General features: G+C 57.8%; 104 protein-coding genes (2 of these 104 running past the window's edge). 49 read left to right on the top strand and 55 right to left on the bottom strand.

Going from position 1 to position 115,343, the window contains the following annotated elements; genetic code table 11:
• The 6 genes from RBB47_RS02065 to RBB47_RS02040 all read left to right on the top strand — a co-directional run.
• Positions 1-442 carry the end of a pseudouridine-5'-phosphate glycosidase gene (locus tag RBB47_RS02065; protein ID WP_305984056.1) on the top strand. Its footprint begins 491 nt before the window's first position, so only the last 442 of its 933 coding nucleotides appear in the window; the start codon falls outside the window, past its left edge; its stop codon occupies positions 440-442.
• A 415-nt stretch (positions 443-857) separates the two neighbouring features.
• Positions 858-2,060 (top strand): cell surface protein, encoded by a 1,203-nt coding sequence (locus tag RBB47_RS02060; RefSeq protein ID WP_305984054.1) that lies wholly within the window; start codon positions 858-860, stop codon positions 2,058-2,060.
• A gap of 63 nt (positions 2,061-2,123) precedes the next feature.
• Complete coding sequence (locus RBB47_RS02055; RefSeq protein ID WP_305984053.1) at positions 2,124-3,059, top strand: DUF6384 family protein; 936 nt, start codon at positions 2,124-2,126, stop codon at positions 3,057-3,059.
• A gap of 37 nt (positions 3,060-3,096) precedes the next feature.
• On the top strand, positions 3,097-4,548 hold the full coding sequence (locus tag RBB47_RS02050) for a hypothetical protein (protein WP_305984052.1): 1,452 nt from the start codon (positions 3,097-3,099) through the stop codon (positions 4,546-4,548).
• Between the two features lie 143 nt (positions 4,549-4,691).
• Positions 4,692-5,186, top strand: a complete 495-nt coding sequence (locus tag RBB47_RS02045) for a hypothetical protein (protein ID WP_305984051.1) — start codon at positions 4,692-4,694, stop codon at positions 5,184-5,186.
• A 65-nt stretch (positions 5,187-5,251) separates the two neighbouring features.
• Positions 5,252-6,544: an MFS transporter gene (locus tag RBB47_RS02040; protein ID WP_305984050.1), complete on the top strand. Its 1,293-nt coding sequence runs from the start codon at positions 5,252-5,254 to the stop codon at positions 6,542-6,544.
• Between the two features lie 91 nt (positions 6,545-6,635).
• Here the strand turns inward: RBB47_RS02040 and RBB47_RS02035 are convergent, their stop codons facing one another.
• The gene (locus tag RBB47_RS02035; RefSeq protein ID WP_305984202.1) at positions 6,636-7,070 is read right to left on the bottom strand and encodes a VOC family protein; all 435 of its coding nucleotides are present in this window, start codon (positions 7,068-7,070) and stop codon (positions 6,636-6,638) included.
• 115 nt (positions 7,071-7,185) lie between these two features.
• Between RBB47_RS02035 and RBB47_RS02030 the strand changes: the two genes are divergently transcribed.
• Positions 7,186-7,779, top strand: a complete 594-nt coding sequence (locus RBB47_RS02030) for a TetR/AcrR family transcriptional regulator (protein ID WP_305984049.1) — start codon at positions 7,186-7,188, stop codon at positions 7,777-7,779.
• Positions 7,780-7,920: 141 nt separating this feature from the next.
• On the opposite strand, the gene RBB47_RS02025 is transcribed toward RBB47_RS02030, so the two are convergent.
• On the bottom strand, positions 7,921-8,340 hold the full coding sequence (locus RBB47_RS02025) for a nuclear transport factor 2 family protein (RefSeq protein WP_305984048.1): 420 nt from the start codon (positions 8,338-8,340) through the stop codon (positions 7,921-7,923).
• A gap of 201 nt (positions 8,341-8,541) precedes the next feature.
• Here RBB47_RS02025 and RBB47_RS02020 point away from each other — a divergent pair, with 201 nt between their 5' ends.
• Positions 8,542-9,252, top strand: coding sequence for a DUF1287 domain-containing protein (locus RBB47_RS02020; protein WP_305984047.1), 711 nt, complete (start codon positions 8,542-8,544; stop codon positions 9,250-9,252).
• Positions 9,253-9,315: 63 nt separating this feature from the next.
• Here the strand turns inward: RBB47_RS02020 and RBB47_RS02015 are convergent, their stop codons facing one another.
• Positions 9,316-10,218, bottom strand: a complete 903-nt coding sequence (locus RBB47_RS02015; RefSeq protein WP_305984046.1) for a DMT family transporter — start codon at positions 10,216-10,218, stop codon at positions 9,316-9,318.
• A 106-nt stretch (positions 10,219-10,324) separates the two neighbouring features.
• On the bottom strand, positions 10,325-10,906 hold the full coding sequence (locus RBB47_RS02010; protein ID WP_305984045.1) for a TetR/AcrR family transcriptional regulator: 582 nt from the start codon (positions 10,904-10,906) through the stop codon (positions 10,325-10,327).
• Positions 10,907-10,988: 82 nt separating this feature from the next.
• Here RBB47_RS02010 and RBB47_RS02005 point away from each other — a divergent pair, with 82 nt between their 5' ends.
• Complete coding sequence (locus tag RBB47_RS02005) at positions 10,989-11,462, top strand: cupin domain-containing protein (protein ID WP_305984044.1); 474 nt, start codon at positions 10,989-10,991, stop codon at positions 11,460-11,462.
• Between the two features lie 173 nt (positions 11,463-11,635).
• Here RBB47_RS02005 and RBB47_RS02000 read toward each other — a convergent pair whose 3' ends face one another.
• The 7 genes from RBB47_RS02000 to RBB47_RS01970 form a co-directional block, all read right to left on the bottom strand.
• Positions 11,636-12,580 (bottom strand): asparaginase, encoded by a 945-nt coding sequence (locus tag RBB47_RS02000; protein WP_305984043.1) that lies wholly within the window; start codon positions 12,578-12,580, stop codon positions 11,636-11,638.
• Between the two features lie 214 nt (positions 12,581-12,794).
• On the bottom strand, positions 12,795-13,874 hold the full coding sequence (locus RBB47_RS01995) for a hypothetical protein (RefSeq protein ID WP_305984042.1): 1,080 nt from the start codon (positions 13,872-13,874) through the stop codon (positions 12,795-12,797).
• Entirely contained in the window at positions 13,871-14,446 is a 576-nt protein-coding gene (locus RBB47_RS01990; protein WP_305984041.1) for a helix-turn-helix transcriptional regulator, read from the bottom strand. Before RBB47_RS01990 ends, RBB47_RS01995 begins: the two co-directional genes overlap by 4 nt.
• 2 nt (positions 14,447-14,448) lie before the next feature.
• Positions 14,449-15,417 (bottom strand): isopenicillin N synthase family oxygenase, encoded by a 969-nt coding sequence (locus RBB47_RS01985; protein ID WP_305984040.1) that lies wholly within the window; start codon positions 15,415-15,417, stop codon positions 14,449-14,451.
• Positions 15,418-15,478: 61 nt separating this feature from the next.
• Positions 15,479-16,057, bottom strand: coding sequence for a carboxymuconolactone decarboxylase family protein (locus RBB47_RS01980; protein ID WP_305984039.1), 579 nt, complete (start codon positions 16,055-16,057; stop codon positions 15,479-15,481).
• An 8-nt stretch (positions 16,058-16,065) separates the two neighbouring features.
• Positions 16,066-16,812, bottom strand: a complete 747-nt coding sequence (locus RBB47_RS01975; protein ID WP_305984038.1) for an amino acid ABC transporter permease — start codon at positions 16,810-16,812, stop codon at positions 16,066-16,068.
• 17 nt (positions 16,813-16,829) lie between these two features.
• Positions 16,830-17,558, bottom strand: a complete 729-nt coding sequence (locus tag RBB47_RS01970; RefSeq protein WP_305984037.1) for an amino acid ABC transporter ATP-binding protein — start codon at positions 17,556-17,558, stop codon at positions 16,830-16,832.
• Between the two features lie 144 nt (positions 17,559-17,702).
• Between RBB47_RS01970 and RBB47_RS01965 the strand changes: the two genes are divergently transcribed.
• The 3 genes from RBB47_RS01965 to RBB47_RS01955 are packed head-to-tail and all read left to right on the top strand — an operon-like array spanning position 17,703 to position 19,901.
• A complete protein-coding gene (locus tag RBB47_RS01965; protein WP_305984036.1) occupies positions 17,703-18,479 on the top strand; it encodes a transporter substrate-binding domain-containing protein in 777 nt (258 codons plus the stop codon).
• Positions 18,480-18,531: 52 nt separating this feature from the next.
• The gene (locus RBB47_RS01960; RefSeq protein WP_305984035.1) at positions 18,532-19,158 is read left to right on the top strand and encodes a glutathione S-transferase family protein; all 627 of its coding nucleotides are present in this window, start codon (positions 18,532-18,534) and stop codon (positions 19,156-19,158) included.
• A complete protein-coding gene (locus tag RBB47_RS01955; protein WP_305984034.1) occupies positions 19,155-19,901 on the top strand; it encodes a creatininase family protein in 747 nt (248 codons plus the stop codon). Before RBB47_RS01960 ends, RBB47_RS01955 begins: the two co-directional genes overlap by 4 nt.
• A 164-nt stretch (positions 19,902-20,065) precedes the next feature.
• On the opposite strand, the gene RBB47_RS01950 is transcribed toward RBB47_RS01955, so the two are convergent.
• The 5 genes from RBB47_RS01950 to RBB47_RS01930 all read right to left on the bottom strand — a co-directional run bounded on the left by RBB47_RS01950 (position 20,066) and on the right by RBB47_RS01930 (position 24,433).
• Entirely contained in the window at positions 20,066-20,800 is a 735-nt protein-coding gene (locus RBB47_RS01950) for an SDR family NAD(P)-dependent oxidoreductase (RefSeq protein ID WP_305984033.1), read from the bottom strand.
• 79 nt (positions 20,801-20,879) lie between these two features.
• Entirely contained in the window at positions 20,880-21,755 is an 876-nt protein-coding gene (locus RBB47_RS01945; RefSeq protein WP_305984032.1) for a peroxiredoxin, read from the bottom strand.
• Between the two features lie 133 nt (positions 21,756-21,888).
• Positions 21,889-22,551, bottom strand: coding sequence for a peroxiredoxin-like family protein (locus RBB47_RS01940; RefSeq protein ID WP_305984031.1), 663 nt, complete (start codon positions 22,549-22,551; stop codon positions 21,889-21,891).
• 382 nt (positions 22,552-22,933) lie between these two features.
• On the bottom strand, positions 22,934-23,497 hold the full coding sequence (locus tag RBB47_RS01935) for a carboxymuconolactone decarboxylase family protein (protein ID WP_305984030.1): 564 nt from the start codon (positions 23,495-23,497) through the stop codon (positions 22,934-22,936).
• Between the two features lie 27 nt (positions 23,498-23,524).
• Positions 23,525-24,433 (bottom strand): MBL fold metallo-hydrolase, encoded by a 909-nt coding sequence (locus tag RBB47_RS01930; protein WP_305984029.1) that lies wholly within the window; start codon positions 24,431-24,433, stop codon positions 23,525-23,527.
• Between the two features lie 171 nt (positions 24,434-24,604).
• On the opposite strand from RBB47_RS01930, the gene RBB47_RS01925 reads away from it, so the two are divergent.
• On the top strand, positions 24,605-25,492 hold the full coding sequence (locus tag RBB47_RS01925; RefSeq protein ID WP_305984028.1) for a LysR family transcriptional regulator: 888 nt from the start codon (positions 24,605-24,607) through the stop codon (positions 25,490-25,492).
• Between the two features lie 96 nt (positions 25,493-25,588).
• On the opposite strand, the gene RBB47_RS01920 is transcribed toward RBB47_RS01925, so the two are convergent.
• On the bottom strand, positions 25,589-26,461 hold the full coding sequence (locus RBB47_RS01920) for a LysR family transcriptional regulator (protein ID WP_305984027.1): 873 nt from the start codon (positions 26,459-26,461) through the stop codon (positions 25,589-25,591).
• 112 nt (positions 26,462-26,573) lie between these two features.
• On the opposite strand from RBB47_RS01920, the gene RBB47_RS01915 reads away from it, so the two are divergent.
• From RBB47_RS01915 to RBB47_RS01880, 8 genes are all read left to right on the top strand, one after another.
• Complete coding sequence (locus tag RBB47_RS01915; protein WP_305984026.1) at positions 26,574-27,401, top strand: putative hydro-lyase; 828 nt, start codon at positions 26,574-26,576, stop codon at positions 27,399-27,401.
• 32 nt (positions 27,402-27,433) lie between these two features.
• Positions 27,434-28,480, top strand: a complete 1,047-nt coding sequence (locus RBB47_RS01910) for a TRAP transporter substrate-binding protein (protein ID WP_305984025.1) — start codon at positions 27,434-27,436, stop codon at positions 28,478-28,480.
• A gap of 12 nt (positions 28,481-28,492) precedes the next feature.
• Positions 28,493-29,026 (top strand): TRAP transporter small permease subunit, encoded by a 534-nt coding sequence (locus RBB47_RS01905; RefSeq protein ID WP_305984024.1) that lies wholly within the window; start codon positions 28,493-28,495, stop codon positions 29,024-29,026.
• Positions 29,023-30,303: a TRAP transporter large permease gene (locus RBB47_RS01900; protein ID WP_305984023.1), complete on the top strand. Its 1,281-nt coding sequence runs from the start codon at positions 29,023-29,025 to the stop codon at positions 30,301-30,303. Before RBB47_RS01905 ends, RBB47_RS01900 begins: the two co-directional genes overlap by 4 nt.
• A 12-nt stretch (positions 30,304-30,315) precedes the next feature.
• Positions 30,316-30,969, top strand: coding sequence for a DUF2848 domain-containing protein (locus RBB47_RS01895; protein WP_305984022.1), 654 nt, complete (start codon positions 30,316-30,318; stop codon positions 30,967-30,969).
• 40 nt (positions 30,970-31,009) lie between these two features.
• Positions 31,010-32,281: an amidase family protein gene (locus RBB47_RS01890; RefSeq protein WP_305984021.1), complete on the top strand. Its 1,272-nt coding sequence runs from the start codon at positions 31,010-31,012 to the stop codon at positions 32,279-32,281.
• Positions 32,282-32,411: 130 nt separating this feature from the next.
• Positions 32,412-33,548: an efflux RND transporter periplasmic adaptor subunit gene (locus RBB47_RS01885; protein WP_305984020.1), complete on the top strand. Its 1,137-nt coding sequence runs from the start codon at positions 32,412-32,414 to the stop codon at positions 33,546-33,548.
• On the top strand, positions 33,541-36,654 hold the full coding sequence (locus RBB47_RS01880) for an efflux RND transporter permease subunit (RefSeq protein ID WP_305984019.1): 3,114 nt from the start codon (positions 33,541-33,543) through the stop codon (positions 36,652-36,654). The genes RBB47_RS01885 and RBB47_RS01880 overlap by 8 nt, the downstream gene beginning before the upstream one ends.
• 38 nt (positions 36,655-36,692) lie before the next feature.
• Here the strand turns inward: RBB47_RS01880 and RBB47_RS01875 are convergent, their stop codons facing one another.
• The 3 genes from RBB47_RS01875 to RBB47_RS01865 all read right to left on the bottom strand — a co-directional run bounded on the left by RBB47_RS01875 (position 36,693) and on the right by RBB47_RS01865 (position 41,993).
• A complete protein-coding gene (locus RBB47_RS01875) occupies positions 36,693-38,510 on the bottom strand; it encodes a M10 family metallopeptidase (protein WP_305984018.1) in 1,818 nt (605 codons plus the stop codon).
• Between the two features lie 370 nt (positions 38,511-38,880).
• Positions 38,881-40,626, bottom strand: coding sequence for a CAP domain-containing protein (locus RBB47_RS01870; RefSeq protein ID WP_305984017.1), 1,746 nt, complete (start codon positions 40,624-40,626; stop codon positions 38,881-38,883).
• A gap of 422 nt (positions 40,627-41,048) precedes the next feature.
• Positions 41,049-41,993, bottom strand: coding sequence for a helix-turn-helix domain-containing protein (locus RBB47_RS01865; protein WP_305984016.1), 945 nt, complete (start codon positions 41,991-41,993; stop codon positions 41,049-41,051).
• A 387-nt stretch (positions 41,994-42,380) separates the two neighbouring features.
• Here RBB47_RS01865 and RBB47_RS01860 point away from each other — a divergent pair, with 387 nt between their 5' ends.
• The 3 genes from RBB47_RS01860 (at position 42,381) to RBB47_RS01850 (ending at position 46,455) form a co-directional block, all read left to right on the top strand.
• A complete protein-coding gene (locus RBB47_RS01860) occupies positions 42,381-43,652 on the top strand; it encodes a DUF3179 domain-containing (seleno)protein (RefSeq protein WP_305984015.1) in 1,272 nt (423 codons plus the stop codon).
• A 109-nt stretch (positions 43,653-43,761) separates the two neighbouring features.
• On the top strand, positions 43,762-45,432 hold the full coding sequence (locus RBB47_RS01855; RefSeq protein WP_305984014.1) for a sulfatase-like hydrolase/transferase: 1,671 nt from the start codon (positions 43,762-43,764) through the stop codon (positions 45,430-45,432).
• 186 nt (positions 45,433-45,618) lie between these two features.
• On the top strand, positions 45,619-46,455 hold the full coding sequence (locus RBB47_RS01850) for a hypothetical protein (RefSeq protein ID WP_305984013.1): 837 nt from the start codon (positions 45,619-45,621) through the stop codon (positions 46,453-46,455).
• A 264-nt stretch (positions 46,456-46,719) separates the two neighbouring features.
• Here the strand turns inward: RBB47_RS01850 and RBB47_RS01845 are convergent, their stop codons facing one another.
• The 5 genes from RBB47_RS01845 to RBB47_RS01825 form a co-directional block, all read right to left on the bottom strand.
• Positions 46,720-47,841, bottom strand: coding sequence for a linear amide C-N hydrolase (locus tag RBB47_RS01845; RefSeq protein WP_305984012.1), 1,122 nt, complete (start codon positions 47,839-47,841; stop codon positions 46,720-46,722).
• A 148-nt stretch (positions 47,842-47,989) separates the two neighbouring features.
• Positions 47,990-51,115, bottom strand: a complete 3,126-nt coding sequence (locus RBB47_RS01840; RefSeq protein ID WP_305984011.1) for an efflux RND transporter permease subunit — start codon at positions 51,113-51,115, stop codon at positions 47,990-47,992.
• On the bottom strand, positions 51,112-52,245 hold the full coding sequence (locus RBB47_RS01835; RefSeq protein ID WP_305984010.1) for an efflux RND transporter periplasmic adaptor subunit: 1,134 nt from the start codon (positions 52,243-52,245) through the stop codon (positions 51,112-51,114). The genes RBB47_RS01840 and RBB47_RS01835 overlap by 4 nt, the downstream gene beginning before the upstream one ends.
• Positions 52,242-52,703 carry a DUF2147 domain-containing protein gene (locus RBB47_RS01830; protein ID WP_305984009.1) on the bottom strand — a complete coding sequence of 154 codons (462 nt, stop codon included), beginning with the start codon at positions 52,701-52,703 and terminating at the stop codon, positions 52,242-52,244. Before RBB47_RS01830 ends, RBB47_RS01835 begins: the two co-directional genes overlap by 4 nt.
• Positions 52,696-53,559, bottom strand: a complete 864-nt coding sequence (locus tag RBB47_RS01825; protein ID WP_305984008.1) for an ABC transporter six-transmembrane domain-containing protein — start codon at positions 53,557-53,559, stop codon at positions 52,696-52,698. Before RBB47_RS01825 ends, RBB47_RS01830 begins: the two co-directional genes overlap by 8 nt.
• A 120-nt stretch (positions 53,560-53,679) precedes the next feature.
• Here RBB47_RS01825 and RBB47_RS01820 point away from each other — a divergent pair, with 120 nt between their 5' ends.
• The gene (locus RBB47_RS01820; protein WP_305984007.1) at positions 53,680-54,273 is read left to right on the top strand and encodes a TetR/AcrR family transcriptional regulator; all 594 of its coding nucleotides are present in this window, start codon (positions 53,680-53,682) and stop codon (positions 54,271-54,273) included.
• Between the two features lie 110 nt (positions 54,274-54,383).
• Here the strand turns inward: RBB47_RS01820 and RBB47_RS01815 are convergent, their stop codons facing one another.
• From RBB47_RS01815 to flgB, 11 genes are all read right to left on the bottom strand, one after another.
• Entirely contained in the window at positions 54,384-57,164 is a 2,781-nt protein-coding gene (locus tag RBB47_RS01815; RefSeq protein ID WP_305984006.1) for an ATP-dependent Clp protease ATP-binding subunit, read from the bottom strand.
• A gap of 171 nt (positions 57,165-57,335) precedes the next feature.
• The gene (locus RBB47_RS01810) at positions 57,336-57,671 is read right to left on the bottom strand and encodes a cupin domain-containing protein (protein ID WP_305984005.1); all 336 of its coding nucleotides are present in this window, start codon (positions 57,669-57,671) and stop codon (positions 57,336-57,338) included.
• Between the two features lie 108 nt (positions 57,672-57,779).
• A complete protein-coding gene (chrA, locus tag RBB47_RS01805; protein WP_305984004.1) occupies positions 57,780-59,108 on the bottom strand; it encodes a chromate efflux transporter in 1,329 nt (442 codons plus the stop codon).
• A 4-nt stretch (positions 59,109-59,112) separates the two neighbouring features.
• Positions 59,113-59,931: a sulfurtransferase/chromate resistance protein gene (locus RBB47_RS01800; protein WP_305984003.1), complete on the bottom strand. Its 819-nt coding sequence runs from the start codon at positions 59,929-59,931 to the stop codon at positions 59,113-59,115.
• A gap of 138 nt (positions 59,932-60,069) precedes the next feature.
• On the bottom strand, positions 60,070-62,619 hold the full coding sequence (gene cckA / locus RBB47_RS01795) for a cell cycle histidine kinase CckA (protein ID WP_305984002.1): 2,550 nt from the start codon (positions 62,617-62,619) through the stop codon (positions 60,070-60,072).
• 163 nt (positions 62,620-62,782) lie between these two features.
• On the bottom strand, positions 62,783-63,862 hold the full coding sequence (flhB, locus tag RBB47_RS01790) for a flagellar biosynthesis protein FlhB (protein ID WP_305984001.1): 1,080 nt from the start codon (positions 63,860-63,862) through the stop codon (positions 62,783-62,785).
• Positions 63,863-63,871: 9 nt separating this feature from the next.
• Complete coding sequence (gene fliR, locus RBB47_RS01785) at positions 63,872-64,645, bottom strand: flagellar biosynthetic protein FliR (protein WP_305984000.1); 774 nt, start codon at positions 64,643-64,645, stop codon at positions 63,872-63,874.
• A gap of 22 nt (positions 64,646-64,667) precedes the next feature.
• Complete coding sequence (gene fliQ / locus RBB47_RS01780; RefSeq protein WP_305983999.1) at positions 64,668-64,934, bottom strand: flagellar biosynthesis protein FliQ; 267 nt, start codon at positions 64,932-64,934, stop codon at positions 64,668-64,670.
• A 23-nt stretch (positions 64,935-64,957) separates the two neighbouring features.
• Complete coding sequence (locus RBB47_RS01775) at positions 64,958-65,272, bottom strand: flagellar hook-basal body complex protein FliE (protein WP_305983998.1); 315 nt, start codon at positions 65,270-65,272, stop codon at positions 64,958-64,960.
• A 33-nt stretch (positions 65,273-65,305) separates the two neighbouring features.
• Complete coding sequence (gene flgC / locus RBB47_RS01770; protein WP_305983997.1) at positions 65,306-65,716, bottom strand: flagellar basal body rod protein FlgC; 411 nt, start codon at positions 65,714-65,716, stop codon at positions 65,306-65,308.
• A 31-nt stretch (positions 65,717-65,747) separates the two neighbouring features.
• Entirely contained in the window at positions 65,748-66,155 is a 408-nt protein-coding gene (gene flgB, locus RBB47_RS01765; RefSeq protein ID WP_305983996.1) for a flagellar basal body rod protein FlgB, read from the bottom strand.
• A gap of 445 nt (positions 66,156-66,600) precedes the next feature.
• Here flgB and RBB47_RS01760 point away from each other — a divergent pair, with 445 nt between their 5' ends.
• The 3 genes from RBB47_RS01760 (at position 66,601) to RBB47_RS01750 (ending at position 70,225) form a co-directional block, all read left to right on the top strand.
• Positions 66,601-68,301: a flagellar biosynthetic protein FliO gene (locus RBB47_RS01760; RefSeq protein ID WP_305983995.1), complete on the top strand. Its 1,701-nt coding sequence runs from the start codon at positions 66,601-66,603 to the stop codon at positions 68,299-68,301.
• 80 nt (positions 68,302-68,381) lie between these two features.
• Positions 68,382-69,065, top strand: a complete 684-nt coding sequence (gene fliP, locus RBB47_RS01755; protein WP_305984201.1) for a flagellar type III secretion system pore protein FliP — start codon at positions 68,382-68,384, stop codon at positions 69,063-69,065.
• 104 nt (positions 69,066-69,169) lie between these two features.
• A complete protein-coding gene (locus RBB47_RS01750) occupies positions 69,170-70,225 on the top strand; it encodes a DUF2336 domain-containing protein (protein WP_305983994.1) in 1,056 nt (351 codons plus the stop codon).
• A gap of 60 nt (positions 70,226-70,285) precedes the next feature.
• On the opposite strand, the gene RBB47_RS01745 is transcribed toward RBB47_RS01750, so the two are convergent.
• The 5 genes from RBB47_RS01745 to RBB47_RS01725 all read right to left on the bottom strand — a co-directional run bounded on the left by RBB47_RS01745 (position 70,286) and on the right by RBB47_RS01725 (position 77,766).
• The gene (locus tag RBB47_RS01745) at positions 70,286-74,599 is read right to left on the bottom strand and encodes a hypothetical protein (RefSeq protein WP_305983993.1); all 4,314 of its coding nucleotides are present in this window, start codon (positions 74,597-74,599) and stop codon (positions 70,286-70,288) included.
• 94 nt (positions 74,600-74,693) lie between these two features.
• Complete coding sequence (locus RBB47_RS01740; RefSeq protein WP_305983992.1) at positions 74,694-75,425, bottom strand: MotE family protein; 732 nt, start codon at positions 75,423-75,425, stop codon at positions 74,694-74,696.
• Positions 75,422-76,009, bottom strand: a complete 588-nt coding sequence (locus tag RBB47_RS01735; RefSeq protein ID WP_305983991.1) for a DUF6468 domain-containing protein — start codon at positions 76,007-76,009, stop codon at positions 75,422-75,424. Before RBB47_RS01735 ends, RBB47_RS01740 begins: the two co-directional genes overlap by 4 nt.
• Entirely contained in the window at positions 76,006-77,235 is a 1,230-nt protein-coding gene (gene fliM / locus RBB47_RS01730) for a flagellar motor switch protein FliM (RefSeq protein ID WP_371932728.1), read from the bottom strand. Before fliM ends, RBB47_RS01735 begins: the two co-directional genes overlap by 4 nt.
• 18 nt (positions 77,236-77,253) lie before the next feature.
• Positions 77,254-77,766, bottom strand: a complete 513-nt coding sequence (locus RBB47_RS01725) for a flagellar basal body-associated FliL family protein (RefSeq protein WP_305983990.1) — start codon at positions 77,764-77,766, stop codon at positions 77,254-77,256.
• 278 nt (positions 77,767-78,044) lie between these two features.
• Between RBB47_RS01725 and flgF the strand changes: the two genes are divergently transcribed.
• The 5 genes from flgF (at position 78,045) to RBB47_RS01700 (ending at position 83,666) form a co-directional block, all read left to right on the top strand.
• Positions 78,045-78,785 carry a flagellar basal-body rod protein FlgF gene (gene flgF / locus RBB47_RS01720; RefSeq protein WP_305983989.1) on the top strand — a complete coding sequence of 247 codons (741 nt, stop codon included), beginning with the start codon at positions 78,045-78,047 and terminating at the stop codon, positions 78,783-78,785.
• A gap of 22 nt (positions 78,786-78,807) precedes the next feature.
• On the top strand, positions 78,808-79,590 hold the full coding sequence (gene flgG / locus RBB47_RS01715; protein ID WP_305983988.1) for a flagellar basal-body rod protein FlgG: 783 nt from the start codon (positions 78,808-78,810) through the stop codon (positions 79,588-79,590).
• 15 nt (positions 79,591-79,605) lie between these two features.
• A complete protein-coding gene (gene flgA / locus RBB47_RS01710) occupies positions 79,606-80,589 on the top strand; it encodes a flagellar basal body P-ring formation chaperone FlgA (RefSeq protein WP_305983987.1) in 984 nt (327 codons plus the stop codon).
• Entirely contained in the window at positions 80,589-81,338 is a 750-nt protein-coding gene (flgH, locus tag RBB47_RS01705; RefSeq protein ID WP_305983986.1) for a flagellar basal body L-ring protein FlgH, read from the top strand. Before flgA ends, flgH begins: the two co-directional genes overlap by 1 nt.
• A gap of 345 nt (positions 81,339-81,683) precedes the next feature.
• A complete protein-coding gene (locus tag RBB47_RS01700; RefSeq protein ID WP_305983985.1) occupies positions 81,684-83,666 on the top strand; it encodes a bifunctional 2',3'-cyclic-nucleotide 2'-phosphodiesterase/3'-nucleotidase in 1,983 nt (660 codons plus the stop codon).
• A gap of 93 nt (positions 83,667-83,759) precedes the next feature.
• Here the strand turns inward: RBB47_RS01700 and dksA are convergent, their stop codons facing one another.
• Complete coding sequence (gene dksA / locus RBB47_RS01695) at positions 83,760-84,176, bottom strand: RNA polymerase-binding protein DksA (protein ID WP_305983984.1); 417 nt, start codon at positions 84,174-84,176, stop codon at positions 83,760-83,762.
• A gap of 165 nt (positions 84,177-84,341) precedes the next feature.
• The gene (locus tag RBB47_RS01690; RefSeq protein WP_305983983.1) at positions 84,342-84,761 is read right to left on the bottom strand and encodes a flagellar assembly protein FliX; all 420 of its coding nucleotides are present in this window, start codon (positions 84,759-84,761) and stop codon (positions 84,342-84,344) included.
• A 387-nt stretch (positions 84,762-85,148) separates the two neighbouring features.
• On the opposite strand from RBB47_RS01690, the gene RBB47_RS01685 reads away from it, so the two are divergent.
• From RBB47_RS01685 to flaF, 10 genes are all read left to right on the top strand, one after another.
• Positions 85,149-86,231, top strand: a complete 1,083-nt coding sequence (locus RBB47_RS01685) for a flagellar basal body P-ring protein FlgI (RefSeq protein WP_305983982.1) — start codon at positions 85,149-85,151, stop codon at positions 86,229-86,231.
• Positions 86,231-86,542, top strand: a complete 312-nt coding sequence (locus RBB47_RS01680; protein ID WP_305983981.1) for a rod-binding protein — start codon at positions 86,231-86,233, stop codon at positions 86,540-86,542. Before RBB47_RS01685 ends, RBB47_RS01680 begins: the two co-directional genes overlap by 1 nt.
• Positions 86,539-87,033, top strand: a complete 495-nt coding sequence (locus RBB47_RS01675) for a flagellar protein FlgN (protein WP_305983980.1) — start codon at positions 86,539-86,541, stop codon at positions 87,031-87,033. The genes RBB47_RS01680 and RBB47_RS01675 overlap by 4 nt, the downstream gene beginning before the upstream one ends.
• Positions 87,034-87,263: 230 nt before the next feature.
• The gene (locus RBB47_RS01670) at positions 87,264-87,659 is read left to right on the top strand and encodes a hypothetical protein (protein ID WP_305983979.1); all 396 of its coding nucleotides are present in this window, start codon (positions 87,264-87,266) and stop codon (positions 87,657-87,659) included.
• A 335-nt stretch (positions 87,660-87,994) separates the two neighbouring features.
• On the top strand, positions 87,995-89,152 hold the full coding sequence (locus RBB47_RS01665) for a flagellin (protein ID WP_305983978.1): 1,158 nt from the start codon (positions 87,995-87,997) through the stop codon (positions 89,150-89,152).
• A 229-nt stretch (positions 89,153-89,381) separates the two neighbouring features.
• Positions 89,382-90,539, top strand: a complete 1,158-nt coding sequence (locus tag RBB47_RS01660; protein ID WP_305983977.1) for a flagellin — start codon at positions 89,382-89,384, stop codon at positions 90,537-90,539.
• Between the two features lie 276 nt (positions 90,540-90,815).
• On the top strand, positions 90,816-92,309 hold the full coding sequence (locus tag RBB47_RS01655; RefSeq protein WP_305983976.1) for a flagellin: 1,494 nt from the start codon (positions 90,816-90,818) through the stop codon (positions 92,307-92,309).
• Between the two features lie 281 nt (positions 92,310-92,590).
• Positions 92,591-94,081, top strand: coding sequence for a flagellin (locus RBB47_RS01650; protein ID WP_305983975.1), 1,491 nt, complete (start codon positions 92,591-92,593; stop codon positions 94,079-94,081).
• Between the two features lie 91 nt (positions 94,082-94,172).
• A complete protein-coding gene (gene flbT, locus RBB47_RS01645; RefSeq protein ID WP_305983974.1) occupies positions 94,173-94,667 on the top strand; it encodes a flagellar biosynthesis repressor FlbT in 495 nt (164 codons plus the stop codon).
• Positions 94,549-94,929 (top strand): flagellar biosynthesis regulator FlaF, encoded by a 381-nt coding sequence (flaF, locus tag RBB47_RS01640; RefSeq protein ID WP_305983973.1) that lies wholly within the window; start codon positions 94,549-94,551, stop codon positions 94,927-94,929. Before flbT ends, flaF begins: the two co-directional genes overlap by 119 nt.
• A 97-nt stretch (positions 94,930-95,026) precedes the next feature.
• Here flaF and RBB47_RS01635 read toward each other — a convergent pair whose 3' ends face one another.
• The 3 genes from RBB47_RS01635 to RBB47_RS01625 form a co-directional block, all read right to left on the bottom strand.
• Positions 95,027-96,562, bottom strand: a complete 1,536-nt coding sequence (locus RBB47_RS01635; RefSeq protein WP_305983972.1) for a flagellar protein — start codon at positions 96,560-96,562, stop codon at positions 95,027-95,029.
• Positions 96,563-96,570: 8 nt separating this feature from the next.
• Positions 96,571-98,424, bottom strand: a complete 1,854-nt coding sequence (flgK, locus tag RBB47_RS01630; RefSeq protein WP_305983971.1) for a flagellar hook-associated protein FlgK — start codon at positions 98,422-98,424, stop codon at positions 96,571-96,573.
• Positions 98,425-98,497: 73 nt separating this feature from the next.
• Positions 98,498-99,880, bottom strand: coding sequence for a flagellar hook protein FlgE (locus RBB47_RS01625; RefSeq protein ID WP_305983970.1), 1,383 nt, complete (start codon positions 99,878-99,880; stop codon positions 98,498-98,500).
• 311 nt (positions 99,881-100,191) lie between these two features.
• Here RBB47_RS01625 and RBB47_RS01620 point away from each other — a divergent pair, with 311 nt between their 5' ends.
• The 3 genes from RBB47_RS01620 (at position 100,192) to RBB47_RS01610 (ending at position 102,263) form a co-directional block, all read left to right on the top strand.
• Positions 100,192-101,037 carry a MoxR family ATPase gene (locus tag RBB47_RS01620; RefSeq protein WP_305983969.1) on the top strand — a complete coding sequence of 282 codons (846 nt, stop codon included), beginning with the start codon at positions 100,192-100,194 and terminating at the stop codon, positions 101,035-101,037.
• 73 nt (positions 101,038-101,110) lie between these two features.
• On the top strand, positions 101,111-101,665 hold the full coding sequence (locus RBB47_RS01615) for a hypothetical protein (RefSeq protein WP_305983968.1): 555 nt from the start codon (positions 101,111-101,113) through the stop codon (positions 101,663-101,665).
• A 73-nt stretch (positions 101,666-101,738) separates the two neighbouring features.
• Positions 101,739-102,263, top strand: a complete 525-nt coding sequence (locus RBB47_RS01610; protein ID WP_305983967.1) for a histidine phosphatase family protein — start codon at positions 101,739-101,741, stop codon at positions 102,261-102,263.
• A gap of 43 nt (positions 102,264-102,306) precedes the next feature.
• Here the strand turns inward: RBB47_RS01610 and RBB47_RS01605 are convergent, their stop codons facing one another.
• From RBB47_RS01605 to RBB47_RS01565, 9 genes are all read right to left on the bottom strand, one after another.
• Positions 102,307-102,837 carry a DUF995 domain-containing protein gene (locus RBB47_RS01605; protein ID WP_305983966.1) on the bottom strand — a complete coding sequence of 177 codons (531 nt, stop codon included), beginning with the start codon at positions 102,835-102,837 and terminating at the stop codon, positions 102,307-102,309.
• A 39-nt stretch (positions 102,838-102,876) separates the two neighbouring features.
• Positions 102,877-103,830 carry a glycoside hydrolase family 26 protein gene (locus RBB47_RS01600; RefSeq protein WP_305983965.1) on the bottom strand — a complete coding sequence of 318 codons (954 nt, stop codon included), beginning with the start codon at positions 103,828-103,830 and terminating at the stop codon, positions 102,877-102,879.
• A gap of 39 nt (positions 103,831-103,869) precedes the next feature.
• Positions 103,870-105,756: a glycosyltransferase family 2 protein gene (locus RBB47_RS01595; protein ID WP_305983964.1), complete on the bottom strand. Its 1,887-nt coding sequence runs from the start codon at positions 105,754-105,756 to the stop codon at positions 103,870-103,872.
• A 1-nt stretch (position 105,757) separates the two neighbouring features.
• Positions 105,758-106,741 (bottom strand): UDP-glucose 4-epimerase GalE, encoded by a 984-nt coding sequence (gene galE / locus RBB47_RS01590; RefSeq protein ID WP_305983963.1) that lies wholly within the window; start codon positions 106,739-106,741, stop codon positions 105,758-105,760.
• The gene (locus RBB47_RS01585; RefSeq protein WP_305983962.1) at positions 106,738-107,787 is read right to left on the bottom strand and encodes a UDP-glucuronic acid decarboxylase family protein; all 1,050 of its coding nucleotides are present in this window, start codon (positions 107,785-107,787) and stop codon (positions 106,738-106,740) included. The genes galE and RBB47_RS01585 overlap by 4 nt, the downstream gene beginning before the upstream one ends.
• Positions 107,788-108,189: 402 nt before the next feature.
• Positions 108,190-108,594: a hypothetical protein gene (locus RBB47_RS01580; RefSeq protein ID WP_305983961.1), complete on the bottom strand. Its 405-nt coding sequence runs from the start codon at positions 108,592-108,594 to the stop codon at positions 108,190-108,192.
• A gap of 151 nt (positions 108,595-108,745) precedes the next feature.
• Positions 108,746-111,937, bottom strand: coding sequence for a calcium-binding protein (locus RBB47_RS01575; protein ID WP_305983960.1), 3,192 nt, complete (start codon positions 111,935-111,937; stop codon positions 108,746-108,748).
• Between the two features lie 37 nt (positions 111,938-111,974).
• The gene (locus tag RBB47_RS01570; protein ID WP_305983959.1) at positions 111,975-112,445 is read right to left on the bottom strand and encodes a toxin-activating lysine-acyltransferase; all 471 of its coding nucleotides are present in this window, start codon (positions 112,443-112,445) and stop codon (positions 111,975-111,977) included.
• 210 nt (positions 112,446-112,655) lie between these two features.
• The gene (locus RBB47_RS01565; RefSeq protein ID WP_305983958.1) at positions 112,656-113,108 is read right to left on the bottom strand and encodes a DUF4399 domain-containing protein; all 453 of its coding nucleotides are present in this window, start codon (positions 113,106-113,108) and stop codon (positions 112,656-112,658) included.
• Positions 113,109-113,247: 139 nt separating this feature from the next.
• Between RBB47_RS01565 and RBB47_RS01560 the strand changes: the two genes are divergently transcribed.
• From RBB47_RS01560 to RBB47_RS01550, 3 genes are all read left to right on the top strand, one after another.
• Entirely contained in the window at positions 113,248-113,706 is a 459-nt protein-coding gene (locus RBB47_RS01560) for an RNA polymerase sigma factor (RefSeq protein WP_305983957.1), read from the top strand.
• Positions 113,703-114,428: a hypothetical protein gene (locus tag RBB47_RS01555; RefSeq protein ID WP_305983956.1), complete on the top strand. Its 726-nt coding sequence runs from the start codon at positions 113,703-113,705 to the stop codon at positions 114,426-114,428. The genes RBB47_RS01560 and RBB47_RS01555 overlap by 4 nt, the downstream gene beginning before the upstream one ends.
• Before the next feature lie 339 nt (positions 114,429-114,767).
• Positions 114,768-115,343, top strand: partial view of a sensor domain-containing diguanylate cyclase gene (locus RBB47_RS01550; RefSeq protein ID WP_305983955.1) — the 5' portion only. Its footprint extends 444 nt past the window's final position; 576 of the gene's 1,020 nt are visible here — the first part of the coding sequence; the start codon lies at positions 114,768-114,770; the stop codon falls past the right edge of the window.

Raw genomic sequence — 115,343 nt, 5'->3', positions numbered from 1 at the left:
TGCAGGCGCAAAGGCGCTGCTCGATATTCCAAAGACACTGGAAGTCCTTGAAACAAAGGGCGTGCCCGTCATTGCCTTCGGAACAGACGAGCTTCCCGCCTTCTGGTCGCGCAACAGTGGTTTGAAAGCCCCATATTCTCTCAACACAGCAGCCGAAATCGGAGCGCTCTTGAAGACGCGGGAGAAGTTTCCGGATCATGGCGGCGTTCTGATCGCCAACCCGGTTCCCGAAGCGATGGAGATCCCGCGCCAGGAGATGTCGGGTTATATCGATACGGCGATCAGGAAAGCCGAGGCGCAGAACATCCGGGGCAAGGACGTCACCCCCTATGTGCTGGGAGCCATTCTGGAGCTGACCGACGGGCGCAGCCTTGAAACCAATATCGCCCTGGTGCGCAACAACGCCCGCCTTGCGGCAAAAATCGCGGCCGCACTCGTCTGATTACTCCCTCGTCGGTCCGCACGATGTCGATGCCGGCTCGACGTCCTGATATCAGCACGGTTTTGTGTCCGATCGCCTGCGATCTTCGGGCAATCGGGATCTTGCCCACGAAAAACAGCCATTTCGAAACGGCGACTGGCCGGAGCCACGTCAGTTGCGCGAATTTTTCAAAAGCCTGAAACGCTGAATTGCGGCAGCGAAACAAATTTGTCGCAAAGCAAGCTTAAGGCTTATCCGGAGTTTGGTAAGTCCGCGCCAAGGACCAGGAGCGCGTTCGCCAAATTACCGTAAGCCGTTGACAGAGCGGCGTTAGCCTGCCCTTACTTGCGGCACAAATTTGTGAATGGAATGACGGGGCGGCCTGATCACACAGGTTGATATCAAGAACAGGGCCGTTTCGCAGAGGAGGTCGGACATGACAGACGCGTCAACGCCAGAAACCACGGAAAATGCAGCGCCTGCGGGCAGCTTTTCACCGCTTCAGTATCTCGACCGCGCGCTGTCGACATTGCGCGATATAGGGATTACGCCGGAATCGGAGCAGGACGCGCCTATCAACGCCCTTCTGGAACAGATTTCCGACCTGTCGCCGGACAAGGTTCTGGTGATCTCGCGCACGCTCAGCCAGGCGTCCAATTTCAACGAAGTTGTCCGCACGCAGGTCCAGCAAATGGATATCGGCGAGCGCTACGAGGAAATCACGAACGCGTTCAACTCCATCCGCGACGATGCCAAGACACTTGTCGACCAGCTCGCCGACGGAAAGATATCTTTTACGGAAAACCTCTCCAACAAATGGCGCGACATGCGGCGCGGCACCATCTCCGACCGGTTCCAGGATATCAGGGGAACCTACAAGGAGGTTGCCCATGCTACCAAGGATCAGATCGAACGCGAACAAACCATCCTGGAAGCCTATCGCGACTTCCGCGGCGCCCTCAAACAGGCGGAAGTCACGGCGCTCGAACTGCTGAACATGGCAACGGAAAGACTGAACGGGAAGAAACTCGCCCTTGAAACCGCCTCGAGCGACGTTGAGGCCTATGCGGGCGATGACCCGGCACAAAAGGCCCGCCTGGAGCTTTCGCGCGATGAGAGAATGCGCGAGATGCAGGACGAGGAAAAGCGCTATCAGATCGCCAAGGACCTCTCGGACAACCTGACCGTCGGTTACAACACGTCTGAAGTGATCATGGCGCGCCTGGTGCAGACCACCAATGCCAAGGAACGTGTCTACGCACAGTCGGTCAGTTTCTTCTCGACAAATGAATCGGTGCTGACCGCGCTGAATGCCTCCTTTACAGGCCTGCAGGGTCTGCACGAGTCCACCGAAACGCTGAACGCCATGAAGGAAGGCATCAACAAGAGCCTGGAAACCCTGGCCGAAATCGGTGATGCGGTTCAAAAAGAGGCGTTGAAGGCAGGTTACGGGCCGACAGTTGCTGCAGCCTCCGTCAAGAAGCTTGTCGACTCCGTCGTCAACTTCCAGGTCCAGTCCCGTGAAATCATCTCCGAAATGCGGGACATGTCGACCAAAAACTCCGAGGAAATCCGGAACGCGGTCGAAGACGGCAAGCGCCGGCTGGCGAAGCTGACCGCGCAAGGTCAGGGCCTCTGATCCACAAAAAATGAAGCGGGCCGGTAAAGTGCCGGCCCGTGCAAATTGAAAAGACAGGTATTGATGGCTCGAACGGCTGACAAATCCGACGCCCCGCTCGATGATCTCATGATGGCCATGGACGTGGTCGACACGCTGCGTCACGAAGAAGGCCAGGTCGCCAGAGAACTGAAAGCGGACGAGCGCGATGCCGCAATGGTGGAGCGGCTCCGCCAGGTTTACGCCTCGCAGGGCATCGAGGTGCCCGACCACATCCTGATAGCGGGTGTTGAGGATCTCAAGCGGGACCGTTTCGTCTATTCGCCGCCGAACACCGGATTTCAGCGCACGCTGGCAATGGTCTATATTTCCCGCGGCACCTGGTCGAAATGGCTTGCCGGAGCTGCTGCGGTCCTGATCGTCGTGGTTGCCGCCTGGTATTTCCTGGTCGCCCTGCCCGAACAGCGCGCTGCTGCGGACCTGACCGCTCGCCTGGAAGCCCTGCCTGCGACCTATTCGGAACTCGTGGAACGTATCGGAACCCTCACCGACGATGCCGGCATCGAGGCTTCAGCCCAAACCCTGGCCGACGACGGCCGCCTTGCACTTCAGGACGGCAACAACGAGGCAGCCTTCAAGGCGGAGATCGATCTTCGCGTTCTTGCAGGCCAGCTCCAGCAGGTGTTCGAAGTCCGGATCATCTCGCGGGAAGGTGAGCCGACCGGCCTGACGCGCATTCCGGATGCAAACACCAGCAGCGAGAACTTTTACATCGTCGTGGAGGCAATCGATCAGGATGGTAACGTCCTGAAACGCGACATAGTTTCGGAAGAGACGGGCCGGACCGAAAGCGTTGAAAAATGGGGGCAACGGGTCTCGGAGCCCATCTTTGACGCGGTCCGCCGTGACAAGATGGAGGATGGTATCGTTCAAAAGGGCGTTCTTGGTGAAAAGCGTCGCGGCGAACTCGACATCAAATGGCGCAGCGGCGTCCAGGACGGAGCGATTACGACATGGTAGCTGACACCAATCCGTCCGCTGTTCCGGAGGTCACCTCATGCTGACCGGACGGCAAACCATTGGCACGATTGAACAGTCCCTCGCCGATCTCAAACGCGAAGAGGCCGAACTCAGCAAACGGATCGAACGCTCGACGAGAGCCCTGACCGATCTTCAGGAACGGCAGAGCGAAGCCTACCGGGATCTGGCACGATTTCGGCTCGATACCGACGCGGCCGGAACGCTGAACACGCGGCTGGACAGCGCGGCACGCGAAGCAAGGCGGCTGCTCGACAAGCGTAATGATGACTACAAGGTCCTGACCGAGCAACTGCGCCAGCTTGAGACCGACCGCGGCCAGCAGCAAAAGAAACGCCATGAGCTCGATGCAGCGCGCGATGCTGCAGAAAACCAGATGGATGAGCTGATGGAAGCGGTCGATGGCCGTCTGGAAAACGACGACGCCTATCTCGCGCAGCGCGAAAAGACCGAGCGCGCCATTGCCACGGCAGATGCCGCTGCAGACAAGGCCGGCACGTCCGAACAGGACCGGCAGGACAAGGGCAAAGCGTATGAAGCCGATCCCCTCTTTATTTATTTGTGGCAGCGCGGCTACGGAACACCTGACTATGATCATCGGGGGCTGACAAGAAGCCTCGACCGCTGGGTTGCCGGGCTGATCCGCTACGAAGGTGCCAGAGCAAACTATGCAATGCTGACCGGCATACCCGAGCGCATGGCGCGGCACGCCGAGCGGTGCGCCGAGATTGCGGAGGAGGAAGAGGAAAAACTCGCCGAATTCAGCCGTAATGCCATGACGGATGCGGCCGGCAGCGACCTGGTTGGCTCGATCGAGACCTATTCAAGCGAGATCGATGAGATCGATACCAATCTGGAAAAGCTGGATCGCCAGGTGGATACGCTTTCCAACGCGCTGGCAGAGTTTTCCAGTGGCGAGGATGCCGATTTCCAAAAGGCTGAAGAGCACCTCTCCGTCTCTTTGAAGGCCGATGACCTGAACGATCTCTGGCGCGCTGCCGTCGATACACCCTCGCCGGAAGACGAAAAGATCGTGCAGCGGATTGAGGACTTCAGGGATCGGGTCGAACAGGTCGCGCGGGAAATCCGTCAGGACCGCGAACTGCAACGGGATATCAGCCGCCGCAGGGGCGAACTCGCAGATGTGATCAAGCGGTTCCGCTCCAAGGGTTATGGAAGTTGGGACAGCACGTTTTCCGATGACAAGCTCACCACCGTCCTTCTTGGTGAACTCGTCAAGGGAGCCATCTCCGGGGCCGACTACTGGGCGCGGGCAGAACGCTCTCACAAACGCCGAAAACCGCGCGGACGCAAGGTCGCCTTCCCGAACGGGACGGGCTTGCCCAAATCGATGGGCGGTTTCGGTGGCGGCAGACGGCGCTCCGGCCGCGGCGGTCAGTTCGGCGGTGGCGGCTTCAAAACCGGTGGAGGTTTCGGCGGCGGCGGCTTCAAGACGGGCGACCAGTTCTAGGCTCAGGACCGGGACATACCCTCAGGAAATCGGGTGACGAAGCGTAAAGTTAACGCAGTTTTGTTGTCTATCGGGCAGTTCATGGACTAAAACAGGGTTAACACCGGCATCTGAAACAGGCTTTTTGAAATTCGGACCTCACCATGCGACAGATCGTACTCCTCAGCCTTTGCGCCTTCACGCTCGCAGCGTGCCAGTCCAGCTCAAACCAGTCGGCCTCGCTTGGCAACCAACCGGCCCTTTCCGTGCCTGCCGGAGCCCAGAGCGTAAACATTGCCGCAGATCCGACGACAGTCCGGTCCGCCCTGGTTTCAAGCGCACAGGAGCGCGGCACGTCGGTGCTTCAGAACCAACCCAACATGGTGGTTCTGGAACGCCCGATGGCCGGTGAGAACCCGGCGCTCGATTCCGAATTCGGTCCCTCCGACAATGGTGACCGGGTGATCCGTATCCGCGTGCGCTTTACCGGGTCGCAGTGCCAGACACTTGCGGTTCAGGATCTGGCCGTCATCAACAACGTGCGCACTGCTCTTGAACAAAGCTTCGTGCTGCCAGGCAACCCGAACACGATGCAGAGCCTGCAGGGTTTGAAATCCCGCGCCGAGCAGAACAGTTCCTGCCCGAGGGTCGCCTCCTAGATTTTTCGCGGCCGACCTGCGAACATCCTTCCCCGAGACAGGTCGAGACCGTTCTTGGGGGGAACATGCTCGCGCGCATAGCCTTGCTGCTGGTGGTGATTGTCGATCTAATGGGCCAGGGGCTCATATTTCCGATCATCAACTCGCTTTTGATCGACCCGACCTCGACTTTTGTTGCGAAAGACACGTCGGGCTCCACCCGAAACCTTTACTACGGCATCGTCAGTGCCGCCTTTTATCTGTTCTGGTTTTTTGGCGCCGCCTACATTTCCAAGCTTTCAGACTATATCGGGCGCAAGACGGGCATCGTCATCTGCCTGGCCGGGGGAATTGCCGGTTATGTCCTGACGATCCTGGCGATTGAATTCTCAAGCCTGTGGCTGCTGATCGTCGGCCGGGCAATCTCGGGCTTCACCGCCGGAAATCAGCCGATTGCACAGGCGGCCCTGATTGATATCAGCCGCAACGACCAGGAAAGAAGCGCGAACCTTGGCTATATCGTCGGTGCTTCCGCGCTTGGCATGATGATCGGTCCGCTGCTGTCCGGTCTTTTGAGTGACAGCGCCGTGGTCGGTTCCTTTGCGTCCTTGAAACTCCCCTTCTACGCCGCCATCGTGCTCGTTTCGGTGACGCTGATCCTGATCGTGACGTCCTTCTTTGACGTTAAAAAAGCGCGCAAGAAGATCGATTTCGGGCTCTCCGAAGTGTTCCTGACGATCTACAGGGTCAAGGACTATCCGGTCGTTCAGAAACTGTCCTTCGCCTTCTTTTTCTTTCAGATCGGCCTGAACGCCTTCTTCATCTACATTGAGGACTATCTGATCGAGCGGTTCCAGTTCACCACCTTCGAAAACAGCGGGATCCTGTTTCTCGTTGGCGCATCCATCATGATCGGCGGCACGGTTCTGGTCCCCTCCATCAGCAAGCGTTATCGCAAGATCCCCACCATTGCTGCTGCCGCTGCCATCATGTCCGTCTTCATTTTGCTGTTCATGGTCAACCCTGTCCCGGTCCTGAGCTTTGTGCTGGTCGTGCCGGTGCTGCTCGCATTCGGGCTTGGCTACCCGACTTTTCTTGCGCTCTTTTCCGCAAGCGTCGACGACGATCACCAGGGTTGGGTCATGGGCATCACCATTGCCTGGTTCTGCCTCGGATCCGGTCTCATCTCCATTTTGGGAGGCGCGCTGATGTCCGTCAGCATCTATCTGCCCTTTACCCTTGGCCTGGTGAGCTTCGGTATTGCGCTGACGTTTATCTTCACGCTCTGGCGTGCCGCCGACGTGCAGGCGCTTGATCCGGCACCAAGCAAAGAAAGCCTGGACAATGCGGTGGGCGCGGACGACAAGGCCGATCTGTAGAACAGCATTTTGCCCAACTAGCCTTCGGTCGGGAAGCTGCTTTGGCCTGGAACATTGCGGGTTCAAGCAGCCCCGATTATTCCATCTTTGCCTAACGGCCTTCGGGCACCGCTTCCGGTGAATACTGGGCCAGAAACTCGGCGCTTGGCGGGATCGGTGTGATGATGTCGATAAGCACGCCATTCGGATCCCGTGTGATGAAATGGCGCTGACCGAAGGGTTCATCCCTCAGGGCCAGAAGGATCGGCAAGCCGGCCGCTTTCGCCCTTTCATAGGCTGCATCGACATCGGCGATTTCGAAATTCAGAAGCATCCCGGCAACGTTTTGGCCCCGCCCCTCTGCAGGGATCGTTTCATGGCCCTTGTCAAGGATCGCCAGATTGACCTTTTCGTCCTGCTGTGATTGCAGATGCACGTACCAGTCCGCCTCAAAGGCCGGTTTGAAGTCCAGATTGTCCTGATAGAACTTCGCCGTTTCGGCCACATTATCGGTCATGAGAACCGGATAATACTGGGAGCACTTCATCATTTTCTCCTGGTTTTCGGCCGCTGCCCGGTCTCGGGTCCAAAGCGACTTCACACACACAAAAAATAAACATACAATCTGTATGTAAGATTCAATTAACATACAGGCTGCATGTATGCAAGACGGAAAAACACGGCGAACCCAAGCCGAACGACGGGCGGAAACACGGCAGGCGCTTCTGGAAGCAGCGCGACGGCTCTTTGTCGAAAAAGGATATGCGGAAACCGGCACACCGGAGATTGTCAAAGCCGCAGAGGTCACTCGCGGGGCGCTTTATCATCACTTCAGCGACAAGGCAGACCTCATGCGCGCACTGGTGCGCGGCGAAGCTTCTGCGGTCGCAGCCGAAATCGATTCGCAAACCGATACGAACCAAGCCGCCCTTGAGGCATTCATGTCGGGTGCAAAAGCCTACTTTTCAGCGATGTCGGTTCCCGGTCGCGCAAAAATCCTGCTGCTGGAAGGACCGGCCGTTCTTGGCACAGCCGAAATGAGCGAGATCGACCGGGAGACCGGCACGGCCGCTCTGCTGGAAGGGCTTCAGCATGCAGCCGGTCAAGGCGCCTTGAAAAACGTCCCGCTGGAGCCCCTCGCCGATCTCCTGTCCTCGGCGTTCGACCGGGCGGCACTTGCCATTGCCAACGGCGAGGACCGGAAAGCATATGAGACCGCGACGTACAGGCTGCTCGCCGGTGTTTTGGACCGCTAAGTTCCCGGAAGCGGCAACCAGACTACTGGCAGAAATGTACTTATGACCTCGAACTGACAACGAGGCACATCAATCACTTGCAGGCTGTTCGGCCCGAAATGCGTGCTTGCAGCACGAGCTTTCGGACGTCCGCCCTTGAGGTCAACCGCAGGCGCCCGCGATCAACCCGGCCGTATCGTAAAATTCAAAAAAGAAAACGATCTTGCCGTCCTTGAACTTGATGTAGTCAAGTTTTGGCGTGTCGATACGCTTGCCGGTGTTTTTGTTTGTCCAGGCGGTTGAACCGAATGCGCAGATCCGGTCTCCATCCACGACATAGTCGTCAACCGTGTAGTGCTCCATCGACCAATCGGCCTTCAACCCCTCAAGATACTGGGCCATCTCCTGCTTGCAGGTCCTTGGAGCGGTAAATTCGACAGACGGATCCTTCGCCATGGCAAGCGAGCGAAAGTTGATGTTCTCGTCGACAAGCGCAAGCCATTCGTCCACGCTCTCTCCCTTGCTCTCGTCCCAGAGCTTGTAAGCACGTTTCAGCGCAATCAGGTCCTTATTCTCAGTCATGACACTACCTCCCGGCAAAAGTGTCGCGTGTGTCCACCCGCAACCACCCTCTAGAGTATACACCCTAACGCAACCTGTGATAGTTTTTTTCGGATAGGCACATCGGATGCAAAATCAAAGAAGCTCCAAAATGTCGGCCCTGCCCCATTCCTGACTCAGAATCGGCATATTGCTGAGTTGGGCGAGAGTTTTGGATGGCGGATGAAACGGCGTGACTTTCTGATCGGGGCCGGATGTGTCGCAGGAGGCGGTCTTGCGACGGCGGCAATGATCCCCGGGCACTTGGAAGCCGGATTGCAAATGGCGCAGAACGCCATCGACAATCGCAAGGAACCTCTCGTCCGGATCACGTTCCAACGTGACCTTGCTCAGCCGGAGCCCTGGGCGGAAAAGCTGATCGCAGCGGCTGAAAATCAGATCGGTATCACTCTTATCTATGATCCGGCCTATGTCGGCCTGAGTTTTCCAAATGGCGATCTTCCCCGCGAACGGGGTGTCTGCACCGACGTTGTCATTCGCGCTTACCGCGATGCCTTCGGATTTGACCTTCAGCAGGAGGTCAACCAGGACATGAAATCCAATTTCGCCGCTTATCCGAAAATCTGGGGCCTCAAACGGCCCGACCGCAATATCGATCACCGGCGCGTTCCGAACCTTCAGACGTTTTTCAAGCGCCTGGGAGCTGCCCTGCCCGTCAGCGACCAAGCCGGAGATTACCTGCCGGGCGACGTCGTCTCGCAAATGCTACCCGGCAATCTGCCTCACATGGGAATTGTTACGCAGTATCGCTCACAGGATGGCGAACGGCCACTGATCATCCACAACATCGGCGCCGGAACAAAACTTGAAGACAGCCTGTTCGCTTTTCCAATCACAGGCCGCTACCGCTTCAAGCCGGGCATCAGCAGCTAAGGCTTTTGCCGCTTCGCCGGAGCAGCGGACGATGCCTTCACCAGAAATCCATCAGTGACGCTGTCAATCAGTCTCCTGTGGTCGGCGCGCCTGCCCGCTCACAAGCTGCTCACGCCACATCATGTAAAGGCCGGAGCCCACAATCAGGGCAGCCCCGGCAAGCATGAGCAAGCCGGGGCGTTCGCCGAACACCACGACGCCCGCTATCACCATGAAAATGAGCCGTGCATAGCGAAAGGGTGCGACGACTGAGAGGCTCGTTGAGCGAATGGATGCGGTGAGCAGCAAATACCCCAAGGACCCGAAAAAGATCATGGACAGCAGCAAAAGCCAGTCTGCCTCCGGTGGCAGAAAGGTGCTTCCGTCCAAAACGATCCATGCCATCGAAAACGGGAGGGCCGCGGCTGCTGAATAGGCCGCGAGGCTCGCAGATGCCATGTCTGACGGGGTCATGCGCGTCGTCAGATCACGAACAGACAATCCGATCATCGACAAGACCGCCCAAAGGGACGCGGCATCGAACCCGTCGGCACCCGGCTGAACGATCATGAGGACGCCAACAAACCCGAGAACGATCGTGCTCCATCGACGCCAGCTCACAGTCTCTCCGAGGAACACAACGGCTCCCAGCGCAACCAGCAAGGGGGTGGCCTGTATGATCGCGCCGACCATGGAAAGCGGCACATGGGCCAGAGCCATCACCATCCCGACCATTGCAACGACTTCAGCAAGATACCGGACGAGCAGGACGGGTGCGAAGACCCGGCGGTCTCTCAACCGCGCACCCTGCACCTTGGCCATTGTTGAAAACAGGACCAGGCCGCCGGCCAGAAGCAAAAACATGACTTGCGCAGGCGACACGAGGCCCGCTGCCAGTTTGATCAGCGTATCGGCAACCGCGAAGGCGCCCATGGACAGAACCATCAGGATGATGCCGCGTATATTCGACTCGGTGGTCTGGCCCATATCGTTGCGTTGAATCTTTGCAGGTTTTTTCTCGTGGGCCGCAAGTGTGCTTAAATTCTCAGGCTCGGCAATGGGCCAAAGCCTACAATCGGTTCGCTCGTCGCAGTTATCCGGTTTTGAGGTACTGGTTGAGGAGCGCGTCGAGGGTCCCGCTCAGCAACTCGTCGGCAGTCGCGTCGTCGACCCGCAAAATGTCCTTTTGAATGATAACCTGCTCAATTCCCGTAAGCATCGAAAGACGATAGGCAAGATCTTCGATCTCTTTTGCGCTCATGATGCCCTGAACGGGATCGAGCGCTTCGGTAAATGCCGCTATGCGGCGCCCTCCCCGAAGCTCAGCATCGGTTTTCTTTTGCCAGGCTTGCATTGTCTTAGCGAGAAACTGGCGGAAGAACCCCTCGTGTTCACGTGAGATTGCAGTGTAGTAGCTTGCAACGCTGTGAACTCTTTCTCGCGGATCGACGATGCCGTCGAGGAGTTCCGCCGTGGGTGTGACCTGGAAATCAAGAGAAGACTCAGCGGCCAGCACGGCCGGATCCGAGAAATAGCGGTAGACGGTGGCGCGACTGATATTGGTGTCTTTCGCGACCCGCGCCAGTGTCAGTTCCTTACCTTGTCCCATCAAGCGGCGGGCGGACGCGAGGAGTTCGGCGCGGGTACGGTTCTTTTGGGCTGTTCTAGGGGCCATTTTTTCTTAATGATACACTTGTCTCATAACAGGAACTATGTATTATAAAGAGACAATTGTCATAGTAAAGGAGTTCGTAGCAATGACCGCCTCGCGTCCACGCATTTATCATCTCCTGGGCAACCTTCTGACATTCCACGCCTTTCCCTCCGAAACCGGAGATCGCTATACGATCGTCGAGATCAAAACCGTCCCGGGCGCGGGTGCGCCGCCCAATCACCATGCCGGTGAAGATGAGAGTTTTTTTGTTCTCGAGGGCGAATTCGAGTTCTTTGTTGCCGGAGAAGTGAAAAAAGTAAGCGCAGGCGATTTCATCAAAATACCGGATGGCGCCGTCCACGCATTTACGTGCACAAGCGAGGCTCCAGGCCGGCTTCTGGGCATCAACGCGCCGGGATTGATGCACGACATCTTCTTCACACAAGCCGGAGATGAAATGCCTGAAGGAACCACTGAGGTTCCGGCACCCGATGCTCCCCCGGATATTCCCGCCATAATGGCGGTCGCACAAAGGGCGGGAATGACCATTCTAGCTCCCGAAGAAGTGCCCGCCTAAAGACACGCCTCAGAAGCTGGTCTTCAGCCGATAAAAAGGCTGGCGTTTCAAAGTTTCGCGTCCTGTAACTCGCCTACAAGGGAGCTGTGACCTTGGCCGACGATTTGCAGTCGGACCCGCCGTTACTCCAGAAGGCCTTCCCGTTTTCAGATCTTCTTTGGGGTGACCTCTTTCTAAAACTCACCGGCAACTGAGGTTTCGAGAAAGCTCTTCTGTTGAACCAGGGTGGCATGAATGGAAAGGGCAAAAACCATCTTTGCGTATGCAGCCTCGAGGGTCATTTCACGCCCGTCGATGACGCCACACTCAACCAGCACAGCGCCTGCAGCATAGGTTCCGAGCGCGATCCCGCCTTCCGGGCATTGGCTGACAGCCAGGACCGGAACGCCTCTTCCCGCTGCAGCGACCAAAGCCTGACGGAATGTCGGTGTTTCCGGGACGGTGCCCGAGCCGTAGCAGCGAAGCACGAGCCCGTCGCATTCGCTCGTTGCAAATTGAAGGACGCCTTCCATCATTCCAGGTGCCACGGCAACAGTGGCCACTTTCGCCGATCTTGCAGCATGGCGCGTAAGGTTTGGTGAGGACCAGATCGGCAGGACGTCGCTTGCCATCGACCCAAAAGCATCATGCCTTCGGGAATGGGTTTTGTAGATACGCGCGCCATGCAGTCTCTGACCGCTAAAATAGACCCAAACGCCGGCAGGGGCTTCGACAACGCATTGAAAGGCTCCCAAAAGGTTTGCCACGGCGTCATTGCCTTCAACCGTCAAGGGCAGCATGGATCCTGTTAGCACGACCGGCTTGTCGAGCCCCTCCAAGGCAAAGCAAAGCGCTGCCGACGTATAGGCCAAGGTGTCAGTGCCATGTGTTATGACAAATCCCTCGTAGCGCTCGTGACAGTCAGCAATCTGCTGCGCAACCCGATTCCAGTCCGCAGGCGTCGCGTTTGCGCTATCGATCAAGGGAGAAAGAACGCAGACATCGATATCGAGGCCTGGAAAACTGTCACGGACTTGACGGTTCACGAATTGTTCGACAACACCGGCTTTGGGCTCGAAGCCATGCGAGCTTTTGACCATGCTGATCGTGCCACCCGTGTGAATCAATAAAATGGTCATATGGCTCTCTTGGAAGCTGACGAGCGGAGTGGCAGAACACGGCGTCAAAACATGCAAGTCGACGCCTGGAGCCTCACCTTCAATATCCGCGTTTCCTCGATTTGAAAACTCCAGGGCCGGTAAGTAAACGACGCAGAATTTCCGACCGTCGAGAAAAAACCTCCGTTTTCCAGAAGCTTGAGATCACTGCCCCTCGCGCTGCCGCGATCCTAACCTACTGCGCGAGGCCGATCGGACGGCCCTGGTCTGCAAGAAGCGTCGACAATTCCGGCCACGCCTTGATCGCGGCGGCTGTTTGTTCAAAGTTTTGCGGCTGCAAGCGTCCATCATGCCACAAGGACGTCCCGTCGAACGCAATTGTCGGGTCCAGGACCATCCAGCAGATCTCACCCGGCGGCGAGCTGCCGCAGGTATGAAAGTGCAAAAAGCGCGGGCTTCCAAAAATGTTGTTCGACCAGCGGTCCGGATCGTCATCGACATCGCTGTCGTAAAAGCACGCCGGATGAATGCCGGCATGCCATGAGTGGATGGCATTTTTGTCGAGGCCAAACTGATCCGAGACCCTCGTGTAGTGATCTTCGATTGCCTTGATGTCTTGCCTGTTACCCTCAAAACCGGCAATGCGTCCCTGGTCGACATGCGCCATGACAACGCTGCCAATACGAACGGATGCAGGCGAATAAGACCGCGAACCGGTCGGTGTCAGCCAGCGCGCCAGCGCCACCTTGCCGCTGAGCGCGCGCGTGAGCACGGGTTGCGGCACGCAAAGGGGAAATCTCTTGACCGATACCTCGCCGTCGACCTCATCCTCCATCTCGACACGGCCTTCCAGGTGCGTGCCCAGGGGACAGCTGATCGAGACGCGATCCGATGCACGTGCGACTGCGTCGACAGACTTCTTCAGCGCCACCATGGCGTCATGGTCGGTTGCCGCATAGGCCGATGTCAGCGATTTTTCATCGCGCGCATAAAGCATCGCGACGTTCTTGCCCGGCAGTTTGTCAACAAACCGGTCCTGGTCACCGACCCGGGCGAGATAGACGATCGTGTCGTTCGCTGCCAACTGCTCTTCGTAATCTGCAGGAAGTGGTTCGTCAGGTCCGTCGACATGAGCTGTCGAGACACGGCATCCCAAGTCTTCAAGCGCTTTCTGGATCAGCTTGGAAGCAGCGGCGTCGTACCAGCCAAGTGTCGGATCTTCGCAGACGATCAGGGCGGTGCCGCCCGGCTTCACCTTCATGCACTTGTTTAGCAGATTGCCGACACCATCCGCTGTCTTGAAAGGCTTGTTCATCGCTGCACCTCGGCCTGCACCGTCAGGAACCTGAATTCCGGTGTTTTGACGGACAGGATCCCGTGTCGCATTTCGGCATCGACACAGATGCTGTCCCCTGCCCGCAAAGGGAATTCCTGTTTGCCGTAGCCATACACCGCCTCGCCCTCAAGCGCGTGAACGAAGACAACGCCGCTGCCGACGTAGACCGGCGGAACCGCATCCTGGCGCTTGAGCGTCACGATACGGGCACCGAATTGAAGATCGCGCCGCAGATGGACGGCGAGATTTTCAAATTCATGAACATGCTCGTCCACGATCCGTGTTGATTTGAGCCCTGCACCGCTTTCGACATAGGTGTAGTCCGTGTGATCCGATGTCGTTTCGCGAAACAGGCTGACCAGGGGAACTTTCAATGCAGCGGCCAATGCGCTCAGCGTTGAAATCGACGGAGAAACTTGTCCGCTTTCAATCCGGCTTATCATTGCGCCCGAAACGCCGGACAACTCGGCAAGATGCCTGGCGGAATATCCGTTCCGGGTTCTGAAATCCTTGAGGGCGGCACCGATCGCGCCGTCAATGTCATTGTCCATAATCACTCGGTTTTGCGGTAGGCGAAGGCCCGGTCGAACCGCCATTGAAGGTAGTCCCCGCACGTAATGGCGTCTTCAACGGGTGCGTGATCATCGCCATAGATATCGCGTGCGTCAATCATGGTTTCCGGGTTCGGATCAAAGGCCAGAACCAGCGACAGACGCTCCTTCCCGGAACTGTTCACGACCCTGTGCGGTGTTGATTTGTAGGCACCGCCTGTCCACCTGGCCAGAAGGTCGGCAACATTCACGACCAGTGTTCCCTCAATGGGCGGCGCTTGCAGCCAATCGCCGTTGATATCTTCAACCTGGAGACCGCCGACAGCATCCTGGCACAACACGGTCAACACACCGAAATCGGTATGGGGCCCAACGCCGAACTGGTCAGCGCCCATATCTTCCGGCTGAGCAGGATAGTAGACGAATGACGCCCGGCTTAAGGGACGTGAGGCTGTTTTCAGGAAAAACGATGCATCCAGTCCGAGCCCAAGCGCGAAACCTCGCATCAGGTGATGCGCCACCTCATGGGCTTGGCGGAAATAGTCCATTGCCGCCGGTTCCAGGCCCGGAAGGAATGCGGGCCATTGGTTGCGGCCTCTGAGCGGATGGTCGGCAACGGTGTCGCCGTTATCGTCCTGCATGCCCCAGACGAAGCTCTCCTTCAGATCCGCTTTCAACTTGTCGCCCATCTTGGCCCCGCCCGACGCGAGCCATCCGCGATGGCTGGCGGAGACACGAACGGTTTCCTTTTGCTCCGGGGAGCTTCGAAAGAAGTCGAACGCAAGGTTGCGCGCCGAAGAGATGCAGCTCTCAGGGATGCCATGCCCGCTGATATAGATGAATCCGAGACCGGTGCTGGCTGCATGAAGGGCTCTTGCCACCGAATGCGGGTCGGTTCCGTCACGCAAGGACGTGATGTCGACGACCGGGATCTCGTTCGAGTCCATGGGTTTGGCTTCAGCGTAGACCATTTTTGTTGTCCATTATTGGAAAGAATTTTGCATACTACGCAAAATTTTTATTCATATGCAACTATTCTGATGCGTAATACCCGACAATGTCGCCATCTGTGGTGACCCCGAGGCCGTTCAGGTGCCTGTTCACATAGTTGAAATAGCCGATGATCTGGTTGGCCTCCAGGATCTGGCCGTCATCCGCGCCAGCATCCCTCAGGGCATCGACGTCGGACTTGGTCATGTCGGCAGGGCGCAGCGTGAGCTTTTCCGCGTATTTCAAGAGCTCCAGTTCAAGGCCAGAAAACACCTCTTCCGGACACTTTGCATTGAGCGCCTTTTCTACCTGATCCGCTCGCGCCTCATCACCGATCAGATGGCGCGCGTTTGCCCAATGATTGGCGAGCGAATACGGGCAGCCGTTCAGGATCGAGACATAGGAAGAGATTGTTTCCTGGAGCCACTCCGGCAGCGTGTTGGCGTCATCGTGCAAGGCTGCCCTGTAAAGGATGACATGGCCCTTCATGGTGTTTGGCCGCAGCGAGTGCACGCGCATCACGTTATCGACCGTGCCGTGCGGCGTACGCGCAAGCTTCAGCATCTCCATCAACTCGGCGTCTGCATCCTCGTCGGAGATCATTTCGATCCAGGCTGCCATGGTTTCTCCTAACCGCGTTGATCCGACTGTAATTTGCGCTCCAGCCAGCGTACACCGGCGGAAACGAGCAAGATCAGGACCAGGTACTCAAGGACGAGCACCGTGTAGATTTCCAGGGGTCTGTACTCAACAACGACAAGTTCGTTGGCTTTGCGGGTCAGCTCCTGCATTCCGATCACGGAGACCAGCGAGGACATCTTCAGCATGTAGACAAGCTGGTTGCCGAGCGCCGGAAGTATCCGCCGTACCGCCTGCGGAAGAATGACATAGACCATCGTGTCGGTGTAGCTGAGCGAAATGGAGTGCGCGGCCTCGTATTGCCCCTTGTCGATGGACTGAATGCCGGCACGAAAGATCTCCGCTTCAAAGGCACTGTCGGACAAGGCAAGCGCAATCACACCGGCCCAGAACACCGTGATCGTGAGCCCCGTCATTTGCGGCAGACCGTAATAGACCCAGAGGATCAGAACCAGAATGGGCACCGCCCTGACCAGCTCCACATAAACACGGTTGAACCGCCTCAAAGCCCGGTTGGAAGACAGGCCGGGCAACGCCACGGCGAGGCCGAGGACGATCGAAATCACGATTGCCGTGAAGGACAGCAGCAAAGTGTAATAAAGCCCGCTAAGGAGAAATTTGAGATTGTTCAATCCTGCCGGCACGGTCGGATCGACCACATACCATCCCCAGTTGCCGGAGCATCCGGTGAGCAGCAAGGCGAGGCAGCAAAGACCTGCAAGTCGGCAGAATGTCATCCGGCCCTCTCCCTGTCTCAATGCGCGAGGATTTTTGAAAGAAAATCCCGGCACCGTTCGGTCCCGGGATTGCTGAAGAACTGTTCCGGCGGTGCCTTTTCGACAATCTCGCCGTGATCCATGAACACCATCGTGTCCGCGACGCGTTTCGCAAAGCCCATTTCATGGGTGACGCAGATCATCGTCATGCCGCTGCCGGCCAACTCGCTCATGACGTCCAGCACCTCATTGATCATTTCCGGATCAAGCGCGGATGTCGGCTCGTCGAACAGCATGATTTGCGGCTCCATGCACAAGGACCGTGCGATCGCGACACGCTGCTGCTGACCACCGGAAAGCTGCCGGGGATATTTGTCGGCCTGCTCCGGGATGCGCACACGCTCCAGGTAGGACATTGCCAGCTTGTCGGCATCCGATTGCGACAGTTTCCGCGTTCTGAGCGGCCCGAGCGTCAGATTTTGCTTCACGGTCAGGTGCGGAAACAAATTGAACTGCTGAAACACCATGCCGACGGACGACCGCACCGCACGCAGGCTGGCGTTGGTGTGTGTCAACTTGTGTCCCGCGACTTCAATCAGCCCATCATCGTGACGCTCGAGTCCATTGATGCACCGGATCAGCGTTGACTTGCCGGAGCCGGATGGTCCGCACACCACCACCTTTTCTCCCGTAAGCACTTCAAGTGAAACGCTTTTCAGGGCGTGAAAGTCTCCGAATTTCTTTGAAATATTTTCAACTGTGATCATGGCTTTCACGGACAAAACGATTTTGCCTAAAAGGAAGTCTTGACCATTAGTTAGTCATGCATTTGAGTGTAGTGCAATAAATTTATCACCTAGCAAAACTGCAGTGCACAAAGTACCATCGCCTCACCATAAGAGGAGAACGGCATGAAACTGATCAAAACAACAGTGACGCTTTGCTTCCTGGCATTTGCCACCCTTCCAGCATCTGCTCAGTCGGCACTCAACGATATTCTGAACAATGGTGTTCTTAAGGTCGGCACCACCGGCGACTGGAATCCCATGACGATGAAAGACGTCGCAAACAACACCTACACCGGCTATGACATCGACGTCATGACGGAACTGGCCAAGGACCTCAACGTCGAGGTGGAATTCGTTCCGACGGACTGGAAAACGCTGGTGAGCGGCGTCACCGCGGGCAAATATCACATCACCGGATCAGCCTCAGTTTCTCCGGCAAGGGCAAAGGCCGCCGGATATTCGACATCCTATTTCTCGCTGGCGACGGTTCCGCTGATCCTTGAAACCAATGCGGACAAGTTCAAGGATTGGGGCGATCTCAACAACGGCGACGTCACCGTGGCGGCAACGCTCGGCACAACACAGGAAAAGCAGGTCAAAGAGTTTTTCCCCGATGCAAAACACCAGATTGTCGAGGCACCTGCCCGTGACTTTCAGGAAGTTCTGGCAGGACGCGCCGACGCGCACATCACATCCAATGTGGAAGCGCTGAAGCTGGTGGAAAAATATCCGCAAATGATGATCGTGCCGGTCTCCGCCCCCAAGGCGCCAACACCGATCGCAATGCTGCTGCCGCAGGACGACCAGGTTTGGATCAACTACGTCAACACCTGGATTGCGCTTAAGGAAGAGCGCGGGTTCTTCGATGCCCTGGGCAAGAAGTGGCGCCTCAAGGAATAACGACTGAACGCAAGGACAAGGGGCGTCCACCATGCGGCGCCCCTCACCTCGAATGTTGAAGCTCTTCGCGGTTCCCATAAGCCTTTATTGTGCCAAGCTGCGCATTGTGCTCCGTCACAAGCAACTGGAATGGGAAGAAGTGCTCCCTCCCGGCGGCTACGGATCTCAGGCGTATAAGGACCTCGTCCCCGGTGGCAGCCTTCCCGCCTTGGAGCATGACGGCGAGTTGCTGAGCGACAGTGAAGCAATTGCCGAGTATCTGAACGAGGTCTGGCCGGAGCCCGACATGTTGCCGGGAAACAGTCTCGAACGGGCAAGGCTCCGCGAGCGGTCTCGATTTCACGACACCCGGCTCGAGCCGGCTGTGCGCGCCCTCTTTCCGATGATCGGACGCGCGCCAAACGCACAAGCTGTTTCCGAAAAGTGGCAGGCCTTGTCCGAAAGACTGGCACAGATGGAAACACTCCTTCCGGCAGCCACGGCAAAGCTGACACTTGCCGATTGCGGTTTGCCGGTGACGTCGATGTGGATCGAAGAACTCACAGATTACTTCCGGATGGACCCGATCCTCAGTCCCGGTCTCCGGCACCATCTTAAGAACTTACACGCGCACAAGGCCGTTTCCGATGAGCTGTCCCAATATGGACCCCGTCTCAAGACATGGATGGCATCCAAATGAGGCTTGATCTCGCCAGTTGGCTTGAGGTGGAAACCTATCTTGAGCAAAACCGGACCATCATCCTGCCTGTCGGCTCGACCGAGCAGCACGGCCCCATGGGCCTGATCGGCACGGACGCGCTCTGCGCCCAGACTATCGCCCGGCTAGCCGGAGAGAGAACCGGAACGCTTGTTGCGCCCACACTGGCCTTGACGCCTGCACCCTTCAACACCGCGTTTCCGGGCACAATTTCGGTGTCGGCGGCAACATTTAAAACAATGGTGTCGGAGATAATTTCATGCCTGCACGGTCAAGGATTTGAACGGATCTATTTTTTCAACGGCCACGGCGCAAACCTCGTACCGGTCGGCCAGGCCGCCAGCGAGGCAGAAGTAAGTGCCGGTGACAGATTGGAGATCCGAATTCGTTCCTGGTGGGACTTTGAAGCCGTGAACAAACTCCGCAGGGATCTTTATGGCGACTGGGAGGGCATGCACGCGACGCCTTCTGAAGTCGCGATCACTCAAGCAACCCACCGTATTCTGCCGCCGGGCTCGGCAACAGAGCCGCCGCGGAAACTGTCGGCAGACTACATCAGGGCCCACGCGGGTGACCGGCACGGCCCTCCTGACGAACACCGCCGCACCTTTCCGGATGGCCGCGTGGGATCGCATTCAGCGCTGGCAACACCAAAACACGGCAAGGCCCTCATCGAGGCGGCAGTGACCGGTTTTGCCGAGGACCTGAATAGTTGGGCGCGCTGAGCTGACGCGGTGAAATTCAGGTGCCCATATCGCCAGTCGTGTTCGATTGGACCAACCAGGTTCCTGAAATAGCCGGCTTCCAATTTTAGCCGGCTCGAGGGACGCTTTAGTCTGATCGACTTTAAATCACCCCCAGCGCGATCAGCTGTTTCGCACGGTGTAGTTTAAAGCGCCATGCCGCCATCAACATCGATCGCGGCGCCGGTGATGAAGCTGGCCTGATCGCTCGCAAGAAAGGCCACGATATTGGCAATCTCGGAGGGATTTCCGTACCGCTTCAATGCTGTCAAAGCCGATACAGGTTCGAAGAACGGTCCCGCCGCAGGATTGAGATCGGTATCGACAGGGCCCGGTTGGATCGCGTTGACCAGTATGTTGCGTGCTCCCAGATCTCTCGCCCACCCCTTCACCAGCGCTGTCGTCGCGGCTTTGGTCGCACCGTAAGCGGCAAAGCCTTCAAACGGCATCCGCTTTGCGTTTACCGACGAGATCACGATGATGCGGCCACCGTCCGGAATATGAGGAACTGCGGCGTGGGTTCCTGCATAGACCGCATCCACGTTAATTGCGGATTGCTGGCGGTAGGCATCGAAATCGAAATCGGTAATCGGGCCAGTGCGAAAGACACCGGCGTTGTGGACCAGAATATCGATGTGGCCGAAAGCATCGACTGTTTTGGCGACCGCGGCTCTGGTCTGCCCGGGATCGGCCGCATCCGCTTGGATAGCAAGGGTGTTTGGGCCGAGGCGCGAGGCCAGATCTTCGGCTGTAGCCTGATTGCTGACATAGGTGAAGGCCGTTTTGACGCCCTCGGAAGCCAGACGTTCAACGATCGCTGCGCCAATACCGCGCGCGCCGCCAGTCACGAGAGCTGTTTTTCCCTGGAGATCATAGGTCATTTGATAGTCACTTCGAATTTGGAGGATTGTAGCCGCGCCGCGGCCGTGAGCCGCGGCGTCAGATGGGGGGACGACCGCATCAGGCGGCGAACCGCGTCGCACCATTCTTGTCTTCAAATACAGGTAGGAAGGTGTCGGGATGCGGACGAACGCGGTAGTTGTCGGTCTCGTCACCGAACAGAACGTTCCCGTTCGCATCGAGCGCGATCACCGTCGCCATGACAGTGTCAGCCGGGTAGCCAGGCATGCCCGAAGGCGCACCGCCGATATCTTCGATACCGAGTGCCCTGGCAGCTCGTAGGTCTTGGTCCTGAAAGATCTCGAAGTGATCCGGCAGCTTCAGATCCTTGGCGAGTTTGGTCGAGTTCTCAATGCCCTGGTTGGAGACGAATTTGACCTTTACACCTGCCTTTGCAAGGCGATCTGCTTGCGCCCGAACTTCCTTGAGCTGATTCATGCAGAACGGACACCAGTTGGCGCGGAAGAACACGATCAATGTTTTTTCGCCAACAAACGACGCCGTTGTGGTCCTGGATGTGTCGAGGCGTTGCAGGGGAAGCTCAGGCAGCGCCTTGCCTTTCATAATGGCGGCGCTTTTCTTGCGGCCGTAGTCGGAAAAGATCCAGATATACCACTGCATTGTGAGCACGCCGAAAACCGTGATCCCAAGTGCCGCATACTCAAACAGTGTCGACGGGCCACCGCGGGTGTACATGACGAAGGCAACCTGCGCCAAGGCGGCAAAGCTGATCAGCTGGAGAATCGGGAGGCGTTTGGAGGTCCGCGCTATGCCGAATGTCTGGCTGAGCACCATAAGGAAAAACGGCATCGGGAAAGTGGCGAAGAATGCACCGATCCAGATCGGATCGTAATTCGACCACCAGAACATGACACCAGAACCGACGCCAGAGAGGAGATTCAGCATGATGTACGGGAGGATAAGTTTACCTTTCATAACAAGATTTCCTTCGATTTCCGAAATTCAGCATCAAGTCGGGACAGTTGAGCGAGACGCAGGGGAGCAACTTTCAAGACACGCTCACTGGACCAGGAACCTGCGCCTCATCTAAATGAGGCGCGGGAGCGGATCAGGCGGCAGCAGTGGATGCCAGATTATCCAGAACCGGGAACAGGTCTGCCGGCTCTGGACGACGGGTGTAGTCGGGGTTCACTTCGGCGTAAGCGATGGTGCCATCGGCGTCGACGACGTAGCGCGCCGGCATCGGCAGGTTCCACTGGCCGTCCCCGTGGATGCGGGGCAGTTCAACGCCGAAGCCCTGGTGGAACGGGATCACGTAGTCCTGCAAAGACCAACGGATGCCGAGCTTGTCTGCCAGCTCACCGTTTTTGTCTGTCAGGATAGGGAAGCTGAGTTTGTTGTCCTTTTGGGATTTACGGCTGTCTGCAGCACCCTGCATGGAGATCGCAACCAATGAGGCGCCACGGGCACGAATATCAGCGGCAACCTCTTCCAGCGCCTGAAGCTCGATGTTGCAGTAGGGGCACCAGACGCCGCGATAGAACGTCAGGACGACCGGGCCTTCGGCCAGCAGGTCTCTTAAGCTGACTTCGTTCCGGTCCGAGTCCGTCAGTACAAAATCCGGAACCTTTTCACCGGCCTTGAGCGCGCGCTCGGCCTGTCCGCTATCGATCAGCTCCTGGGTTGAACGCGCAAAGGTGTCGAACGCTCCCTCAGGGGCCATCGTCTTGAATTTGGCTTTGAAACCGTCGAGTTTTGCTTGGAGGGACATTTTTTTAAATCTCCGTTTCAAGGGTTTTTGTTGCTGGCAGGGCCTGTGCAATTCGCGCCGCCTGACCTCAATATCGGTCAGTTGAATTCATCACGGTAGACAGGCTCAATGAGTAATGGTTATTTGAAAAACGTATGAACAAAATCGGTCAATCATGACACCTGGGACCATTGGAAGACGAAGACGGGCGGCGCCCCGGAAGTGCACCACCCGACAATTTTGGCTCACTGAATAGTCCCGAGGGATTTGCAGATCTGGGGTGGATACGCCCAACCTTTCCTGGTGTTGCGCCGAATGCTTACGGAGGCGATCGAGCGAACACCCGTTCGACCGATGCGCGACGAGCTGAAAGGCAACAAATCGTCCGGGCGCGCAACCCCCGCTATTCGGCAGCCATCTCCGCGGTCCATGCCATCGGTTCAAATGCTTTGTCGAGAGGGGGATGGACGATGTGGGTGGTGTAGTTTGACAAGACCTTGAGGGCTGTTCCTGCGATCACTTCCAGAACAGTCTGCTTTGTGTAGCCGGCGGCAATCAGTTCATCGACCTGTTCTTCGCTCGCCCAACCGCGCGATTGGTTGATGATCACTGCAAACTTCCGCAAAGCCTCCAGCTTTGGATCTGCAATCGGTGTACCCGCTCGCAGGGCTTCAAGGACACCAGGATCCACACCGGTCATCTTGGATGCCGCGGTATGCGCAGCCATACAATACGTGCATCCGTTCAGGCGGTTGTTGGTCATCAGGATAATCTCGCGCTCGGTCGGCGTGAGATCCGTCTTGTCGAAAATGCCCATCATGGTCATGTAGCTTTCCACCAAAACCGGCGCTTCTGCCATGGTGGCCATCAGGTTCGGCACAAAGCCCAGCTTTTTCTGAATGCCTTGAAGGATAGGCTTGGACGCCTCGGGGGCGTTCTCGATCGTGTATTGCAAATAGGTAGCCATTGGATTTTCCGATACATATCTGGACAGTTAGAGAGGAAGGAAACGAAAGCCGCTGCCGTTGCGCTCAACGCGACCGACACCAGGTCTGGAGACATGGGCAGCTCCCATGATCAGGCCATCGGTTGAAATCATGTCGAGGAGCGTTTTGCGCGATTTCACGGCTTGATCGCCGTCGATGTCGAGCGCCCAGCCGTAGGCAGGGTTTGCAAAATGCACGTCTTCATGCACGGTCAGATCGCCGACCAGAACCAGTTGCTCTCGGCCTCCGTCCAGAACGACAGCCGTGTGTCCGGGCGTGTGACCCGGCGCTGGAATAACATTCACTCCGTCTCCGAAATCAGCCGAGCCGTTGTGAAGAACAACATTGTGTTCAACGACCCTGGAAATTTCCTGCACGGCCGCCACCATCGGGCGCATCGCATCAGGTGCAGCGGTATCGAATCCTTGCGCGTTCCAAAAATTCCACTCGGACGCGGCGATGTGAATGCGAGCGTTCGGGAAGGCAATTCGATTGCCTGCGGCCAAACCTCCAACGTGATCCGGATGCATATGCGTAATGACAATATCGGTCACGTCTTCCGAAGCGATCCCGGCAAGTTGCAAGTCTTCGGGTAGCTTGCTTGCGGTCGGAAAGGCCTTTGTGATGAAGTCGCTCCTGCCTGCACCGGCGTCAAATAGGAAGGTTCGTTCTTCTGTGCGGTAAGCATAGGTGTTCGCTGCAATCTGCGCCGGGTTGCCAAGCTTGGCGCGCAAGCTTTCCGGCGTACCGAGAAACATGTCCACCGGCATGTTGAAATGTCCGTCGGAAAGAGCCAACACCTGCTTGTGCCCAACCGCGACGCCTGTTGCTGCATTCGCGCGGGAGGCCAATACGGCAACTGTTCCGGCTAGGGCAGAGCCCACAAACTGTCGCCGATTGATAATCTGTCTGGTCATTTCTCGTTCTCTCGATGCAATCAGACACTCTATGTCCTCGCGAAATGCTCGGACGCTGGACTGGGCCTGGACAAAGCGCTCACCTTTGACCTGGAGCGATGCATTCTAAGTTGCTCATAGAAGTTTTGGACGGTAGCGTCTAAATGCATCTAACTGTTATTTGAGAAGCAAATGACCGACAGCTTTTCGACACTTCACCTGTTTTCGCGCGTGGCCCGCACCGGCAGCTTTACCGCTGCCGGCAAGGAGGTCGGCCTGTCGCAACCGTCAGTGTCCCGCATTATTTCGAACCTGGAAAAAGATCTTGGAGTCCTGCTGTTTGCGCGGTCGACGCATGCCGTAAGACTGACCGAAGCCGGGGAAGAATATCTGACAAGGGTCGAGCCGATCCTCGCGGACATTGAGGAGGCAAATCACTTTGTCCGCGGGTCAGGTGAGCTACGCGGCAAATTGAGGGTCGGCGCCGCAACCAGTTTTGCGCAAAGGGAAATCATACCGATCTTGCCTTCATTTCTGGCAGACCATCCAAAACTCAAAGTAGAGCTTGTTCTGACGGATTCGCGGCAAGACCTGATTGACGAAGCAATTGACGTTGCAATCCGCTACGGACCGCTGGACGACTCTACCATGGTCGCAAGAAAGCTCGGGAATCCGCCGCGTATCATTACAGCCTCTCCAAAGTACCTCGAACGTGCGGGGTACCCGACCCAGCCGTCTGACCTCATCGATCATCAGATCGTGTTGGGTCCGTCCAGCCGAGGCAAGGTCGGTTGGAGCTTTGAAAAGAACGGGAAAATACAGTCCATTCGTGTCGATGGAAGGTTTCTGGTCACAGTGAACGAGGCGACAACACACGCCGCTCTTGCAGGAATGGGAATTGTCAACACGGCGCTTTGGGGATGCAGGCACGAAATTGCCAATGGGTCGTTGATCAGGCTGCTGCCTGATTGGGACCTTGGGAACATTGAGGTACACGCGCTTCTATCTGGCGGAAAGCGAACGAAACCTTCCGCTCGTGCATTTACCAGGCATCTTCAAGAGGCGTTGTCTCAGGTGTAGGATCGCCGAGCAGCCTACCTCCAATGCGCGACGATCCCCTTGTGGCTCACACGCGCAAGGCCTGTAACAGGCGCTCGCCCGGGCGCATCCTTCCCCTCACGCCTCCGCTCCATACTCCCGCGCCACTTTTTGAGCGACGCGCGCTGCCCTGGCAATCAGTTCGTCTCTGGGCTCGCCGATATAGGTTGCGGTGAAAGACAAAGGGGTCGCCTGCCAGCCCGGATCGAACGTCGCAATACGGTTTTCTTCCACCAGCCGGCGCCCGAGAACGGCGGGCAATATGCCCACCCCGATGCCTGAGGCCACCATCTCGAACCCGGTGGAGAGAGAGTTGGTCGGAAAAATCTGGGCGGTGCTGCCATAGCGGCCGCGCAGCTCGTGGGTAAGTTCCCGGTGCGGCCGGGAATTGCGGTTGTAGGTTATGACGGGTGTGATGCTGAGGTCCGGCTTTGTCAGGTGGATCGGACGGTACCAGGCGAGTTCGAAGGGCGGCAGGTCCAGATTGTCGACGCTGTATTCGGAAATCGGGCCCATCAGGATGGCGAGGTCCAAAGAGCGGTCAAGCAGCATTTCCCGAAGATTGATGGAAATGTCGACCGAAACCTCAATCGTGAGCTTTGGAAAACTGTTGTGTAGTTCGCGCAGGAAATCGGGCAGCCAGGTCTGGGCAACGGTCTCCGCAACACCAAGGCGCAGCAGGCTGCTGATACTGTCCTCAGCCATGACGTCGCCTTTGATCCTTTCCATGATGGCCATGATCTGCTCGGCGTGATCCTTCAGCAGAACACCCTTCCGGGTGAGCGCGACACCCGTAGACCCCCGGCTGAAGAGTTCAGTTCCAAGATAGGTTTCCAGGCTCGAAATTCGTGTCGAAACAGCGGGTTGAGAGACATTCATCTGTTCAGCTGCTTTCCGCACACCACCCATGCGCGCAACGGTCAGGAACGTTCTTAACTGTTCAAAGGTCATGCGGTCTCTCCCGAAAGCGATCCAAAAAACTGATCACTTTGGACAAAAAATCACGATTTGACTTGATCATAGATCCGCCGCAGCATTTTGCCAGCGACTTTTCGAGGTGGACATGACCAGCGGACTGACCAAGCTTCCAGACCTGTTTGAAATGGACACGTTCGCCCAGCGCCGCTTGATCCGCGAAGGTGGCTATTCGGGGCACACTGCCGGTCTGGCCAAGGGCAATCTTCAGTGCAACCTGGCAATCCTGCCAGGCGATTACGCCGACGACTTTCATACCTTTTGCAAGCTGAATCCCAAGGCTTGCCCTCTGGCAGGCGTTTCCAGACGGGGCGATGCGCACATTCCGCGGCTTGGTGAGGATATCGACATTCGCACCGATGCGGCGCGCTACAACATTTATTGCCACGGCGTGCTCGAAAGAGAGGTCAACGACCTGAGCGGGCTGTGGCGCGACGATCTGGTCGCATTCGCAATCGGCTGTTCATTCACCTTTGAGGACGCCCTTCGCAAGGCCGGAATCGCGATGCGGCACATCGACAGTAACGTCACCGTGCCGATGTTCCGCTCGTCAACGGAAACCGCACCTAGTGGTCCCTTTGAAGGTGAAATGGTGGTGTCGATGCGGCCGATCCCGGCGAGCCGGATCGACGAGGTTTTCGACATCTGCGCAAACTATCCGCTCGCCCATGGTGCGCCGGTGCACGTCGGTGACCCGGAAGCAATCGGTATCTCCGACCTCAATTCGCCCGACTGGGGCGAGCCGGTCACTTTCCACGAAGGTGAAATACCCGTTTTCTGGGCCTGCGGCGTGACACCACAAGCTGCGATCATGAGGGCAAGGCCGCCCCTGTCCATAACCCATTCTCCGGGCGCAATGCTGATCGCCGATGTCGGCGAACACACGACCCCGCTTTACCCCTATAACGATAACTAACTGAAAGATTTGAAAAACAGAGGACGAACGACATGAGAAAACTGGTTTTGTTGTCCGCAATCTCCATGATTGCAATCTCGGCCGGAACAAATGCCGAGGCAGAAGAGCTTGCCGTTGTTGGAAGCTGGAGCGGTCTGCCGCTTCACAAGCAGTATGAAGCCCCGTTCTGGAACGAGAAGCTTCCGGAATTGTCCGGCGGCGATCTCACATCGGCTCTCACCACGCACGACCAGATGGGCATTGCCGGCGGTGACGTCTTCCGTCTGTTGTCCCAGGGCGTCTTCGATGTCGGCATGACAGTTGCAGACTACGCGGTGTCAGACAGCGTTGCCCTTGAGGGCCTCGATGTGCCGCTGATTGCGACCGATGCCGCAACCGCGCAAAAAGCGGTTGAAGCCGCCAGACCCATGGTCGACGATATCTACAAGGATGTCTTCAACGCCAAGGTCCTCGGTATTGCGCCCTACCCGCCCCAGGTCGTTTTCTGCAACGCGGAGATCACCTCCCTCGATGATTTGCAGGGCAAGAAAGTACGCGCTTCCGGCCGCATGACTGCCAAGTTCCTAGAGGCCCTTGGCGCGGAAGGTGTCAACGTCGGCTTCGGCGAAGTGCCGGGCGCCCTGCAGCGCGGTGTTGTCGATTGTGCCATTACCGGTGCAGGCTCCGGCTACAATGCCGGCTGGTGGGAAGTCTCCACGCACCTGATGCCGCTGCCGCTCGGCGGGTGGGATCCTGTTGTCACCGCGATCAACCTGGACAAATGGAACTCCCTGTCCGACGACCAGAAAGCGGCGCTGGAAAAGGGTGTGAAGGAGAACCTGGAAGCCCCGGCTTGGGAGTCTGCCCAAAATGCCCTTGAAAACGATGTCGCCTGCCTGACCGGCACCGGCGAGTGCCCATATGGTGAAGCGCGCGGACTGGTTCTGGTGGAGGCGAGTGAAGCCGATCAGGCCAAGGCCAAAGACGTGCTGATTACCGAGGTTCTGCCGGACTGGGCTGAACGTGCGGGCGGCGACTGGGCCAAACGCTGGAGTGACAGTGTCGGCAAGGTCACCGGCGTCAATCTGGAAACAAACTGAGCCGAGGCTTCGATGACTTCCCTGGTGAACCTCTTAAGACGGATCAATGATCGCATCGCAATCGCGGTCGGTCTGGTGCTGCTCGCGTGCGTGGTCTTCACGCTAATCGAGATCATCGCCCGCCGGTTGGGCGGTTCGCTCGGGGGAGTCGACGAAATCTCCGGTTATGTCATGGCTATCACCACCAGTTGGGGCATCAGCTACGCCCTGACGGAGCAGGCACATGTTCGCATCGACCTGCTTCGCCAGCGCCTCGTTCCTCTGGGCAGGGCAATCTTCGACATCCTGTCCCTGATCTGCCTCTCCGGCACGGCCATTGTGGTTGCCTGGCGTGGTTGGGGCGTTCTGGAAAAAACACTCTCAACCGGAGCACGCGCCAACACACCGCTGGAAACACCCCTTTGGATCCCGCAGACACTCTGGTGGGCCGGTTGGGTCTGGTTTGCGCTCTCCGCCAGTATCCTGTTGGTGTCCGTTCTCGTGAAATTTCTGGCATCGGACTACAAGTCCGTTGACGCCATTGCCGGTGCACGGGGGGAAGCATGATCGCGTTCACATCCGTCGGCCTGCTGGGCCTGCTGGCGCTGTCGATCCCCGTCGGCATTGTTCTGTTTCTGCTGGCGTTCGGCATCGACACGTTCTTCAGCCCGTTCCCGCTGATGCGCGGTCTCGGGCAGGTTGTCTGGTCCTCATCGAACAGCGCCACATTGATCGCCATTCCCCTCTTTGTGCTTCTGGGTGAGATCCTCGTCCGCAGCGGTGTCGCGCGGCGGACCTATACAGCCCTGGAAAAGTGGGTTGCCTGGATGCCGGGCGGGTTGATCCACGCCAACATCGCAACGTCGACCATGTTTTCCGCAACCTCTGGATCGTCGGTAGCGACCGCAGCGACAGTCGCGACGGTTGCCATGCCGCAGGCACAGTCGCTCGGATACAATCAAAAACTCTTCTCCGGGGCGATCGCCGCCGGTGGCACGCTCGGGATCATGATCCCGCCGTCGATCAATCTGATTGTCTATGGTTTCCTGACCGAAAGCTCGATCCCCCAACTCTTTCTGGCCGGCCTTGTCCCGGGTCTGTTTTTGGCAGGTCTTTTCATGCTGATCACGGTGATCATGTGTGTCTTCAGGCCGGGTCTCGGCGGTCCGCGCCAGTCCAGCTCACTTTCGGAAAAACTGGCGGGACTGGCGGACCTCCTTCCCATTTTCGGACTTTTCGGCGCAATCGTCGGCTCGATCTACGCGGGCTGGGCGACGCCGACCGAGGCGGCCACCGTCGGCGTTGCCATTGCCCTTCTGATAGCCGCGCACCAAAAAGCGCTGTCATGGGCCATGCTCCAGGACGCGTTGCGAGGCTCGGTCAAGACGTCGGCCATGATCATGCTCGTGGTCATCGGTGCCTATGTTCTGAACTTTGCCCTCACGGCCGCCGGTGTCAGCCGCGCGCTGCAGGGTGTTCTCACCGACCTTGGTCTCGGCCCGCTGGAGACCCTTCTGGTGATCATCCTGATCTATATCGTGCTCGGCTTCTTCATCGAAACGCTTTCCCTCATGGTTGCGACCATACCGATTGTGGTACCGATCATCGTCCAGCTCGGCTACGACAAGATCTGGTTCGGGATCCTGATGATCATCCTGGTCGAGATGGCACTGATCACACCCCCGGTCGGCCTCAACCTCTACGTCGTCCAGGCGGCACGAAAGTCCGGCAGTTTCAGCGACGTCATGCTCGGCTGCATTCCCTATGCGCTTGCCATGCTGGCTATGGTCGGATTGCTCATTCTCATGCCCCAGATCGCCCTCTTCCTGCCCTCAACCTTGTAAGAGATCATTCCCATGAAGTTTCAGACAGCCACCGGTGCGCTTGAGGGCGCTCCAGACCGGCTCATCGTCGCCGGCTGGACCGGACGGAATCGCGCCGCTGTGGATCACCACATCGAGGAACTGGCCGCAATCGGCGTTGCGCCGCCCTCTGCAGTCCCACTCTATTACCAATGCGCTCCCTCGCTTTTGACCCAGGAAACCGACATCCAGGTTCTGGGCCCGGACACATCGGGGGAAGCCGAACCGTTTCTCATCAGTCTTGGCGGCAAGCTCTGGATGGGCCTTGCATCTGATCACACAGACCGTGCCCTGGAGGCCCATTCAGTCGCCGCATCCAAGCAGATCTGCGCCAAGCCTGTCGCCGGCACGCTTTGGGCGTATGAAGAAGTGGCGCCACACACCGACAAGCTCACGCTGCAGTCCTGGATCATGGAAAAGGGAGACTGGACCCTCTATCAGGATGGCACACTCTCCTCGATATTGCCGCTGGAGCACCTGATAGAAGGCGCAAGTGTGCACGAAGGAACCGCTATGCTGTGCGGTACCTTGCCGGCGATCGGCGGCGTCCGTGCGGCCGCCGACTTCAAAATGTCTCTGACCGATCCGATCCTCGGACGTGCAATCGAATGGCAATACCGCGCCTCTTCCCTGGAGGCGATTTCGTGATATCCATCCGGGGACCACAATCTACTCAGGACTTCAAAACATGAGTGCACCGTTTCCCTGGACACCCGACACGGCAAGCAGCAGGCTGGAGACGGCTCTGGAAAGAGCCGCTGGGGAGGATGCAGCCAGATCGGTGTTCCTGAAGCTCCTGACGGACCGGGCCCGCCGGCAGGCACAGAAGGCACCAGACATCAGTAGCCCCTTGTCGGGGGCGCTTGTCAGCGTCAAGGCGCTCTTTGATGTCGAAGGCGAAACAACAAACTCCGCCACCAGGGTGCTTGCGGACGCTCCGGCGGCAGACAAGGACGCTCAAGCCATGGAACGCCTTGACAAGGCTGGCGCGGTTTTTGTCGGCCTGACCAACATGTCTGAGTTCGCCTATTCTGGACTTGGCCTGAACCCGCATTACGGCACGCCGGTAAACCCGGCCTATCCCGGCTGCGCACCAGGGGGATCAACCAGCGGCGGCGCTGTGTCCGTTGCCCTTGGCCTTTGCGACATCGCGATCGGCAGCGACACCGGCGGATCGCTGCGCATTCCAGCGGCCTTCACAGGCATCACCGGCTTCAAGCCGACACAGGCATCCATACCGATGGACGGTGGCAGACCGTTGTCGGACAGCCTTGACAGCTTTGGCCCAATGGCGAAATCGGTCGCGGCGTGTGAACTCGCCTGGCAGGTCATGGCGGGTCTTGCGACTGTTCCGTCCACACCTTCCCGTCAGCGCCTCGTCATTCCGAAAAACTTCGGTTTTTCCGAGATGGATGCGGAAGTCGCCGCGGGTTTCGCGGCAATTGTTCAATCCCTGCACGGGGCCGGATTTAATATCGTTGAACGGGAGTTCTCTGCAATTTCTCTCTATGATCAGGTTCCCCCCTGGCACCTGACATCCGTGGAATCCCGCGCGCATTATGAACACCATTTCCAGAGCTCGCCCGATCAGTTTGACCGCCGTGTTCATGCCCGCATGGGGCTTGCCGACAAGCTGTCTGCCGTCGACTACCGCCAGACACTCAACCGGCGCGCAAGCTTCATCGCCGCATTTCGTGACGAACTTGGCGAGGATTTGCTTCTGCTGCCGACAACGCCCAAGCTGCCGCCCCGGATCGAGGATCTCGCAGACGACGAGGCCTTCAACCGCTTCAACCTGCTTGCGCTCCGCAACCCTTCGCTTGCCAATGTCGCCGACGCCTGCAGCATTGCCCTGCCCTACCGCCACGATAACAACACACTCAGCGCCATGCTGATCGCCGCCGGTGGCCGGGACAGCGCGCTTCTGTCCTGTGCGAAGGCCGTTGAAGCTGAGATCTGACAGAGGGTCAGGATTCGGGGCTGCGCCAATCCCCAAAAAGCTGCCCGCTTTCAACTTGCGAACCGGCGCCCGCCTGTGATCTGCTTGGCGTCAACCGGAAGACTGCCGACGAGCCCGTGGAGCGAGGTTTATGAACCGCATTGTTGGATTGATCCTCGCGCTTGCGTGCGCCTTTGGGTTGGGACTCTGGGCGTCATCGAGCGGATTGTTCTTCTCAGGTGAAAGCCAAACCCGAACGGCCGCTTCAACGGCAGCGAATGACACGTCTTCTCAACAGCAGAGCTTTCCGACGAATGCGGTAATCGTGACGGCGGCGGATGTGGAGTTCACGCCGCCCCGCTCCCGCATCCAGTCGATCGGCACCGGCAAGGCAATCCGGCTGATCCATGTAACGGCCGATGTCGCCGGCACTGTGGAAGAGATCCACGTTCAGCCGAACACCGACGTCAATGCAGGCGATCCTATCGTCACCCTGCAGCGGCAAACCCAGAAAATTCTCCTCGACAGCGCCAAGGCCGAGCTGGAACAGCAGTCTGCCTCCTTCAGTCGTTTTCAGACCCTCTTGAACCAGGGGAGCAATGCCGTTTCGCAGGCCCAGGTCGACGAGGCCAGGGCGTCGCTTGCGGTTGCCGAGGCAAAGGTCGCAGAAGCACAATACGAGTATGACCGCAGGATTATCCGGGCGCCTTTTTCCGGCCGGATCAACCTGAACGATCTGACCGTCGGCAGCTATCTGCCGCAGGGAGCGGAGATCGTCACACTGGTGGATTCCAGCAGCCTGCTCGTGGAATTCACTGTGCCAGAGACGGCCATCAGCCAGATCAGGACCGGTGTTCCCGTTCGACTGACGACACCGGCGCTCGTCGGCCGTGTCTTCAACGGAGAGATCATCGCCTTTGACAGCTCAATCGACGAGGAATTCCGGACTGTGCGCGTGCGCGCAGAGGTTCAGAACCCGCAAAACCTGCTTCTGCCGGGAATGACCTTCAGCGTCAGTCTGGCAAGTTCAGACACGCCGATGCCCATGGTCCCTGCCGTCTCCGTACTCTGGAGCCCGAACGGTGCCTACGTCTGGAAGCTCGGTGCCGACAACCTTCCGGAGCGTGTCGACGTGGTGTTGCGCCACAGGCTCGGTGACAATGTCTGGCTGGAGGCGGACCTGAAGGAAGGTGACCGCGTTGTGAAAGACGGGGCCTTCAAGGTAAGCCAGGGCGTCTCGATCGCCCTGGAGGTTGCTGATCCGTCCGCGGAGAATGCCGATGGGTGACGAGGCGGCGGGCATGATCACCCGCGAGAGGCTGGGCTTCGCCGCGACCTTTGTCGGCCGCCCGATCCTGGCTCTCGTTCTCAATCTCCTCGTGATCATCGGCGGCGTAACGGCGCTCAATGGCGTGGAAGTCCGCGAACTGCCGAACGTCTCCAGGCCGGTCATTTCCGTGCGCGCCACCTACCCCGGTGCAGCGGCGAGCACGATCGACGCGGAAGTCACAAGTGTTCTGGAAGATGCGCTGGCGCGTCTGGAGGGATTGGAGAACATTTCGGCGACCTCGACCTATGGCAGCGCCAGCCTGACGCTCGAGCTGAGCAGCTCGACCGATGTGACCGATGCCGCCAATGACGCCCGGGATCTCGTCTCAAGGGCACAACGCAACCTTCCTGACGATGTCGAGGACCCGACAGTCCAGAAAAGTGATTCAGATGCCGACCCGATTGTCCGGCTCGCACTCAGCGGCACCTTGCCGCTCACGGAGTTGGCTTCGCTTGCAGAGGGCATGGTTTCGGACAGGTTGCTGGCGATCGACGGCGTGTCGGAGGTCCAGGTTGCCGGCGACTATGACCGCATCATGCGCGTCACCTTTTTCCCGGTGGCGCTTGCCAGCCGTGGAATTTCGCTTGCCGACATGCGCACCGCGCTTGCAAGCGCGAACCTTGATATTCCCCTCGGGGCACTTGAAACCGAAACACAGGAACTCATCGTGCGGTCGGTCGCTTCGACCACAACGGAAGAGGCAATTTCGGCCATCCGCCTGAACCGGGAAACGGTAATCGGTGATGTCGCCTTCGTACAGTTTACCTCCGACGATCCGTCCGTGATCACGCGGATCAACGGTCATCCTGCCGTCGGACTGAACGTCATCCGCCAGTCCCACGCCAACACGCTTTCCATTTCCAATGCTGCCCGTACTGCCGTTGCCGAATTGCACGAGGAGTTGCCTGACGGCGCGGACCTGCTCATCGTTGCCGACGACGGGGTCTTCGTGGAGCGATCGATATCAGGTGTCGTGACCAGTATTGCCCTGGCTGTGGTGATTGTCGTGGCCGTCATTTTCCTGTTCCTGCGGTCGCTCCGCGCGGTTGTCGTCCCCGCGGTTGCTGTTCCGATTGCCCTTATCGGCACTCTGGCCGCCATTTGGGCTGCGGGGTTTTCAGTCAACACCATCACCCTGCTCGCGCTCGTTCTGGCAACGGGCATGGTGGTCGACGACGCCATCGTGGTGCTGGAAAACATCGTCCGCCGCCGACGCGACGGGCTTGGCGCCTTTGCGGCAGCTGCGGTCGGAACTAGAGAAGTGTTCTTCGCGGTCATTTCGACAACAGCCACGCTCGCAGCCGTGTTTATCCCGATCTCCTTTCTGCCGGGTCAGGCAGGTGGCATTTTCGGCGAATTCGGCTTCGTCCTGGCCTTCGCCGTTGCGCTTTCCTCCTTCGTGGCCCTGACCCTCAGCCCGGCGCTGTGCGCCTTCGTTGACCCCGGCAAGCCGAGTGGCAAACGGGACGACCCGGAAGCGGATCGGGCTGAAAACCCTTACCTCGTCGGATTTGGAAAGCTGATCGGCATCATCTTGAAGGCACGCTATCTGGTGCTTGCCGCAGCACTGATCTTCGCCGTCGCTTCGCTGGCTCTATACGGATCTTTGCCCCAGGAAATCACGCCATCGGAAGACCGGGGCACAATCATGGTGGCGCTCAGGACGCCCGCATCCGCCAGTCTCGACTATACCAGCCAGCAGGTCGCAAAGGTCGAAAGGATCCTGGAGCCCTATGTCGCGTCCGGCGAAGTCGTTGCGGTCCAGTCGTTGATCGGCCTGCGCTCGACCAGTTTTGCGCTTGTGTTCGTGCGGCTCGCTCAATGGGAGGACCGAGAGCGCAGCCAGCAGCAGATCGCTGCCGAATTGCAAGGCCCGGTCAGCCGGATCCCCGGCGCCTTCATTTCCCTCCGCTCATCCAACAGCCTTGGCATCCGCGGCGCCGGGCGCGGCGTGCAGTTTGCCGTTGTCGGTAAGGAGTACGACGTGCTCGGCGACCTCACGAACGACCTGATCGCGAAGATGGAAACCGATCCGACCTTCGCAAATGTGCAGCTCGTCAACGAGATCAACCAGCCGCAACTGCTTCTTGAAGTGGACCGGGACCAGGCCGCCAATCTCGACATCAATCCACGTGACGTGGTCGAGACGCTCAACACCGTCATTGAGGGCAACAAGGTCTCGGAGATTTTTCTGAACAACGAATCCGTCGAAGTCCGGCTTGAACTTGGCGGGCGCCCGATCAACGACCAGGGTGATCTTGAAAACACGTTCCTTCGGGCCGGAAACGGCCAGTTCGTGCCGATCTCCACGGTTGCGCAGCTCTCCGTGGCAGCGTCGGCCGCCACCTTGAGCCGCGAATCCCGCGAGCGGGCTGTAACGGCTCAGGCCAATCTCGGCAGCGGCGTCGACCTTGGAACGGCCGTCGACCGGCTCAAGGATATCGCCCCGGACGTTCTGGGCAATGACGGACGGTTGGTCTTCCTGGGCGAAGCGGCGACGCTTGAAACGGGAGAAACAACCACGCTCCTGGTTTTCGGCGCTGCCATTCTGATCGTGTTTCTCGTTCTCTCTGCCCAGTTCGAGAGTTTTTCGAGCGCCCTGATCATCCTGATCACCGTTCCCTGCGGACTTGGAACAGCCTTGCTCGCAATCCTCATTTCCGGCGGCAGCCTCAACTATTACAGCCAGATCGGGCTCGTGATCCTCGTGGGCATCATGGCCAAGAACGGCATCCTGATCGTTGAATTTGCCAATCAGCTGCGCCGAAAGGGTGAGGATGTCGACACGGCCATCCGCAACGCCATGCGCATCCGGTTGAAGCCGGTCCTGATGACGATGGCGTCGACGGTCGCAGGCAGCATTCCGCTGGTTCTGGCCAGCGGCGCCGGCGCCGAAGCCAGGACCGCCGTTGGCTGGGTCGTCGTCGGCGGTCTCGGCCTTGCCACGGTCTTTACGCTTTTCCTGACGCCCGCCGTCTATCGCATCATTGCCAGTTGGACCCAGCCACCGGGCGCATCCGAGGAACGGCTGGAACGCGAACTGGCAGATCAGAGCGCGCCTTGAGGAGCAAAACCCGCTGCGCTTCAAACGGGTTTCTGGGTTCAGACAAAGGCGAAATCGTCCGGACCGAAAACCTGTCCGTTCTGAAACACGAACTGCTCCACGTTGTCGCCGGCGTCATTGATCGATACCTCACCCGCGCCGCCGTCCCAGGAAAGGACCATGTCGCCGTCCCCATCCAGCGAGACTTCGACCTCCGATCGATTGAGATCCTTGAAGGTCAGCTTGTCATTGCCGTTTCCCGCCAGCTCGACAATCTCGATCCTGCCTCCGTTCGACGTGATGACATAGGTATCGTTTCCCGCGCCTCCCTGCAGTTTTTGAACACCGCCGGAAGAACCGCCGGGCGTAAGCGTGTCGTTCCCGGTGCCACCAATCAGTGTGTCGGTGCCGCCGCTCCCTTTCAGGACGTCGTTTCCGCCTTCACCGTTCAGCCAGTAGTTGACGTTTGCGTTGCCGCCAGTCACCTGATCGCCTTTTTCAGCTCCCTGAAACGCCTCGAAACCGTACCAGGACAGGTTTGACGTTGTGAATTTCGCTCCCGCCTCGACAATCAGCTTGTCCGTTCCCGGGCCACCAATATTCTTCGGGGTCCCGTCACCCTTCCAGAAATAGTCGCCGGCGCCGTAGTAGATCGTATCGTTACCGGCACCACCCCAGACGGCATCGCGGCCCACACCGCCTCTGAGGGTATCGTTGCCGCCTTGCCCCACCAGTCTGTCCAACCCATTCGCACCGGTCAGCGTGTCGTTGCCGGCGCCGCCTTGAAGCAGGTCGTTGCCGGAACCACCCTGAAGATTGTCATTGCCGAGACCGCCGCGTAGAACGTCGTTTCCGCCGTTGCCCTTCAGGACGTTGTTGGCTGTATTGCCAACGAGTTCGTCCCTGCCGGAGCCACCGACCGCGTTCTCGATGACAGTGCCGCGCGCAACAATCAGGTTTCCTGTCAAACCGCCGACATTGGAAATTGCTTCCTGATTGAGATTGATGAGCTGATTGGCTGAATAGTGCGAAAAGTCAAAGAGATCAGTTCCACCATTGTCGTAAATTGTCATCGCAGCCGTCTGATTTGACTCAAAAAACGTCTCCAGATAGCCACCCGCGTTCGAGTTGTTGCCATAGACCGTCGCCCCGGTGCGGATGTTGGTCGGCGTTCCGTAGAGATCCTGGATCGCGACGATATCGGCAACCATCGGTGTGATCACATAGGCGAAGCTGGCATCGATATAGGTGTTTTCCGTCTGGCTGAAGTAGGACATGACGGTCGCTTGCCAGGAATCGTTGAGATAATGATTGTCAACGCCATAGGTCGCCGAGCCGTTGTAGTTTCCGGCGTGCCTCAGGCCCAGTGCGTGCCCGATTTCGTGAATATAGGTCTGGAACGAATAGCTGTTGATGCTTGTTCCATAAGCATTCAACCAGCCTTTCGAAACATTCACGTCGGCGAAAACCAAATCACCGTTGCTTCGCCAGGAATAGCTGGCGTAAGCGCCCGAATTCTCGTCATCGAACGTGATTTTCGCGCCGCTTGAAACGAAGGCGAAGTTGAGGCCGGTCACATTCTCCCACGCTTCCAGCGCATTTGTTGCGAGAAACTTTCCGGCGTTCGTCAGTCCTGTGATGTCGACCGTAATCGTGTCGCCCGGCTTTGCGTCAAAGGCGATTTGCGCACCGCCGGAGGTTTCCTGGGTCAGTTGATCAGCGATCTGGTTGTTGCTGAAGACGGGCAGAGGAGCCGATGTTATAGCCGACCCGTCAATATCCGGATTTGCCGCCGGTCCGCTGCCGTCATCGCATGAAAACCCGGCAGCATACGGCAATTCGGTCGTGCGGCCGGTAGCGACACAGAGTTCACACATGTCGAGATGCCTCGCTTTTGATGTGGAGTTGGGTGAAAGCGATCAGGAAAAAGCCCCGGCCACAGTTGAGCAGCGCGCCTGATCAATGGCACCGCTGCGCACGGGCTCACCTTCCGCAACGATTGAGAATTCAGGTAGTTTTTCCAACCTGAATCGCTTCATCAATAAAAAATCTACAAGATCGGCTGATACACTCAAGTAAATTCATGCAAATAGAATAATCAAATAATATTACAAAAGAAAGTTCGGTAAATTTTAGATCATATTATTTTCATTTTACATATATCATCTCGCAAACGGGCAAATCGTTTTCTATCTCAAAGAATGAGACATAGGCCCGCTCCGTTGCCGGAACGGGCCGTTGCACAGTTCAAACAAATGCAAAATCGTCGGGACCGAAAACCTGTCCGTTCTGAAACACGAACTGCTCCATATGGTCGCCTGCGTCGTTGATCGACACCTGGCTAGCGCCATCGTCCCAGGAAAGGATCATGTCGTTGTCGCTGTCCAGCGAGACCTCGACATCCGAGCGTTTGAGGTCCTTGAAGATCAGTTTGTCGTTGCCGTTCCCTGCCAGTTCGACAATCTCGATCCTGCCTCCATTCGAGGTGATGACGTAGGTATCATTACCTGCGCCTCCCTGAAGCTTTTGAACACCTCCGGAAGAACCGCCAGGGGTGAGCGTGTCGTTCCCGGCGCCGCCGATCAGTGTGTCGGTACCACCACTTCCCTTCAGGAAGTCATTACCGCCGCCGCCATTGAGCCAGTAATCAATGTTGGCATTTGCGCCCGTAACCTTGTCGTCCTTCCCAGCGCCCTGAAACGCTTCAAATCCATACCAGGACAGGTTGGATGTGATGAATTTGGATCCGGCCTCCACGATCAGCTTGTCCGTTCCCGGCCCGCCAATATTCTTTGGCGTCCCGTCCCCTTTCCAGAAGTAGTCTCCCGCACCGTAATAGATCGTGTCGTTGCCGGCGCCGCCCCAGACCGCATCTCGCCCCGGACCGCCCTTTATTATGTCATCGCCGGCTTTGCCGATCAGCTTGTCGAAGCCGTTGCCGCCAATCAGCGTGTCATCGCCCGAATTGCCGTGCAGCGTGTCGTTTCCGCCGCCACCCTTGAGCTCGTAGTCAACCGAACCGTCATTACCGGCAACATAGTCGTTGTTCTCTGCCCCTACGAATTTCTCAAATCCATACCGGGAAAGCCCGGTCGTGTTGAACACGGATCCCGGGTTGATGACCAGAGTATCGATCCCTGCCCCGCCGATGTCCCGTGGCACACCATTGTCCCAGAAGTCGTCGCCGTTGGTGTAGTAGATCGTGTCGTTTCCATCGGTCCCGATGGGAGGCGGTGTCCCTCCACCCTCCGAACCGTCTTTGACATCCAGCTTGACATTGTCACCGGAGACCGAAAAAGCCTTCTCGATGGTGCCGTTTATGCCGGCGCCGGTAAATTTGGCGGTGTAGGAGCCGTTCGCCAGCGCAATGCTGTAACCGCCGCCTGGATCGGTCGACTTCGTGGCGACCGTCGCACCAGAAGAGTTGACGATCGTAACGGTGGTCGAGCCAAGCTCCTCACCAATGTCGTAGAACTGATCGTTGTCGGCATCATCAAACACGACACCCGTCACGTAATTCTTCGTCGTGCCTGCAAAATTCTGCGTGGCGTAGCTCGTCGGATGATTTGAATCGCTCGGGTGCCCGCCGACCGCATCGCCAATGCCGAGGACCGTGTAGTCAGAATTAAGAATATTCGCCCTGTGTCCGGACGAATTCATCCAGCCTTGATGCATACCTTCGACAATGGCCTGAGGGACATAGGCGCCGCTGATCGGCGTATGCTGGTTGAACGGGTTATAGGCGATGTTCTCGCCCATCGGATACTCGGTCCAGCCTTCTGCCCTCATGCGGTCCCAGGGGCTGGATCCACCCTGCCCTGTATGATTGAGCACCCGTCCGGACGCCATCCATTCGGAGTGTTTCTGAGCTGCCGCATTGAGTTGCGAAACGGCCGCTAGCGGCTCCAGTCCTGCACTTGCTCTCTCCTTGTTCACGAGTTCCAGGATCAACTGCTCGCTGGCGCTGAGCCCGTTTACAGGATTGTTTATCATTGCGTTTCCTTTCCCGCTTTGAATCGCGCCGCGGAGGCTTGTCGGGAAATCGGGCGAAAGAAACGCCGGATTTGGGAATGAATTTGCCAAAGATGTGTCAGAAAAAATAACGCGTTTTGCGAGCATCTCCGGTTGTCGGCAGCGGTGCGATCTTCACGAACCGAGTATTGGCAGATATGCTTATCCTGCAGCGGTTCACGCTGAGGTCAAATCCGTTAGACGTGCAGTAGCGCCATCAAAAATTCTGTATTAGCTAAATATTAGTTGCACGTTCAAAAGTTATTTCAATTCAAAATTTCAATCTAATTTATCTGAAAAAAAGAATTACTTCGAAAACAGAGTTCAATCAATAACAAGAATAAGTCACGCGAAATGAAAACGCAGGATCAAGACCCATATTCCAAGCAATATCAGAATATCTTCTATGAATACCGCCGAAGCGTATCGGACGGCCGCTCGCCAAACATCTTCCGATAGTCGTGCGCAAATTGGCCGACATGGGAAAGACCGACAAGATCCATGACATCGGCAACTGACAACTTCGCGTCGGCCGCACTCTGCAATCTCCGCCTGGCTTGCGCCAGCCGAGCTGATTTCAAGAAGGCTGCAGGACCGGTTCCGAATTTTTCCTGAAATGCAATCTCCAGGGCACGACGGGAAATACCGCCTCTGTTGCACATATCCGAAATCCGGGTGTCGGCGAGATCACCCGACGCGACCGCATTCAGGATTTCCTCCATCACGACACGTGAAGCATTTGGCGCAGTTTCGCGCGGCTGCAGCCCGGTTTGCATCATCCAGCAACTGACAAGGCCTTCGACCAGCGCGTCGAGCATGCAGGCATCCACCGACGCCGGATCGTCTTCAAACCTGCAGAGAACCGACCGCGCCTTCCGCAAGATATGGCCAGGAGCACGGAAGACACTTGGGAGCCGGGAAAGATGCGGCACCGGAAAGCCACTGCGCGCCATATAGCTGCCGATCACTGCTACATCCGCGGCAAGCAGATGAACCTCAAAATCCGGGGCAGATATCGACCTCAATTCGGTACCCGGCAAATAGACCAACACGTCGTCGGCGCACGTATTTTGTCCCCGCCACCAGAGTTCGCCGAGGCTTTCGCCGGGAATGGTGAATGTCACTTTTCCCTGCGGCGGTTCGCCGTTCTGATCGAAGCTCATCCGGAAGCGGGCGTAACTGCAATCAAATTGCGCGACACGCCCCTGTATGATCTTGGCAATCTTCTGGTCTTCCGGGACCAGTCCGAGTGGTTGGAACTGAAGATCCCAATACCGCACGTCATGGCACAGCTGGTCGACATCCTGAAACTCCGAAATAAGCCTGATCTGACAGTCTGGATGCCCCAACGAAATTGGTCCTTCGTTTCGCTATTTCGATCATGGAAACAGACGAACCTCCGTAAAGTCAATTGAGTAAAGGGCAAACCGAGCAAGAGGTTTTCCGGAAGAATTCTAGTAACAGTGTCACTTAATGGCGCCAAACCGGCTCACAAGCAGCGTAGCGTGGTGTTGGCAAGAATCACAATCCTTGCAGCCTCACGCCATATGCGAGAAAGTTCCCTAGAGGAAATTATGGATGTATCATACGAGGGATCATGAAAGGCCCTGAGATCGCGTACCGGAGCATTTTTCTTAAAGAATGCGGCCGTGAAACGAAAGTCGCTGTTGGGCGCACGACTTGTTCAACGCTCCTGAAATCGTTGCAACGCGATAGATAAAGGCAGTTTCGAAGTCATGGCAATTGTCGGTAATCTTCTGTTTTATGCTGGTCTCGCAGTCTCGCTTGCAATCGGTCTGCTCTATTTTCGCGACCTCGGCGATGTATCGCAGATGATCCTGAAGGTGAAACGCGCCAATATGGTGCGCTTCATCCGCAACGAATACCGCCTGCTGGCTGTCGGCGTCGCAGGCGCAGGCGTCATGACCCTCGCCCATTTCGCCCTCGGCGGAGGGCCCTTCTGGCTGTGGCTCCTGGCCTTTTTGCTGTCGGTCATTCTCTTTGCCTTTCCCTATATCTGGGTCCATGTCGGCCTGAGGAACCAGAAGAACACTGCTCAATATCTTCCGGTCAAAGAAGCGATGGAGTGGGTCAGCCCCTCAAGTCCTGTTCTCGTCATTGAAAACAACGGCGTCGCCAGAGCACATCCGGATGCCCAGATCATGCGGCCGCATCTGGCCGGCAACTCAGAAGGACTGAATGGCGAGAACGTCATAATGACTTATTGCGCCATGGCCAATCTGGGCATTGGCTACACACCAAGGATCGAAGGCCAGGATCTGGATCTTGAAGTCCTGGCGCAGCACGGCAACAACCTGATCTTGCGCGACAACCGGACCGGCGAACCGATCCAGCAGATCTATGGTTTCAGGGAACGGGACGGCAAGCAAACCGGTGACGGGCCCGCCTGCCCTCTCCAGCCGGACCTCGCGATGAAGCCCTGGCCGACCTTCCGCATGACCATGCGCGGCTTCAAGAAGGCTTATCCGGACGGCAAGGTCTTTATCAACAAGCCGTCGTCCAACCCGCTCCTGTTCCTGTTTGATCTTGCAATCGAGACAATTTTCTCATCCGAAATTGCTCGCCAGCACAGGGTGAATGAGCCCATCATCAAGAACCTGAACCGGGCTGCCGACACACGTCTGCCGAACAAGACCTATGTCTGGGGCGTCGACATCAACGGTGATGTGACCTGCTGGACGGACGATTTCGTCATCGAAAACAACAATATCGTCAATGCCAAGGTCGGCGGGAAGGACCTTGTTGTTGCCTGGGACCCGAAATACGAGAGCCTCGGCGTCTGGTACAACGACACTGGCGCGCCGGTAAGCGAAATCGACTTCTTCGGTAACACGGCGGGTGGCAGATTGAGCCGTGTCGAAAACGTCCGTCCCGGGATGTTCTGGCATGTGTGGGCCGAGTTTTTTCCGAACACCGACATCAACCGCACCAGTACCGCCGCCGATAAAACGGCTACAGCTGAAACATCGACCGAGGCAGCTCAGTGAGCGGCCGTCCCCAGGCCAGTGCTCGGCAAAGGCACCGAAGGATCGGCTTTCCCAAGCCCACCGCTCGAAGCTTCAAGATTGTTTTTGTACAAATAACCGGGAGACCGGAATGAACAGACTGCTTACGGCAATATCACTTGCTCTGGTTTGGGCGCCGGTTCAGGCGCAGGACACACCCATCGTCCACGACGCTGAATACTACATCCTGGAAGCCCAGAACGGCGAAAAATGGGCCGAGGAAGATACGGCACTCGATGCCGCTCTGGCCGAAATACGGGATCGGAACGGCGGCAAGCCACCCAACATCGTCTACATCCTGATCGATGACATCGGTTTTGGAGATCTTGGCAGTGCCACCTTGAATGCCGTGCGTGGCTACAAGACACCGGCAATCAACGAGCTTGCCAGCGAAGGCATGCGGCTCGCGCGCATGTATACCGAACCGTCCTGCACTCCGACACGCGTCGCCTTCATGACCGGCCGGCAACCGCACCGAAACGGCATGGGCAACACGCAAGTGGAGCTGTCGGGCTTCGGCCTCGCCGACAAGGAAGTCACGCTGGCGGAAATACTGTCGGAAGCGGGTTACAACACGTCCCACGTCGGCAAGTGGCACATGGGCGACATTCAGGAATCCTGGCCCAATTTCCAGGGGTTCGACTACGCCGTGTTCCCGATCCACCAGCAGGGGCAATTGACGATCTACCACGACGATGCCGCCGATGAGGAAGTTTCAATTGGGATCGGTGGCAACAACTATGATGATCGCTTCACGCTCGACCGCTGGTTCAGGACCGACGCGTCCCGGCTCGTCACCGGGGTGGAAGGCTTGCGCAACGAACCCGTTCAGGAAGTGGAGATGGCCCCCGGCGAACGGTGGACCGAAGGCAAATACCATGAAATGAACGTGCGCTATCAGAACCAGGCGATGGAACAACTGCGCGAACTTGCCGGAAGAGACGAGCCCTTCTTCCTGCAATACTGGCCGCTTTATCCGCTGACCGGCCCACGCACGACGACAGAGGAATACACGACGCCAAATGGCGGCATCTACGTTGAAAAAATGAAGCTGGTCGACCAGTGGATCGGCGAACTCATGACGGAAATGGACACGCTCGGCATTGCGGACAACACCATTGTCATTGTCATGGGCGACAACGGACACTTCACAAAATATTCGCCGCAGTCAGGCTACACGCCGATGATTTTCCAGGGTGGCAAAGGCAAGACAACCGAAGGTGGCGTGCGTGTCGATGCCTTTGTGCGTTGGCCAGGTGTCATTGAAGCCAATTCGGTTGTCGGCGACATGGTGCATGTCAGCGATCTCTTCACCACACTCGCACGGCTCGGCGGCGCCAAGGGCAACATTCCAACTGATCGCATCATCGACGGCATCGATCAGACGTCGCTTCTGTTGAATGGCGAGGAACATGGACGTCGCGATTTCGTTTTCCTCTACAACATCAACAAGCTGGAAGCAGTGGTCAAGGAACAGTACAAGCTTGCGATCCCCGGTGGCAGCATCGAAAACGCCATTCTCGCAGACTTTTTCGATCTCTATCGCGATCCCCAGGAAAAGTACCCGGTCTCCACCGAGATCGGTGCCTGGGGCAGCGCCAAGTTCGTGAACATACTTCAGCGCCATTTGATGCGCAAACAGAAGTACCCGGACGAAAAACCCGGCGTCGGTATGCCTTATGACGGCGTTGAAAACCTGCGGCCGGAAACCAAGGCGATGCTGGAGGAATGGATGTTCATGCGGCAGACACCCGAAAAGTAGGCGCGGCGAATGATCAGAAAGCTGTGCTTGGCAACCCGAAACGGGTGTCAGAGAAAGTGTTGCATTTCGGCAAGCATTCAAAGCTTACCGCGCTGGCGCCATAGCCGCCAAGCTACAGTTATGCTTAAATAAACATACGAATTCCTCAGGGTCATTTGGAATTCATTTCAAAGAAGGCAAGTTTTCATGGGTAAAATTGACAGTATTCCCGCAAAAGCGCGTTGCTTGGGCCTTGTTTTACTCGCGCTGGGCTTGCCCTTCGGATCAGCAAACGCCGCCGATCTGCCCGGCGCTCCCGCTCCGGTAGATGTCCCGCCGGTCGAGCGCATCAACCGGACCTGGGAATTCCTGATCGCTCCTTATTTTGTTGCCGCCAACATCTCCGGAACCACGCAGGTCGGGCGGCTTCCGGCGACCGATATCGATATCAGTACCGGTGATATTCTGGAAAACCTGAGATTTGGCGCAATGATCCGCGCTGAAGCACTCTACCAGCAGAGGTTCGGGGCGCTGGTCGACATTGCCTATATGGGCCTCGGCGGATCCGCGGACATTCGCGCGGGCGGCGGTCGCATCAGCGTCGGTGTCGATCAGACGATCGCCGAAGCCATGCTGTTCTACCGTGTCTACAACACCCCCCAAACCTCGGTCGATCTGCTTGCCGGTGGACGTTATTGGGACATCAATCTCGATCTGAACGCGCAAGGAACGTTTGTCGGCAACTTCGATATTTCGCGCGGCGACAACTGGATCGATCCGGTGATCGGCATACGCGCGTTCCATATTTTCAACGACAAATGGTCGGCAAACGCCCGAGGCGACATCGGCGGCTTCGGTGCTGCGTCCGATTTCACCTGGAACGTCCAGGCTGGTGTCGGCTACCACTTCAACAAAACCTGGTCGGCCCACCTGCAATACAAGGCTCTCAGCGTCGATTACGACAACGACAAGACCGGCACGAGCAGCTTTGCCTACGACACCATCACGCACGGCCCGCTGCTTGGCGTTGCCGCCCGTTTCTAGGCCGTATGTTTGCAAACGTTGTCGTCCGGTTTTTCCCTCAGACTGGATTTGAAAGGCCGAGACTGTGATGCCGGCTACGTGTTGGTACCGGTCTTCATCGCGAACTGACTTGTAGACTTCATCGTGCGTTCGAGCAGGCAATTGCTTCACGCCCGTTGCCTGCCGGAATTTAGACCTGACCCACCTGCCGCGGCGCCAGGTCTTGTTGCAAGGCGTACATAGACAGGACTTGGCTCGTGTCCGCCGCCGCTTGCCGTTTCAGTCTTACCTGGTCGGGGTCATATCAACGATTGTAGGCTCGCGATCACCGCTCGTCTCAAAAACGATCATCTCGTCGCCCATGGCGTCGAAGTCTATTTGTTTCATGTCGACCATATGGACCGTGCGGTCGTACATCGTGTGATAGTAATAGATCAGGTTCTGAGAGTCGCTCGCGGTCGTGATTTGCGTCGCACTGTAGAGCAGATCGTCCGATTGGACATCATCCTGAGCGCCTTCCGCCGCATCTGCAGGAATGTTGAAATTGTCGAGAATCCTGAACGCTTCACGAACAGTGTCATAACCGCCTTCTGTCTCGCGTGCGGTCTGCGAGAAGGCTACAGCACGCACAAAGCGCGACGGTGGGGTGAAATCGCCGGGCAGGCCAATCATACCGCTGCCGGCTCCGAGCGGGGCAAAAGTAACACCGCTCGCTTCGACCTCCGGAAGACCGATAGCGCTCAAGTTGACGTAATTGTTGAGGTTCGTCATGTGCCAATCATAGTTTGGCGAGTTGGTGATAACGCCAAGCGGAGCTTCGAAAACAGTCAACTCGCCGTCGATGTACTCAACGACAATTCGCCCACCGAAGCGATCAGCCACCAGCAAGTGAAATGGAAACGGGAAGCCAAGAGTTTCGTCAACCACACCGACGACACGAATTTCCTCCAGCCCGGCCTGTGCCTCCGCGACCGTTTCGAAATTCGACAACACATAGCTGGCCAACAAGTCACCAGGGATCGTCTCGTTGGCCAAATCAGGGTCGTAGTCCTGATATTCCGTAAAGCCCGGCAGATAAAAGAGGCCAGCAGTCAATCCTGCCTCATTGATCCCGTCAGCGGGTGCACCGTGGTCCAACATGCTGATGCCGACCATACCGAAGCGCCCGGTCCATGACGCTCCTTGCTTGCCGTCAGGCATTTCTCCGGCGGTATAAGCGTAGCCTCTCGGGATTATGTTGATTTTCGTTTCAAGATCGAACGGGCCCCACTCTGCAGTTCTTGCACGAATGATGCTTCCGTCGGTCCCTGTCAGCATGATCCCTGTGCATGCCCAAGCCACCGACACCGATGCAACAAGTGCAATTCCCACACCCACGCCAGCCTTTAGGATCCTGTACAACGCCATGAAACTTCTCCCTCTTTGGTGCCTGTAGCAATCAACACATACAATTGTGATGCTCACATGTCTGTCGATTGCAGCGTGAGAGCGACAGAAGCAAAACTATTTGCACTGGACATGGTATGAAAGCGCGTCAGCAAAACCAATGCTGCCGTCAGGCCACCTTGGCCTGGCCTTCCGGTGCCTTTCCAAAGACAAGTCCGCGGATATCGTTCGCGATGGTCAGCAACACCGGGATCAGGATCAAAGTGATCAGGGTTGCAAAGATCTCGCCATAGGCCAGCGAAACGGCCGCCGGAATGAGATACCTGGCCTGTTCCGACGTTTCGCTGAGAAGCGGCAGCAACCCGGCAACAGTGGTTGCGGTGGTCAGGAAAATGGCCTGAAACCGGGCCACGCCACAGTTGAAGACCGCTTCATCGTGGCGGGCCCCCTGCTCGCGCGCCTGGACGTAGAAGGTCATCATCACGAGGGAGTCGTTCACCACCACCCCTATGAGCGCCAGGACACCGAAGAAGGACAGAAGCGAAAACGGCAGGTCCATGACGGCGTGACCGATCACCGCGCCGACAAACCCGAAAGGTACCACCGACATGATGATCAGGGGCTTGAAATAGGATTTGAGCGGCACGGCCATCAAAATGTAGATCAGGAGGCAGGCGATGATGACCGCTCGCAGGAGGCCGCCTCTCATCTCGCCGATATCCTCCAGCTCCCCGCCCTGATCGATGGATATGCCGGGATACTGTGCTTCAAGCTCTTGTATAAATCCGTCGAACAGCCACTGCCCGATTTCCTCCGGAGAGACAATCTCGCGGTTCACATCGGCAAGGACGACAGCGACCAGATCCCCATTGCGGCGCTGTATTTTTTCCGAAACATATCGCGCCTCGATCTCGGCAATGGACGAGAGTGCAATCCAGTCTCCCTTTTCGCTCTTCAGGCGCAACGTCATCAGGTCTTCGATCCGATCACGGGCATCGCGCGCATTGCGCACCACAACCCGGACTTCCGAAGAACCGCGCTGAATGCGTTGCGCCTCCCCGCCACCGAATGCATGGCCGATTTGCGTGGCAAGGCGCTCGGAGGTAAAGCCCAGCGCACGCGCCTCCGGCTTCAACGACAGGCGGAGTTCCGGCTGGCCGGTCAGGAAACTGTCGCGGACATTCGAGACGCCTTCGAACTGCGCCAGGCGCTCGCGCAACCCCAGGCTGGCTTCCGTTAGAAGAGCACGATCCGGCCCGATCAGGCGAATCTGGAAGCCGCCGCCAAAGTCTTCAAAAGCGGAGAAGGTCAGTTGGGAAACCCCTTCCAGGGGACCAACACGCTGTTTCCAGGTCTCCAGAATGTCTGAAGTGGACAGATACGGCCGTTCCTGCGAGGGCGTCAGTTCCAGATAGAGTTCGGCGGAGGTCGTTCCGCTCAGGAATGCGGAGAGATGGGCCACCGGCCCCATTCCCGCAGCGTTGCGAAGGTCCGGATCTTCGTTCAGGGCAAGTCCGGCTTCTTCGAGAACTTCAAGATTTTGCCGTGTCAGTTGGGCCGGCGCCCTCTGATCCATGGTCAACGAAACCGAGATGACCTGGCCTGGAATGTTCGGAAAGAAAGTCGACTTGATCTGGCCGGTCCCCATCAGACCGAAAACAAGCGACGCAACGGCCACAAACAGGATTAGAACCGCATACCGATTGACCAGCGACCACCTGAGAACCGGCGCGTAGACCCGGTCCCTGAAGCCCATAAGGCAACCGCGCGCTGTCCTTTGAACATACCCCCAGCTTCGCGTAAGTGCGCCGCGCCGGTCTGCCTCGCCCATGGAGATATGCGCCAGATGCGCCGGCAGAATAAGTTTGCTTTCCAGGAGCGAAAACAGCAGCGCCAGAATGACAACGCCCGCAAATCCCGCCAGGGCTTTCCCGAGCGGACTGTCGATGAGCAGCAGCGGAAAGAACGCGGCAATCGTTGTGAGAACGCCGAAGACGGTCGCCGTCGAAACCCGCTCGACACCGACTGCGGTCCCGCGCAAGGGTTCGGAGTAGCGCTTGCGCTGTTCGTGAACGCTTTCACCAACAACAACAGCGTCGTCCACGAGAATTCCGAGAACGATGATGAAGCCGAATGTCGTGATGTCGTTAAGCGAATAGTCGACCCAACCGGTTGTCGCAGCGGCGAATGCTCCGGCAATGGAAATCGGAATTCCCATCGCAACCCAGAATGCCAGTTTCACATTGAGAAAAACGGCAAGCATGAGCGCAACGAGGGCAAGTCCCTGGATCGCGCTGTTGCTCAATAGCGTAAGCCGATCCGAAATGTAATCGCGTGAGTTGCCCCAGATCGCGATATCGACACCCTCTGGCAGGCTTCGATTGGCCGCCACAACAATCTCTTCAACAGCCTCCGAGACGCGCAGCAGATTGTCCTTGCGCCCGATCAGAACTTCCATACCGACGGATGGCTGGCGGTTAAAGCGGGTTTCGACATCAACCTCTTCAAATCCGTCCTTGATGACGGCGATGTCGCCCAGAAGTGTCGTCGTGCCGTCCGGCCAGCGGACAACCGGAATCTGCTGATAGTCACGCAGCGAATGCGCCTGGCTGTCCGCCCTCAGCGAGATGTATCCTCCATCCGTCCGCAGGGTCCCGCCCTGAAAATAGAGCGATGCCTCCCGGATCCGCGTCATGACGTCGGTCAGGGTCAGATCGAGGCGTTCCAACGTTCCCGGCAGGAATTCAATGGCAATTTCCTGGTCTTGCAGACCCCAATCGTCGACGCGGGAAATCTCGGGGCTGGCAAGCAGGTCTGCCCTCAAATCCCGCGAAATCCTCTGCAGGGTTTTCAGGTCGGTCTTGCCAAAGACCTGCACATAGAGAGCTGGAACGTCGTAATTGTTGGTTTCGATGACCGGCCTGCGCGCGTCCCTGGGCAAATCCGAAATGCCGTCGACTTTCAATCGCACATTGTCGAGCAGCTTCTGGAGGGCGTAGCCGTTGTTCTTCTGGATCGACACAGCCGAGTATCCGGGCTCGGATGTCGAGAAAACGGCCTTGACACCCTCCAGCCCCTCAATCGCCTTTTCGATCTTCTGAGTAATCTGCGCGTCAACTTGCGATGTGTAGGCATTGGGATAGGTCGTCGAGACGGTGACCGTATCGGCCGGGATCTTGGGAAATCCCTCAATCCTGATGGTCATGAGCGCCGTTACACCAGCCACCAGAATGAAGACCATCAGGAGGTTTGCTGCCACGGGATTGCGAATGAACCAGTTGGTGAGCCAAGTCATTCTTCGAGATCTCCGGCAACGGGTTTCACGGTTTGACCGGGCAGATAGGCGCTCATGGGAAGCCGCACGATCCGGAACGTCTCTCCTTCAGATATTCCGGCGGGAGCTGTCACAACAACCTTGCCGCCATCGCGAAAGAGCACGGCGGCTTCGTAGCGTTGCAGGCGATTGGCCGGGTCCAGAAACCAGACATATCCGTTTTGGGTGAGCGCGCTTTCGGGAATGCGCAAGGTGTTGCCAAGCGCCTTTCCAGGCAGCGAAACACGCACGAACTGACCCGGCAGCGCCAGTGTGTCGGCAGAACGGTCCACTTCGAGAAAAAGCTGATACCTGCGTGACTGTGGCTCCAGGAACCCGCCGCCGCGCTTTACTTTTGCCGTTCCAAGAAGGCGTCCCGCGTCATCGAACAGACTGGCTGGTCCCTCTTCCCAATTCTGCGCAAGCAGTCGCCACTCAGCGGGAGAAAGGGATACGCGAATATCGAGCTGGCTGTCATCGAGCAGCGAAAACAGGACGTCGCCGACATTAACGGACTGCCCAGGGCTGACGAAGCGCTTGGTGACAATCGCGTCGAAAGGTGCCCTGATCGTTGTTGAACTGAGATCAAACTTCGCCGAGCCGACACGGGCAACGGCTGCCGCAACGGACTGTTCTGCAACACGCACTTCGGGAAGATGGATCGCCATGTCAGGTGGCGCTTCCCCCGGGTTGACCGCACGCCAGTCCTTCAGGGCAATGCTGCTTTTCTGCTCCGTCTTGAGGAGATCGAACTCGGCGCTTTGAAGATTATGCCGGGCTTCCTCGAGATTTGCGTGATAGGGAGCAGCTTCCAACATCACGAGCATGGTGTTGTCCGCCACGCGCGATCCTGCGAGAGCCGAGGGCGACACCTCATTGACAATACCGGCGACGCGAGAGCGCAAATCGACCTGCCAGCGCGGAACGACCTCGGCGAATACTGAAATGGTTCCCGCATGTTCGCCGACTTCCGCCTCGACAAAAGTCACCGGTCTTGGACCGGCCGCGTCGCCGGTCTCCGTGAGGTCCGCAACATCTTCGAGCGTGTCGAGGTACATCATGACCCCGGCCAGCACCACAAAGGCCAATGCAATCCAGACAAATCGTCTCATTTACAGGCTTCCTTGAAGGTCTCGACAGGTCTCAGGATCAAGGTTGGGAAGGATCGTTTGCCGTCCTCAAAGACGCGCAATTCAAGGTTGGGTCCCGTGGCGACAACATCCAGGTCACTAATATCGCCTGTCTCTGGATCAAGGATTTTTCCGCCAGCCCAGCGCATTTTGGCCGCGTCCCATTTCAGGTCCCACAGGACGGGCAACCAGCACAGATCGGACCTGTAGCGGGCAAGCTCCGCATCCGTTGCCGCCCCCGGAAGGCCCGCGATGAGGCCGCAGGAGACCGCACTGCCAGCCTCGCAAGCGCCAATCGCAAGAGCCAGACTTCCGTCTTCCGTCAGCCAGTATGAATCCGCTATCGGTTTGGCGGCTGCGATCCCCGGCAGGGTCATCATCCCTGCGGCAAGTGACAGGAACGCGAGCAGGCGTTTCGGCTCGGAGGTCGAGTTATGCATTCGAATATCCATTGTGTTCTGAATTGATCCGCAATGTGATCTCGCTCAGGCGCGACCAGCTCTGGAGTGCGATGGGAAGCAGAAGAGCAGCTTCCACATATTCCCAGGAATAGCTTGCGATCGAAAAGATCTGGCCGGCAGTGACCCCGGGAAGGCCGGAACCCTGGTAGAGATTGAAGGCGATGAAAGCGATCTGAAGCAGGAAGATGCCTCCGTAAACTACCGCCTCGGTATCGGAAATGGAAATTTCGTGCCGCCTCAGCGCTCGCAGGTGCCGGAAAACTCCAAGCCTCTGGCCCGCGGCAAGCAGATCGACCTGTTGTTCGCGCTGCTCATTCAGGCGGGCATTGAAGCGATAGAAGCGCTGATGGAAGCAGGCATAAACGAGCACCATTCCAACCACGACAATGGCGGCCGAAATGCCCAACCGGACATCAAAATAGGTCAGGATCGCAAAGCTGACGCCGATCTGGATCACCGCCGTGATCAACTCGGGCGCATCCCGTTCCAGAAAATCGACAAGCTCGCGCGACATGTCGATCCGGGCATTTCGCTTTGAAACCTCAAGGGCTGACGACCTGCGTTGCAGCTCCGAACCGAGGTGCAGGCGGATGGTGCCGTAGGCGCGTGTGTCGTATATCCTGCGCCCGACAGCCACGATTCCAAGGCCTGCGAGGACAGCAACCATCCAGTAAAGCTCGGTCATCCGGCCGCCGAGCAGTCCGTCAATGGTCATGCCGATCAGAAGCGGGACAAACGCAATAAGGATATTCTCGACCAGAACGATGGACCAGGTCAGCGCGATCTGGTGGCGGAACGTCCGCAGGATAAAGGGAAGATCAATCTTCAATTGCATGAACACTACTTTTCGAAAAAGCTGTCGTGAATGGAGAAGACAGCAAATTGAACGAACGATCGTTCGTTTCATATAGGATATGAAACTGAATATGCCAACGCAGCAAACGAGAAATTTCAAATGAACGAGAAACGGTCACGGCCGGAGAGCGTCGACGCGCGCCGAAGACATATTGTTGAAACCGCCGTTATCTGCTTCATCGAACAGGGGTTTCACCAGACCGGTATCCGCGACATTGCCAAGCGTGCAGGTGTTTCGCTCGGAAACATCTACAATCATTTTTCCGGGAAAGAAGAGTTGATTGCGGAAATCGCGGCGCTCGAAGCCGAGGAACTTTCAGAGCTGCAGGAAGCACTCGCGCACGCCAAGAACCCTCTAAAAGCACTTGAAACCTTCACGGAGCGCTATCTCGTCATTTGCAGTGATCCCGCCTACACCGCGCTCTCATACGAGATCCTTGCCGAATCGGCCCGCAATCCTGAAATCGGGCAGGGTTTTCTGGAAAACCGGGAAAACCTGCTGAAGGCGCTTGAACGACAGATACTTGGCGCACGCAACGGACAAACAGAAATGCCCGAAATTTCCGAAAGCGATTGCGCGGAATTCCTGCTGGACCTGATCGAGGGAACTGCATCTCGACTAGCCTTCATGGAGAAAAAGCCCGGCAGAAAAGAAAAGAAAGCGCTGAAAGCAGCGCTCAGGAAGCTGCTTTGAACCCATTGTGCTTCACGCCCGGCTTGGATCTCTCCTTCGCTGCGGCTTTGGGTCGGAAGGTCCGCTAGGGTACGGACCTGACGTTCGCAAGGCTTGGCACCTGCGGAGGATTACTCTGCAGCCGCATCCCCCTCGCCGTCCCCGGCAGCATTGCCTTCGGACGCTTCTTCCTCCGCCGCCTGTTCCGCCGCAGGTTTTTCAACGGTGAACGTGACTTCGAATGCACCCTCCGGCCAGTCGGCCGAGACCGTGTCGCCGGTGCCGATCTCACCCTTCAGCATTTCTTCCGACAGGCGCGCTTCAACAAGCGTGCGGATCTGGCGGCGCAGTTCCCGCGCACCGAATTCCGGGAGGTAACCTTCCGCAGAGACATGGTCGACCAGCCCCTCGGTGAAGCCCAGCGTGATGCCCTGCCCCCGCGCCGCGCGGGCGACGCCGTCCAGACGCAGCTTGACGATCTCACGAATGTTGTCTTTCGACAGGGAATGAAAGACTATGATCTCGTCGAGCCTGTTCAGCAGTTCCGGCCGGAAATGATGGCGCAGCTTGTCCATAACGCCGGTCTTGAGGTCGTCGTATTTGGTGGCCGGGTTGGCGGCGAGCTTCGCCTGGATGACTTCCGCTCCCACATTCGAGGTGGCGATGATGATCGTATTCGAAAAGTCGATCATCCGCCCTTTGCCGTCCGTCAGCCGGCCGTCGTCAAAGACCTGAAGCATGACGTTGTGCACTTCCGGGTGGGCCTTTTCGATCTCGTCGAGCAGTACGACGGAATAAGGCCGCCGGCGCACGCGCTCCGTCAACTGGCCGCCCTCGTCATAGCCGACATATCCGGGTGGTGCGCCGATCAGGCGGGCAACCGTATGCCGTTCCATGTATTCAGACATGTCGAGCCGGATCATGGCGTTCTCGTCGCCGTAGACAATGGCGGCAAGTGCCTTGGCAAGCTCAGTCTTGCCGACACCGGTTGGCCCGAGAAACAGCATCGTGGCAACCGGCCGCCCGCTCGCCTGAAGACCGGACCGTGCAAGACGCACGGCCAGGCTGACCGCCTTGACCGCCTCGTCCTGGCCGATCACCCGCTCATGCAGCAGCTCCTCCAGTTTTAAGAGCTTGTCGCGTTCTTCTTCGGTCAGTTCGGAAACCGGAATGCCGGTGAGTGAGGCGACGACCTCGGCCACATGTGCAAGCTGGACCACGGGTGTCTCGCCGCCGATGGAATGCTGCCATTCATCTTCGAGGTCAGAGATCTCCGATTGGATTTCAGAGATCTTGTCGTCCAGCGCCTTGGCCTTGTCGTAATCCTTGTTCGCCTTGGCAGCTTCCTGCTCGCGCTCGAGCTTCAGGAGTTCCTCGTCCTTTTCGACAAGGTTTTGCGGGCGCGCCGTCGCGCCGATCCGGACGCGTGCGGCAGCCGTGTCCATCAGGTCGATGGCTTTGTCCGGCAGGAAGCGGCTGGTGATGTAGCGGCTGGAGAGATCCACCGCAGCCGATATCGCCTCATCCGTGATGTTCACCTGATGGTGCGCTTCGTACTTATCGCGCAGGCCCTGCAGGATCATGACCGTCTGCTCGGTGGTCGGCTCCGGCACCAGGACCGGCTGGAAACGCCGCTCAAGCGCAGCATCCTTTTCGATATGCTTCTGATATTCGTTGAGCGTCGTTGCTCCAATCAGGTTGAGATCACCCCGCGCCATCGGTGGTTTGATAACGTTGGCAACATCGAGCCCGCCCTCGCCGCCACCTTGCCCGGCCCCCATGATCGTGTGAAGTTCATCGATGAAGACGATGACGCTGTCCTTGTTGGCGGTCACTTCGTCGATCACTTCCTTCAGACGCTCCTCGAATTCGCCGCGGTATTTCGACCCGGCAACCATGGAGTTGATGTTAAGTTCAACAAGACGCTTGCCGCGCAGCTGCTCGGGCACATCGTCATTGACGATCCGTTGCGCGAGCCCCTCGATGATGGCGGTCTTGCCGACGCCCGGCTCACCGATCAGAACCGGATTGTTCTTGGTCCTTCGTGCCAGCACTTCAACAGCTGAGCCGATTTCCTTGGACCGGCCGATGACAGGGTCGAGGTCGCCCTTGGACGCCGCCTCGGTGAGGTCACGGGAGAATTCGTCCAGTTTCGGGGTTTCTGACTGCGGTTTCGCACCGCCTTCCGGCCCTGTTCCGACGACCTTGGCCGCTTTCTGGCGGAGCGCCTCGGGTGTCAGACCGTACGTCTTGAGAATCTGGTTAGCCCTGCCCTCACCGATTTCCATCAGGCCGAGGAACATGTGAACCGGGCCGATATACGTGTTGCCGAATTCCCGTGAGATCCGGAACGCCGCCTGCAGCGCTGCTTTCACCCGCGGCGACACGGTCATGTTCTTGTCGCCGTCGTCTTCGCTTGCGGGCTTGTCCTTCGCCGCCTGAAAGAAGTTATGCTCGATATGTTGCTTCAGGTCCGATGCATTCAGCTTGAAGCGCTTGAGGATATCCTTCACCGAGGGCGTGTTGGCGAGCACGTAGAGCATGTGCTCGGTGTCGATAACGCTGCCGCCCTGCTCGTCAACGATCTGGGCGGCTGCCTGCAGGGCTTCACGGGCCTCGTCCGTCAGATAGCTCTCAAGATCGACCGCCTCCCGGTCCCCGAAGCCGGGGCCGTCGTCACCGCCGGCGTCCCGCGATGCCATGGCGCGGGCGAGATCCGCCAACCCGCCGGGATCAGAGCCGAACATCTGGTCGCCGAAGAGCAGATCCATGGGCGACGTCGACTGCCGTCGCATGGCGAGCTGCTCGTAATGCTCCTGGCACAGCTCCACGACAACCCTGCGCCCACCCCGGCGCACCTGCGCCCGGTATTCCGCCCGCTTGCCGCACACATCGCAATAACCCTGTGCCATGGTTTTCTCTCCCAGTCTTTTTTCGGCGCTCGATCTCAAAGCTGCGTAAAATCAAACACCTGCAGCGGATCGGAACGCATCAATAAGAGTGAGGTTAGGAAATAAAGATTTCGAAGGGAAGACGGTAGGACTGACTAGTGCGAGCAATTGACGTTGGAACACAACCGCCGCTCAACCCTTGACTGGATACCGGTCCGCCTCCTCAAAGACATCGATGACCTTGGTGCCGGCCTTGATGATTGCACCATGTTCCGCCCCGCTCGGGATGTTGTAGATAGCCCCTGGCCCGAGCATCCTGGTTTCGCCTTCAATCGTGAACTCGATTTCGCCGTCGAGGACAGTCCCCCACTGAGCGAGATGGGAATGGGGCGGCAAAACCATGTCTTTCTTGAAATCGAAGAAAACGACCAGCCCTGCATCTGACCGAATGGCGTGCGATGTCACGACATCTTCCGGAAACGGGATTTCCAGTCCGGGAAACTTCTTGATGAAATCGGGCAGTTGCATGTGAGGTCTCCGGTCGGAACTTCGATGAGGTCCCGGCCAGAGTGCATGCTCGCCAATTTCTGTTCAAGCGCAACATCGCCTGCATTGGCGCGGCAACCGACTTTCGAGTTACCAGGCTTGCGACAGGATCACGCCACAAAGCGCGGCTGCAGCCAGTGTGCCGATCAGGCTCACATGGTAGCGGAACAACAAGAGCGCACAGCCCGCCGCCAGAACGGGCACTCTCCAGTCCAGGCTCGCGAGATCCGGCACCCAAAGCGTCAACAAGCCCTGCCGCTCCATGGTGACCGTCTGGAAGAGAACATGAAGACCGAACCAGACCGACAGATTGAGGACAACGCCGACCACGGCAGCGGTAATGGCGTAAAGCGCCGATTGCAGTCTGGGCTGAGCCGAGATCCAGTCGATGTAAGGAGAACCAGCGAAGATCCACAAGAAGCAGGGAATGAAGGTTGCCCAAAGAGCGACCAGACCACCTGCCAGGCCCAGCAGCGAACCACCTTGCTGATACGCGGCGACAAAGCCGACGAACTGCGTGACCAGGATCAGCGGGCCCGGCGTCGTTTCCGCAAGGCCCAGCCCATCCATCATCTGCCCCGCACTGAGCCACCCATGCAGCGTGACCACATCCTGCGCCATATAGGCCAGCACGGCGTAGGCACCGCCGAATGTGACAACCGCGAGCTTGGAAAAGAACCAGCCCAGATCGCCAAGGATCGGTTGCCCGGTTCCCCAGTCGAGAACAGCAAGCGGCCCAAGCCAAACGAGCAGTCCAACGGCAACAAGCAAGAGCGTACGGATGGATGACGTTCTGATTTGAACGGCGTCTTCACGCGCACTGACACTTCGCTTTGGGCGGAAAGCCATGCCGTAAAGTGCAGCTGCCAGAACAATCATCGGGAACGGCAACGACAGAAAAAAGATCGCCACGAAGGCGAGCGCGGCAATGACCCAATGACGCCGCCGCGTCAGCGCCCGCTTCGAAAGCCGGAGAAGCGCCTCCAGCACAACGATCAGGACGGCCGCCTTGATGCCGAGGAAAAGCTGGTCGATGAGTGGCACGTTGCCGTATGCGGCATAGGTTGCAGCCAAAGCGAATATGGCGATCGCTCCCGGCACCACAAAAAGAAGTCCTGCGGCCAACCCTCCGGAAATGCCCCGTAGCTTCCAGCCGCAATAAGTTGCGAGCTGCATGGCTTCCGGGCCGGGCAGCAGCATGCAGAAGCCGAGCGCATTGGCATAGCTCTTTTCAGACAGCCAGCCGGTTTCTTCGACCAGCTTGCGATGCATCAGGGCAATTTGTGCTGCCGGTCCGCCAAAGGACAAAAGACCGATGCTGCCGAAAACAGTCAGAAGACGGTGCCATGTGGCGGTGGTTTCCGGGTACGGCGGAACAGGCCCGGCACCCGGCCGGGCGGAGGTTTCAGGAGTTGGCATGACCTCAGCCCTTCCTGCTTGCCGTCGGCCAGTCATGTCCTTCGTCTGTCGCGTCCCGCGCCCAGCGGTAAAAGGCATCGTAGAGACCCATGCCGGCCTCCAGCTGCTGCAGGTCATCCTTGTACATGCGCGACAGGCCCAGTGACGTCGCCAAAAGGCCGGCAGCTTCCGGAGCCAGGTCGTGACGATTGGTATCGGCTGCCCGCACGATCGTGGCGAGCCTGTCCAGCGGTTCGGACCGAAGTTCGAATTCGTCCAGCATCGTGTCGAAGCTGCAGCGGTCTCCCCGGTGGCTCCAGAAGGTGTTTTCAATGTCGAATGGCGTGGCTATGAACTTTTCGGCAACCGCCTCGACCTGGCCCGGCGATACGAACAGAAAACGGGCCCCGGGATCAACGAAACGGCGGATCAGCCAGGGGCAGGCAATCCGGTCAATCTTGGGCCGATGGCGGGTGACCCAGACGGTTTGACCCTCGGCATTTCGTTCCGGCAGTTTAGCCTCCGGCACCATCGGCAACCCAGCCTCACGCCAACCGGTACATCCACCTTCCAGGAACTCTGCGTGAAGTCCACCGGTCCTGAGAACAGCGGCAACGCCCTCCGACAGCTTGAGCCCTTTCCAACAGGCGACCACAACGCGTTTGCCCTTCAATCGATCGGCAAGCTGTTCGACGCTGGTAAATGGGTGTCGATAAGACGAGGGGATGAAATAAGGATCGTCGTTGAAATCCTCGTCGATGCGCACATCGACGATGACCGGAGCGTCCGGCGTTCCGATCAGTCTGGAAAGCTGGGAAACGGAGATTGAATTCAGAGACGGCATGGCGCGTCCTCCCAAGTAAACGGGGTTTAAGGACGCGAAACTTCAGCTTACGCCTCACGGGGTGTTCGCTCGCCCCATGAGCTTTAACTGCCAAAATGCCGATTTCCTGTCAAGGCAAGTCGCTCTCCTGCCGACGCCCTACCCGTTCAGAACATCTTTCACGGTCGTTGCCAGTTGCTTCAGCGTAAACGGCTTGGGCAGGAAGAAGAACTGCTCGCCTTCGGGAAGATTCTCCTCAAAGGCGTCCTCCGCATAGCCCGACACAAAGATGATCTTCAGATCCGGCCTGGTCTTGCGAAGTTCCACCAGCAACGTCGGCCCGTCCATCTCGGGCATGACCACATCGGAGACAACTAGGTCGATTTCACCGTCCGTCTCTTCCATGACCTCGAGCGCTTCATTTCCGGAACCTGCCTCGTGAACCGTATAGCCGCGTGACGCCAGTGCGCGCGCGGCAAAGGCACGGACAGCTTCTTCGTCTTCCACCAGCAGGATGGAAGCTGAACCGGTGAGATCCGCGACCTTTTCGGGCTCGCTCTCCTTGGGTTCCGGTTTCTTTTCTTCGACGATCTCAGGGATATGGCGCGGCAGGAACAGGCGGAAAGTCGTGCCGACGTCCACTTCCGAGGTGCAGAAAATGAACCCGCCTGTCTGTTTGACAATACCGTAGACGGTCGAAAGACCGAGACCGGTTCCCTTGCCGACTTCCTTGGTGGAGAAGAAGGGATCGAAGATCTTGGCCATGATTTCCGGCGGCATGCCGTGGCCGGTATCTTCCACTTCGACCAGCGTGTATTCGCCCGGCGGCATGCCCCGGGTGTTCTCGAACTGGGTGGACTCAGCTTCCTCGACATTGCGGGTGCGGATGGTGAGCCGGCCACCTTCCGCCATCGCGTCGCCCGCATTCACGGCAAGGTTGACGATCACCTGCTCAAGCTGGTTGAGGTCAGCCATGACCGGCCAAAGATCCCTGCCGTGGATGACCTTCAGCTCGACCTTTTCGCCGAGCAGACGGTCCAGCAGGATCGAGAGATCGGCCAGAACGTCGTTCAGTTCAAGCTGCTGCGGACGAAGTGTCTGCCGCCGCGAGAAAGCCAGAAGCTGCCGGACGAGACCGGCGGCCCGATTGGCATTCTGCTTGATGTTCATGATGTCCTGGAAGGACGGGTCGGTGGGCCGGTGGCTGGCGAGCAGAAGATCCGAGAAACCGATAATTGCGGTGAGAACGTTGTTGAAGTCATGGGCGACACCACCCGCCAGCTGGCCGATCGCCTGCATCTTCTGGCTCTGTGCAAACTGGGCTTCCAGCGCGCGCTGCTGCGTCGTTTCGAGTGCATAAACAATCGCGGTCTCGCCATCCCCTTCACCGTCCTGAACGGCAGAGACGTAGAAGGTCGCAGAGCGCGGATCATTACCTTCCACCAACGGAATATCGATCGGTGCAATTTCGCCGATCCCATTGGCAGCCGCCGACAAGGCCTTGGAAAGATCTTCCCGTCCGCTTTCAGCAACATAGGCTTCAAGCTTCGGTGCGTCGTCGGTGCTGTCGACTGCGCCAAACAGTTTCAGGAACGGGGCGTTGGTGCGCAGCACCCGACCCTCGTTGTTGAGCGAAGCAATTGAAATCGGCGTGTTGTTGAAGAAGCGTGCAAACCGCACTTCGGCGGCTCTCAGAGCTTCGGAGGCTTCTTCGCCGCGCGATCTGTTGAGCACCAGCGTGCGGCTGTCACCCGCCTGCCCGTTCTCGCCGAACGGGATCCGGTGCAGCAAGCGCACGGGCAAGCCGCGTCCGTTGCGGGTCACGAAATCGAGGTCGAATGTCTCGCTCTTGACTTCACCCGCCTGCCCTTTCACTGACCGGATCAATTCGGTGCCGTCGCCGCGCACGATTTCGGAAAGATCGAGGTCGCCGGCATCGAATTGGGCGAGGTCATAGCCGAGCCAGTCGGCAAGTGTCGCGTTCAGATAGACGATGCGGCCTTCCGCATCGCAGGAGAAGAACCCGGCCGGCGCGTGATCGAGAAAGTTGATAACCCGCTGCAGTTCCTGGAAGGAATTTTCCTGTTCGGCCCTGTCACGTGTGATGTCGGCGAGCTGCCAGATGGCCATCTGCTTGCCGCTGCGCTCTTTCGACGTCTGCAGCGGGCGCACCGACACGCGGTACCAGCGCGCGGTTCCGTCAGCCCGCCCGAGCGGGAACGGCATGCGGATTTCTTCCTGGGCCTTGCGACCGTCGCGCATGGCCTGGGAGAGCCGGAAAATAGCATCAGCCGCGTCCGGATCGGAGGAGAACACACGTTCGACAACGCGAATGTCCGCCGCCGTATCGACGCCCGTAAGTTCCGCATAGGCCTTGTTGGCATAAACCAGGCGGCCGTCCATGTCCGTGATCAGCGCACCGTCGTCCATTGTGTCGACAAATGCGGAGGCAAGCGGATTGGCTTCGCCCGGGCGAGCAGACAGGCGCAGGAAACCGATGGCACCTGCAAACAGGCAGAAGACGCCCACGACGGCCAGGATACCAAGCAACGCAAGAATGAACGGTTGCGCGACTTCGCGATCCATAACCGCAAAGGCCGCAGCCGCGCCGACGAGCAGCAGCGCCAGACCTATTAGCAGGCCTATATTCCCGGAGCGCTCCGGCCGACTTATCATCGGCCCGCTCGGCGCTCCGTCCATATCACTCATTCCGTCCTGTCTCCCCGGCCCGATTCGGTTAACAAGGGACCGTTCACAAGCATTCTGTGCTTACACCCTAATTTCAACTGATATGAGGCTTACTTCTGTTGAAATTCACGCGTTTGGCGGCGCCATACACGAGTAATTCCGGTTAAGGGCTGCATGAGGTTTCCTAGTTTGCGCTCCAGGCCGCACGCTTGCGCATGCGGAAGACGAAGCCAATGACCTCCGCAACGGCCTTGTAGTGCTCTTCCGGAACCTCCTGGTCGATCTCAACCGTCGCAAAAAGCGCCCGTGCAAGCGGTGGGTTCTCGATCACCGGCACGTCATGTTCCTTTGCGACTTCCCGCATCTTGAGGGCGATCGCATCTGTTCCCTTGGCCAGGCAAAGGGGCGCTGGCATGCCCTGCTCGTACTTTAGCGCGACCGCGTAGTGGGTCGGGTTGGTCACGACGACGGTTGCCTGGGGAACAGCTGCCATCATGCGCTTGCGTGACCGCTCCATGCGGAGCTGGCGGATCTTGCCCTTGACCAGCGGATCCCCTTCGGTCTGCTTGAACTCTTCCTTGACTTCGCGCAGCGACATCTTCTGTTTGTTGAACCATTTGTTCTTCTGGTAGATGAAGTCGGCACCGGCCACGACCGTCATCACGGCAAGGATCGCGGCCAGCAATTGCAGGATCAGAATCCGCGCTTCCTGGAGGATCACGCTCGTCTCCGCGAAGATGATGATTTCGGCCTCGTCCCGGTGCGGCCACATCACCGCAACCATGACAGCGCCGACAATTCCAATCTTCAGCATGCCCTTCGTGAAATTGACCAGGCTTTCACCCGAAAACAGGCGCTTGAAACCTGACAGCGGAGATATCTTGGACAGCTTTGGCTTGATGGTTTCGCCGGTAAAAAGGGGCTGATGCTGAATGAGATTTCCGGCAATGGCCATGACAACGAGTGTCACCAGCGGAAGCCCCACGATCAGGGCGACGGACTGGCCGGTGTCGCGCCACAAGGCCTTCAGCGCGTAGCCGTCGACCGGGATCTGGTGCGCGTGCTCCAGGTACCCCTTCATCAGGTCGCCGAGCGATGCGGCGGCCCCCGGCGCGAAAATCGCGATCATCAGCGTCGCCCCGGCGAGCGTGAACCAGGTGCTGACCTCCTGGGATTTGGGAACGTCCCCCTTGTCATGCGCTTCTTTCAAGCGCTTTTGCGTGGGGTCCTCAGTTTTCTCCGAGTCGTCGGTATCGTCAGCCATAGTGCGGCGCTACCCCACGATGAACTTGCCGAGCGATTCCTGGAAATGGTCGAGGTAGAACATCATCAGGGTCGCGATCAGGGCCATAAGAAGCAACATCCCGATTGCGATATTGACGGGCATTGCGATGAAGAAGATCTGCATCTGCGGCATCAGCTTGTTGAGCAGGCCGAGGCCGAAGTAAAACACCAGCCCGACGACCAGAAAGGGTGCGCTCATGCGCACCGCGATCGTGAACACATGCGCGACCGTCTCGGTCGCGTTCTGCGCAAAGTCGCTGACGGGTGGAAGGTTGCCGGGCGGAAAAATCGTAAAACTGTCGTACATCGCGGCAATGATCAGGTAGTGCGAGTCCGTCACGAACACCAGCGTCATGCCCAGAACTGCAAGAAAGTTTCCGTAAAGGGCGCCCTGCTGGCCTTCGTTGGCAATGTCTGTCCCGAGTGCAAAGGCCAGGCCCGACTGGTTGGCCATGATCACACCGGCAATCTGCAGCACGGACGTGATCAGACGCGCGCACATTCCGATCCCAAACCCGATCGCCAACTCACCGAAGAGAAGAACAATCAACCGCATCATGTTGCCGGTCAGATCAGCCGGATAGAGCGATGAGGCGACCGGGTACATCACCAGCGTCAGCGCCAGAGCGATCGTCAGCCGGAAGCGCATTGGAATGGAGCTTTCACCAAGCGCCGGCAGAAGCATCAGCATCGTGCCGAGCCGGGCAAACATCAGCATGAATGCCGCAGCAACGTCAGGCAGAAAGTCGAGCTGGATGGTCATAAGGCCTTGCGCGCTGGAGCCGCTATCCCGTTGTCAGGATCATTTCGGTCACCCGGCTCATGAAGGCCTGCAACACCTGGCTCATGAACGGCAGAGTGACGAGAATAGTCAGGAAGATCGCCAGAATTTTCGGAACGAAAACGAGGGTCATTTCCTGGATCTGGGTCAATGCCTGGAAGAGCGCAATGACGACACCGACAGCCAGTCCGACTATCATGGCGGGCGCTGCCACCATGATCATGGTCCAGACACCTTCCCGGGCAAGATCGAGAACTTCACCGCCGGTCATTTGGCGTTCCTTTCAATTCAAGATCAGATCGGCATGCGCATGATTTCTTCGTAAGCGGAAATGACCCGGTCGCGAACGGCCACCATCGTCTCCAAGGCGACTTCGGTTTCGGCAACGGCCGTGACGACATCCACCACCCCGGTTTTGCCTTCGATCATGCCGATCGCTTTTGCATCGGCCTGATTGCCTTTGTCGACGACTGTCTCGACAGCGTCATTGACCATCTGACCAAAGTCAACAGCGGTTCGCTCCGGCGCGGTCTCTTCGACAGCGCGTGCCTGTTGCTGCAGCTTGGCAGCCATTTGATAGGCGCTGTTTGCAATTGACGGTGTGCTCATGGCCCCTGCCCTCTTCAGTGATTAACCGCCGGCCTACGCCCGCAAGATGTCGATGGTCCTCTGCAGCATGCGCCGCGTCGATTCGATAACGTTCAGGTTGGCTTCATAGGATCGCTGCGCCTCACGCATGTCGGTCGTCTCGATCAAGGTGTTCACATTCGGCTGAAGCACATAGCCGTTCTCGTCCGCCGCCGGGTGGCCCGGCAAATGCGTCGATTTGAAGTCGGACGTGTCCTCTGCGACCTTCCCGAGTTCGACCATCTTGGCGCCAACTTCCTTGTCAAAGTGGCTTTCGAATGTCGGGATTTTCCGGCGGTAAGGTTCCTCGTCCGGGCTCCGCGCGGTCGAATTCGCGTTGGCGATGTTCTCGGCAATGATGCGCATGCGTCCGTTTTGCGCCTTCAGTCCGCTCGCCGAAATAAAGAGAGATTTGATCAGATCCACTGTTCCGCTTCCCTATGTCTCGTCAATTGCCCTAGGCGCTCCTGGAAAGGGCGGTCCGGATCATTCCCAGCCCCTTGGTGTAAAGACTCGTGGCAGCTTGGAAGTCCATCTGGTTCGCGGTGATTTTCATCATCTGCTCTTCCAGGTTGACATTGTTGCCGCTTGGCGTGACTTCGAAAGAATCCCGCTCTTCGACCTTGGCGGTCGTGATGCTGCCCGAGATGGTGCTCGCAATGTGCCCTGCCTTTGTTGTCTCGGTCATGACCCCGGACATATGCAGGCCCACATGTTCCTGGAATGTGTATTCTTTCACGTCACGGGACGTGTAGCCCGGCGTATCGGCATTCGCGATGTTCTCGGCCAGGACCCCTTGTCGGGTCTGGTGCCACTGCATCTTCGATTTCAGCGCCTGAAACAACGGCAGATCCGTGAAAGCCATTCCATTCACCATCCGTTAACCAACCAGGCAATGATTGCCGAGCAAATGGTTAACGATTGGTTAACTCGACCTTAGTGAACGACTAATTAATGGTTAACAATACTGATCACCCGCCTGCTAATTCCTTTAAAAACCAGTGGAAGAGCACAACAATCCTTTGCATTTTGCAAAATGAAGCTGCTCGACGAGGGGCAAATCTTACCCGGTTCTGTTAACTTTAAGTCGTAATGAGATTCGCAATGCACCAGCAAGCTTTTGCGGTGGATTGAGCGTAACGGGCGGTCGCATTGGCCTTCGAAGCGCAAGTGAATGTCACCGGGCTTTTGGCTCGACGGTATTGCCTTGGAAATACTGGGGATAAGGAGAACGGTCCCCAAATTCCGGCGAAAGTCCAGAGTAACTGGAAAACGAAATCAGTCCGCTGGCGGGGCGGCACGAGGTAAAAATGTACGACTGGATTGAATCGACCTTCAATGTAAGCGGTGGCGTGACCCAGGTCATCGCGGTCTTTCTTGCGCTGGCAGTCGTCTTGCTGCTTTTCAGCCTGTTTATCTTCGTTCTCAAACGGCTGATGGGGGCGAATGCGCCACAGAGCCGCAGCCGGCAGCCACGTGTTGCGGTCATGGACAATGCCGTTGTGGACTCAAGGCGGCGCCTGATACTGATCCGCAGGGACAATGTCGAACACCTGCTGCTTGTGGGAGGCCCCACGGATGTGGTTGTGGAGCAGAATATAGTCCGCAACACACCGGTCGCAGCCTCGCGCGCGCCTGCGCTTGCGTCTTCAGCGCATGCCGGGCCAGGCACGGTCAAGGTGCCAATGGCGCCGGGGCCGGATCTTCCCGCAAGGCCGGAGGAAGCAGCCAAACCTGCTGACAGGGCAATGCCGGCGACAGCCTCTTTGCCCGCTCCTACCGGACCGCGTCCGGTCCCTCCCCTCGGGTCCGCCGCTAAACAGACAGTTGTACCGAACGCCGCAACCCCTCGGACACCTGCTGTAACAGCCGTTGAGACCAGACCTGCGTCAGCGCCAATTGCCGCCGCCACTGCGTCGCCGAGCATCGACAAACCGGATGCAATACGCCCGTCGATGCGCGCGGCAGACCTTTTGAAGGCAGCAACGCAAAACGGTTTCAATCGCTCGGCAAACGCACAAAAGAAAGAACCCGAGCCCGAAGTTTCCCTGTCCGCGGCCACTGAGGAACCCGTCGGTGCGGCTCTCGAGATAAAGCCGGCCACTGCACAAACTTCGGAGGAGGTGGCGAACGACACTTTCAACTTCGGTCCGGTTTCAAAAAGCCAGGCAAAGCCCTCGAACAATCGCGAACGTGTCGTCCGCGGCGGACACACCATAACGCCGCCGGCATCGGGTCCTGCCGCGAAAGCCAAGACGGCACTGTTGAGACCGGTTGAACCCGTGGCGGCCCCGGTTCCGGAAAAAGCCGAGGCCGCTTCGGAAGGCCCGCCACCGGATCAGACCGTTCCGGAGCCCAAAGAAGACAAGCCTGACACGGACCTGGAACAAAACACCACCGTGGCCGCCGAAGTCTCAGTCGCTCAAACCGACGCCGTCGAGGTGGAGGCGCAGACAGAGACCGCTGATCAAGAAAATCAAGCAAAGCCTGAAACCGGCGACGAGGACAACAGCACCGTTACCGAAACGGAAGACGCTGCGCTCCCGGACCCGGAGGATGCCGTGCTCGCACAGACTGCTGAACCAAAAGAAGAAGCGGCTGACGTGAAAGCCGAACCTGAAAGCAGTGAAACCCCATCTTTGGAACCGGACGAAAACAAGCTTGACCTCAAACTGGAGCTCGGCGACCTGATCGACGATGCGGTATTGGAACCGATTGCTGCGGATGCGCCTGCAGACGATGCGCCGCCGCCCGAAACACCAAAAGTCGCGCCGCCAAAGACCGATGATCCGTCAGAGAACGGTGCCGTCATCGAAGTAAAGCCGCCTGTGCAACAGCAAAGCCAGATGGCGCCCGAACAGGGACCCAAAAACGCAGCGTCTCTGGACATTGTGCCCAATCGGCGCAGCTCCGGCTCGCCCCGCATCCTGCAGGGCCTTGGAGACAAGAACCCCATCGAAGACGAAATGGCGAAACTCCTCGACGAATTGGGCGGGCAGCCAAATCAATGATCTTCAAGGGTTGCGCCGGCTGGCTGCTCTGGACATTGAAGCTGGTTGCCGCACTCGCGGCTGTTCTTGCAGCCTTTGCGATGCCGGCATCCGCGCAGGAAATCTCTGTCGGGTTCGGCGAAGACGCCAGCCTGACGGAACGGGCAGTTCAACTCGTCATCCTTTTGACGGTTCTCTCTCTTGCACCGTCGATCCTCGTCATGATGACGAGTTTCATACGCATTGTGGTCGTGCTGTCTCTGCTGCGTTCGGCAATCGGTCTTCAAACAGCGCCGCCCAATATGGTCATGGTCAGCCTCGCCCTATTCCTGTCGGCCTTCATCATGATGCCGACATTGCAGGCAGCTTACGACGCCGGCATTCAACCACTGATCGACGGCGATATTGAATTCGAGCAGGCCTACGAGCGCGGAGCCGATCCCTTCCGAACCTTCATGCTCTCACAAGTTCGAGAGAAGGATCTGGCGCTGTTTCAGGAACTGTCCGGACAGGAGGCCCCGGAAGGGCCGGAAGACCTCTCCATGGCAACTCTCATTCCCGCCTTCATGATCTCCGAGTTGCGGCGCGCCTTTGAAATCGGGTTCCTGCTTTACCTACCGTTTTTGATCATCGACCTTGTGATTGCATCCGTCCTCATGTCGATGGGCATGATGATGCTGCCACCCGTCGTGATATCCCTGCCCTTCAAGCTTATTTTCTTCGTTCTCGTGGATGGCTGGAACCTTGTCGCAGGCTCGCTTGTAAAAAGTTTCGGTGGTGGCTAGCAAAGCTCGCCAGGCATGAAAAAGTAGAACTAAATTAAGACCGGTATGAAATAGTCGACCCTTATTTACAGGACAAATACTGTTCGAAAAGTTGTGGTAGACCATTGATACGCGAAAAACTTGAAGAACTTGCAAGAATCAAGGAACCGGAAGCAAGATCCAGCCTCATCCGGACCCTTGTCGGTGAATATGCGCGCTCAGAAGACCATGAGCCGACCCCCGTGGAACGCGAGCTGTTTTCAAGGATCGTTTTGTCTGTGTTCGATCAACTCGACCGAAGCGCCCGTTATGAACTTGTCGTACGCCTGGCAAAGACGGACAGGATCATCTCGGACCTGGCGGACAGGTTGGCGCAGGAAGATTACGAACTCTCAGAGCCGGTCATTGAGTGTTCACCCATGATCAGTCAGGCGGCGCTCATGCGCCTTGCCAAGACTGGAAGCAACGACAAGCGGCTCTCCGTCGCGCGCCGGCCCGACCTGAGTGAAGAAATCTGCGATACGCTGATCGCACGCAGCAGCCGCAATGTCGTGCACGCAATGCTGAACAACGAAACCGTTCCCTTCTCGGTCAAGGGCACGCTGGCGCTGCTGATTTTCGCCAATACCGAACTCGAAACACTGGCAGGCATCGCCAAACGGGCTCTGAAGGACGAGGAGTTTCTCGAAACGCAAATGCTCGTGCTTGAGACCGATTGTCCACTCATTCCGCCGCCGCTCCGGAAAGCGCTCGAAAGCGGAGACCTTGAACGGCTTGCGACCACAATCGACGATCCAGAACGCGAGGGAGACATCGAACTCGACGGGGTCCGCTATTCCCGTCACGAGGCAAGCATCCAGATTGCCAACGGCGAACTCTCGTTCGACGCGATCCTGCGTACTCTCTTTGAAGATGACCGCATGGACGCCGCCATCTGGCTGATTGCGCGCCGGCTCAACCTGACCGACGATGTTGTGGCCGAGACGCTGAAGTCAGATGCCGACGGTGCCATCCTTCGATTGATGCTGCAGACAGGCATCGACGAGAAAACCTATCGCGATTTCCTGAAGGCGCGTGCCGGGTGGCTTGACCGCAGCACCCGCGCAATTCCGGAACTGGTCATGCGCTACAAGGCGGAACTGAAGAAGCCGCGCACAAACCACGCCGCTCCGGCTGCCTAATTAGCAGCGTCGCATTTGCATGGGGCGCTAAATCCCGAAACCTGGGAGTGTTCCAAGCGATCAGCCTGCCGGTTCGCCAACCGCCGGGGCCGCCGCTGCCTGACCTTCAGGTCCACGGCTTGGCGACATATACTGGCGCCGGTATTCCTGCAGGAAGGTTTCCAGGGAATCCGTGTCAGCCAGTCTATTGGCAACCTCCAGGAACTCGACACCCTGCGTTTCGATCGGGCGCGTTACCACTTCAAAGGCAAGTGCTTCCGGGCTGTCCGCCATCTTGTCCATATACTTGGTTTGCAACCGCTCCAGACTTAGCTGATCGCCTGCAAGCGAATAGGCAATGCCTGCACGCAGGATGTCGCGGCGCTCCAGCTCATCCAGTGGGATGTTATCGGACCAGCGGGAGCCGTGCATGGCCTCCAGCTGCTCGCCTGCATCGCGCCAGCTTTCTGCCGCCCAGAACGTATCCGCACGCAACCGGTCAACATCGGATCCACGCATGTTGCGAACCAGTTCCAGCGCAAGATCCGGACGGCCGCTTTCTGTCAGGGCTCTGGCTTCAACAATATTCCGCTGCCGCTCAAGCGTGGACGGCAGGCTGGCCTGCCGGGACCTGTTCAGCACGCGCAGAGCTTCTTCAGCTTTCCGGTCCATGAGGTAGATTGCCGCCAGATCAGCGGCAATCTGAGCGCGCGCCGCCCCCTTCAGCCTGTTGTCGACCTGATGCCTCAGCAGTTCCGTAGCCTGGTCGAGAAGATCAACCTCGACGAGCCGCTTGGCAAGCAGGCGGACCATTTCGTCGCCCTGGCGGCCAATGGGTGTGAGCTCGCGGAAATCGTAGTATAGCGCCAGTGATTTCACGGGCGGCATTTCGTCGGCCTTGCCGTCGAGGAACAGCGCGTTGAAGAGACCGTTCATTTCTTCCTGCAGCAGGCGCGTCGTGTCGGAATCGGGATCCGCCTGCACCGCAGACTTCATCGCTTCGAAGGCTTCGCGATACTGGCCACGCTCTGAGTAGAGCTGAGCCAGGAAGCGGAGCGTCCGCAATTCGATCTCGTCACCGCGCCAGGATGTTGCCAGTCCGGCCAGGCTGTCGATCGCATTGTCAATTCCAAGCTCGCCGTCGCGGTAGCGGATGCGCAGAGCTCTGTATTCTGCTTCAGCGGCGCGTGGACGATCGTCGGAACGGGTCACCAGATCAAACACGGTGAGGGCTTCCTGGGAACGCCCCGACGCGTCGGCGACACGCCCACGCAGGATATCGTATCGGGCCGCCTGTGCCTTCGTGACTTCACTCGGCTCGATTTCAGCCAGGACCCCGTTTGCAAGGCCGAAATCGTTCACCTCGACCATGGCCTGAGCTGCGGCAAGCTTGAACTCGGTCTGGATAGCGGAAGGATAGTTGCCGACGACGGCACGGCCACGCGGCATCGCAATGCGTGCGGGCGTCCAGTTCCCGAGTTGAACGTCCACGATTGTTTGCCAGATTGCAGCATCCGGACTGTTCTTCAGATCTGGCCGGTTGAGATGCGCATAGGCCTCTTGTGGCCGGCCCGCCATCGTCTGGGCAGCGCCCATCATCAGATTGAAGGAGGTGTCCTCCGCAAGAGCCGGCTCTTCTTCCAATGCCAGCTTCATCAGTCCGAGCGCTTCTTGCGCGAACTGGTGCGCGAGATAAAACCGCGACAGCTCGATCAAGGGTTTCCTGCGCTTGCCGGCAGGCGAATTCGACAGTTTCTGCTGAAGTTTAATCAGGCGCGAGCGATATGCGCCCGGGCCTTCCGTTGTCAGCGATACGAATTCAACGTTCGTAGTGTCCGGGTCAACGATCGTGTTCAACGCCCCCGTTCCACCGCGCAGATGACGATTTGAAAGCGAGAGACCACCCTCTTTCCCGATGATGACATCATCACCGAGCACCTGCATGTTGACCCCGTCCGACCGGGGCACAACCGCAAGACCCTGGGCTGAACTCAGGGCCTCCAGGTCAACAAATTTCTGAGGCTTCAGCACGCCGCGCGGCGGTCCAAAGCCCGTTACGATCGAAATCGTGTCACCGACGAACGGGTCACTGATCTCACGGATATGCTGCGGATCTCGGTAAAGCACACGCAGAACGGAGCCACCGTCACCGCGCATGTTTCTTTCAAGCTGCAACGGAATTGACGGTTCGAGGATCATGTCGCCGATCACCAGCGACCAGGCATTGCCGTCCGCCCCCACCGTCGCCAGCACCGGATCATTCATGTCCAGACGCAGGATCTGGTAATCCTCGAACTGGCTGACCTCGATTGTGTCCGCGGTTTCAGCCAACGCAGAGACCATGCCCCGCGTATCGATCGTTGCGTCCGTGTCGAAGACCAGCCAGATGCTGTCGTTTCGCCGGAAGACCGCGCTGGAAACAGGCTCTGAAAACGGGAACACCACGCGAACCGTGTTGCCGATCCGGCGGGCCTCGGCGGACACGAAGTCGCGGACTTCCTGCGCAAAGCTCTCAGGTGGTTGCTCTGGCGACTGCCGCTCGTCCTGAAAATTGCTGCCGCCACTCGCCCGCCAGACATCGTCGCTGTTGCCGGTACGGTTTGGCAGCTGTATCGGCGCCGGAACACTTGCGCTCCCAGGCAGAGCGGAACCGTCAACCTGAACCGGATTGGTCTGGCTTGAGGTATCGGCCTGTTCTTGCGCCGTCCCGTTCTCGACCGGCCGCAAGGTTGGAATGCCGTTGTTTTCACGAGCCTGAGCACCGGATTGAGGCACTGCGTCCGGTTGCTTGGAAAGATCGAGTGCCGGCGCCCGCCGGATGAACTGGTCTTCCGGAGTGGTCTCGGTCAAAGGCAGAGCCCCGGGAGTTGCCTGTGCAACAACTGTGGCATCCGGCTCCACCGTCCGGGTTTCTGATTCTGGCACCGCTCCGGCAGAAATCGCAGATGTCACAAGTGCATCGTCGGCCTCAACCGGCGCATCTGTCTCCTCCGGAGCGGCAGCAAGCTGCGGCGCAGGCACAGTTTCGACCGCCGAAGCGGTCGTACGCTCTGCCTGCTCAACTGCGCCTGCAACAGGCCCCTCATCCGAGGCAACGTCTTCAAGAGCGTTTGCCGGCGGCGCCTGTGCCCGGGTCAAAGGCTTTAGCCTTGGAGCCATCGTGCTTTGTAGATCGGCCGTCGCAACCTCCAGGCTCGGATCGACTTGCTCATCTGCAGAAATGGAGACATCGGCAGCTTCAGCCAGATCGGTTTCTGACACGGGTTCCTGGTTCGGCGCTCTCGCTTCTTCGTCACCCGCAGCGCCACTGACCGGCAGCACGATGTAAGCGGGCGATTCATCAGCACGGGACTCTTTCAAAACTCCGCCGGAACCGCTGGCGCTGCTGACCGGCGGCAAGCCGCGCGGATCCGTGATCTCGCGCGTATCCCGAAGCCCAGGCGCGGTGATCATGTTCTCGCGGTTTTCGTTATCGGCAACCGACAGTTCCTTGTTGATCAGCGCATTTGCAGGATCGTTGACTTCCATGTTCTCCGGCGTCACGTCGATCACATAGGTCCTTTCTTCGCGAAAGGCACGGATGTCGACCGACGGCTCGACCCGCATCAGGAACTTGAGCTTGCCTTTGTCGAGGAAAGAAGTTGCGTCAATCACACCTTGAGGAAGATGCGCACGCAAATGGGATATATCGAGCTGCGCCGGGTGATTGAAGGTCAATTTGATGATGTCGTTTTCGCGCACGAAGGCCGTGTCGAACTTGATCGACCAGTCGAAGACCAGCCGCGTGAACGTCGGGTGTTCTCCCACGTGCAGCGTAACTTCGGGGCCTTCCTGTGCCTTGAGGCGGGCCTGCTCAAGTGCCCGCACTTTTCGCATCGCAGCTTCTGCGCGTTTTGCCAGCTTGCGGACCACATCATCTGGAAGGCCCGGTGGAAGTCCCTGCCAGCTCATCGGCAGGATATCGACAAAGAGCTTCTCGCCGGCTTCAAGCGTATTGATCTGAAACTGGTTCTTGAGTGCAAACCGGATAGCGCTCCCGTCCGGATCGCGCCTCGCAATCGTGACATAGTCACCCAGATCAAGCGGCACGTCATCGACCTTGATGTCGACGGGTTCTTCAAAGGATATCCGCAGCACGCCACCGGTAATCACCGCATCGTAGATTGGCAAAAGCGTGCGGTCCTTGAAGGTCAGGACGATCCGTCCGTACCCCTCTTGCGGGAAGACTTCCAGATCCACTGGCTCAAGTGTCTGGGCCGTCGCAAACGTCTGAAGCGATGTGAACAGAACGCAAATACCGACCAGCATCGAAGCGACAAAACGCATTGCCTGGCGCACCAGGCAGATGCCGGCTAGCTTGCCGCTTTGTCTCGATGTCAGGATGGTTCCCTGCAAGTCGTTCAGTCCCCGGATGACGCCAACACTCTATTGTTTAGTTAAGTGTTCTTAACGTGCCCTTACGTGCGATCCTCAAATCTGAAAGAATCGGTCAGTTCGACGGAATTTTCGGCAACGGGTCCTGAGCGGGTGCCTGAGCCTTGACCGGCTGCACCGGTTGCGCCGTCTCGCTGGTGTTGCTGGCGATCGCAACGGTCAGCCGCTCGGCTGCTTCGGGCGACATTTTCGCCAGGATATCGGCCATCTTTCTCGGTTTCATCTGCCGCACGACCTTGAGCAGGATCGGCAGGCTAAGTCGGTCGAAGATCCGCGCGGCGTCTTTCGGCTTCATTGTCTCGTACATGGTGACAAGACCGGCGACCTCGTTCTTTTCCTGCTGTTCCTTTTGCTCAACGGCTGCCTCGATGCGCTGCTCCATCTTCTTCAACTCGTCGAGCCGCTTCTGTATCCGCTCCTCGGTCGCCTGCAGCAGCTTTTCGCGCAGGTCGAGTTGACCTTCCTGCTTTTGCAGCGTCTGGCGCCTCTTCCCAAGGCTTTCCAGCACGGCCCGCTCGGCAGCCGATCCGCCGATTTCAAGACTGTCGGGCAAAACCGGTTGTTCGGCCCCAGTCGCGTCGTCTGCGGTCTCGGTGACAGCGGCGCCTTCGCCGATCTCAGCAGTCATTTCCTCGCCCGCTGGCATTTCAACCGAGGCCGTTTCCTGCGCGACCGCACCATTGATAGGTAACCCGCCACCTTCCGGCCCGAAAGTCAGGCCGAGCAGCTTCAACGCAAGCAACGCACTTGCCGAAATCCCCAACAATGGCAACAGTCTCAAGTTCATGCAGCAGCACCGTTCCGTCTGCGGAATTGTTCAAGTCTTGCAGTCGCTTCAGCCGCCGCACTGCGAATGTCCGACGTCCGGCTTGCCCGTTTGCGTTCCGGCTCATAGACCGGTGCGTGTTGGACAGGCGGTTGCTCAGGCGCTGCGTATGCTGCCGGTTCCGGAGCCGGCGGCGTATATGCAGGAGGCTCCGAGGGTGACCTGACCGCATAAGCGTCACTTCGCGGCGGTGCCTCCTGGTGGGAAGACGCTGCACGCGCAGCCTCTGCAATCTGCGAAATCCTGGTAAAAATTCTCTCACCTTCGCCGACTTGCTCGGCCAGATTTCCGGACATGGTTTCAGCTTGTTTAAGGCGCGTACCGAGAACCTTGTCTGCTTCGGCTGCAGTGGTCTTGAGACCGAGGATTGCCCGCTCTGCAATTTCGGTGGCCGTCATAAGTTCGGAGATCGTAGCGCGAAGCACTTCCTCGTCTGCCCTGAGGCGCTGCAGGCGGCGGTTCAACATCCAGCAATACGCGATCGTGATTAGCAACAGGACTGCGACCAAGCCTTCGATGATCATTCCGATTGGCAAAGTGCTCATGGTTGCTCCATTTCGTTTTGCATGGCGCGCTCGAAGGCAGCCAGGGTCATTTTGGGCTTGCGCAGATTCTTTGCGACGCGGATGGCAATGGAGTCTTCCACCTTGCCGAGGGTGCCTTCGGTCAAGGGAACGTTGCCGCATTTGATCGTAACCGGGTCGGCGGGGTCGACATCGAATACCAGCGTTTGCCCGATATCGAGACTGAGAACCCGGCTCAAAGGCAGGTAAGTTTCGTGGAGAACCGCGTCGACTTCGATTTCCGCCGCGTGGATCTCACTGGCAAGGTGTCCTTCCCAGATCGGATCGCGGCCGAATTTTTCACCCATGAACATCTGAAGCAGCAGATCACGGATCGGCTCCAGCGTTGCGTAGGGCATCATGATCTCGACGGACCCGCCACGATCTTCCATGTCGATACGCAACTCGACAAGGATCGCCGCGTTCGCCGGACGGGAAATGGCCGCAAATCTCGGGTTTGTCTCGAGACGCTCAAGATTGAAGTGGACCGGTGACAATGGTGCGAAGGCGTGCTCGGCGTCCTGTAGGATCAATGCCACCATCTGCTGGACCAGACCGGTCTCAATGGTCGTATAGGGCCGTCCTTCGACTCGCACAGCGGATGTTCCGCGCCCGCCGCCGAGCAGTACGTCGATGATTGAATAGATCAGGCTCGATTCAACGGTGATAAGCCCGAAGCCATCCCACTCCTCAGCCTTGAAGACACCCAGGATCGCAGGCAGCGGGATCGAGTTGAGATAGTCACCGAAGCGCACGGAACTGATGGAATCCAGCGACACTTCGACGTTGTCGGAGGTAAAATTGCGAAGCGAGGTCGTGGTCAGGCGCACCAGGCGGTCGAATACGATTTCGAGCATCGGCAGACGCTCGTAAGAGACCATCGCTGAGTTGATGAGCGCCCTGATCCCGCTCTGGTCGCCGGCAATCGTGTCTTCGATATTGAAGCCGAGGAGGTTGTCGATTTCCTCCTGGTTGAGAACACGGTCCGCGCCACGGGTCGCGTTTTCAAGATCCGGCTCGCTGTCGTCGATCATCGCGGCCCACTGGGCCGCCATGTCGTCCGAGCTGCCCGCGCCCTGCTCTTCGAGCGCAGCGCCCCACGCAGCGGCTAGGTCTTCATCGTCGTCACCGCCGGCCCCCTGCTCTGCCAGCGCGGCACCCCAGGCATCGGCCATATCCTCTTCGGACAGATCGTCATCGTCGTCGATATCAGCCATTCAACTTCATCACTGAACAAGGATTTCCTTGAACAGCACCCCCTCAACTTTTGCCGGATAAACCGACAAGTTGATCCGCCTGAGCAATTCTTCCTTCAGGCGGAACAGACCGGCAGATCCTTCCAGATCCGCAGGGCGTAACTCACGCAGGTAAATCTGAAACGCGTCCAGAATACGCGGCAGGAACGGCTGGATCTGATCGATCATGGCCCGGTTTTCGACTTCCAGAGCGATCCGCACCTTCAGATAGGTCGTGCGACCTTCCGTGGCCAAATTCACGGTCATTTCCGGCAAATCGTAAAACACCACCGGTTTCTGCACTTCGACCGGGGCACCCGTCTCGCCGGGCATCATCGTCGGTGCTGCCGATGCGAACAGGAAGTAGTAGGCTGCACCGCCTGCAGCCAACAGAACCACCAGCCCGATCCCACCGAACAGAAACAGCTTTTTCTTTCCGCCTCCAGCGCTGCTTTCGGTCGCTTCCTCGACCTCTTCAACTGCTGCTGCGCTTTCGTCAGCCATTCCGCACTCCGCATAATTCAGCGCTCGCGCGCGACACTTATTACTAAAGAGTTAATGGTTAACGAATGGTTACCAAGTCGTTACCGCGAGTCACCGGGCAAAAATTGCCAAGCGGTTAATTTCTGCCGGAATCTATTGCCGCGCGCACCCTCGCCGTTTCGTTTTTACCCAGATTTTCCAAACAGTTAAAAACTGGCACGGCACGTGCATTAACCTTAACGGGCCCGCAAGTCTGGGGAGACAGGCAGGCTCATCGGGGAGCAAAGGGAACCGTTCACATGGAGAACGCACAGCTTATTGGCCTGTCACGGCAGACCGCTTTAAGGAATCAGCTTGATGTCGTCGCCAACAATATGGCGAACATCAACTCGGCCGGGTTCAAGACGCAGAATCTGCTCTTTGAGGAGTATCTGATGCCGGTCGCCGAGGCGACCGAGTTCGAAACTCAGGACGAGACACTGTCTTACGTGCTCGACTACACGTCGCATACGGATTTTTCCAACGGCAGCTTCAAAGTCACCGGCAACGAACTTGATATGGCGCTGGAAGGCGACGGGTTTTTCGTCGTGCAGATGGATGATGGCGGCGAGGCCTACACGCGCAACGGCGCATTTCACCTCGACGCGTCCGGCCAGCTGGTCACGTCCGACGGACGGCCCGTCCTGACGTCTGCAGGTCCCCTCACCTTCACCCGTGAAGACGGCACGATCGAAATTGCCGAAGACGGCACCATCGCAACGGAACTCGGCATCCGCGGCCAGATCCGGGTCGCTTCATTTGAAGATCCGCAAGAACTTGAAAAGCTCGGCGACACGCTCTTTCTCGGAGAGAACGCGGGCATAGCGAACGGCACCAAGGTCGTTCAGGGCGCGTTGGAACAGTCCAACGTGGACGGCATCTTCGAAGTGACCCGCCTGATTGAGATCACCAGATCATACGAATCCGTTTCGAAGATGCTGAAAGATATCGACGAGTTGACCCAGCAGGCCATCTCAACGCTCGGCAAGATACAGGCCTGATCGGTTCTAGGGACATAAGACCATGAAAGCACTCCAGATCGCCGCAACCGGCATGAAGGCGCAGGAACAGAACGTCGAGGTCATCTCGAACAATGTCGCAAACATGCGAACGACGGGTTTCAAAAAGCAGCGGGCGGATTTCCAGGACCTGCTCTATCAGAACCTGCGCAGGATGGGCACGGAAACATCGGATGCCGGCACGATCGTGCCGACAGGGGTTCAGGTCGGCTCGGGCGTGAAACTCGCCTCGACCGCAAGGATCATGTCTCAGGGCTCGCTGGAACAGACCGACGACGCGCTTGATATTGCTGTCCGCGGTGAAGGTTTTTTCCAGATCGATCTTCCCGACGGGACGACCGGCTATACGAGAGACGGTTCGTTCGAGCGCGACGCCGACGGCCAGCTCGTTACCGTGGACGGTTATACGGTCAACCCGGGCATTACCATTCCGGAGAACATCCAGGACCTGACCATCTCCAACGATGGATCGGTTCAGGGCGTCGACGATACCGGAACAACCCAGCAGCTTGGACAGATCCAACTTGCGCGTTTCGTCAACAAGGCCGGTCTTGAAGCCATCGGCGACAACCTGTTTCTCGAAACGGACGCCAGCGGAGCCGCCGAAACCGGCAATCCGAACGACAACGGCTTCGGCAGCCTGCAGCAGTACTTCCTGGAGATGTCTAACGTGGACGCGGTGACCGAGATTTCAGACCTGATTGCCGCCCAGCGCGCATATGAAATGAATTCGCAGATCATCCAGGCCGCCGATGAGATGTACTCCACAACCACGAACCTTCGCTAAGACTGGGGGCTTGAGATGATGACACAGCTTTTGAAAGCCACAGCCGGTTTGCTGCTCATGTGTTTCGCCTGCGTCAAGGCGTACGCGGAAAACCCACCGGTCCTCAGGTCGCAGATCATGACGCTCTCGGAAATCGTGACCGTCGGGGACTTTTATTCGAACGCCGGTATTTATGCCTCCAAGCCGCTGTTCCGCTCACCTGACATGGGCACATCAGGAAATGTTGCCGCTGCGCAGGTCGCAGAACGGGCCCGTGCAGCAGGCTTGACGGCAGCAGGCACGGACGGCCTTCGGACCGTGGTTGTTCACAGAGGGGCAACAAAGATTGAACGCGAGCAGCTCACCAATCTCGTGCGCAACGCCCTTGCCGAACGCAATGCGGGAATAGATCCGGACAGTCTCGACGTCAGGCTCATTCAGGCGCCGGAGCGCATCCTCGCTGACCCGAAAGTCAAGGATCCGCTTCGTTTCGACCGGATCGACTGGGCAGCAACAAGTGGTCATTTCGTCATCCAGACCACCGTTGCGGTCGAACTCGGGACGGAACGGCTCACACTTTCCGGAACGGCACAGGAAATGGTCGAAATCGTAACGCTCGCCCAACCGCTGCGCCGGGGCGACGTTGTCAGGATCGAGGATCTGACAGTGATGCGGCTTGCTCGCTCCAAGGCTCCGGCCGGTGCGGTAATCGACCCCGGCATGATCACGGGAAAGGAAGCGCGCACCAATATTCGCGCCAACGCGCCGCTCTCCAAGAGAAACTTCCAGCGCCCCGTGCTGGTCGGACGCGGCGACAAGGTCACGGTGACGTTCAACATGCCCGGCATGAAACTCACATCGCGTGCCAAGGCGCTCGATGACGGCGCCAAGGGTGATGTCATCGACGTCATGAACCTCCAGTCCCGGCGTGTTGTTCCGGCCATCGTGAACTCCCGCGGCCAGGTCCGCGTTCAAACCGCCAATCCTGTTGTTGCTAGCCTGAACAGCGAGACAAACTGATGCTGACTTCTCTTCCCAGACACCTTTTGGCAAGCATCGCTTTGGCAGCGCTCGCCGCTGGCTGCAGCACGGCTGACCAGCTCGCACAGGTTGGCAAGCAACCGGCCCTCAATGCGATCCAGGATCCAACGACAACGCCCGGGTATCGTCCTGTTCAGATGCCGATGCCCGAGCCCCAGCAGGTGCATTACAACGCCAACTCGCTCTGGCAGTCTGGCAGCCGGGCTTTCTTCAAGGACCAGCGCGCCAGCCAGGTCGGTGACATCTTGACGGTCGTGGTGACGATCGACGACGAAGCGGAAATCGATAACGCGACAGAGCGCAGCCGCACAGAGGCCAACGGCGCCGGTGTCGGAGGCGCGCTCGGAACTGCGATTGACACGATCTTCCTGCCTGCCGACATGGCCGCAAGCAATCTTGGCAATGTCAACAGCAGCTCGTCCTTCCAGGGATCCGGCAGCGTCGACCGGGAGGAGGCAATTCAGACCTCCATTGCGGCCGTCGTTACCCAGGTCCTGCCGAACGGAAATCTTGTCATTGAAGGCAGGCAGGAAGTTCGTGTGAACTTCGAGGTCCGCGAACTGATCGTCGCCGGTATCGTCCGGCCTGAGGACATTACAGCCAACAACCGCATCGCCAGTGAACAGATCGCCGAAGCGCGCATCGGCTATGGCGGCCGCGGCCAGATCACCACGGTGCAACAGCCGCGCGTCGGCAACCAGGTGCTCGACATTCTGCTGCCGTTCTGACGCGCCTTTTTCCGGCATCAGCCCCCGGCCGCAGCGGCAAAGTGTTCTAGAAGCTTGTCCGCTGCGGTTGACGACGGGCACGGTATCTCGCTCCCCGAGTGCCGTGCCCGTTCTCCTTTACGGTCGAACGTCTGCTCCCACCCGATTTCGGGTATGGCGCGAAAACGCCGAAACGATCTCGCCTTTTGCTTGACAGAAACAGGGATCAGACTTCCAGTTCGTCACAGGAGTGTAATTACGGCAGCGTAGGGCAGTTAAGTGCCTTAAGCTAACGTCAACGGCACTGTCTTCCGGCCACGCCTGCCCCACTCTCTTACTGCCCTTCCTCTGAACAGGAGCGTATTCATGTCGAGTCTCAACAAAGTATCCCTGTCAAGGCGCAGCCTTTTGATGGGCGCTGCCGCCACCGGATTTGTGACGGCACTGCACCCCTATTCAGCGCTCGCGAAGGAAGGGACCGCCCATATTCGCCTCATGGAGACCACGGACCTCCACGTACATGTGTTTCCATACGATTATTACGGTGACCGCCCGGTCGACACGGCAGGCCTTGCGCGGACGGCGACACTGATCCGCCAGATACGCGATGAAGCCACCAATTCCTTCCTTGTCGACAATGGTGACTTTCTTCAGGGCAACCCGATGGGCGACTTTGTGGCCTATGAGCGCGGCATGCGCGAAGGCGACATGCATCCGGTGATCAAGGGCATGAATGTACTCGGCTTCGACGCTGCGGCACTTGGCAACCACGAATTCAACTACGGCCTCGACTTCATGATGAAGGTGCTGTCCGGCGCCAACTTCCCCGTCGTTTGCGCGAACCTGGTCAAGGGCACGGCTCTTGCTGCAAACGCCCGCGAAGACGCCTTGTTCATGAAACCCTACGTGATCCTGGAAAAGGACGTCACGGACGGCGCCGGCAACACCCATCCGATCAAGATCGGCTTTATTGGTTTTGTACCGCCGCAGATCATGAACTGGGACCGCCGTCACTTGGAAGGCAGCGCGAATGCGCGCGATATCGTGTCTGCCGCGAAGGCATTTGTCCCCGAAATGCGGGAACAGGGGTGTGATCTTGTCATTGCCCTCTCCCACTCCGGCATCGATGCCAACGACTATGCGGAAGGCATGGAGAACGCTTCGCTGCACCTGGCGGGCATTGATGGCATCGACGCAGTCTTTACCGGCCACCACCATCTGGTATTCCCCGGCCCAGCCTATGAGGGACTACCTGGCGTCGATAGCGAAAAAGGCACTCTTTTCGGTAAACCTGCCGCAATGGGCGGCTTCTGGGGGTCACATCTCGGCGTCATCGACCTGATGGTTGAGCGTGACGGCAACGGTTGGCGCGTCGCCAACTTCATGACTGAAGCACGGCCGATCTACGAGAAGGAAGGCCGGACGGTGACGCCGCTGGTCGATAGTCAGCAAGACGTTCTCGACGCGGTCAAGGAAGATCACGAGGCAACCCTTGCCTACGTCCGCAGGCCGGTCGGCAAGACCTCCGCTCCGCTTCATTCCTATTTCGCCCTCGTTGCGGACGATCCCAGTGTCCAGATCGTTTCACAGGCACAGACCTGGTATATCGAGCAGATGCTCAAGGGCACCGAGTGGGACGGTTTGCCGATCCTGTCGGCAGCAGCTCCGTTCAAGGCGGGCGGACGCGGCGGGCCGGAATACTACACTGACGTTCCCATTGGCGATGTCGCGATCAAGAATGTCGCGGATCTCTACCTATATCCGAACACTGTCCGAGCCGTTGCCATCAAGGGCAGCACTGTCAAGGAATGGCTGGAGCGCTCCGCCGGAATCTTCCAGCAAGTTGAACCAGGCCAGGCCGATCAGCCGCTGATCAACCCGGACTTCCCAAGCTACAACTTCGATGTCATCGACGGCATTACTTACGAGATCGACCTCACCCAGCCCTCGAAATACGACCCGAACGGCGAGCTGATCAATCCGGACGCCACCAGGATCGTCAAGCTGGAGTTCAATGGCGAGCCGCTGAAGCTTGATCAGTCCTTCATCGTTGCCACCAACAACTACCGCGCGGGCGGCGGTGGAAATTTCCCGGGCATTACCGACGACGTCGTGGTTTTTGTCGGTCCTGACACGAACCGGGATGTTCTGGTGCGCTACATCGTCGAACAGGGCACAATCAATCCGTCCGCCGACGCCAACTGGAATTTCCGCCCGATACCGGACACAACGGTTCTGTTTGAAACCGGACCGGGCGGTGCAAAGCACGCTGCTTCCGTGGAAGGTGTTCGCATAGAACCGGCTGGCGATGGAGCCGACGGGTTCGCGCAGTACCGGATCTCGCTCTAGGGTACGGACCCAAGAAAAAAGCCTTCCCGGGAGGGAAGGCTTTTAAGTTGCTCGAACTTGCCTGGTTCAGACAAGCCGGCCGTTTCCTGGAAATCAGTCGTCGCGATACACTTTTTCCCGACGCTCATGGGCTTCCTGAGCCTCGATCGACAATGTCGCGATCGGACGGGCTTCAAGGCGCCGCAGGGAGATCGGCTCGCCGGTCTCCTCGCAATAACCGTAACTGCCGTCTGCAATACGTTCCAAAGCATCATCGATCTTTGAAATCAGTTTGCGCTGGCGGTCCCGTGCACGCAGCTCGATTGAGCGGTCTGTCTCAGACGACGCACGGTCGGCAAAGTCGGGATGGTTCTGGCTTTCTTCCTGAAGGTTGGCAAGCGTCTCCTTGCTCTCTTTCAGGATCTCGTCTTTCCATGCAAGCAGCTTATTCCGAAAATACTCACGCTGCCTGTCGTTCATGAACGGCTCGTTGTCCGAGGGTCGATATTCAGACTCAATTTCAACCGTCATCGATAGCTCCGGATTACCGTTTGGCCGGGCGCAATATATAGCCGGTTATCTCAGCGGACAACGGTTCATTTCCGAAAAATATCATTAAAGAAATGTTATATCTTTCAAACCGTTGCATGACTTTTGAGCAGTATCGCTGCAAATGTGACCCGATTGTTACCATCATCATTCGGCGAAACGGCCGAGCTTTGCGAGCTCAACTTTGACTCGCAATTCGATCTCATCGAGAACCGAATCGATCTGCTCATCACCGCTGCTCTGCCTGTTCGCAACCTGGCTCGCAAGCGCCTCGAGACGATCCTCCGAAATCACCCCTGCGAGCAGATCGGCACGCACGGTTTCCAGCGAATCCAGCAGAGAATGGCCGTGTCTTGCCGCTCTGGAGCGGCGCGCAGCACGCTCGTCAACTTCCTGCAGGGCCAGCAGTGCGTCCATTCCCTGAATCGCCGTGCCGCCCGCCGTCTGGGCCGACTGCGGAGCATCGTTTCCAAGGTCCGGCGTGAACTGATCCGTTCCTGAAGAGGCCTGTCGTCTTGCACTCTTCCCCTGGACCCCGGTGATGGGTTTGTTGCCTGTGATGCGCATGATCTGCTTCCAGTCCCGCTTATCGCGATATCTGCCGGAGACTTTGTCGGAACTGTCCCGTTGCCTGTCAGATTCTGCCGGGAAGGGTAATTGAGTCCTTGCCAGGGAGGCAATATTTGCCGGTCCCGAAAAAGACTTCATTAACCAAATTCGACAAGTCTGAGTGGCACCGCTGCCAATTCTACCAATATTTTCCGCAGAAAACGGGCGTTTTGGCCGAAATGTGCCGCGTTGCCCGCAATGTGGCACAGCTCTCGCATAACGCAACTGGAATTCAGGTGAACCGGTGATGGAACCGGGACTGAAAACGGGGCCGAATGAGTGATGCGACATCTGGGTGGGAAAATATCGTCTTTGTTGGCCGGGCTGCTGCGGACTGCAGCGCTCATGCTTGTCGGAGTAGCTGTTACTCTGACATCAGCGCAGGCCGCCTCCCGCATTAAGGACATTGCAGACTTTGAAGGCATCCGCGAAAACCAGCTCATCGGCTACGGGCTTGTGGTAGGCCTGAGCGGCACGGGCGACTCGCTCAACAACACGCCGTTCACCCAGCAAAGCCTGCAGGCCATGCTGGAACGTCTGGGCGTCAACACCCGGAACATCGCGCTAAACACAAACACCGTTGCAGCCGTCATGGTGACCGCAAATCTCCCGCCCTTTGCGACACAGGGCACCCGCATCGATGTCAATGTCAGTGCGTTGGGCGACGCGGAGTCGCTACAAGGCGGAACATTGCTGGTCACGCCGCTCGTCGGTGCCGACGGAGAAGTCTATGCGATCGCCCAAGGCTCCGTTGCCATTGGCGGATTTTCGGCACAAGCCGATGCTGCCTCGGTCGTGCGCGGCGTTCCAACGGCCGGCCGTATTGCCAATGGTGGCCTGGTTGAAAGGGAACTCGATTTCCAACTGGCCTCCCTCACGACGCTTCGGCTGGCACTTCGCAATCCCGATCTGACGACTGCACGCCGTGTTGCACTCTCAATCAATGAATTGATTGGCTTGCCGACGGCAGAACCGCTGGACCCCGCCACCGTGCGCCTGGATCTGCCACAGCAATATGACGGCAATATCGTCGACCTCCTGACGGATATCGAGCAGCTGATTGTTGAACCGGATCTGGCGGCACGCATCGTCATTGACGAGAACTCCGGCATCATCGTGATGGGCCAGGACGTCAAGGTTTCAATGGTCGCAGTCGCCCAGGGCAACCTGACCGTGACGATCGCTGAATCGCCGCAGGTTTCCCAGCCGCTGCCATTCTCCGACAACGGTCAGACCGTCGTGGTTCCCCGTTCAGAAGTTGGTGTGGACGAGGAAGGTACCAAACTGGCAATCGTTCCTGAGACAATCACGCTCAAGCAGCTTGTGGACGGGCTCAACGCGCTCGGCATCGGACCGCGCGACATGATCTCCATTCTTCAGGCAATCAAGGCCGCAGGCGCATTGCAGGCCGAAATCGAGGTGCTGTGATGCTGCAATCCGCCGCGCCAATGACAAGCCAGCCGAACCCGCTCGATTCAATCCGCGGTGTCGATACCAGCAGCAAGAGCGCGGTACGCGAAGCTGCCGAGGAATTTGAGGCGGTTTTTCTCAACACCATGCTTCAGAACATGTTCACAGGACTGAACGAAGGCGGCACTTGGGGTGGCGGCGAAGGTTCGGACACCTGGCAGAGCTTTCTGATCGATGAATACGCACGTTCAATATCCGAATCCGGTGGTATCGGGCTCGCCGACAGTGTCGAGCGCGAACTGCTGGCGTTGCAGGAGGGGGCCAGATGACTGCACAGCCTAACGCAAACACCTTTCCGTTCTCACTTGACCGGCCTGGAAGCCCACAAGACGCAGACAACTTCTGCTCCGCCCTGTCGAGCACCATGGAAGCGCTGCTGTCTGTCATAGAGATGGAGACCGATCTCGTGCGCGCCGGCAAACTAGCGGAAGCCGGAGAACTTCAGCCGGACAAGGCGCGCCTCATCCACGAGTATACGCGCGGCATGATGGCGGCAAAGGAACACGCGGTCGCACTCGGCAACCTCTCGCCGTCCGCAACACAGGCCTTGCGTCGGCAACATAGTGAATTCCAGCCGGTACTGAGGATCAATCTCGCCGTCCTGTCGACCGCGCGCGATGTTGCCAACAACCTGGTGGCGACAGTTGCAAAGGCTGCAGGTGCAAAGAACGCGACCGCACCAACCACCTACGGCCGGGACGGCGCAGCTCCTTCAGGACCGCAATCAGCGCGCGGCATCGCGGTAAACCAGGCGCTTTAGAACTCACGCTTGGAAGCGTGCCAACCGATTGGTCTTCGATCAAGGCTCCCGGCGGGAGCCTTTTCTTTGGCCGCGTCTTTGGGGTCGAACACCCATAAACGAATCAATTGCGCACGAGTACAAACGTCACGATTCAGCAAATCCTAATCAATCCGTTAACAAAAGATTCATTCCCATACGTTAGTTTCGACAATGTACGGGTGTTTGTAGAGAGTACCCCGGAGGGAAAGATGTTGGATACGGGAATTGCCCGGCCGCCATCGCCGACGTATACGGCGATTACGCCGGTAACGCGGGCTCCGGAAAAGAACCAGCCTGCGGTAAACACGGACTTGCCGCCAGAGGAGACTGTCAAGCCCTCCTCGGATGCAAGCCAGGGTCAGCGCGCTGCCAACAACAAGCGTGACGGCAAGTCGCTCTTCGAAAGCGTTACACCGCAATTGGAGCGTCGCAATATCGTGGATCCGGAAAGCGAAAGCGTGATCTACGTGGCGACGAATACCAATACGGGCGAAGTCGTGCGGCAAGTGCCGAGCGAAACGCTGCGCCGTCTGCGGGCCTATACCAAGTCCATCGAGACTCAAACCACCCCTTTGCAGCCTCCCAATCTGCAGCGGACCGTCTGAGCAGTCACTTAACCTGATCAGCCGCGCCAGCGACGCTCTGCGCGCGACGTCCGTCGTGATCGCTCGTCTGCCCTTCCCTTTCAGTCGCCATTCGCCCGCACAACGCTGGCGAAGCCATTGACGTGCCTGCAATAACGGCGAAGCTTAACGAAAGTAGTTAACACTTCAAGAATCATCCAATTAACCAATTAACCAAATAAATTTACAATAATCGTTCATAGATATTTTAGGTTAAACTACGCTAACCAAATAAATTATCATTTAATACAATATCGCGCGACAGAGTTCAGCTGTCATTCAGGAAGAATGGCGTTTCAAGCAGAAGGAACTCTGTAATGACTGGAATTACTCTTTCAAGTGCAGTTCGCACGAACCTGAACTCTCTTCAGGCAACATCTGACCTGATGAGCACGGTTCAGGAGCGCCTCTCCACCGGAAAGAAAGTCAACTCCGCACTGGACAATCCGAACTCGTTCTTCACCGCGAAAGGTCTTGAGAACCGCGCAAGCGATCTCAGCACCCTGCTCGACGACATGGGCCAGTCGGTCCAGACTCTGAAGGCAGCGGACCAGGCGATCTCATCGATTTCCGATCTTGTGGATGCCGCAAAGGCGAAAGCCAACCAGGCTCTGCAGACGTCAAGCCAGTCCGAGCGCAAGGACTTTGCGGCCGAGTATAACGAGCTTCTGACCCAGATCGAGGATCTGGCGAAGGACGCAGGTTACGGTGGCAAGAACCTGCTCGGCGGTTCCGGCAACGACCTGTCGGTCATCTTCAACGAAGACGGATCGTCGGACCTGACGATTTCCGCTGTCGACTACACCGACACAACCAGCTCGACCGGTCTGAACCTGTCCGATCTGGCAGCGGCCGCAGACGGCACCAGCACGGCTGCCTTCACCAACGGTTCAGCTGGTGCTACCGCACTTGCTTCGGGTGCTACCGTTGTTACGGACGATGATTTCACCGCAGGCGACACCCTGACGCTGTCCGACAGCACGGGTACAGAACTTGCGACCCTTGAAATCACCGCCAGCACCACGGTCGCAGACGTTGCTGACTTCATCAACGACTCGAACTCCGACGTCAGTGCGGCGACTTCGGCTGGCGGTGTTGATGTCACGACATCGATCGATCTGAGCCTGTCTTCGGATGCATCCGGCTTCACGGACATTTCGATCAGCGCCGGTACGTCAAACGGCTTTGCCACTGACGCAAACATCGAGGCAACGCTGACCAGGCTGACAAGCGCACAAAACACGCTTCGCGCCCAGGCGTCGACGTTCGGTACCAACCTCTCCATCGTGGAAAACCGTCAGGACTTCACCAATGCCCTGATCAACACGCTGGAAGAAGGTGCCGGCAAGCTCACCCTGGCGGACACCAACGAGGAAGGCGCCAACCTGCTGGCTCTCCAGACTCAGCAGACCCTGGCCTCCACGTCCCTGTCCCTGGCAGCTCAGGCCGACCAGAACGTTCTGCGTCTCTTCTAAGCTGAAAAAGACGCAGCCGCTGAACTGACGGCAAATCAAAACAAGGCACGGCGGACGCACTGTCCGCCGTGCCTTCTTCATTCCAACCGGATTTCCCTTTGGTAACAGCGCGTTAAGGTTAAATCCCGCTAACCAATTATCTTTACAGCTTGTTCTCAATTTCAGCCGTTTGATGAGCACCGAACCCAGGAAGGGTTCTTGTATCTCGTATTCCTAGAAGGGAAACAAAATGCCTGAAATTACCATTTCAAGCGCCGTGCGCGCGAACCTCAATGCTCTCCAGTCAACATCTCAGCTGATGAGCTCCGTGCAAGAAAGACTTGCAACGGGCAAGAAGGTCAATTCGGCCCTTGATAATCCGAATTCCTTCTTCACGGCCAAGGGCCTTGAGAACCGCGCAAGCGACCTCAGCACCCTGCTCGACGACATGGGCCAGTCGGTCCAGACCCTGAAGGCAGCGGACCAGGCGATCACGTCGATCTCCGATCTTGTGGATGCCGCAAAGGCGAAAGCCAACCAGGCTCTGCAGACGTCGAGCCAGTCCGAGCGCAAGGATTTTGCAGCCGAGTATAACGAGCTTCTGACCCAGATCGAGGATCTGGCGAAGGATGCCGGCTACAAGGGCAAGAACCTGCTTGGCGGTTCCGGCAACGACCTGTCGGTCATCTTCAACGAAGACGGCACGTCTTCCTTGTCGATTACCTCGGTCGATTACACCGACACAACCAGCTCGACCGGTCTGAACCTGTCCGATCTGGCAGCGGCCGCAGACGGCACCAGCACGGTTGCCTTCACCAACGGTTCAGCTGGTGCTACTGCACTTGCTTCGGGTGCTACCGTTGTTACGGACGATGATTTCACCGCAGGCGACACCCTGACGCTGTCTGACAGCACGGGTACAGAACTTGCGACCCTTGAAATCACCGCCAGCACCACGGTCGCAGACGTTGCCGACTTCATCAATGGCTCGAACTCCGACGTAAGTGCGGCGACTTCGGCTGGCGGTGTTGATGTCACGACATCGATCGATCTGAGCCTGTCTTCGGATGCATCCGGCTTCACGGACATTTCGATCAGCGCTGGCACGTCAAACGGCTTTGCCACTGACTCAAACATCGAGGCAACTCTGAGCAGGTTGACCAGCGCGCAGGACACCCTGCGGGCCCAGGCGTCGACATTCGGTACCAACCTTTCCATCGTGGAAAACCGTCAGGACTTCACCAATGCCCTGATCAACACGCTGGAAGAAGGTGCCGGCAAGCTCACCCTGGCGGACACCAACGAGGAAGGCGCCAACCTGCTGGCTCTGCAGACCCAGCAATCGCTCGCTTCCACGTCCCTGTCCCTGGCAGCTCAGGCCGACCAGAACGTTCTGCGTCTCTTCTAAGACCAGCAGAACCAGCAAACAAAACGAAAGGCGGGCCCAGGCCCGCCTTTTTTGATTCCGTTCAGGCACTTACCCCCGGGACATGCCCGGGCGGATCACACCCTCCCCCACATTCCCGGTTTCCTGCCGATTTTCCGAGCACACTCAACGCGTTAACACCTCGTTAACCGTATAATGCCATCCAATTAACCAATGATTAGGGTTAACGGGAGATGATCCTAATCAACCTGCTCAGGACGAGCAGCAGTACTTGTGACCCAGGAAAGGGAAAAGACGATGCAGGACATCACCCTGTCAGCTGCCGTGCGGCAGAACCTTCTCACGCTTCAATCCACCGCAGACCTGATGTCCGGCGTCCAGAACAAACTGGCGACGGGACTCAAGGTCAATTCGGCGCTCGACAATCCGAATTCCTTCTTCACGGCATCCGGTCTCAGCTCTCGCGCCAGCGACCTGAGCAACCTGCTCGACGACATGGGTCAGTCCCTGCAGACGATCAAGGCGGCTGACAAAGGTATTCAGACGATTACCGATCTGGTCGAATCCGCGAAAGCGAAAGCCAACCAGGCCCTGCAGACCCAGAGCCAGTATGAGCGCAAGACGTTCGCACAGCAGTACAATGACCTGCTCGAGCAAATTGAAGATGTCGCGAAGGACAGCTCCTACAAGGGTAAGAACCTGCTTGCCGGTGACGGCAACGACCTGACCACGATCTTCAACGAAGACGCAACTTCGAAACTCACCATCGAAGCGGTCGACTACACCGACAGCTCCCTCTCCCAAGGTCTCAATCTTTCTGACCTTGCCGAGGGCCAGGGCGGCGCGACCTCGTTCCAGATCCAGGGTGGCAAGACCACGATCACGCTGGAATCGTCAACCGGCGGCCCGAGCCTCAACACGAGTTCGTCTCTGGCTGACTCCACGCTCATCGCCGGAACGAACACGATCACCCTTTATGACACGACGGCAACCGCAGCCGCCATCTCCGGTGGCACGCTGGCTGCCAGTGGCGCGACGGTTCAGGACCTGATCGACAACCTGAACGGTATCGCCGGTGTCCGGGCGGAATTCGATGAAACCAACGGTGCATTGACCATCTATTCCGACGAAGACCTTGCGGTCAGCACGGGTACGGCTGGTGCGGCATTTGCCTCTGTTGACGGCACGGCCTTCACAACCACCACCCAGACCCTGGTGGACTCCGGTTCCTTCGCAGTCGGCGACACGCTCACTCTGACCGACGGCAACAACTTCGAACTCGGTTCGCTTGAGATCGAAGCGGATACGACGGTTGATGATCTGGAAAACTTCGTCAATGACTTCAACGGCATAAGCGCCGACTTTGACTCCTCTTCCGGTCAGCTCAACATTCAAAGTGAAACGGACCTGTCACTCACAAGTGACAATTCGAACTTCGCGACTTCCGGCTTTACGGCAAACAGTACGGGCGTGAGTGTCGCGGCCCTCAGCGACAGTGGCTTCGCGACGGACAACGACATCAACCGGGTTGTTGACCGACTGAACACCGCACTCTCGAACCTGAGATCGCAAGCATCCGAATTCGGTACCAACCTGTCGACTGTTGAGATACGGCAAGACTTCACCAAGACGTTGATCAATACTCTTCAGGAAGGTGCAGGTCTTCTGACCCTGGCCGACACCAACGAGGAAGGTGCAAACCTTCTGGCCCTTCAGACCAGACAGCAGCTTGCATCGACATCACTGTCCTTCGCGTCGCAGGCGGACCAGACGGTGCTATCCCTCTTCTAAGACTAGAAGAATCAGTCAGACGCACGACTCACAATCTGACAATCAGAAACGGCGGGCCCCTAGCCCGCCGTTATCGTTTTGTGCTGCGAATACAATCGGATGCTCGAAAATTTTCGCTTTGTTTTTCAGTTAGTTAAAAGAAAGCTTTTGGTAACTTTTATTTACATCGCGTTAATCAGTGCATGACCGATTAACTTTCCATTTAGTTTTACGTCAAAGGTGCGCGCATGACTTTGCGCACTTGGTGACACCCACTTTGGGTCTGAATAGGAAAAGCGGTGATGTCTGATATTGTTCTATCAAGCGCAGTCCGGGACAATCTCCTGTCGCTCAAGCAAACGGCGGATCTCCAGTCTGTCACTCAGACGCGGCTTGCGACAGGGTTGAAGGTCAACACGGCACTCGACAATCCCAACTCATTCTTCACGGCTCAATCGTTGAATGACCGGGCCAGCGATCTTGCCAACCTTCTGGACAACATGGGTCAGGCGGTTCAGACCATCAAGGCGGCCGACAAGGGCATCACGTCAATCACCAAGCTGGTCGAATCGGCAAAAGCGATTGCCAATCAGGCACTTCAGACATCCAGCGAATACGAGCGCAAACAATTCGCGTCGCAGTATAATGACATCCTCGAGCAGATTGAGGACATGGCCCGGGACTCCAGCTACAAGGGCAAGAACCTTCTCGCCGGTCCAGGCAACGAACTGGAAGTCATCTTCAACGAGGACAGCACATCCAATCTCACCGTCAATCCGGTAGACTTCACCGACACGACACTGGATGACGGGCTCAATCTGGACGACCTCGATACTGGTGGAACCGGCACATCGTCGTTCAATCTCTTCGGCGGCAGTACGACAATCGCAGTGACCGGCCTGCAGGCGTCCTCCAATCTGACCGATCTTGGGGCATGGTCCACAGGCGACCAGGTTGAAATCACGGACAGTTCCGGCACCACGACGCTAACCGTCGGAACCGACATCACGACTGTGCAGGACTATGTTGATGCCCTCAATGATCTGAACGGCATCCATGCCAGCTTTGACGAGGCGACCGACTCGATCTCAATCACGTCAGGTGGCGACAACACGATCTCCATCTCGAAAAACACCGCAGGCGGCGGTACAGCGACCAACGGCGGCAGCGGAACCGGCACCACGTCCCTCACCGTTGCCGCTCTCACGGCTGCCTCAACCCTCATCAGTTCCGGCGGTTTCCAGGCCGGTGACACGATCACCATCACGGACGGCAACGATTTCGAGCCGGCTTCGATTGAAATCGACGATGAAACCACAGTGAACGACCTTGTAACGTTCATCGACAATGTGAAAGGCCTGGACGCTTCGTTCTCCGGCGGCAGCATCAGTCTGATCGGCGAGGTTTCGTTTGATATCACCAGCAGCAACACCGACTTCAACCGCACCACGCTCGGCAGCACCACCGGTACGGTCGGCCTGACGGCGGCGGCCTCTGAATTCAAGTCGGATACGGACATTGACCGCACGCTGCAGGCGATCAACGCGGCGCTTGATGAGCTGCGCTCGGCAGCCCGGTCCATGGGGACGTCGCTCTCTACCGTTGAAATCCGGACAGACTTCACGCAGAATCTGATCAACACACTGGAAGTCGGCGCGGGTGAGCTGACCATCGCTGACATGAACGAGGAAGGTGCGAACATGCTTGCTCTGCAAACGCGGCAGCAGCTTTCGTCTACCGCCCTGTCGCTCGCCAACCAGGCCGACCAAAGCGTCCTGAGCCTGTTTGGTTAACATCAGGGGTTAACATCAGTACAGTATCGGCAGCGGTCGTTAACCAGTTCGTTAACGTTTGAAAGCGATACTCAAGCGTGGAGGTCAAGGAATGGCGCTCAAGGTCGAATTAAAACCGGGCGAGCGGATTATCATTGGTGACAGTGTCATCACAAATGACAATCAGCGAACCCGTCTCTTTATCGAAGGCCAGGCTCCCATTCTGAGAGAAAAGGATATTCTCACGCCTGCGACCGCGGATACGCCTGCAAAACGGGTCTATTTGGCCGTTCAGCTGATGTATCTGTCTACTGATCTGGAGAGAATTCAGGAGAATTACTTCACTCTCGTCAACGACATCGTAAAAGCCGCGCCGAGCACGATACCGTATGTTACCAGGATCAGTAACGCCATCCTAACCGGCGCCTTCTATAAAGCACTGAAAGAAGCACGCAAGCTCATCGAGTACGAAGGGACGCTGATCGGTCATGTACAAACAGGCAGCGCAAGCTTACCAGAAAACGAGCCAGGTGGCGGTGTCACCGAGAGAGCTGGAAGCGAATCTGCTGATGAAAGCCGCAGCCAGGCTGCAGCTGATCAAGGATGAATGGAGCGAGGCCTCACTCGCCGAAAAAGACGATGCATTGGTCTACAATCGCAAGCTCTGGAGCATTCTCGTAACGTCAGCCACAAGTGACGAAAGCCAGCTTCCGCAGGATGTGAAGAACAACATAGCTTCCCTGGCGGTTTTTGTTTTCAAACAGACGATTACGGTGATCACCACGGACGACGCCGAGAAGATGAATTCTCTCATCAGCATCAACCGGGCAATCGCCGAAGGACTTCGGGCACGCGCCGAAGCCGAGTAATCCCTGCTTCAAAAAGTTGAAAGCCGGCGCGTTGAGCGACCGGCTTTTGTTGTTAGATATCTGGCTGAAAGCAATACGCGCAGAACTACCGACCTCGTCAGATGTAATCCGACAGGCTCAGATTGAACAGGATCGATGACGCGCGGTAAGACACTTCGAGGTTGTTCTGAAGTGTCAGGATCTCGGCAGCAACCTGGTTCTGGTCAATCCCTTCGATCTCGGCAATCGTTCCTTCATATGTGCTTTTCATCTGCACATGCCGTTCGCTCGTCAGTGAGACTGTCCTGTGCGTGATCGCAATGTCCGTTGATATGTCGACGATACCCGACTGATCCACACCGACCGGCTGCAGCAGGCTGCGCAGGTTTGAGGACAGTGCGTTGTAGTATTCCTCGTCGGTCTGCGTTCCGCCGGAAAAGTCAGCGGCAACAAAGGTCGCCAGAGACTGAACCAGTTCCTGGAGCGCCGTTTCGTTGGCCCTGACGCCATAACTCGCGGTCAGATTTGAATCGATGACGGCGTTCTTGTCTGCGCGCGCATCGGTCGTAGCGGTGTTTCTGCCCGTATACCATTCAACGGTCGTTGATCCGCCAGCGATCTGAGCCGTTGCCGTGTCATAGGGAGGACCGTCGACGCGCTGGGGCTCTTCGCCGCCGAACGTCGTGAAAAACTCATCTGACGCCCATTGGTCCGATACGGCTCTCAGCGTTGTTTGCGCCTGGTTTTCGATTTCGGCCGTTATTTCGGCAAGAAGGTTTTGTGCCGTTTCCTCAAGATCCGCACCGATCGCGAAAGTACCCTCAGCCTCGTTCGTCGAAGCTGCCGTGAACTCGATCGACACGGTCTCTGTGTGATCAGGAGGAAGGGTCAGCTCAATCGTGATTGTTTCGCCCAGAGCGGGCTGGCCGGTAAACTGAACATCGAAACTGTCGGGATCGGCTGCCAGCGGCCCTGTGATCGAGGCATTGCTGAGCGTTGACGTAACGCTTGAAATATCAAACCCGAAGTCATGCGCACCGTCTTCGGCGATTGTGAAGGTGGAGTCCGTCGGAACACCCGCCGCGTAATTGGTCGTGAGTGCCGAGATCGACAGACGTCCGTTGTTGGATGCTCCCAGATTTGCCTGGCTGTATTCGTCGAGAAAGGCAGACAGGCCGTCCAGCCCTCCCGATCCGTTCAGGATCGCGTCTAGGTTCGCAACCGGATCGGCGATGGAGTCGGTTCCGCCGAAAATGTAGTAGCCGGCAATTTCCGTATTCAGAATATTGAGCGTTTCGGTCAAAAGAAGCTCGGCACGCGACTGGGTTTGCGTCTGGCCATCGCTCTGGATAACGAAATCATTCGTATCCATCGCCGACTTGGAGTCCTGCCGGATGGTTTCCAGCCGCTCAAGCGACAGTGACAACGTTTCCAGATGCAGGTTGGAGATCGTGATGGTCTCCTGATAGCTCTCGATGAGACTGACCTTCTGTGTCAGCTGGATATCCAGAAGCCGGTTGTCGCCGATCTCGCCATAGGTGGTGCCAACCTTGCCAGTCGCGAGCTGGGTCGTCTTGTCTGTCAGCTGGTCATTCAACTGACCGAGCTGCAGCGTGAGATAAGAGCGTGAGGTTGTGATCGACGACAGGGTCATGATGCACCTTAAACGATGTTCAGAAGCTCTTCGAAGAGCTCCTTGATTGTCTGCATGACCCGGGCATTGGCCGCGTATGCGTTTTCAAGCTGCACCATGAAGGCAAGCTCGGTATCCAGATCCACCGCGTAGCTCTCCTCGTAACGGACGGCCAGATTGATGGTCAGGGTTTCTTTTGCGGTGGCGTAGGTCTTGGCGTCTTCAGCCTGATTGCCCTGGAACGCGATTGTCTGGTTGATGTAGTCCGTCACAGTGCCTTCGAAAGGCGTCGCTGCACTGCCGATCCCTGCGCTCGGATCAAAGTAGACGGTTTCAGAGTTCAAAGCGTTGAGCAGATGCTCAGGCCTCGCGGGATCGTTTGTTGTGTTTGCGGTTGGCGTCGTCTGGTAGTTCACCAACAAGCTGCTGTCAGCGAGAAGGTCCGGATTGACACTGATCCCGCTCGCATAACCAACCCGCTGGCCGCCATCTTCAAGCGCGTCCGAAAACGTCTCCGTGCCGACGCGCTGATCGACAAAGATGGCCAGCCCCAAACCTGCATCCGTGCTGGATGTGACGGTCACATCGGCAGTCAGGCCTTCCACGCTCGTCGGTGCGGTCGTATCGCCCAAGATCCGCAACTCGTCCGAGCCGTTGTTGCTGACCTGCAGCCCCGTTGCAGCAAGGGCTGCCGAGATATTGGTGATGTAGGTTGCCGGCAGGCCGCTCGAAATGTCGATACCGAAGACCGTATCGTTCGGGTTCGAGGTTGATGAGTCGTCCAGAGGCAACAGGCTTGCATCGGAGACCGCCATCAGCGTAACGGTCTGCGCCACACCTGAGGTATCGGTATATTCGAGAGTGATCGTGTTGCCGGGCTCAAGCGATGACACATCGAGGTCAAATCCCGTGTCTGCCCCGACGGTTACCTCTGAGCTTTCAACCGTGACATTGGAAAATGCGAGTGAAATCTCCGCCGCGATCGTGTCGAGCTGCTTTTGCGCCTCGACCAGGATTTCGTCCCTGAGTTCGGCGGTTGCCACCATCGCCCCGGACTTGGAGGCGGCGATGACATCGTAAGTCGAGCCGCCAGGCGTGGTCGCGACAACCGTCTGACCCGACACGCCCGGCTGCAACAAATGCGTTGTTGAGAAACTCAGCGTCGAAGCCTGGCCATCGGAGTAAAGCTGCTGTCCGTCGGAGGTCTGGATGAACAGCGTGTTGTTTGTGCCTTCGGAAACTTCAATGTCGAGATAGCCGGAAAGCTGTTCGATCAGCCGGTCGCGCTCGTCCTCCATGTCGGCGGTCGAAACGTTGGACTGGGTCGCGTCCCGGATGGCCGTATCGATGTCTTCGATGCTGGTCAGAAGATTGTTGACTGTCTGCGTCTGCAGCGACAGGGAATCGTCAGCCTCTTGCCTCAGATCGGCGATCCGCTCGTAGGCGCTGTTGAGTTCACGCGCGAAAGCGTCAGCCGCGGCAACCACCTCCTGCTGCGCGGTATAATTCCCCGGATCGTTCACGAGCGTGGCAAGCGACGACGACAGGTTGGTGATCAGCGACGAGAGCCCGCTGTTGTCGTTGATCGTGCCGAAGATACCGTCGAGCCGTTCGGTGAAATTGGCGATCTGCTTGGCGTAGTTGGTATCGGCGAGAGAATCGAAATAGTCCGCCTGGATCTGCTCATCGAGAATTCGAGTGAGTTCCGTAGCGACCAGGCCCGCGACATTCCCCTGCCCGTCGAAATAGGCATTGGCGGCGATGGTCTTCTTCGTGTAACCGACCGTGTCGGCGTTGGCGATATTGTTCGCCGTCACATCCAGCTGACGCTGGTTGTACGTGATGCCGAAGACCGCAGTGTTCAGGGCGCTTGTCAGACCCATAGCGGGTACTCCTTCAAGGAACGCTACTTCGCCGGTGCGTCCGGCGGGTCATGACCCGCCGGAAAGGATGTCATTACCGGACCATGTTGAGCGCATCGTCCAGCATCTCATCGGCCGAGGTGACGATCCGTGAGTTGGCTGAATAGGCCTGCTGCGTGATGATCAGCTTGGAGAACTCGTCCGCAATATCGGCGTTGGAAAGCTCCAGGTTGTTTGACAGGATCTGCCCGCCACCGGTCAGGTCTGCCTCGCCTGAAGACGTGGTGGCTGAAAACGCCGCACCGTCGACCCGCTTCAGGTTCTGCTCGGCCTCAAAGGTTGCCAGTGGGATCTCGTAAACGGCGCGCTGCTGGCTGTTCGAGTAGCTCGCGATGACGCGGCCCGATTCATCAACGGCGACCCCCGTCAACTCACCTGCCGGGTATCCGTCCTGGTCCAGCGCAACCGAACTCGCGGTGCCGTCGGGGTCCGAATACTGTGTCAGGGAGTTGTTGGCGAAGGAAAACTCGACGCCCGAGGCGGTCGTGCTGTTGATGGTAAGCGTTGCGATGTCGAAGCCGTCGCTGGTCGAATTGACCGCGCCGATGGAACCGGCGGTCATGTTGGTAAGGGCACCCGTGCTGTCGAACTCAAGATCGCCGACGTCGTAATAGGCCGTCGTCGCATCGCCGCCAGAACTGATATACATCGTCCAGGTGTCGTTGACGGGAACCGACGTGTCCTCGTTGACGGTCTTGGCATAGCGGACTTCCACGTTCATCGCCGTGCCGTTCTGGTTGTAGACGGTGATCGACCCACCGGAGATCGAACTGTTCAAAAAGTCTGTTTCGTTGGCAACCGCAACATCACCGGTGCCGACGGCAGCAGCCAGCAATGCCGTGGAAGCGGTCGAGCCGTCATAGTCGTTGGTGTCGGGAATGCGCGGCAGGTTGGCCTGATAGTCGACTTGCGTGGTTGCCGAGGCCGCAAGCGGCTGATTTTCGATCCGGATCACGGACGGATCGTCGCCGACCGCATTTCCTGTTGTCGGATCAAGCGGAAACCCTTGCAGGTAGTAACCGGCACTGTTGACGAGATAGCCGTCCTGATCGCGCTCAAAATCACCTGCACGGGTGTAGAAAGTCTCGTCGGCAAAGGTCGTCGAGCCGTCCACCACATCGGCCGCCTGGGTGACGACGAAGTATCCCTCACCGTTGATCGCCATGTAGGTATCGACATCGGACTGGCTGATGTCGCCCTGGATGGTGTTGGTGGCGCGCGACGTTGCAACCGTCGTCCCGGAAACCTGGGAGCCTTGTGTCGCCCCGCCGCCGGAAACGAGATCGGAAAATGTCGTGTCGAGACGCTTGTATCCGGTTGTCTGCGAGTTGGCGACGTTACCGGAGATATTCTCCAGCGCGGTTGCCTGCGCGGTCAGTCCGGAGACAGCCGAGTTGATAGCCCCATAAATACCCATTTGTGGTCCTCTTGATAGATCGGACGTTGCGCACGGGCTTTCGCCCATAATCGCCCCTTCTCCGCAAGGCTTGTGCCAAGTCAACCAAGAGCGAGATTAGTCATTTCGTTTCAGACACTTGTAAGAAATCCACTTCCCCAAGGCCTTTTATTCCAACCCGGCAAACCCGGACGCGGCAGGCAATTTCTTCCCCTCGGCCCGGCAAGACTGTCCCCTCAAAGGCCGACGGTCCACATCCTGCATTTTGAGGACTTGCGTCCGGGCGCTGCGCCTGCCAATTTCCGCCGGACACATGAAAGACGGACGGCCAGATGCGTTTTGAAGGAACTGAAAACTACATTGCGACGGAAGACCTGCGGGTAGCGGTCAATGCTGCGGTTGCCCTGGAGCGGCCCCTTCTTGTGAAAGGTGAGCCCGGCACCGGGAAAACGGTCCTGGCGCAACAGGTGGCGGCCGCCCTGAACACGCAGCTGATTGAGTGGCATGTGAAATCCACCACCAAGGCGCAACAGGGTCTTTATGAGTATGACGCCGTCTCGCGCTTGCGCGACAGCCAGCTGGGCGATGAGCGGGTCAAGGACATCAACAACTACATCCGCAAGGGCAAGCTCTGGGAAGCCTTCGAGGCGTCGGAAAAGCCCGTCCTCCTGATCGACGAGATCGACAAGGCCGACATCGAGTTTCCAAACGACCTCCTTCTGGAGCTCGACCGGATGGAGTTTCACGTCTACGAGACGGGCGAGACCGTGCAGGCCAGACAGCGGCCCGTTGTGATCATTACCTCGAACAACGAAAAGGATCTCCCCGACGCCTTCCTGCGCCGGTGCTTTTTCCATTTCATCAAGTTCCCTGACGCGGACACGATGGCAGAGATTGTTGAAGTCCATTTCCCCGGAATCAAGAAACGCCTCCTGTCTGAGGCCCTCAGGCTCTTTTTCGATGTACGCGATGTTCCCGGCGTCAAAAAGAAACCGTCGACATCCGAACTGATTGACTGGATCAAACTCTTGCTGAACGAGGACATCGATCCGGAAACGCTTCGTCAACAAGATGGCGGCAAACTGATCCCACCGCTTCATGGCGCCCTTCTGAAAAACGAGCAGGATGTCCATCTTTTCGAGCGCATTGCGTTCATGGCCCGCCGCGAGCGGACCTGAGCCGGAGGACGGAATTGACAGCAAAACCTGGCATCGAGATTTTTTCCAAACGCACCGGGATACGGGTTCATAAATGAAACCGTCCTCTGGGGTCGCAAAATGGTTGCTTTGGGGTGTCCTGACCCTGTTCGGCTTGGCCGGCATCACCGCCCTGCCCTCTGCCGCGCAGGTGCCGCCCGAGAAGGAAGCCGGCTGGCAAAGTGACGTCAGCGGCCTGCGCCACTTTACCGGCCTTCGCTGTCCGGACGTGATTGGTCCCTTCTACCGGATCAAGGTGATCGAGGGCGATGCCACGAGCCTTGCCGGCTGCATCTATACGGGCCGGGACGGTATGACCGCGGTGCTGAGGCAGCATCTTCAGGAGACAGGCCGGCGCGAAGCGTTGAAATTTTCCCGAAATTACAAGGCCGCAGGGTTTGAACCGGTCAAACTCAGCGGTGCATCCGCGACCGGTATTTCCTTCAGAACCCGGAACTGGACCGCCACGGCCCTATACGAAACGCTTTGGTATTTTTCCGGCAACAACGCGGATTTCACGCTCTGGCTTTCCTATACGTTGCCCTCGCAGGAAGGCGAGATCGGTCCAACCATTGCCGCCTTCACTCAGGCGCTCACGCAGCAAAACTGAAATTCGCAATTGCTTAGTGGGGCTCCCGTCATTTATTGAGACGGGACACAAATAATATGCGAAGAAGCTCGACATGCGGCTGCTCCTGCTAAGACACGCGAAATCCGACTGGGGAGATCCCCAGCTTGACGATATCGACCGGCCCCTGAACGCTCGTGGCAAAGCCGCTGCAATCACGATGGCGCGCTACCTTCGCGATGAGAAACTGATGCCAAGCGTGATCCTCTGCTCGACATCGCAGAGAACGCGCGAAACCCTTGCACGTCTGCTTCCCTACCTGCCGCAGGAAGCCTACATCCAGCTGATTTCCGATCTCTACTGGCAGAGCGAAAACAACTACAGCCCGCTTATCCGCAAATACGGCGGCAGAGCGCAAACCCTGATGGTGCTCGGCCACAATCCCGCAACGGAGGAAACCGCCTACGCACTGACGGGCACCAGCGCACCCGATGCCCTGCCCGACATGCAGGAAAAGTTCCCGACCGCAGCACTCGCCGTCCTCGATTTTGACATTTCCGACTGGTCCGAACTCGGCACCGGCACCGGTCACCTGGAACGGTTCGTCAAGCCGAGAGACCTAAAGAGCGACGACGACTGATCGAAAGTCAGCTGCTCAGGCTATGCCAAGCGTACATCGCCGCTTATGCGGACGGAGACAGCTGGGATTTAATCCGGTTCAATCGCGAGCTGACATAGTCGCCGCTCCGTAATTTGCGGATCTCGTTGCTGCGTCGCGCCGGTGTCGATTGGAACGCATACCAGTCTCCGCCCGGTGCCTTGCGCTGATAGATGGTGTTGCCGTTTTTGCGATGATCGAAACACGTGACGGCAGGCGCCGATCCATCGGCCGCATACCAGGTCGCTCGGAAGCACAGGGAACCGTTCGACTTGATGAACCAGTTGCCCTCTCCATACGAAGCGTTCCGACCACTACCGGAATACGCGGTAAAGGCCCGCTTGCTGTTGGCGAAGTAACCTGCACCATCGCTCCAAATCCAGGATTTGTTGGCGTAGAGCCCAAAGACCTCATCCACGCTCATCGGGCTCGCAGCTTCCGCTGCTGCATTAACAGCATCCTGCGTCGCGGCCTGCACTCCGGTCGAAACGCCGGCGGTTAGGGCAAAACCCGCGATAGACACCGCAGCAGCCAGCGCAGTCAGTTTGCTTTTCATGTGACATCTCCTTTGAGTTGTATCTTGTCTTGAGTTACCTCAGGAATTTTCCGGGAGGATCTGTTCGGTGATCCGCCAGTCAGGCAGCCCATATCCGTCCGGCCACGGCCAGACTTCCTTGTCGTTGAAGTAGACAACCGTTGTCAGTTCAGGAAATTCGGGCCCAACGTTTGTGACGTCTTCGGCCCACTTGGTGACATATTCACGATCACCGACATAGCCAAGCTCAGCAACGTAAACAGGCTTGCCGAAGCCGACAACGCGCTCATATGCAGGAGCGAGAGTTTCGGCAAAGGTGCGATCGCCACCGTACTTGTCCTTGTCCCATTCCTGCAGGCCGAAGACGGACAGTCCCACCACGTCTGCATAGTCATCGCCTGGATAGTAGGCTTGAAGCCCCTCCTCTCCCTTCGGTGACCACATGAAGCTCGCATCGGGCGCATTTTCGCGGCAAACGTCCACAACGTGCTGATATGCATCGATATATGCGTCTGGCTCCCAGCCGGACCACGTAAAGCGACCCGAGGTGCTTTCCATCTCCTGAGCCCACCGAATGGTCACCGGACTTTCCATGGCATTCGCAACAGTACAAATGGCCGAGATATTCGGGTCATACGCCCCGGAAGCGATACCGCTTCTGAGTTCCGCTGGTGAGACATCCCAGTTTTCTCCCCAGGTCCAGGGTTCCACTGTAATCAAGACAGAGCGACCGCGTTCTTTTGCGTACTGGTCGGCAAGCAGAAGGCTCTCTAGCTCAACGTCTTCCCAAGGCAGAAAGAGATGTTCAACTGAAACGCCATCGTCGTTGATGAAAAACCCGGGGGGGTCGTATGCGCCGAATGCGATATCAGCACTGGGCTTCGGTACGACTACACCAGCGTCCGTGTTCCCGATGGCAGCTTGCGTAACAACGAAAATCGAGGCAGCTCCGAAGAGCGAAGCGACAATGCCGGTTCTGGCCGACACGCGCGGGAATTTCCATTTCTGGTTCATTCTGATCTCCTGAACAGTCCATTTGAGCGGCAGCAGGCCTTATGACCGTTGCGTCGCGTCTGATGCCGCCTCTGAATACTGGGTAAAGGGTTTTGCGGGTTCGGGAGCCAGGTGGGGACGGATCCGCACGGTCCGAATACCGGCACTCCCCATCCCTGCACCGGCAACCGAATAGGTTGCGCGCGTCAGCTTGACGGGGCCCGCTCCGATTTCGATAGCTTCAAGGCCGATGGGAGCACGCAGGGCAAACGCTTGGGCCGGCAAAATGGCCAGCAGCCCGACGCAGGCAACCTGCGTTATCGTTCTGAAGGATGGGGCATCAGAAAGCAGACCGTTTTCCTTCGCATGCATGAAGATGATCACGGCAAGCAAGGTGATGTAGATCGCCGCATTCAGGCCGGCAAAGAGATAAAAGCCCCTGGCATCGCCGACATCCGCGAGCAGTAACACCGGTGCGACCGACAGCAGCGCGAGCATCACGTATGGCGCAAGCACCCGCTGAGGCAGCGGACCCGCTTTATCCCCGCCCTTGGGCGTGACCCTGAAATCGACGAACGATCCGGTCAGCCAGTCCCGCAGCGCTGCCAGGCATCCAAGCAGCGCCCAGGGCCAACGCGCTGCAAGAAAAAGCAACGCCTCCCAACTAAGCACTTTCGCGTTGTAGGGCCGACACCAGCCGTCGCGCTTCCACCAATAGGCCATAACGGTCAGCACGATTGAAATCGGCACAAAATGCAGCAGGAATTGTGGGTAAGTGACGTTCGCGAATGGCACACCGGCCAGAAGTGCCACGATGGGCATTGCGAACATGGCAGCCATGAAAATCGCAAACAGCGGATACCAGATCTGTGCAAACAGGAACTGGAATTTGAGCCTGAGCGGAAGCTTGCCGACGTAGCTGGGCATATACTGCAGCAGGATCGTGACCAGGCTCCGCGACCACTGGAATTCCTGCGTCGCAAGATCAGCGAACGTATTCGGGCCATCTCCGTGCGCGATGGCTTCCATTGCATGAACACCGCGCCACCCCGCCGCGTTCATCAGCAGCGTCGTCGAGTGGTCCTCGGCCAACTCCGGCCCAAGGCCACCGGCTTCCTTCAGAGCTTTTGTCCGGACCGCGTAGTGTGAACCGATGCAAAGTGGAGCCCATCCGTTGGTATAGCCCGCCTGCAGCGCTCCATGCAGTGTGCCTTCGGCATAAAGCCGCCCGCGCGCCGCCCAGCTCTTGTCCGCGTTGCTGTCACAGATGCTCGGGGCGGACACATAGCCGACCTCCGGATCTGCGAAGGGTGCCATGAGCTTTTCCAGATAGTCGGGATCCGGCACATGGTCGGCGTCCAATTGGCTGACGAAGTCATAGTTTTCGTAACCGTAGTGATCGTAAAAGAACGCCAGGTTGCCTTCTTTGCATCTGGTCCGGCGCGGCCACGTTTGCCGGTGATAATCCGGTCGGTCTTTTCGCGTCGAAATTTTTACGCCGTTTGCTTCGCACCACGCGATCGTTTCTGCGGATGGATCCTCGTCGGCCAACCAGGTGTCGTGCTCCATCGTCTGGGCAAGCATGGCTTCAAGCGTTTTCCGGACGACTGAAAACGGTTCAGACGGCGCCTTGGTGACAACCATTGCCACCCGCCGTCCAGCCGGCAACCGAAGTGATGGTGACGGCACCTTGGCCGGAAGGAACATTGCTAGGAAATAGAGTGGCAGCAACGTGATCCAGGCCAGGATCAGCGACACGCCGACAAACCTGATCGTGCCGGCATTATGGCTGGGGTCGAGCCACCAGCTCCAAAAAAAAGCGATGGCGACGACCCACAAGCCAACTCCAATGCCATAGCGCAGTTTCTGTCTCCGCGACAGCATTGGCACAAGATACCGATCTTTTTCGCGGCCTTCGGCCTGCGTCGATGCTGATCGGCCATTCATCTCAGCGGGCCTCCAGACCAAAAAACGGAGCCGCTGTCCTGACGATTGTGTCGATATCCGAGTAGCGTGCCTTAAAGCCTATCTCGTCGCTTGCCTTTTGCGGATTTGCATAAAGGACCGGCGGATCGCCAGCACGTTTTTCCCTGACCTGCATCGGGACAGGTTGCGCGGTGACACGCTCGACGCTGTCGACGATTTCGCGCACGGAATGGCATTGACCCGATCCGATATTGTACGCAGAGCTCTCACCGCCATTATCCAGATGACGCCAGGCGAGCACATGTGCGTCGGCGAGATCCCGCACATGGACATAGTCGCGTAGACATGTTCCATCGGACGTGTCGTATGTTGCGCCGAACACATCCAGATGCGGCAACCGACCGGCAGCGGCCATCATGGCCCTCGGGATCAGATGCGTTTCTGGATCGTGCCACTCGCCGAGCTCTCCATCGGGATCAGCGCCAGAGGCATTGAAGTAGCGCAGAATGACATACTTCAATCCGTAGGCATTGGCGTAATCCTTTATGATGTGCTCCGCCATGAGCTTGGTTTTGCCGTATGGATTGATTGGGTCCTGAACACTGTCTTCGGAAATCGGCAACTTTGGCGGAATGCCATATGTTGCACAACTGCTTGAGAATATCAGTTGGTCGACCCCGGCCGCGCGGCATGCCTCCAGCACCGAGAGCGTACCGCGCACATTGTTGTCGTAGTAAGCAGCCGGATCTTTGACGGATTCCCCGACATAGGCCGACGCAGCAAAGTGAATGACCGTCTCCACGCCGAATGCGGCAAGGGTCTCACGCAGATGCGCCGTATCGCGAATGTCACCTCGCAGGAACGGGCCCCAGCGAACGGCTTCAAGATTGCCTGTGCTCAAGTTGTCGTATGTGACGGGCTCGATGCCCTCGGAGGCAAGTTGCTTGCAGGTGTGGCTGCCGATGAAACCCGCACCGCCTGTCACAAGGATCTTGTGCTTGTTCATTCAGCCGCCTCCACAAATGGTCCGGCATCTGCCTTGCTGAGCACGTTGTCGAAATGCGCAATCGTGAAATCCAGCCCTTTGTCGAGGCTGATTTCAGGTTTCCATCCAAGCTCCTGGCTGGCCTGGCTGATATCAGGCTTCCTTTGTTGCGGATCGTCCTTCGGCTTTTCAAGAAAGACGAGTTTCGATGGGGACCCAGTCTTCTCTATGACCTTTTCGGCAAGCTCCAGAATGGTGAATTCACCTGGGTTGCCGAGATTCATCGGACCCAGGGCATTGTCAGGCGTCATCATGAAACGCCGGAAACCCTCAATCAGATCATCGACATAACAAAAGGAACGGGTCTGGTTGCCGGTTCCATATATTGTGATGTCCTCACCGCGCAGAGCCTGAATGATGAAATTTGAAACGACGCGTCCGTCATCGGGCCGCATGTTCGGACCGTAGGTGTTGAAAATCCGAACAACCTTGATCGGCACAGCCCGTGTTCGGGCGTAGTCGAAGAAAAGTGTTTCAGCGGCTCTCTTTCCTTCGTCGTAGCAAGCTCGCGGTCCGGTCGGATTGACATTGCCGAAATAGGATTCCGGCTGCGGATGGACCAGCGGGTCACCGTAGACTTCCGACGTGGAGGCCTGAAACGCCGTCGCACCGGTCCGACAGGCCAAGTCAAGAACACTGACTGCTCCCATAACGTTGGTCTTCATCGTCCGGACAGGATCGAGCTGGTAGTGCGGCGGGGACGCGGGGCACGCAAGATTATAGATTTCGTCAAGCTCATCCCCGACACCGTCAAGTGTCTTCTCGATGTCCTGGACGACGAGCTGAAAATCCGCGTGCGTTGTCAGGTCATCGATATTGGAGAACTGGCCGGTTGAAAAATTGTCCAGGCAGATGACCTGGTAGCCCTCGTCAAGCAGACGCTTGCATAGGTGAGACCCCAGAAAACCGGCACCTCCGGTCACGAGCGCTTTCTTCTTCCGGTAGATGGGTGACGACTTGCCCGGCGCCCCGGTGATCGACTCATCAAAGGTTTGTTCAGTCCGCATTCCGTGTCTCCGAAATCAGGCGCGGACAGCCTTCAGGCAAGCCGCGAGGGTCTCCCTGTCTTGTCCGTTTCCGGTTAGACGCGGGACAGGCTGTCCAGTACAAATTTCCGCTTCGGAGCTTTGTTCTGAACCACAGATTTTTCGCAGGAACTACCCACCCTCTGCTGGTGGGAAAACTTTCTCGTCAAACAAGCTTACGTATTCGCGGTCGTGCCGCGAAATACTTAATTCTTGTTTTCCTTCACATCCTTGCAGGGGTACAGTTGGCGCCTAAGGCGACTGGTATCAATACGATGCTCAATACTATGAATAAATGTTAATGCAGTGGTCACGCACCGTTCATCTTCAAGATGCGCGTCAACAAATGTCACAAACGGGAAAGTTTGGGGTCTTGCTGGTTGCTCAAGTCCGGCGCCGGCATTTGGACTTCTGGCCGAAACCGCTCGGCGAGCAAATCCAGGCCGCATCTCCATGATCGGCGGACATTGCCAATTTCAGCTTTTCAATGGGAGATTTGTCCGCGACCGAAGATTGCACATCGCGAGTCGATGTAGGTGCCTTGGCGAAGCTTTTGACTGTCTTGCCGGAAAATGCCGGCGGGGTGACAGTCGCGACAGGCTCTACACTGTTCGGAGACTGCGCCAGATTGCAGGCTGACACTATTCCAAACAGGAGGGTGCAGGCCAGAAGTCTGACAGGAAAACCAGAGCGGATGACTGAAAAACGGTCGCCGTTTATCACTTCGTAGATCTCCTCGCCAGCCAGACCCCTTTGTGCATCGAGGCCAACACAACCAATCTTGTCCATTGGCAAGGCCAAGAACAACGGTTTCAGTCAAGCGCGACAGGCTTAACAACAGGTAAAGAATGCGGAGCGGCCAATGGCCGCCCCGCTAAGGCTTCACAGAGAACTGAGGCGCAAAGCACACCGTTGGCGATCCTCCTCAATTCTGCGGATATCAGATGAAATCCGTTTCCGGAATGATCGTTGTGAGGGCGTTGGCACCGTGTGCCTGAGCGGCCGCCAGGTCGGTCTGGGCCGCGTCGCTTTCGGACGAGCCGAACGCGGACAGCGTTTCGGCGGCGCCAGACAGAAGGCCCAGGATATCACCGGACGCGAGCGTGTCCGAACCGACCGAGACACTTTCGACGGCAAACGCGAAATCATCCATCGGATCCGGCTCGTCGTAGATTGCCTTCAGGTCGAACTGGAAACTGTCCGCACCCTGGACAACCTTCAACCACTCAACCGCGGTCGTCTCATCGTCCATGCCGTGCACGGTGGCGACCGTCTTGTCGTCAAGCTGGATCTGGAGCGCATCGTCCGACTTGACGAAGTGGAAGGCGTCCTGATCCATGGCCTGAAGCGAGAAACTGCGCAATTCGATGATGTCGTTGCCGTCCGGCGTTTGAGAAACCTCATCCAGAACCGGCAGTTCGACACCGAAATCCTCCAGGAAGGATTTCACGCCATCCGTCGCACGCTCGGCGATTGTCGCCTCGCCATTCGCCCAGATCGTGTAGATGTCGTCGCCCGCCTCACCGGAGAGGAACCCTTCGCCGCCCAGAACATCGTCACCGATGCCGCCCATGGTGACATTGGCGCTGACTTCGTAGGACCCGAGGCCGGCAATCCCAAGCTCCGGGCTGAGATCGGAGACCGTATCGATCAGATCGGTGATCGGTGCGGCAATTCCTTCAATCGCTGTTACCGTGGCAGTCAGTGCTGAACGGAAATCCTGGACCCAGGGAACATCGGTCAGCGCGTCGTGGGTCATGATCTTGGTGAAATCCATAACGTCCATGATCACGTCCGAACCGCTGCCGCCGGCGTAGAAATTGCCGAAGCTGAAGGACAGGTCCGCAAGTTCGTCGATGCTGTCGATCTCCTCCGGCATCGCCAGGACCTCTGCCATCTCGCCGAGACCCTTCGCCGTCAGGACGAGATCATCGCCTGCACCGCCCATCACGAGCGAATTTGCATCTGCCAGGCTGAGCGCAACGTCGTTGTCGGCACCGCCGTGGACAATTGCACCCGGCCCCTCGGCCACCATGAGGTCCGCCCCCTCGCCGCCAAGCTGAGCAGTCACGACGAGTTCGTCAGGCAGGGCTCCCTCTATGATGCCACCTTTACGGTTGCCGTTGCTGTCCGTCTCGGTGTTCAGTGACAGGGTTGCCGTTGCGTCCTTCCCGATGGAAAGGCCCAACATGACATCCGTCCCGGCACCGCCGTACTGGAAGGAGGCGGCGGCCTTGTATTGAGGAGCCACAACCTTTGCCGCGGCGAACATGACGTCCGACCCGTCGCCGCCGAACTGCGCGACGCCCTGGCCGCCGCCGATGACGATGTCATTTCCGGCATCCGCATATTGAACGACGCCGATGCCGCCGCCAACCATGACGTCATTGCCCTGGCCCATGACCTGGGTGGTCATGCCGCCGGCACCGAACGCATAGTCCTTTCCGGAGCCGCCGAACTGCAGATTGTTGGTTCCGCCACCGATCATCACGTTGGTGCCGCCACCTTCGGTTTCGAAATATTCGTCGAAGTTCTCGATGACTTCCGCGAACTTGCCGTCGTCAAAGCCGAGATCCGAGGGGATCGCGCTCCAGAGGTGATCGCCAAACTGAATGTTGTTGGCACCGCCTGCCATCAGGAAGTCATCGTCGGATCCGCCGATCTGTATGTTGGCACCGCCGACGGCGAACAGCTTGTCCTTGCCCGCACCGCCGTGCTGCAGGTTGAGGCCCGCTACGCCGACCAGGATGTCCTCCCCGTCGCCGCCGAATTGTCCGACATTCACGCCGAGACCGTAGAGCTGGTCGTTGCCTGCTTCGCCGAGTTGAAGGTTGCCGTTGCCGGCAGCGGCCATCAGGTCTTCCCCCTCGCCGCCGAACTGGACGTTGGCAACGCCGAGTGCCTTCATCCGGTCGTCTCCGGTCCCGCCGAACATCGTGTTGACGCCGCCAAGCGCGAACATGTCATCGTTGCCCGCATCGCCGTGCACGACATTGACGCCGCCGATGGCTTCGATCGTGTCGTCGCCGTCATTGCCGTTGAGGACATTAACGCCGCCGGCGGCCTTGATGGTGTCATTGCCATCACCGCCGAAGGCTGTCGTCACGCCAGCCTTGGCTTCAATGTAATCATTGCCGTTGTCGCCGTGGATGACGTTGTTGGCACCGTAGCCGTACATTTCATCGTCTTGGTTGCCACCGCGCATGACGTTCGAAGCGCCGCGGCCTTCCATAAGGTCCTCACCGTCATTGCCGTACATGACGTTCGAGGCGCCGTAGCCGGCCATGTCGTCATTCCCGGTGCCGCCATGCATGACATTGGAGGCACCGCGGCCTTCCATCGTGTCGTCGCCACTGTCGCCATACATCACGTTTGAGAGACCGTGACCTTCCATATGATCGTTACCGCTTCCCCCGCGCATCACGTTGGATGCGCCGTAGCCGTAAAGTTGGTCATTGCCGCTGTCGCCGTTCATGACGTTTGATGCGCCATAACCCTTCAGGGTGTCATTGTCGTCACCGCCATACATGACGTTGGAGGCACCCCGGCCCTCAAGGGTGTCGTTGCCGTCCTCGCCGCGCATGACATTGGAGGCTCCATAGCCTTTCAACGTGTCGTTGCCGGTGCCGCCATACATGTTGTTTGAAGCACCGTAGCCATAGAGACTGTCGTGGCCCGAGCCACCCTTCATCTTGTTGGACGCGCCATAGCCGTAGAGCTTGTCGTTCCAGCTGCCGCCGTCCATGTCGTTGTAGGCGCCGTAGCCGTAGAGCTTGTCTTCGCCGCTGTCGCCGCGCATGACGTTTTTCGCGCCGTAACCATAAAGGCTGTCGTGACCGGTGCCGCCATACATGGCGTTGTAGGCTCCGTAGCCGTAGAGCTTGTCATGGCCGCTGTCGCCCCAAAGGTGATTGGTTGCGCCATAGGCCTTGACGGTATCGTTGCCGGAGCCGCCACGCAGATAATTGAGCGGCGCCCAGCCACCGACGAAATCGTTGCCCGAGCCGCCGCGCAGATCGTTCTTGATCGCTGAATAGCCGTAAAGCTTGTCGTTGCCCGACCCGCCGTCCTTGTTGCCGTAAAGGCCGTAGAGCTTGTAGGTCTGATGAATGCTTTTGGAAGAAGAACCCATTTTGAAAATTCCTTAGTATCGAGTGAAAAATGAAGGATCAGGCCGCAAAGGCGCGTGCCTTGACGGGACGGCCGAACTGATCGCGGCCGGGATGCTGGACAATGCGCAGGACATGGCCCTTTTCATCGCGGCGGACCGAGCGCAGGGCGCGGCCCGGAAAAACGGTCCGTTTAAGATCGCGCGCGGTCTGAAAGCCGTCGCCGAAGGGTGCGATGAAATCGATGACGACCGGATTCCGGCCGTTGTTCCACTGGTCGGGTGCCGGCAGGTGGTCGCGGTGGAGAACGGCCTGTTCCGTCTCCTCGTCAAGCCAGGCCCAGGTCGCAAGAGCAACCGGCAGACCGCCACGACGCCAAATGCGAAGCTGGCCGAGCATGAGCGGCGGCAGGATCAGGCCACCTATTTCAGAAATGCTCCGGTTTTTGTGAAGCGGGCTTTCCGCCATGAGAGCGGTCGCTTCGCCGAGCATTGAAAAAGTAATGTGTTTATCGAGTTGCCTGCTGGTCATCTTGCAGCTCCTGACAGCGTTTCCGTTGTCAGAAAGCTAAGAGCGGCACCTTCGCGTCAGTATGGGGTCAATCCCCCAATCGCGAACCAGACAGCAAGGAATGGGCGTGAGAACATCAGGTCAATGCGTTGAAATAGCGCCAGATTTAAAGGGCACAAGTTGGGCACTGCGCTGGCTGCGCAGTGCTCCAGAACGTCTGTAAGGCCGGCTTTACTCGACGGTTATGGTGATAACGTCGGTGACCATTTGCTCGCCAAACGGTACGTGGTTCATGTCGCCGAACACCATTTGCAAGGTGTGCGTCCCGGCCGGCAGATCGAGGCTTGCTTCGGTTTGGCCGCCGCCATAGTGAATGTGGTTTTCGTCGGCAGGAATTCCGTAAAGCCACTCGTCAGCGCCGTCCTCGCCTTCACCCATGGGCGCCCGGTTGAGGAGAATATGGTGATGACCGGTTCCCTCTTTCTCGATACCGGCCGGGGCAACACCCATGCCGTTCACACCCATCTGCACAAGAACGGGTGATTTCACGGTCGCACCGTCCTCCAGATTGATGAAATAGACATAGGCCCCTTCGCTGGCAGGCCAGGCAAGGTGATCATCTGCGGCGGCGGTACCGGCAAACCCGGAAAACGCGAAGGCGGCGGCAAGGGCAATCTTGTTCATGTTTGACTTCCTCCTAGGTTCGTGCAGCCTAGTGCACAGCAGGGGAAACACGCGATCGGAGCCAATTATTCGAAATTTTTTCGCCAAGGGATCCGGGCAGGAGGAAGTCAGGTCCCAACTCCCCGGCATTTATCCAAGATTGTGGCGCTTTTCGCTGTCTCTTTCCGGGGACAGAAACAGCGCCGATGACCTCGCGCAGGCGACTTCGGCCCGCGCTCTGGAGCATGCGGAAAAATTTCAGGCCGGCACTTCGCTCGCTGCCTGGCTGTTCACGATGGCGCGCCGGATCTGGCTGAACGAAAAACGTGCCGAACGCATACGTGGCGCAGGCGGCCTGGTTTCGATCGACGAATTCGAGCTGCCCTCCCCCGAAGCCGACGCAGAAATGAATACTTTTGCCCGACAGGTGTTAAAGCAGGTAATGGCTCTGCCGGAGGCCCAACGATCCACTGTCGTTCTGGTCTATGTCGAGGGATACACCTATCGGGAAGCCTCGGAAGTGCTCGGCATTCCGATTGGCACAGTCATGAGCCGGCTCGCTGCAGCGCGAACCAAACTGCAGACGGCCCAGGAGCAACGAAAGACCGGATTGCGATGACGTCCACCATAAGCGATGAGACTCTGACCGCTTTTCTCGATGGCGAACTCTCTGACGAAGAGCACCGCAACGTCGAGGCTGCGATCGCCGCCGATCCAGCGCTAGCCGCCAGACTGGAAGCGCTTGATATACCGGTGGCGGATATCAAAACCGCCTTCGATGCACTGCTCAAGACCGCCCCGGCCCCAGTTCACGGGTCTGCACCCCGATCGCGGGTGTCCTGGTCCACGCGCGCTGCCGTCGCAGCCGTTTTCGCCATCGGCGTCCTGGTCGGCGTCTGGTCTCCCTGGCTCACCCGGCAAGCCGATACGGACTGGAAGATGGCGGTTGCCAACTACCAGGTTCTCTATGTGCCTGAAACCCTTGCGGGCAAAGAACCTGCACCTGATCAGGCGACTGAAAAACTGTCGCAGCTCTCTGAAAAACTGGGCCGGGACCTCGAAAGCGCAATCACGGTTGAAGGTCTGAGCTATCGCCGGGCACAAATGCTAGGCCTTGGCTCGGAGCCGCTGGTTCAAATTGCATATCTGTCAGACGGAAATGAACCCTTCGCCATCTGTATAACGCCTGTCGATGAACCATCCTATGGGCCGGAAGCTGAGATGCTGGCAGGCCTTGCCTCAGCTCATTGGGTCGACGACGGCTTCGGTTTTCTGGTCATCGGCGGCGGCGATCTGAACCAGGTCAACAGCATTGCGAGCGACCTGAAGGGACGGATCTGAACCCTCAGAGCGAAAGTTCAGCAAACTGCAGCGCGCCGCTGGTAATTCCGGCTCTGGTACCCGCTCGATGGACGCCGAGTTTTCCATCGCCAAGATTTCTTAAGCTTCGATTAACTATGATCGCATCTCGCAGCATCCTGGCAGCTCTTCTTTAGCCAAAATTAGTGCTGCCTTGGGACCGTTGTGCAATGGTCCAGGTCATTCAGGGGCTCAGTGCCGGGGCATGATGTCGATCGCGAGCGCGGTCGAAAACGATCTGGTGACATACCAGCGACATGTTTGAGAGCAGCCCTGCCCTGAACGCAACTGCTCCTGTGGAAAATGAGACCGGTGGCAACCATGACAAAAAGCGACAAGACCGACCCGAGCTTGCAGTCTGATGACGCGCCGGACGAGGTTGCGCGCCTTTCAGCGCTTTATCGCTACCAGATCCTCGACACGGTTGAAGAAGAGGCATTCGACAGAATTCCGCGGATCATCAAGAGCGCGTTGAACGCACCCATGGCCGCAATTGCTCTGATTGACGAAGACCGGCGCTGGTTCAAGGCGGTTGCCGGTGGCAATCGCGGCGAACTTCCGCGCCAGCATTCGTTCTGCAATCACACAATACAGCGGCGCGAACCCACAGTCGTGTCAGACACGCATTGTGATGAGCGGTTTCAGGACAATTTATTGGTGGTCAATGCACCACATATCAGGGCCTATCTCGGGGTGCCGCTTGAGACGCCGGATGGCTATCGCATTGGGTCGGTGTGTTGTGTCGACAAAGAACCCCGCAACTTCACCGAAGACGAAGTCCGGCTGGTAAAAGACCTTTCGTCAATCGTGATGGAACAACTGGAGTTGCGGAAGCTTGCCCTGTTCGATCCGCTGACGTCGGTCCGTTCGCGGCGGGGCTTTCGCTCGGAAGCAGAA

It is taken from the genome of Roseibium sp. MMSF_3544 (genome assembly GCF_030732845.1).
GTDB lineage: Bacteria > Pseudomonadota > Alphaproteobacteria > Rhizobiales > Stappiaceae > Roseibium.
Note: the sequence above shows the minus strand (reverse complement) of the source record. Positions and strands in the feature narration are given on the sequence as shown.

Excerpts from the sequence above, each read along its gene's own strand:
- RBB47_RS02060 (WP_305984054.1), top strand. The coding sequence starts at position 858 with ATGACAGACGCGTCAACGCCAGAAACCACGGAAAATGCAGCGCCTGCG.
- RBB47_RS02055 (WP_305984053.1), top strand. The coding sequence starts at position 2,124 with ATGGCTCGAACGGCTGACAAATCCGACGCCCCGCTCGATGATCTCATG.
- RBB47_RS02050 (WP_305984052.1), top strand. The coding sequence starts at position 3,097 with ATGCTGACCGGACGGCAAACCATTGGCACGATTGAACAGTCCCTCGCC.
- RBB47_RS02045 (WP_305984051.1), top strand. The coding sequence starts at position 4,692 with ATGCGACAGATCGTACTCCTCAGCCTTTGCGCCTTCACGCTCGCAGCG.
- RBB47_RS02040 (WP_305984050.1), top strand. The coding sequence starts at position 5,252 with ATGCTCGCGCGCATAGCCTTGCTGCTGGTGGTGATTGTCGATCTAATG.
- RBB47_RS02035 (WP_305984202.1), bottom strand. The coding sequence starts at position 7,070 with ATGAAGTGCTCCCAGTATTATCCGGTTCTCATGACCGATAATGTGGCC.
- RBB47_RS02030 (WP_305984049.1), top strand. The coding sequence starts at position 7,186 with ATGCAAGACGGAAAAACACGGCGAACCCAAGCCGAACGACGGGCGGAA.
- RBB47_RS02025 (WP_305984048.1), bottom strand. The coding sequence starts at position 8,340 with ATGACTGAGAATAAGGACCTGATTGCGCTGAAACGTGCTTACAAGCTC.
- RBB47_RS02020 (WP_305984047.1), top strand. The coding sequence starts at position 8,542 with ATGAAACGGCGTGACTTTCTGATCGGGGCCGGATGTGTCGCAGGAGGC.
- RBB47_RS02015 (WP_305984046.1), bottom strand. The coding sequence starts at position 10,218 with ATGGGCCAGACCACCGAGTCGAATATACGCGGCATCATCCTGATGGTT.
- RBB47_RS02010 (WP_305984045.1), bottom strand. The coding sequence starts at position 10,906 with ATGGCCCCTAGAACAGCCCAAAAGAACCGTACCCGCGCCGAACTCCTC.
- RBB47_RS02005 (WP_305984044.1), top strand. The coding sequence starts at position 10,989 with ATGACCGCCTCGCGTCCACGCATTTATCATCTCCTGGGCAACCTTCTG.
- RBB47_RS02000 (WP_305984043.1), bottom strand. The coding sequence starts at position 12,580 with ATGACCATTTTATTGATTCACACGGGTGGCACGATCAGCATGGTCAAA.
- RBB47_RS01995 (WP_305984042.1), bottom strand. The coding sequence starts at position 13,874 with ATGAACAAGCCTTTCAAGACAGCGGATGGTGTCGGCAATCTGCTAAAC.
- RBB47_RS01990 (WP_305984041.1), bottom strand. The coding sequence starts at position 14,446 with ATGGACAATGACATTGACGGCGCGATCGGTGCCGCCCTCAAGGATTTC.
- RBB47_RS01985 (WP_305984040.1), bottom strand. The coding sequence starts at position 15,417 with ATGGTCTACGCTGAAGCCAAACCCATGGACTCGAACGAGATCCCGGTC.
- RBB47_RS01980 (WP_305984039.1), bottom strand. The coding sequence starts at position 16,057 with ATGGCAGCCTGGATCGAAATGATCTCCGACGAGGATGCAGACGCCGAG.
- RBB47_RS01975 (WP_305984038.1), bottom strand. The coding sequence starts at position 16,812 with ATGACATTCTGCCGACTTGCAGGTCTTTGCTGCCTCGCCTTGCTGCTC.
- RBB47_RS01970 (WP_305984037.1), bottom strand. The coding sequence starts at position 17,558 with ATGATCACAGTTGAAAATATTTCAAAGAAATTCGGAGACTTTCACGCC.
- RBB47_RS01965 (WP_305984036.1), top strand. The coding sequence starts at position 17,703 with ATGAAACTGATCAAAACAACAGTGACGCTTTGCTTCCTGGCATTTGCC.
- RBB47_RS01960 (WP_305984035.1), top strand. The coding sequence starts at position 18,532 with ATGTTGAAGCTCTTCGCGGTTCCCATAAGCCTTTATTGTGCCAAGCTG.
- RBB47_RS01955 (WP_305984034.1), top strand. The coding sequence starts at position 19,155 with ATGAGGCTTGATCTCGCCAGTTGGCTTGAGGTGGAAACCTATCTTGAG.
- RBB47_RS01950 (WP_305984033.1), bottom strand. The coding sequence starts at position 20,800 with ATGACCTATGATCTCCAGGGAAAAACAGCTCTCGTGACTGGCGGCGCG.
- RBB47_RS01945 (WP_305984032.1), bottom strand. The coding sequence starts at position 21,755 with ATGAAAGGTAAACTTATCCTCCCGTACATCATGCTGAATCTCCTCTCT.
- RBB47_RS01940 (WP_305984031.1), bottom strand. The coding sequence starts at position 22,551 with ATGTCCCTCCAAGCAAAACTCGACGGTTTCAAAGCCAAATTCAAGACG.
- RBB47_RS01935 (WP_305984030.1), bottom strand. The coding sequence starts at position 23,497 with ATGGCTACCTATTTGCAATACACGATCGAGAACGCCCCCGAGGCGTCC.
- RBB47_RS01930 (WP_305984029.1), bottom strand. The coding sequence starts at position 24,433 with ATGACCAGACAGATTATCAATCGGCGACAGTTTGTGGGCTCTGCCCTA.
- RBB47_RS01925 (WP_305984028.1), top strand. The coding sequence starts at position 24,605 with ATGACCGACAGCTTTTCGACACTTCACCTGTTTTCGCGCGTGGCCCGC.
- RBB47_RS01920 (WP_305984027.1), bottom strand. The coding sequence starts at position 26,461 with ATGACCTTTGAACAGTTAAGAACGTTCCTGACCGTTGCGCGCATGGGT.
- RBB47_RS01915 (WP_305984026.1), top strand. The coding sequence starts at position 26,574 with ATGACCAGCGGACTGACCAAGCTTCCAGACCTGTTTGAAATGGACACG.
- RBB47_RS01910 (WP_305984025.1), top strand. The coding sequence starts at position 27,434 with ATGAGAAAACTGGTTTTGTTGTCCGCAATCTCCATGATTGCAATCTCG.
- RBB47_RS01905 (WP_305984024.1), top strand. The coding sequence starts at position 28,493 with ATGACTTCCCTGGTGAACCTCTTAAGACGGATCAATGATCGCATCGCA.
- RBB47_RS01900 (WP_305984023.1), top strand. The coding sequence starts at position 29,023 with ATGATCGCGTTCACATCCGTCGGCCTGCTGGGCCTGCTGGCGCTGTCG.
- RBB47_RS01895 (WP_305984022.1), top strand. The coding sequence starts at position 30,316 with ATGAAGTTTCAGACAGCCACCGGTGCGCTTGAGGGCGCTCCAGACCGG.
- RBB47_RS01890 (WP_305984021.1), top strand. The coding sequence starts at position 31,010 with ATGAGTGCACCGTTTCCCTGGACACCCGACACGGCAAGCAGCAGGCTG.
- RBB47_RS01885 (WP_305984020.1), top strand. The coding sequence starts at position 32,412 with ATGAACCGCATTGTTGGATTGATCCTCGCGCTTGCGTGCGCCTTTGGG.
- RBB47_RS01880 (WP_305984019.1), top strand. The coding sequence starts at position 33,541 with ATGGGTGACGAGGCGGCGGGCATGATCACCCGCGAGAGGCTGGGCTTC.
- RBB47_RS01875 (WP_305984018.1), bottom strand. The coding sequence starts at position 38,510 with ATGTGTGAACTCTGTGTCGCTACCGGCCGCACGACCGAATTGCCGTAT.
- RBB47_RS01870 (WP_305984017.1), bottom strand. The coding sequence starts at position 40,626 with ATGATAAACAATCCTGTAAACGGGCTCAGCGCCAGCGAGCAGTTGATC.
- RBB47_RS01860 (WP_305984015.1), top strand. The coding sequence starts at position 42,381 with ATGGCAATTGTCGGTAATCTTCTGTTTTATGCTGGTCTCGCAGTCTCG.
- RBB47_RS01855 (WP_305984014.1), top strand. The coding sequence starts at position 43,762 with ATGAACAGACTGCTTACGGCAATATCACTTGCTCTGGTTTGGGCGCCG.
- RBB47_RS01850 (WP_305984013.1), top strand. The coding sequence starts at position 45,619 with ATGGGTAAAATTGACAGTATTCCCGCAAAAGCGCGTTGCTTGGGCCTT.
- RBB47_RS01845 (WP_305984012.1), bottom strand. The coding sequence starts at position 47,841 with ATGGCGTTGTACAGGATCCTAAAGGCTGGCGTGGGTGTGGGAATTGCA.
- RBB47_RS01840 (WP_305984011.1), bottom strand. The coding sequence starts at position 51,115 with ATGACTTGGCTCACCAACTGGTTCATTCGCAATCCCGTGGCAGCAAAC.
- RBB47_RS01835 (WP_305984010.1), bottom strand. The coding sequence starts at position 52,245 with ATGAGACGATTTGTCTGGATTGCATTGGCCTTTGTGGTGCTGGCCGGG.
- RBB47_RS01830 (WP_305984009.1), bottom strand. The coding sequence starts at position 52,703 with ATGCATAACTCGACCTCCGAGCCGAAACGCCTGCTCGCGTTCCTGTCA.
- RBB47_RS01825 (WP_305984008.1), bottom strand. The coding sequence starts at position 53,559 with ATGCAATTGAAGATTGATCTTCCCTTTATCCTGCGGACGTTCCGCCAC.
- RBB47_RS01820 (WP_305984007.1), top strand. The coding sequence starts at position 53,680 with ATGAACGAGAAACGGTCACGGCCGGAGAGCGTCGACGCGCGCCGAAGA.
- RBB47_RS01815 (WP_305984006.1), bottom strand. The coding sequence starts at position 57,164 with ATGGCACAGGGTTATTGCGATGTGTGCGGCAAGCGGGCGGAATACCGG.
- RBB47_RS01810 (WP_305984005.1), bottom strand. The coding sequence starts at position 57,671 with ATGCAACTGCCCGATTTCATCAAGAAGTTTCCCGGACTGGAAATCCCG.
- chrA (WP_305984004.1), bottom strand. The coding sequence starts at position 59,108 with ATGCCAACTCCTGAAACCTCCGCCCGGCCGGGTGCCGGGCCTGTTCCG.
- RBB47_RS01800 (WP_305984003.1), bottom strand. The coding sequence starts at position 59,931 with ATGCCGTCTCTGAATTCAATCTCCGTTTCCCAGCTTTCCAGACTGATC.
- cckA (WP_305984002.1), bottom strand. The coding sequence starts at position 62,619 with ATGAGTGATATGGACGGAGCGCCGAGCGGGCCGATGATAAGTCGGCCG.
- flhB (WP_305984001.1), bottom strand. The coding sequence starts at position 63,862 with ATGGCTGACGATACCGACGACTCGGAGAAAACTGAGGACCCCACGCAA.
- fliR (WP_305984000.1), bottom strand. The coding sequence starts at position 64,645 with ATGACCATCCAGCTCGACTTTCTGCCTGACGTTGCTGCGGCATTCATG.
- fliQ (WP_305983999.1), bottom strand. The coding sequence starts at position 64,934 with ATGACCGGCGGTGAAGTTCTCGATCTTGCCCGGGAAGGTGTCTGGACC.
- RBB47_RS01775 (WP_305983998.1), bottom strand. The coding sequence starts at position 65,272 with ATGAGCACACCGTCAATTGCAAACAGCGCCTATCAAATGGCTGCCAAG.
- flgB (WP_305983996.1), bottom strand. The coding sequence starts at position 66,155 with ATGGCTTTCACGGATCTGCCGTTGTTTCAGGCGCTGAAATCGAAGATG.
- RBB47_RS01760 (WP_305983995.1), top strand. The coding sequence starts at position 66,601 with ATGTACGACTGGATTGAATCGACCTTCAATGTAAGCGGTGGCGTGACC.
- fliP (WP_305984201.1), top strand. The coding sequence starts at position 68,382 with ATGCCGGCATCCGCGCAGGAAATCTCTGTCGGGTTCGGCGAAGACGCC.
- RBB47_RS01740 (WP_305983992.1), bottom strand. The coding sequence starts at position 75,425 with ATGAACTTGAGACTGTTGCCATTGTTGGGGATTTCGGCAAGTGCGTTG.
- RBB47_RS01735 (WP_305983991.1), bottom strand. The coding sequence starts at position 76,009 with ATGAGCACTTTGCCAATCGGAATGATCATCGAAGGCTTGGTCGCAGTC.
- RBB47_RS01725 (WP_305983990.1), bottom strand. The coding sequence starts at position 77,766 with ATGGCTGACGAAAGCGCAGCAGCAGTTGAAGAGGTCGAGGAAGCGACC.
- flgF (WP_305983989.1), top strand. The coding sequence starts at position 78,045 with ATGGAGAACGCACAGCTTATTGGCCTGTCACGGCAGACCGCTTTAAGG.
- flgG (WP_305983988.1), top strand. The coding sequence starts at position 78,808 with ATGAAAGCACTCCAGATCGCCGCAACCGGCATGAAGGCGCAGGAACAG.
- flgA (WP_305983987.1), top strand. The coding sequence starts at position 79,606 with ATGATGACACAGCTTTTGAAAGCCACAGCCGGTTTGCTGCTCATGTGT.
- flgH (WP_305983986.1), top strand. The coding sequence starts at position 80,589 with ATGCTGACTTCTCTTCCCAGACACCTTTTGGCAAGCATCGCTTTGGCA.
- RBB47_RS01700 (WP_305983985.1), top strand. The coding sequence starts at position 81,684 with ATGTCGAGTCTCAACAAAGTATCCCTGTCAAGGCGCAGCCTTTTGATG.
- dksA (WP_305983984.1), bottom strand. The coding sequence starts at position 84,176 with ATGACGGTTGAAATTGAGTCTGAATATCGACCCTCGGACAACGAGCCG.
- RBB47_RS01690 (WP_305983983.1), bottom strand. The coding sequence starts at position 84,761 with ATGCGCATCACAGGCAACAAACCCATCACCGGGGTCCAGGGGAAGAGT.
- RBB47_RS01685 (WP_305983982.1), top strand. The coding sequence starts at position 85,149 with ATGCTTGTCGGAGTAGCTGTTACTCTGACATCAGCGCAGGCCGCCTCC.
- RBB47_RS01680 (WP_305983981.1), top strand. The coding sequence starts at position 86,231 with ATGCTGCAATCCGCCGCGCCAATGACAAGCCAGCCGAACCCGCTCGAT.
- RBB47_RS01675 (WP_305983980.1), top strand. The coding sequence starts at position 86,539 with ATGACTGCACAGCCTAACGCAAACACCTTTCCGTTCTCACTTGACCGG.
- RBB47_RS01670 (WP_305983979.1), top strand. The coding sequence starts at position 87,264 with ATGTTGGATACGGGAATTGCCCGGCCGCCATCGCCGACGTATACGGCG.
- RBB47_RS01665 (WP_305983978.1), top strand. The coding sequence starts at position 87,995 with ATGACTGGAATTACTCTTTCAAGTGCAGTTCGCACGAACCTGAACTCT.
- RBB47_RS01660 (WP_305983977.1), top strand. The coding sequence starts at position 89,382 with ATGCCTGAAATTACCATTTCAAGCGCCGTGCGCGCGAACCTCAATGCT.
- RBB47_RS01655 (WP_305983976.1), top strand. The coding sequence starts at position 90,816 with ATGCAGGACATCACCCTGTCAGCTGCCGTGCGGCAGAACCTTCTCACG.
- RBB47_RS01650 (WP_305983975.1), top strand. The coding sequence starts at position 92,591 with ATGTCTGATATTGTTCTATCAAGCGCAGTCCGGGACAATCTCCTGTCG.
- flbT (WP_305983974.1), top strand. The coding sequence starts at position 94,173 with ATGGCGCTCAAGGTCGAATTAAAACCGGGCGAGCGGATTATCATTGGT.
- flaF (WP_305983973.1), top strand. The coding sequence starts at position 94,549 with ATGTACAAACAGGCAGCGCAAGCTTACCAGAAAACGAGCCAGGTGGCG.
- RBB47_RS01635 (WP_305983972.1), bottom strand. The coding sequence starts at position 96,562 with ATGACCCTGTCGTCGATCACAACCTCACGCTCTTATCTCACGCTGCAG.
- flgK (WP_305983971.1), bottom strand. The coding sequence starts at position 98,424 with ATGGGTCTGACAAGCGCCCTGAACACTGCGGTCTTCGGCATCACGTAC.
- RBB47_RS01625 (WP_305983970.1), bottom strand. The coding sequence starts at position 99,880 with ATGGGTATTTATGGGGCTATCAACTCGGCTGTCTCCGGACTGACCGCG.
- RBB47_RS01620 (WP_305983969.1), top strand. The coding sequence starts at position 100,192 with ATGCGTTTTGAAGGAACTGAAAACTACATTGCGACGGAAGACCTGCGG.
- RBB47_RS01615 (WP_305983968.1), top strand. The coding sequence starts at position 101,111 with ATGAAACCGTCCTCTGGGGTCGCAAAATGGTTGCTTTGGGGTGTCCTG.
- RBB47_RS01610 (WP_305983967.1), top strand. The coding sequence starts at position 101,739 with ATGCGGCTGCTCCTGCTAAGACACGCGAAATCCGACTGGGGAGATCCC.
- RBB47_RS01605 (WP_305983966.1), bottom strand. The coding sequence starts at position 102,837 with ATGAAAAGCAAACTGACTGCGCTGGCTGCTGCGGTGTCTATCGCGGGT.
- RBB47_RS01600 (WP_305983965.1), bottom strand. The coding sequence starts at position 103,830 with ATGAACCAGAAATGGAAATTCCCGCGCGTGTCGGCCAGAACCGGCATT.
- RBB47_RS01595 (WP_305983964.1), bottom strand. The coding sequence starts at position 105,756 with ATGAATGGCCGATCAGCATCGACGCAGGCCGAAGGCCGCGAAAAAGAT.
- galE (WP_305983963.1), bottom strand. The coding sequence starts at position 106,741 with ATGAACAAGCACAAGATCCTTGTGACAGGCGGTGCGGGTTTCATCGGC.
- RBB47_RS01585 (WP_305983962.1), bottom strand. The coding sequence starts at position 107,787 with ATGCGGACTGAACAAACCTTTGATGAGTCGATCACCGGGGCGCCGGGC.
- RBB47_RS01580 (WP_305983961.1), bottom strand. The coding sequence starts at position 108,594 with ATGGACAAGATTGGTTGTGTTGGCCTCGATGCACAAAGGGGTCTGGCT.
- RBB47_RS01575 (WP_305983960.1), bottom strand. The coding sequence starts at position 111,937 with ATGGGTTCTTCTTCCAAAAGCATTCATCAGACCTACAAGCTCTACGGC.
- RBB47_RS01570 (WP_305983959.1), bottom strand. The coding sequence starts at position 112,445 with ATGACCAGCAGGCAACTCGATAAACACATTACTTTTTCAATGCTCGGC.
- RBB47_RS01565 (WP_305983958.1), bottom strand. The coding sequence starts at position 113,108 with ATGAACAAGATTGCCCTTGCCGCCGCCTTCGCGTTTTCCGGGTTTGCC.
- RBB47_RS01555 (WP_305983956.1), top strand. The coding sequence starts at position 113,703 with ATGACGTCCACCATAAGCGATGAGACTCTGACCGCTTTTCTCGATGGC.